The 115343-nt window shown below is 42.1% G+C and carries 110 protein-coding genes, 4 tRNA genes and 3 pseudogenes (1 of these 117 running past the window's edge); 51 read left to right on the top strand and 66 right to left on the bottom strand.

Annotated features, from left to right (window positions below):
- On the top strand, window positions 1–897 hold the 3' portion of the coding sequence (locus MN200_RS14375; RefSeq protein ID WP_242759724.1) for an AarF/ABC1/UbiB kinase family protein. Its footprint begins 402 nt before the window's first position; only the last 897 of its 1299 coding nucleotides appear in the window; the start codon falls outside the window, past its left edge; it ends in the stop codon at window positions 895–897.
- A gap of 129 nt (window positions 898–1026) precedes the next feature.
- A complete protein-coding gene (locus MN200_RS14380) occupies window positions 1027–1281 on the top strand; it encodes a type B 50S ribosomal protein L31 (protein ID WP_058870377.1) in 255 nt (84 codons plus the stop codon).
- Between the two features lie 121 nt (window positions 1282–1402).
- On the opposite strand, the gene crcB is transcribed toward MN200_RS14380, so the two are convergent.
- Window positions 1403–1780, bottom strand: a complete 378-nt coding sequence (gene crcB / locus MN200_RS14385; protein WP_004977981.1) for a fluoride efflux transporter CrcB — start codon at window positions 1778–1780, stop codon at window positions 1403–1405.
- 386 nt (window positions 1781–2166) lie between these two features.
- Between crcB and MN200_RS14390 the strand changes: the two genes are divergently transcribed.
- Window positions 2167–2499: a HopJ type III effector protein gene (locus tag MN200_RS14390; RefSeq protein ID WP_058870378.1), complete on the top strand. Its 333-nt coding sequence runs from the start codon at window positions 2167–2169 to the stop codon at window positions 2497–2499.
- A gap of 218 nt (window positions 2500–2717) precedes the next feature.
- On the opposite strand, the gene MN200_RS14395 is transcribed toward MN200_RS14390, so the two are convergent.
- Window positions 2718–3278, bottom strand: a complete 561-nt coding sequence (locus MN200_RS14395) for a hypothetical protein (RefSeq protein WP_058870379.1) — start codon at window positions 3276–3278, stop codon at window positions 2718–2720.
- Between the two features lie 174 nt (window positions 3279–3452).
- On the opposite strand from MN200_RS14395, the gene MN200_RS14400 reads away from it, so the two are divergent.
- Entirely contained in the window at window positions 3453–4094 is a 642-nt protein-coding gene (locus MN200_RS14400) for a class I SAM-dependent methyltransferase (protein ID WP_058870380.1), read from the top strand.
- Between the two features lie 62 nt (window positions 4095–4156).
- Here the strand turns inward: MN200_RS14400 and MN200_RS14405 are convergent, their stop codons facing one another.
- Window positions 4157–4630, bottom strand: coding sequence for a Holliday junction resolvase-like protein (locus MN200_RS14405; protein ID WP_242759725.1), 474 nt, complete (start codon window positions 4628–4630; stop codon window positions 4157–4159).
- Window positions 4631–4753: 123 nt separating this feature from the next.
- On the opposite strand from MN200_RS14405, the gene MN200_RS14410 reads away from it, so the two are divergent.
- From MN200_RS14410 to MN200_RS14430, 5 genes are all read left to right on the top strand, one after another.
- Window positions 4754–5398 carry a ParA family protein gene (locus tag MN200_RS14410; protein WP_004977991.1) on the top strand — a complete coding sequence of 215 codons (645 nt, stop codon included), beginning with the start codon at window positions 4754–4756 and terminating at the stop codon, window positions 5396–5398.
- A 137-nt stretch (window positions 5399–5535) separates the two neighbouring features.
- A complete protein-coding gene (locus MN200_RS14415) occupies window positions 5536–6657 on the top strand; it encodes an AI-2E family transporter (RefSeq protein WP_242760550.1) in 1122 nt (373 codons plus the stop codon).
- A 145-nt stretch (window positions 6658–6802) separates the two neighbouring features.
- Window positions 6803–7354 (top strand): superoxide dismutase [Cu-Zn] SodC, encoded by a 552-nt coding sequence (gene sodC / locus MN200_RS14420; protein WP_242759726.1) that lies wholly within the window; start codon window positions 6803–6805, stop codon window positions 7352–7354.
- Between the two features lie 216 nt (window positions 7355–7570).
- The gene (gene yccS / locus MN200_RS14425; protein ID WP_081313268.1) at window positions 7571–9721 is read left to right on the top strand and encodes a YccS family putative transporter; all 2151 of its coding nucleotides are present in this window, start codon (window positions 7571–7573) and stop codon (window positions 9719–9721) included.
- A 114-nt stretch (window positions 9722–9835) separates the two neighbouring features.
- On the top strand, window positions 9836–10135 hold the full coding sequence (locus MN200_RS14430) for a DUF3817 domain-containing protein (RefSeq protein ID WP_004977999.1): 300 nt from the start codon (window positions 9836–9838) through the stop codon (window positions 10133–10135).
- A gap of 117 nt (window positions 10136–10252) precedes the next feature.
- On the opposite strand, the gene MN200_RS14435 is transcribed toward MN200_RS14430, so the two are convergent.
- The 4 genes and pseudogenes from MN200_RS14435 to MN200_RS14450 form a co-directional block, all read right to left on the bottom strand.
- A complete protein-coding gene (locus tag MN200_RS14435; protein WP_058870384.1) occupies window positions 10253–11482 on the bottom strand; it encodes an MFS transporter in 1230 nt (409 codons plus the stop codon).
- A gap of 302 nt (window positions 11483–11784) precedes the next feature.
- A pseudogene (locus tag MN200_RS14440) lies at window positions 11785–11955 on the bottom strand (AbiH family protein); the annotation flags it as partial.
- A gap of 94 nt (window positions 11956–12049) precedes the next feature.
- Complete coding sequence (locus tag MN200_RS14445; protein ID WP_058870386.1) at window positions 12050–12421, bottom strand: hypothetical protein; 372 nt, start codon at window positions 12419–12421, stop codon at window positions 12050–12052.
- Between the two features lie 140 nt (window positions 12422–12561).
- Window positions 12562–13971, bottom strand: a complete 1410-nt coding sequence (locus MN200_RS14450) for an FAD-binding oxidoreductase (protein WP_058870387.1) — start codon at window positions 13969–13971, stop codon at window positions 12562–12564.
- 365 nt (window positions 13972–14336) lie between these two features.
- Here MN200_RS14450 and serA point away from each other — a divergent pair, with 365 nt between their 5' ends.
- The 3 genes from serA to MN200_RS14465 all read left to right on the top strand — a co-directional run bounded on the left by serA (window position 14337) and on the right by MN200_RS14465 (window position 17634).
- Window positions 14337–15569, top strand: a complete 1233-nt coding sequence (gene serA, locus MN200_RS14455) for a phosphoglycerate dehydrogenase (RefSeq protein ID WP_004691438.1) — start codon at window positions 14337–14339, stop codon at window positions 15567–15569.
- Between the two features lie 138 nt (window positions 15570–15707).
- Window positions 15708–16583, top strand: coding sequence for an EamA family transporter (locus tag MN200_RS14460; RefSeq protein ID WP_242759727.1), 876 nt, complete (start codon window positions 15708–15710; stop codon window positions 16581–16583).
- Window positions 16584–16761: 178 nt separating this feature from the next.
- A complete protein-coding gene (locus tag MN200_RS14465) occupies window positions 16762–17634 on the top strand; it encodes an EamA family transporter (RefSeq protein ID WP_242760551.1) in 873 nt (290 codons plus the stop codon).
- Window positions 17635–17676: 42 nt separating this feature from the next.
- On the opposite strand, the gene MN200_RS14470 is transcribed toward MN200_RS14465, so the two are convergent.
- The 3 genes from MN200_RS14470 to truB form a co-directional block, all read right to left on the bottom strand.
- Complete coding sequence (locus MN200_RS14470) at window positions 17677–18135, bottom strand: hemerythrin domain-containing protein (RefSeq protein WP_004978028.1); 459 nt, start codon at window positions 18133–18135, stop codon at window positions 17677–17679.
- A 157-nt stretch (window positions 18136–18292) separates the two neighbouring features.
- On the bottom strand, window positions 18293–19060 hold the full coding sequence (locus MN200_RS14475; protein ID WP_058870390.1) for a TSUP family transporter: 768 nt from the start codon (window positions 19058–19060) through the stop codon (window positions 18293–18295).
- 34 nt (window positions 19061–19094) lie between these two features.
- Window positions 19095–20000: a tRNA pseudouridine(55) synthase TruB gene (truB, locus tag MN200_RS14480; protein ID WP_058870391.1), complete on the bottom strand. Its 906-nt coding sequence runs from the start codon at window positions 19998–20000 to the stop codon at window positions 19095–19097.
- Between the two features lie 154 nt (window positions 20001–20154).
- Between truB and MN200_RS14485 the strand changes: the two genes are divergently transcribed.
- The 3 genes from MN200_RS14485 to MN200_RS14495 all read left to right on the top strand — a co-directional run bounded on the left by MN200_RS14485 (window position 20155) and on the right by MN200_RS14495 (window position 23350).
- The gene (locus MN200_RS14485; protein ID WP_058870392.1) at window positions 20155–21186 is read left to right on the top strand and encodes a lipase secretion chaperone; all 1032 of its coding nucleotides are present in this window, start codon (window positions 20155–20157) and stop codon (window positions 21184–21186) included.
- A gap of 66 nt (window positions 21187–21252) precedes the next feature.
- The gene (locus MN200_RS14490) at window positions 21253–22206 is read left to right on the top strand and encodes a triacylglycerol lipase (RefSeq protein WP_227509235.1); all 954 of its coding nucleotides are present in this window, start codon (window positions 21253–21255) and stop codon (window positions 22204–22206) included.
- A gap of 172 nt (window positions 22207–22378) precedes the next feature.
- Window positions 22379–23350 (top strand): triacylglycerol lipase, encoded by a 972-nt coding sequence (locus MN200_RS14495; protein WP_058870393.1) that lies wholly within the window; start codon window positions 22379–22381, stop codon window positions 23348–23350.
- 59 nt (window positions 23351–23409) lie between these two features.
- Here the strand turns inward: MN200_RS14495 and rplS are convergent, their stop codons facing one another.
- The 12 genes from rplS to ispH all read right to left on the bottom strand — a co-directional run bounded on the left by rplS (window position 23410) and on the right by ispH (window position 34241).
- Window positions 23410–23784 carry a 50S ribosomal protein L19 gene (rplS, locus tag MN200_RS14500; protein ID WP_004691454.1) on the bottom strand — a complete coding sequence of 125 codons (375 nt, stop codon included), beginning with the start codon at window positions 23782–23784 and terminating at the stop codon, window positions 23410–23412.
- Window positions 23785–23924: 140 nt separating this feature from the next.
- Window positions 23925–24665 (bottom strand): tRNA (guanosine(37)-N1)-methyltransferase TrmD, encoded by a 741-nt coding sequence (gene trmD / locus MN200_RS14505; protein ID WP_242759728.1) that lies wholly within the window; start codon window positions 24663–24665, stop codon window positions 23925–23927.
- Between the two features lie 27 nt (window positions 24666–24692).
- Complete coding sequence (gene rimM, locus MN200_RS14510; protein WP_004978035.1) at window positions 24693–25241, bottom strand: ribosome maturation factor RimM; 549 nt, start codon at window positions 25239–25241, stop codon at window positions 24693–24695.
- 28 nt (window positions 25242–25269) lie between these two features.
- Window positions 25270–25527: a 30S ribosomal protein S16 gene (gene rpsP, locus MN200_RS14515; protein WP_004718284.1), complete on the bottom strand. Its 258-nt coding sequence runs from the start codon at window positions 25525–25527 to the stop codon at window positions 25270–25272.
- A gap of 145 nt (window positions 25528–25672) precedes the next feature.
- On the bottom strand, window positions 25673–26131 hold the full coding sequence (locus tag MN200_RS14520) for a type IV pilin protein (protein WP_242759729.1): 459 nt from the start codon (window positions 26129–26131) through the stop codon (window positions 25673–25675).
- Window positions 26132–26605: a type IV pilin protein gene (locus MN200_RS14525; protein WP_278189330.1), complete on the bottom strand. Its 474-nt coding sequence runs from the start codon at window positions 26603–26605 to the stop codon at window positions 26132–26134. It abuts the gene before it with no gap.
- A 14-nt stretch (window positions 26606–26619) separates the two neighbouring features.
- Entirely contained in the window at window positions 26620–30528 is a 3909-nt protein-coding gene (locus MN200_RS14530) for a PilC/PilY family type IV pilus protein (RefSeq protein WP_242759730.1), read from the bottom strand.
- An 11-nt stretch (window positions 30529–30539) separates the two neighbouring features.
- The gene (locus MN200_RS14535) at window positions 30540–31262 is read right to left on the bottom strand and encodes a hypothetical protein (RefSeq protein ID WP_058870397.1); all 723 of its coding nucleotides are present in this window, start codon (window positions 31260–31262) and stop codon (window positions 30540–30542) included.
- Window positions 31262–32167: a prepilin-type N-terminal cleavage/methylation domain-containing protein gene (locus MN200_RS14540; RefSeq protein WP_242759733.1), complete on the bottom strand. Its 906-nt coding sequence runs from the start codon at window positions 32165–32167 to the stop codon at window positions 31262–31264. The genes MN200_RS14535 and MN200_RS14540 overlap by 1 nt, the downstream gene beginning before the upstream one ends.
- Window positions 32167–32667 carry a type IV pilus modification protein PilV gene (gene pilV / locus MN200_RS14545; protein ID WP_242759735.1) on the bottom strand — a complete coding sequence of 167 codons (501 nt, stop codon included), beginning with the start codon at window positions 32665–32667 and terminating at the stop codon, window positions 32167–32169. Before pilV ends, MN200_RS14540 begins: the two co-directional genes overlap by 1 nt.
- Window positions 32664–33125, bottom strand: coding sequence for a GspH/FimT family pseudopilin (locus MN200_RS14550; protein ID WP_242759737.1), 462 nt, complete (start codon window positions 33123–33125; stop codon window positions 32664–32666). Before MN200_RS14550 ends, pilV begins: the two co-directional genes overlap by 4 nt.
- A gap of 165 nt (window positions 33126–33290) precedes the next feature.
- Window positions 33291–34241: a 4-hydroxy-3-methylbut-2-enyl diphosphate reductase gene (gene ispH / locus MN200_RS14555; protein WP_242759739.1), complete on the bottom strand. Its 951-nt coding sequence runs from the start codon at window positions 34239–34241 to the stop codon at window positions 33291–33293.
- Window positions 34242–34375: 134 nt separating this feature from the next.
- Here ispH and gmk point away from each other — a divergent pair, with 134 nt between their 5' ends.
- The 6 genes from gmk to bfr all read left to right on the top strand — a co-directional run bounded on the left by gmk (window position 34376) and on the right by bfr (window position 39201).
- On the top strand, window positions 34376–34999 hold the full coding sequence (gene gmk / locus MN200_RS14560; RefSeq protein ID WP_242759741.1) for a guanylate kinase: 624 nt from the start codon (window positions 34376–34378) through the stop codon (window positions 34997–34999).
- A gap of 77 nt (window positions 35000–35076) precedes the next feature.
- Window positions 35077–35358: a DNA-directed RNA polymerase subunit omega gene (rpoZ, locus tag MN200_RS14565; protein WP_058870403.1), complete on the top strand. Its 282-nt coding sequence runs from the start codon at window positions 35077–35079 to the stop codon at window positions 35356–35358.
- A 223-nt stretch (window positions 35359–35581) separates the two neighbouring features.
- Window positions 35582–37681 carry an HD domain-containing protein gene (locus MN200_RS14570; protein WP_242759744.1) on the top strand — a complete coding sequence of 700 codons (2100 nt, stop codon included), beginning with the start codon at window positions 35582–35584 and terminating at the stop codon, window positions 37679–37681.
- A 69-nt stretch (window positions 37682–37750) separates the two neighbouring features.
- Window positions 37751–38134: a RidA family protein gene (locus MN200_RS14575; protein ID WP_004691470.1), complete on the top strand. Its 384-nt coding sequence runs from the start codon at window positions 37751–37753 to the stop codon at window positions 38132–38134.
- Window positions 38135–38288: 154 nt separating this feature from the next.
- On the top strand, window positions 38289–38483 hold the full coding sequence (locus MN200_RS14580) for a bacterioferritin-associated ferredoxin (RefSeq protein ID WP_242759747.1): 195 nt from the start codon (window positions 38289–38291) through the stop codon (window positions 38481–38483).
- Window positions 38484–38736: 253 nt separating this feature from the next.
- Window positions 38737–39201, top strand: a complete 465-nt coding sequence (gene bfr, locus MN200_RS14585) for a bacterioferritin (protein WP_242759750.1) — start codon at window positions 38737–38739, stop codon at window positions 39199–39201.
- Window positions 39202–39260: 59 nt separating this feature from the next.
- On the opposite strand, the gene tfpZ is transcribed toward bfr, so the two are convergent.
- From tfpZ to MN200_RS14665, 16 genes are all read right to left on the bottom strand, one after another.
- The gene (gene tfpZ, locus MN200_RS14590; protein ID WP_242759752.1) at window positions 39261–39992 is read right to left on the bottom strand and encodes a TfpX/TfpZ family type IV pilin accessory protein; all 732 of its coding nucleotides are present in this window, start codon (window positions 39990–39992) and stop codon (window positions 39261–39263) included.
- A 62-nt stretch (window positions 39993–40054) separates the two neighbouring features.
- Window positions 40055–40591 carry a pilin gene (locus MN200_RS14595; protein ID WP_242759754.1) on the bottom strand — a complete coding sequence of 179 codons (537 nt, stop codon included), beginning with the start codon at window positions 40589–40591 and terminating at the stop codon, window positions 40055–40057.
- A 194-nt stretch (window positions 40592–40785) separates the two neighbouring features.
- Window positions 40786–41346 carry a TPM domain-containing protein gene (locus tag MN200_RS14600; protein ID WP_242759755.1) on the bottom strand — a complete coding sequence of 187 codons (561 nt, stop codon included), beginning with the start codon at window positions 41344–41346 and terminating at the stop codon, window positions 40786–40788.
- Window positions 41340–42413, bottom strand: coding sequence for a TPM domain-containing protein (locus MN200_RS14605; protein WP_242759756.1), 1074 nt, complete (start codon window positions 42411–42413; stop codon window positions 41340–41342). The genes MN200_RS14600 and MN200_RS14605 overlap by 7 nt, the downstream gene beginning before the upstream one ends.
- A gap of 36 nt (window positions 42414–42449) precedes the next feature.
- The gene (locus tag MN200_RS14610) at window positions 42450–43040 is read right to left on the bottom strand and encodes a LemA family protein (RefSeq protein WP_005401344.1); all 591 of its coding nucleotides are present in this window, start codon (window positions 43038–43040) and stop codon (window positions 42450–42452) included.
- A gap of 148 nt (window positions 43041–43188) precedes the next feature.
- The gene (locus MN200_RS14615) at window positions 43189–44067 is read right to left on the bottom strand and encodes a metal-dependent hydrolase (RefSeq protein ID WP_242759757.1); all 879 of its coding nucleotides are present in this window, start codon (window positions 44065–44067) and stop codon (window positions 43189–43191) included.
- Between the two features lie 223 nt (window positions 44068–44290).
- Window positions 44291–45712, bottom strand: a complete 1422-nt coding sequence (locus tag MN200_RS14620) for an FAD-dependent oxidoreductase (protein ID WP_205667519.1) — start codon at window positions 45710–45712, stop codon at window positions 44291–44293.
- A 72-nt stretch (window positions 45713–45784) separates the two neighbouring features.
- Complete coding sequence (gene gltB, locus MN200_RS14625) at window positions 45785–50260, bottom strand: glutamate synthase large subunit (RefSeq protein ID WP_242759758.1); 4476 nt, start codon at window positions 50258–50260, stop codon at window positions 45785–45787.
- A gap of 447 nt (window positions 50261–50707) precedes the next feature.
- Window positions 50708–51547, bottom strand: a complete 840-nt coding sequence (locus MN200_RS14630) for a hypothetical protein (protein ID WP_242759759.1) — start codon at window positions 51545–51547, stop codon at window positions 50708–50710.
- Between the two features lie 7 nt (window positions 51548–51554).
- Complete coding sequence (aroB, locus tag MN200_RS14635; protein ID WP_078425514.1) at window positions 51555–52640, bottom strand: 3-dehydroquinate synthase; 1086 nt, start codon at window positions 52638–52640, stop codon at window positions 51555–51557.
- Between the two features lie 30 nt (window positions 52641–52670).
- Entirely contained in the window at window positions 52671–53153 is a 483-nt protein-coding gene (locus MN200_RS14640) for a shikimate kinase (RefSeq protein ID WP_242759760.1), read from the bottom strand.
- 88 nt (window positions 53154–53241) lie between these two features.
- Window positions 53242–55320, bottom strand: a complete 2079-nt coding sequence (locus tag MN200_RS14645; protein WP_078425516.1) for a type IV pilus secretin PilQ family protein — start codon at window positions 55318–55320, stop codon at window positions 53242–53244.
- Window positions 55321–55339: 19 nt separating this feature from the next.
- On the bottom strand, window positions 55340–55867 hold the full coding sequence (locus MN200_RS14650) for a pilus assembly protein PilP (protein WP_004691496.1): 528 nt from the start codon (window positions 55865–55867) through the stop codon (window positions 55340–55342).
- Entirely contained in the window at window positions 55867–56589 is a 723-nt protein-coding gene (locus tag MN200_RS14655) for a type 4a pilus biogenesis protein PilO (RefSeq protein ID WP_004691497.1), read from the bottom strand. Before MN200_RS14655 ends, MN200_RS14650 begins: the two co-directional genes overlap by 1 nt.
- Window positions 56586–57242 (bottom strand): PilN domain-containing protein, encoded by a 657-nt coding sequence (locus tag MN200_RS14660; RefSeq protein WP_005401354.1) that lies wholly within the window; start codon window positions 57240–57242, stop codon window positions 56586–56588. Before MN200_RS14660 ends, MN200_RS14655 begins: the two co-directional genes overlap by 4 nt.
- The gene (locus MN200_RS14665; protein WP_125273594.1) at window positions 57242–58300 is read right to left on the bottom strand and encodes a pilus assembly protein PilM; all 1059 of its coding nucleotides are present in this window, start codon (window positions 58298–58300) and stop codon (window positions 57242–57244) included. Before MN200_RS14665 ends, MN200_RS14660 begins: the two co-directional genes overlap by 1 nt.
- A gap of 165 nt (window positions 58301–58465) precedes the next feature.
- On the opposite strand from MN200_RS14665, the gene ponA reads away from it, so the two are divergent.
- Window positions 58466–60994 (top strand): penicillin-binding protein PBP1a, encoded by a 2529-nt coding sequence (ponA, locus tag MN200_RS14670; RefSeq protein ID WP_242759762.1) that lies wholly within the window; start codon window positions 58466–58468, stop codon window positions 60992–60994.
- 31 nt (window positions 60995–61025) lie between these two features.
- On the opposite strand, the gene MN200_RS14675 is transcribed toward ponA, so the two are convergent.
- The 9 genes from MN200_RS14675 to MN200_RS14715 form a co-directional block, all read right to left on the bottom strand.
- Window positions 61026–61832, bottom strand: coding sequence for a putative RNA methyltransferase (locus MN200_RS14675; protein WP_058870422.1), 807 nt, complete (start codon window positions 61830–61832; stop codon window positions 61026–61028).
- Between the two features lie 70 nt (window positions 61833–61902).
- Window positions 61903–63021: a phospho-N-acetylmuramoyl-pentapeptide-transferase gene (gene mraY, locus MN200_RS14680; RefSeq protein WP_058870423.1), complete on the bottom strand. Its 1119-nt coding sequence runs from the start codon at window positions 63019–63021 to the stop codon at window positions 61903–61905.
- Window positions 63022–64431 (bottom strand): UDP-N-acetylmuramoyl-tripeptide--D-alanyl-D-alanine ligase, encoded by a 1410-nt coding sequence (gene murF / locus MN200_RS14685; protein WP_242759764.1) that lies wholly within the window; start codon window positions 64429–64431, stop codon window positions 63022–63024.
- Window positions 64432–64440: 9 nt separating this feature from the next.
- Window positions 64441–65937 carry a UDP-N-acetylmuramoyl-L-alanyl-D-glutamate--2,6-diaminopimelate ligase gene (locus MN200_RS14690; protein WP_242759766.1) on the bottom strand — a complete coding sequence of 499 codons (1497 nt, stop codon included), beginning with the start codon at window positions 65935–65937 and terminating at the stop codon, window positions 64441–64443.
- A gap of 7 nt (window positions 65938–65944) precedes the next feature.
- Complete coding sequence (gene ftsI / locus MN200_RS14695; RefSeq protein ID WP_004691505.1) at window positions 65945–67768, bottom strand: penicillin-binding protein PBP3; 1824 nt, start codon at window positions 67766–67768, stop codon at window positions 65945–65947.
- Between the two features lie 12 nt (window positions 67769–67780).
- A complete protein-coding gene (gene ftsL / locus MN200_RS14700; protein ID WP_242759768.1) occupies window positions 67781–68113 on the bottom strand; it encodes a cell division protein FtsL in 333 nt (110 codons plus the stop codon).
- Window positions 68113–69036 (bottom strand): 16S rRNA (cytosine(1402)-N(4))-methyltransferase RsmH, encoded by a 924-nt coding sequence (rsmH, locus tag MN200_RS14705; RefSeq protein WP_062032177.1) that lies wholly within the window; start codon window positions 69034–69036, stop codon window positions 68113–68115. The genes ftsL and rsmH overlap by 1 nt, the downstream gene beginning before the upstream one ends.
- A 187-nt stretch (window positions 69037–69223) precedes the next feature.
- On the bottom strand, window positions 69224–70243 hold the full coding sequence (locus MN200_RS14710) for a sulfate ABC transporter substrate-binding protein (protein ID WP_130235297.1): 1020 nt from the start codon (window positions 70241–70243) through the stop codon (window positions 69224–69226).
- Between the two features lie 252 nt (window positions 70244–70495).
- Window positions 70496–71494 carry a sulfate ABC transporter substrate-binding protein gene (locus MN200_RS14715; protein WP_058870447.1) on the bottom strand — a complete coding sequence of 333 codons (999 nt, stop codon included), beginning with the start codon at window positions 71492–71494 and terminating at the stop codon, window positions 70496–70498.
- A 388-nt stretch (window positions 71495–71882) separates the two neighbouring features.
- Here MN200_RS14715 and MN200_RS14720 point away from each other — a divergent pair, with 388 nt between their 5' ends.
- The 5 genes from MN200_RS14720 to MN200_RS14740 all read left to right on the top strand — a co-directional run bounded on the left by MN200_RS14720 (window position 71883) and on the right by MN200_RS14740 (window position 75439).
- Window positions 71883–72167 carry a hypothetical protein gene (locus MN200_RS14720; protein WP_004978106.1) on the top strand — a complete coding sequence of 95 codons (285 nt, stop codon included), beginning with the start codon at window positions 71883–71885 and terminating at the stop codon, window positions 72165–72167.
- Between the two features lie 148 nt (window positions 72168–72315).
- Window positions 72316–73824 (top strand): glutamate--tRNA ligase, encoded by a 1509-nt coding sequence (gene gltX, locus MN200_RS14725; RefSeq protein WP_242759769.1) that lies wholly within the window; start codon window positions 72316–72318, stop codon window positions 73822–73824.
- 92 nt (window positions 73825–73916) lie between these two features.
- A tRNA-Glu gene (locus MN200_RS14730) sits at window positions 73917–73992 on the top strand.
- Window positions 73993–74144: 152 nt separating this feature from the next.
- Window positions 74145–74486: a membrane protein gene (locus MN200_RS14735; protein WP_010327661.1), complete on the top strand. Its 342-nt coding sequence runs from the start codon at window positions 74145–74147 to the stop codon at window positions 74484–74486.
- Between the two features lie 149 nt (window positions 74487–74635).
- Complete coding sequence (locus MN200_RS14740; protein ID WP_242759770.1) at window positions 74636–75439, top strand: DUF4198 domain-containing protein; 804 nt, start codon at window positions 74636–74638, stop codon at window positions 75437–75439.
- Between the two features lie 67 nt (window positions 75440–75506).
- Here MN200_RS14740 and ettA read toward each other — a convergent pair whose 3' ends face one another.
- On the bottom strand, window positions 75507–77168 hold the full coding sequence (gene ettA / locus MN200_RS14745; RefSeq protein WP_004978114.1) for an energy-dependent translational throttle protein EttA: 1662 nt from the start codon (window positions 77166–77168) through the stop codon (window positions 75507–75509).
- A gap of 295 nt (window positions 77169–77463) precedes the next feature.
- Between ettA and MN200_RS14750 the strand changes: the two genes are divergently transcribed.
- From MN200_RS14750 to MN200_RS14765, 4 genes are all read left to right on the top strand, one after another.
- Window positions 77464–78741: an aminotransferase class I/II-fold pyridoxal phosphate-dependent enzyme gene (locus MN200_RS14750; protein ID WP_078425525.1), complete on the top strand. Its 1278-nt coding sequence runs from the start codon at window positions 77464–77466 to the stop codon at window positions 78739–78741.
- Between the two features lie 308 nt (window positions 78742–79049).
- Complete coding sequence (locus MN200_RS14755) at window positions 79050–79937, top strand: SDR family NAD(P)-dependent oxidoreductase (RefSeq protein WP_242759771.1); 888 nt, start codon at window positions 79050–79052, stop codon at window positions 79935–79937.
- Window positions 79938–80068: 131 nt separating this feature from the next.
- Window positions 80069–80389, top strand: coding sequence for a hypothetical protein (locus tag MN200_RS14760; RefSeq protein ID WP_242759772.1), 321 nt, complete (start codon window positions 80069–80071; stop codon window positions 80387–80389).
- A 95-nt stretch (window positions 80390–80484) separates the two neighbouring features.
- A complete protein-coding gene (locus MN200_RS14765) occupies window positions 80485–80802 on the top strand; it encodes a hypothetical protein (RefSeq protein WP_242759774.1) in 318 nt (105 codons plus the stop codon).
- A 55-nt stretch (window positions 80803–80857) separates the two neighbouring features.
- Here the strand turns inward: MN200_RS14765 and MN200_RS14770 are convergent, their stop codons facing one another.
- Complete coding sequence (locus MN200_RS14770) at window positions 80858–83209, bottom strand: Tex family protein (protein WP_242759775.1); 2352 nt, start codon at window positions 83207–83209, stop codon at window positions 80858–80860.
- A gap of 336 nt (window positions 83210–83545) precedes the next feature.
- On the opposite strand from MN200_RS14770, the gene ompR reads away from it, so the two are divergent.
- The 4 genes from ompR (at window position 83546) to MN200_RS14790 (ending at window position 88347) form a co-directional block, all read left to right on the top strand.
- A complete protein-coding gene (ompR, locus tag MN200_RS14775) occupies window positions 83546–84310 on the top strand; it encodes a two-component system response regulator OmpR (protein WP_004691545.1) in 765 nt (254 codons plus the stop codon).
- A gap of 303 nt (window positions 84311–84613) precedes the next feature.
- A complete protein-coding gene (locus tag MN200_RS14780; protein WP_058870437.1) occupies window positions 84614–86074 on the top strand; it encodes an ATP-binding protein in 1461 nt (486 codons plus the stop codon).
- Between the two features lie 206 nt (window positions 86075–86280).
- Entirely contained in the window at window positions 86281–87798 is a 1518-nt protein-coding gene (locus MN200_RS14785; protein WP_004978127.1) for an acetyl-CoA hydrolase/transferase family protein, read from the top strand.
- A gap of 129 nt (window positions 87799–87927) precedes the next feature.
- The gene (locus MN200_RS14790; RefSeq protein WP_004691549.1) at window positions 87928–88347 is read left to right on the top strand and encodes a GNAT family acetyltransferase; all 420 of its coding nucleotides are present in this window, start codon (window positions 87928–87930) and stop codon (window positions 88345–88347) included.
- Window positions 88348–88357: 10 nt separating this feature from the next.
- Here MN200_RS14790 and MN200_RS14795 read toward each other — a convergent pair whose 3' ends face one another.
- The 4 genes from MN200_RS14795 to MN200_RS14810 all read right to left on the bottom strand — a co-directional run bounded on the left by MN200_RS14795 (window position 88358) and on the right by MN200_RS14810 (window position 90104).
- Window positions 88358–89110, bottom strand: a complete 753-nt coding sequence (locus MN200_RS14795; RefSeq protein WP_058870438.1) for a class I SAM-dependent methyltransferase — start codon at window positions 89108–89110, stop codon at window positions 88358–88360.
- 142 nt (window positions 89111–89252) lie between these two features.
- Window positions 89253–89328, bottom strand: a tRNA-Phe gene (locus MN200_RS14800).
- Window positions 89329–89464: 136 nt separating this feature from the next.
- Window positions 89465–89540: transfer RNA gene (locus MN200_RS14805), tRNA-Phe, on the bottom strand.
- 186 nt (window positions 89541–89726) lie between these two features.
- Window positions 89727–90104, bottom strand: coding sequence for a GNAT family N-acetyltransferase (locus MN200_RS14810; protein WP_058870439.1), 378 nt, complete (start codon window positions 90102–90104; stop codon window positions 89727–89729).
- Between the two features lie 92 nt (window positions 90105–90196).
- Here MN200_RS14810 and hisB point away from each other — a divergent pair, with 92 nt between their 5' ends.
- The 6 genes from hisB to hisA all read left to right on the top strand — a co-directional run bounded on the left by hisB (window position 90197) and on the right by hisA (window position 94203).
- Window positions 90197–90790: an imidazoleglycerol-phosphate dehydratase HisB gene (gene hisB / locus MN200_RS14815; RefSeq protein ID WP_004691554.1), complete on the top strand. Its 594-nt coding sequence runs from the start codon at window positions 90197–90199 to the stop codon at window positions 90788–90790.
- The gene (gene hisH, locus MN200_RS14820) at window positions 90790–91407 is read left to right on the top strand and encodes an imidazole glycerol phosphate synthase subunit HisH (protein WP_004691555.1); all 618 of its coding nucleotides are present in this window, start codon (window positions 90790–90792) and stop codon (window positions 91405–91407) included. The genes hisB and hisH overlap by 1 nt, the downstream gene beginning before the upstream one ends.
- Before the next feature lie 92 nt (window positions 91408–91499).
- A complete protein-coding gene (locus MN200_RS14825) occupies window positions 91500–91931 on the top strand; it encodes a hypothetical protein (protein WP_201784309.1) in 432 nt (143 codons plus the stop codon).
- Window positions 91932–92166: 235 nt separating this feature from the next.
- Window positions 92167–92631 carry a DUF805 domain-containing protein gene (locus tag MN200_RS14830; protein ID WP_058870440.1) on the top strand — a complete coding sequence of 155 codons (465 nt, stop codon included), beginning with the start codon at window positions 92167–92169 and terminating at the stop codon, window positions 92629–92631.
- A 95-nt stretch (window positions 92632–92726) separates the two neighbouring features.
- The gene (locus MN200_RS14835; RefSeq protein WP_058870448.1) at window positions 92727–93392 is read left to right on the top strand and encodes a 3'-5' exonuclease; all 666 of its coding nucleotides are present in this window, start codon (window positions 92727–92729) and stop codon (window positions 93390–93392) included.
- Window positions 93393–93471: 79 nt separating this feature from the next.
- Complete coding sequence (hisA, locus tag MN200_RS14840; RefSeq protein WP_058870441.1) at window positions 93472–94203, top strand: 1-(5-phosphoribosyl)-5-[(5-phosphoribosylamino)methylideneamino]imidazole-4-carboxamide isomerase; 732 nt, start codon at window positions 93472–93474, stop codon at window positions 94201–94203.
- A gap of 72 nt (window positions 94204–94275) precedes the next feature.
- Here the strand turns inward: hisA and MN200_RS14845 are convergent, their stop codons facing one another.
- On the bottom strand, window positions 94276–94824 hold the full coding sequence (locus MN200_RS14845; RefSeq protein WP_242759777.1) for an XRE family transcriptional regulator: 549 nt from the start codon (window positions 94822–94824) through the stop codon (window positions 94276–94278).
- 90 nt (window positions 94825–94914) lie between these two features.
- On the opposite strand from MN200_RS14845, the gene MN200_RS14850 reads away from it, so the two are divergent.
- On the top strand, window positions 94915–95814 hold the full coding sequence (locus MN200_RS14850) for a DMT family transporter (protein WP_242759778.1): 900 nt from the start codon (window positions 94915–94917) through the stop codon (window positions 95812–95814).
- A gap of 72 nt (window positions 95815–95886) precedes the next feature.
- On the opposite strand, the gene MN200_RS14855 is transcribed toward MN200_RS14850, so the two are convergent.
- The gene (locus MN200_RS14855; RefSeq protein ID WP_242760554.1) at window positions 95887–97299 is read right to left on the bottom strand and encodes an FAD-dependent oxidoreductase; all 1413 of its coding nucleotides are present in this window, start codon (window positions 97297–97299) and stop codon (window positions 95887–95889) included.
- A gap of 40 nt (window positions 97300–97339) precedes the next feature.
- On the bottom strand, window positions 97340–98671 hold the full coding sequence (locus MN200_RS14860) for an APC family permease (RefSeq protein WP_171253478.1): 1332 nt from the start codon (window positions 98669–98671) through the stop codon (window positions 97340–97342).
- A gap of 99 nt (window positions 98672–98770) precedes the next feature.
- Here MN200_RS14860 and MN200_RS14865 point away from each other — a divergent pair, with 99 nt between their 5' ends.
- On the top strand, window positions 98771–99130 hold the full coding sequence (locus tag MN200_RS14865) for a helix-turn-helix domain-containing protein (RefSeq protein ID WP_242759779.1): 360 nt from the start codon (window positions 98771–98773) through the stop codon (window positions 99128–99130).
- Window positions 99131–99466: 336 nt separating this feature from the next.
- Here MN200_RS14865 and MN200_RS14870 read toward each other — a convergent pair whose 3' ends face one another.
- Genes MN200_RS14870 through MN200_RS14880 form a run of 3 tightly spaced genes read right to left on the bottom strand, consistent with a single transcriptional unit; the run spans window position 99467 to window position 101481 of the window.
- Complete coding sequence (locus tag MN200_RS14870) at window positions 99467–99859, bottom strand: hypothetical protein (RefSeq protein ID WP_004691561.1); 393 nt, start codon at window positions 99857–99859, stop codon at window positions 99467–99469.
- 28 nt (window positions 99860–99887) lie between these two features.
- On the bottom strand, window positions 99888–100517 hold the full coding sequence (locus tag MN200_RS14875; protein WP_005401391.1) for a DUF1294 domain-containing protein: 630 nt from the start codon (window positions 100515–100517) through the stop codon (window positions 99888–99890).
- A gap of 13 nt (window positions 100518–100530) precedes the next feature.
- Complete coding sequence (locus tag MN200_RS14880; protein WP_242759780.1) at window positions 100531–101481, bottom strand: homoserine kinase; 951 nt, start codon at window positions 101479–101481, stop codon at window positions 100531–100533.
- A gap of 110 nt (window positions 101482–101591) precedes the next feature.
- On the opposite strand from MN200_RS14880, the gene hisF reads away from it, so the two are divergent.
- Window positions 101592–102353, top strand: a complete 762-nt coding sequence (gene hisF / locus MN200_RS14885; RefSeq protein WP_319823172.1) for an imidazole glycerol phosphate synthase subunit HisF — start codon at window positions 101592–101594, stop codon at window positions 102351–102353.
- A gap of 323 nt (window positions 102354–102676) precedes the next feature.
- On the opposite strand, the gene MN200_RS14890 is transcribed toward hisF, so the two are convergent.
- Complete coding sequence (locus MN200_RS14890; protein ID WP_004797727.1) at window positions 102677–103321, bottom strand: sterol desaturase family protein; 645 nt, start codon at window positions 103319–103321, stop codon at window positions 102677–102679.
- A gap of 114 nt (window positions 103322–103435) precedes the next feature.
- On the opposite strand from MN200_RS14890, the gene MN200_RS14895 reads away from it, so the two are divergent.
- Complete coding sequence (locus MN200_RS14895; RefSeq protein WP_026443915.1) at window positions 103436–104443, top strand: AraC family transcriptional regulator; 1008 nt, start codon at window positions 103436–103438, stop codon at window positions 104441–104443.
- Between the two features lie 39 nt (window positions 104444–104482).
- Here MN200_RS14895 and MN200_RS14900 read toward each other — a convergent pair whose 3' ends face one another.
- Complete coding sequence (locus MN200_RS14900; protein WP_005156717.1) at window positions 104483–104725, bottom strand: hypothetical protein; 243 nt, start codon at window positions 104723–104725, stop codon at window positions 104483–104485.
- Between the two features lie 88 nt (window positions 104726–104813).
- On the opposite strand from MN200_RS14900, the pseudogene MN200_RS14905 reads away from it, so the two are divergent.
- Window positions 104814–105311, top strand: a pseudogene (locus tag MN200_RS14905) (AraC family transcriptional regulator); the annotation flags it as partial.
- Between the two features lie 131 nt (window positions 105312–105442).
- Window positions 105443–106128: pseudogene (gene aqpZ / locus MN200_RS14910) on the top strand (aquaporin Z).
- Window positions 106129–106209: 81 nt separating this feature from the next.
- Here the strand turns inward: aqpZ and MN200_RS14915 are convergent.
- Both MN200_RS14915 and MN200_RS14920 read right to left on the bottom strand, forming a co-directional pair.
- Window positions 106210–106455, bottom strand: coding sequence for a hypothetical protein (locus tag MN200_RS14915; protein ID WP_010327684.1), 246 nt, complete (start codon window positions 106453–106455; stop codon window positions 106210–106212).
- A gap of 76 nt (window positions 106456–106531) precedes the next feature.
- Window positions 106532–107620, bottom strand: coding sequence for a DNA/RNA non-specific endonuclease (locus tag MN200_RS14920; RefSeq protein ID WP_010327685.1), 1089 nt, complete (start codon window positions 107618–107620; stop codon window positions 106532–106534).
- A 257-nt stretch (window positions 107621–107877) separates the two neighbouring features.
- On the opposite strand from MN200_RS14920, the gene MN200_RS14925 reads away from it, so the two are divergent.
- Complete coding sequence (locus MN200_RS14925; RefSeq protein WP_234304397.1) at window positions 107878–108381, top strand: hypothetical protein; 504 nt, start codon at window positions 107878–107880, stop codon at window positions 108379–108381.
- A gap of 62 nt (window positions 108382–108443) precedes the next feature.
- Here the strand turns inward: MN200_RS14925 and MN200_RS14930 are convergent, their stop codons facing one another.
- A complete protein-coding gene (locus tag MN200_RS14930) occupies window positions 108444–110321 on the bottom strand; it encodes a potassium transporter Kup (RefSeq protein ID WP_242759781.1) in 1878 nt (625 codons plus the stop codon).
- A gap of 121 nt (window positions 110322–110442) precedes the next feature.
- On the opposite strand from MN200_RS14930, the gene MN200_RS14935 reads away from it, so the two are divergent.
- From MN200_RS14935 to MN200_RS14945, 3 genes are all read left to right on the top strand, one after another.
- Window positions 110443–110533 (top strand) — tRNA-Ser (locus MN200_RS14935).
- A 185-nt stretch (window positions 110534–110718) separates the two neighbouring features.
- Window positions 110719–111915, top strand: a complete 1197-nt coding sequence (locus MN200_RS14940; RefSeq protein ID WP_242759782.1) for an integrase arm-type DNA-binding domain-containing protein — start codon at window positions 110719–110721, stop codon at window positions 111913–111915.
- A gap of 90 nt (window positions 111916–112005) precedes the next feature.
- Window positions 112006–112599, top strand: a complete 594-nt coding sequence (locus tag MN200_RS14945) for a hypothetical protein (RefSeq protein WP_242759784.1) — start codon at window positions 112006–112008, stop codon at window positions 112597–112599.
- 64 nt (window positions 112600–112663) lie between these two features.
- Here the strand turns inward: MN200_RS14945 and MN200_RS14950 are convergent, their stop codons facing one another.
- Window positions 112664–113923 carry a hypothetical protein gene (locus MN200_RS14950; protein WP_242759786.1) on the bottom strand — a complete coding sequence of 420 codons (1260 nt, stop codon included), beginning with the start codon at window positions 113921–113923 and terminating at the stop codon, window positions 112664–112666.
- A 187-nt stretch (window positions 113924–114110) separates the two neighbouring features.
- Window positions 114111–115043, bottom strand: coding sequence for an IS5 family transposase (locus MN200_RS14955; protein ID WP_081405714.1), 933 nt, complete (start codon window positions 115041–115043; stop codon window positions 114111–114113).
- Window positions 115044–115343 lie beyond the last annotated feature (300 nt).

Genomic DNA, 115343 nt, shown 5'->3' on the forward strand with positions numbered 1-115343 from the left:
CAAGTGCATAAAGCCACTTTACCGAGTGGTGAGCAAGTTGTGGTTAAAGTTCAATATCCGGGTGTAGAAGAAGCCTGTGAAAGTGACTTAAAACAAGTCCGTTTAGCGCTACGCTTGATGGGTGTGCTCAAAATTGACCGTAAGCTGCAAGATCAACTCTTTAAAGAAATTCAGGACAGTTTAGACAACGAACTGAACTATCAAATAGAAGCGCAAAACTTAGAGGTCGCACGCACCTTTCATCAAGCTTTAGACCATAAAATTATTATTCCTCAAGTCTACAAAGACTATTCAAGCCGCCATATTTTAACCTTAAGCTTGGAGCAAGGCGAAAGCATTGAAACTGCCAGTACATGGTCACAAGACACACGCAATGAACTGGGGCGTCGTTTATTTCGTGCCATTGGGCGCGAGATTTTCTTCTTAAAGCGCTTCCACTGCGACCCACATCCGGGCAACTTTGCTTTCCGAGAAGATGGTAGCGTGATCGTATATGACTACGGCGGTGTCAAAACCCTATCGACTGAAATCGTGATGCATTTTAAGCAGCTGATTCAAGCAGCGCGCGACAGTGATATCTTGGCCATGGAACAGCAACTGACTGCTTTGCACTCGATGTCTGAGCAAGGCAAGTTCCCTGCCGAACTGTATGAAGCATGGTTAGAAGTGCTCATGCGTCCACTGACCACTTTGTATGACTTTGCTGAGAACTCAGCGCATCATGATGGTATTGAACTGGTCAAACCATCGCTAAAATATTGGGATGTGTTTAAACCCTCCCCCGATACACTAATGGTCAATCGCACAGTCTCAGGACATTATTGGAACCTGATTCATCTCAAAGTGCACGACAACCTCAATGATCTATTTGAAGAGTTGGTCCCGCCTCCTGCCTAAATAAAGACTGCGGGCACGATAAAATCGCTACAACTCAATAAACCCAGTTACATAAAGTCACTGGGTTTATTTTGACCTCTTTATTGTTATATTATAATATTTCAATATAATATATTTAAGGAGAAGTCTATGTGTGCCAATATTCATCCAGAGTATCGTGAAGTCCTGTTCCACGACACCAATGCCGACGCGTTTTTCGTGATCGGTAGTACCTTACAGAGTCATCAAACTCGTGAGCATGAAGGCAAGACCTATCCTTACGTCAGTTTAGATATCTCAAGTGCTTCACATCCGTTTTATACCGGTGAACAACGTCAAACCAGTAATGAAGGTCGTGTTGCAAGCTTCAATAAACGTTTCGCGCGTTTCAAACGCTCACAATAATTTCATTTTTCTTTAAGCTATACGCGTTATAGTAAAGATATCAAGAAGCCTAAGACCTCCTCCAGCTTAGGCTTCTTTTTTATGCGTTCTTTTCTGGTTCCTATTTTGACCAGCGTTTTTCTTAATGTTTAAGCACACTATCCAACAGATAGAATCCGATCCCAAGCACGATGACGCCCACCACTAAACTCGACAGTGCATAACTCAAAGCCAGCACTGTTTGTCCCTGTCTAAATAACTGAAAAGTTTCGAGGCCAAAACTCGAAAATGTCGTAAAACCGCCCAGTATGCCCACCATCAAAAATAAACGTGCTTCTTGTTGCAGTACTGGAAACTTCTGGCTAAATGCAAAAAAAACACCCGCAGCAAAACAACCGATGATGTTGATCCACCATGTTGGCCATGGAAAACTCATACTCGGTTTAAACAACCATAATCCTGCACCGTAGCGTAAACAGGCCCCTATTCCGCCCCCCATTGCCACCAAGATCCAATTCATTGACCTATCCTATTCTTTACAAAATGCGTATGGATAAGTCCGAAGTTATCCACAGTTCATCAACTATAACGCTATTAAACCTGAATCAATCCTCGTACTTCAAGGTTTTTCAACATCGGTTGTTGCCCCTACATATCTTCTTGTCTCACTTTCAAAAGTAAACATCAGCATTCGAACTCACACATGCTTGACATGGGATATTAAACCTAGCATCGCCGAATATCTTTACTTCACCCTAGTGCGCTCTATGACCAATACAACATAGATTCCCAAAATCACTAGCACCCGCTCTTCATGCAGAACAAACGGTTTTATCTCAGACAGAAACTCACAAGAGCACACTTTTTGGGTATGATGTGGACATAAATTTAGTCGGAAATAGACGCATGGCACAGGTATTATTGGCTCAGCTTGCAGCGGGCGAAGCAAAATTTTCAGATGTATTGGCTTTTATTGAAGCAGCCTATACACATACACCAACCGCATTTAAAAATGGTTTGCAGCACAATGCGGCAACTGAAAACCAAGGCAGCGCAAAAGTGTTTTCGTTTGCACAACTTCAAGGTCTCAATCAAGCGCAAACTTTAAGCCTATTTGCAGAACACTATGCTTCTGTTTTAGCCACACCTGATGCAACAGATCATCAAAATATTCGTCAGTTCATGTTGAATGGATGGGACGGTATTGAATTTGATGGTACGGCATTAACTGCAAAATAAAGATAAAAAACCACGTTCAAGCAACTTGAACGTGGTTTTCGAATATCACAATATTAATTTTATTATCAAATATTTATAAACACTATTAACATTGATACACCTATAAGCATCCACAGATTTGACAACTAGGTTTCACGTGGAGCAAGACTTCATATGACTATTAATCGCCTAGAAAACATTAAAACAGCACGATGGAGTAACACAGCACTACTTCCAATTTACCCCTTTACCCGTTCGATCCATTGGATTGAGCTGACCCGAAATACTTCACATGCTCCATCGCCCGTATCGGTCGGGGTTAAGGATGAGGTCCAGACCATATCTTTGTCTTTAATTTCAACCAACTCACCTTTTAAACGAACCAAATCACCACGTTTCACGTGTTTAATTTGTTTAGCAATTTCAGGGTTGGCCGGAATAATGTGCATATTCGACACCATTTGCATGGCTTGCTCGGCAGGCACAGGCAAACGATCGATTTTCCAGTTGAGATAACGGTCGTATTGATTCACGGTAATATGGCGTGCAATTTCAGGTTCAGCGAACAAGCCCCAGCTTACGGCGTAGTCAATCGGAGAGAATTTGGCTTGTGCATCATCCGAATACATTTTAGAACCTAAAATTCGAAAATCACCTTTAAACGGTTTCAACACCGAAATCGATTGATCTTTAGAGGTCGGCGCTAAACCTTTAGCAATGTTGTAATCTACAGTGGCACTTGCACTGATGGGTAACAGCAAACTGCTGAGTAAACTGAGCAGGATAAATTTAGATTTCATTGCAAACTTCATTCCCATCGACCTAGGAAAATACGAACCAATTTCATCTTAGTTCAGTTTCCTGAAAAAAAGCTTATGAACTTAGTAACATTGTGAACGAATTATGCAGTCTACTTTTAGCCACAGCACTTTTCAGATAGGCTAGAGCTGAAGAACAGAGCCTCAAAAACAATCATGCTTTATAAATACTATCAACAACACATCTTTCCACATGTCCTGAATCAGGTCATGCAAGTACCAAGCTTAATGGACAAGCGCCGCGAACTGCTTTTACCCATTCAGGAAGAGGTATTGGAAATTGGTTTTGGTACAGGGCTGAATCTGCCATTTTATCAAAATGTCGATACTGTCTTTGCCCTTGAACCCAGTCCTGAAATTTATCATTTGGCTTTAGAGCGGGTACAAGCAGCAGCGTTTGAAGTGCATCATGTACAAGCCCGTGCGGAAAAGCTGCCTTTTGCTGACCAGAGCCTTGAGCATGTGGTCAGTACATGGACATTGTGTAGTATTGCTGAGCTAGAACAGGCTTTGGCGGAAATATTACGGGTGCTCAAACCGGGTGGCACTTTACATGTGGTGGAGCACGTATTAAATACAAATAACCTTTATATTCAGCGTCTACAACACTTACTCACGCCTGTACAAAAACGTTTAGCCGATGGTTGCCATCTCAATCGAAACATTGAACAGGCCTTAAAAGCAGCAGGATTTAATATGATAGAACAGCATTACTTTTATGCCGAAGGTATTCCTAAACTCGGACAACTGATGTTTTTTGCACGTGCTCAAAAGCCACATTCAAGCGATGGGTCATGATAGCTATGTAGAAGGCATCTGCTATATAAAGTAGATGCTTTCATGGGTGCACATCGCCAAGCTTATTCGATCGTATCAAAGTCGATACGGACCGTTTCAAAACGAACCCGCCCTGCTTGAATCGCTTGCGCAATAGCAACTTGTCCTTTGGTTAACCTCGCCCCACCGCTTTTAATATCAATGAGAACAATTTCAATGTCCTCTGGTCGCCCTTCACCATCACGCAGGTCGGTATAGCCATCAAATACCACATAGTCGACAGGATCACCCAAAAACTTGGCATCACTAGGTAAGTATTCAAACTGCGGCATAATCGGTGCCAGTTGCTCCGCCATTTTGCCTTTAAGCACTGCACGGCTGGTATTGACGCTGCGCTTTTGTGCTTGAGCCAAAGCCTGCTGATGCTCTAGTTCTAATTCGGCAATGTAGTGCTCATATTCTGCTTTGATGCGTCCATTTCGGCTGTGACTTAAAATAAGGGTGGTCAAGACCACACCAATTGCTGCACCGATCAACATTGCCATCCATATGGACATGGTTCTTTCCTAATTTTGTGCTACAGGTAGCAAGATTTAAACTTACAACTTTGGTTTGGTGTCATATGCGACACACAAAAGAATGATATGCTAGAGGTGAGCAGAATAAAATCATTTAAGGTCATGAAAACGATATTAATCGCCAACCAAAAAGGTGGCTGTGGAAAAACAATAACCGCAATCAATTTAGCTTCGGCACTCGCACAAAAAGGTTATAAAGTGGCTTTGGCCGATGCCGATAATCAAAAATCTGCTCGTCAGTGGTTAAAACAGCGTCCAGAGCAAGTGGCGCATATTCAAAGTTTAGATTGGCGCCATGAGAAATCGATAGGTGAAGTGCCTAAAAACATTGAATATTTAATTATCGATGCGCCGGGTGCGCTGTCTGGTGAGCATGCCGAACAGCTGGTCAGTGAAGCACACGCGATTGTGACCCCACTGCAACCCTCGTTTTTTGATATTGACAGTACCCGTCGTTTTTTAAAGCATTTACAAGACATTAAACGCATTCGTAAAGGCAAAGTGCAAATTTTGCTTTTGGCCAATCGGGTCAAAGCCAACAGCGCCAGTGCCAAAGACATCCAAGATTTTTTTGCGAAAATTGAACAACAACCTGTAGCATGGATTTCAGAACGTACTGCGTATGGCCAATTGGCAATGCAAGGTTTAAGCGTATTTGATAAAACACAAAAGAATTACCTCTCCATTCAAAGCCAATGGCAACCGCTGCTGAACGCCATTGTCGATGACCCAAGTGCTTGGTTCTAAAATATTTTGCTATAGATAAAACAGGGCTATTCCCTATTTATAGTCGGTTATTCACGAGAACTTACCAAGGGTACGTTCTCGTGCGCATTTTTTTCAGTTAATATGACTTTGACCTTAGAGATATAGCAGTGAATACCGTGCAACGATACGCACCAGCCTTACAAAAAGTATTGTTATTTGGACTGATTTTTATTCTGTTCTATTTGAGCTTTCAAGTCCTGAAATACTTTATTGTACCTGTGCTTTGGGCTGCGATTATTGCCTACATCACTTGGCCTTTATATCACTCAGTACAGAAACTCTGTGGACCACGTCCAACCTTAAGCGCCACCCTCATGATCAGTATGGTGGTGTTAGTTGTCGGTATCCCACTGACCTTTGCTATCTTTATGCTACAGCATGAAGGTCGTAATCTATTTTATGAACTGCAAAAACAAGTGTTCTCAGGTCATTTAGATGTTCCGCAATTTATTCGAGACTTGCCGATTATTGGTAAAGAAGTCACCCGTACCTTAAAAGAAATCAACACCGATCCGAACAGTATTATACAAAATGTCTCGGGCTGGTTTCAAAGCCACTTAAACTATGGTCGTTTGGTGCTGAGTGAAATTAGTAAAAATATTTTTAAACTCTGTTTTGCGGTGATGTCGTTATTCTTCTTCTATCGTGACGGACAAACCATTTTAAATCAGGTCAGTAAAGCGCTGGAGATGGTGATTGGCCCACGTATCCACCACTATTTAGACACCATTTCAGAAACCACGCGTGCTGTGGTATATGGGGTTGGCCTGACTGCAATTGCACAAGCACTCTTGGCTGGTCTGAGCTATTTTGTTGCTGGTGTCCCAAACCCAATGGTACTGACCATTGTGACCTTTATCTTTGCACTCATTCCTTTTGGCCCTCCTGTGGCATATAGCGCCGTGTCTTTATGGTTATTCTCTCAAGGACAGACTATTGAAGCGATTGGAGTGATGGCGTGGGGTGTCTGTGTGGTCAGCACAGCAGACAATGTGATTCGCCCATTGGTGATCTCAGGTGCGACTCAAATTCCATTCTTACTCATCATGTTTGGTGTATTGGGTGGTTTAGCCAGCTTTGGTATGGTCGGCTTATTTGTTGGCCCCGTGATTCTAGCGGTACTGTTAGCCATTTGGCGCGAATGGCTACATGAACAAGTCAATGACCCCCTAATGATGCCAAAAGCGACATTGGCCTATGATCCTCCTGAAGAGCCTTTAGATACGCCCAAAAAATAAGTTCAGCGAGATGACTTGAGCGCATGCTTTCCTCGAAAGTATGCGCTTTTTTATTTCAGATACAAAAACGCTGTACGGACAACATTGAACCGAAGTCCAGCCTTTGTTTGAATGGTTCTGAATTTTAAGGAAAAAAGGACCCAACATGTTGTCTTCTGCTTTCAAATTAAGCGCACTTGTGACTTTAATCGGTTTAGGGACTGTGGCATGTACCACTACACCTACTGAAACCAACACGATGGTCAAAGACGTCGATGTACACGCTGTTTCAACTGCTGGTGTAGGACAAAAAATTGGCACCATTCGTTTTATTGATAGCCCTGTTGGTTTAGCGATTCAAACCAATTTGACTCAACTTCCACCTGGCCCACACGGTTTTCATATCCATGAAAAAGGTTCGTGTGATGTAGCTGAAAAAGAAGGAAAACCTGTGGCTGCTTTAGCCGCTGGGGGACACTTTAACCCAGAAAAAGCGCCAAACCACGGCACACCACTGAATGGCCATCTAGGTGATTTACCCATCTTGAATGTCGACTCAGCAGGTAATGCAAAAGTCAATTTACTCGCTCCTCGCTTAAGTTTAGCCGACGTTGAGGACTTAGCGGTGATGGTGCATGCCGGTGGTGATAACTATTCAGATACCCCTAAACCACTTGGCGGTGGCGGTGACCGTATCGCGTGTGGCGTGATTAAATAAGGCTATCGCCTTTGTACTGTGAATAAAACAGTGTTTTGACCTCACACATGTGGATAAGTGTCGACTTATACACACAATGCAGCGGAGCCATGCTCTGCTGCATTTTTATTGTCATAGGTGAATTTTTCATGCAATGGAGCGCCGCATTAAATTGACAGTGCCCTGAAAAAAGTTCAGGCTAAAACCAAAATAAAACCAAGCCTAGACTATTACATCGTGAACAATTTTCGTCAGTGGTTTCAGTCCTTTCAGTCCAATGCAATTTTTATGTATTGCTTGCAAATTTTGATTGTGCTGAGTGGTACAACCTTAGGTTTATATTTCTTAGGACTGCAACAGCTCATCGTTCCGACCACATTAGGTGCAATTGCAACAGCCCTGACCGACTTCGACGACCGGCTCAGTATTCGTCTCAGAAACCTTGCCTATGTCTGTGTCTTGTTCTTTAGTGTTAGTAGCATTTTAGATTTTTTGCATCCTTATAAATTCTTTTTCATCTTATATTTATCACTGTCTAGTGCTTGTTTTATTTTACTGGGTGCACTGGGGCAACGCTATGCAGCGATGAGCTTTGGCACCATTCTACTTTCCCTATACAGCATGTTTGGCCTAGGTGAATATTCGGTGTGGTACTTTCAACCCAGTTGTTTTGTCTTGGGAGCATTGTGGTATGGCTGTACCGCCATTGTGTTTTATATTCTTAAACCCACCTTGGCCGTTCAGGACAACTTAGCCCGCTGTTTTAACCAAGTTGCCGATTTGCTCAACGCAAAAGCACGTCTATTCGACCCAGACAATCGAGACAATGTAGAAGCGCTGCTCTACGATTTATCCTTACAAAACAGTACTGTGGTGCAAAGTTTTAACCACACCAAAAGCTCACTACTGACGCGACTAAAAGCATCTCGCGCCAACCAAAATACAATTTATTGGCTCAACCTCTATTTTCTCGTTCAAGACATTCATGAACAAGCCAGCTCTAATTATTTGCACTATGAGCAGTTACATCAAAACTTTAGCCGAACTGATCTCATTTTTCGTATTCAAAAAAATATTCGGCTGCAAGCCCTTGCCTGTCAGGCTTTGGCACGGTGTATTTTGAACAATAAAACCTATGTATCAGATCCGAATACGAATCAAGCATTGCTGAATTTACACAGTTCCATGCAGGATTGGGTTCGAGATCATCCACACAATATTGAAGTCAAAAACCTACAACTGATTTTAAACAATTTAGACAGTGTGCATGAACGTTTTCAGCACCTCAACGAACTACAATCGCGCCAAGAACAGCGTTATCAGCAGCATATTGATAACCTCAATTTATATGATGATGATATCCATGATTGGCATGATCTGTGGCTCAAACTCAGTCAACATCTCACCCCCCAATCCGCACTGTTTCGCCATGCGGTGCGTATCGCCTTCGTCTTTACTGTAGGTTATGGCATCTCACTGCTACCCTTTGCGCAACATGGCTATTGGATTTTGCTCACCAGTTTATTTGTTTGCCAAATGCGTTATTTTGCCACCAAAAGCCGCTTAAAAATGCGAACCTTGGGCACTATTTTGGGCGTTGTCTTAGGGGTTCCACTGCTGTATTTCGTCCCAAGTATTGAAGGACAACTGCTACTAACCATTATTTTTGGCGTGTGCTTTTTCTATCTCAGTTCCAAGAAATATGCCATGGCGACCCTGATGGCAACACTCATGGTGCTGCTGATTTTTAATTTAAAAGGTGCAGGTTATGCCATTATTTTACCGCGAATTATAGACACCCTCATTGGTTGTGCCATTGCTTGGTTCGCAGTGAGTTTTATTTGGCCCGATTGGGACTTCCGTAATATTTCCAACACCATTAAAAAAGCATCCGATGCAACCCTCAACTATTTCAATGCCATTTGTGAACAGTACCAACAGGGCAAAAATAATAGTCTGGCTTACCGCAGTGCGCGTCGTACTGCGCATAATGCTCAAACTGAACTTGTAAGCATGATTTCTAGTCTCAGTACCGAGCCCAATCCCAACCCAGAACTGGTACATCATGCTTTTCGCTACTTGGTATATAGCCACAGTCAACTCAGTTATATTTCTGCTTTGGGAAGTCACCGAGAATTGGTGCAGGATACGCAAGTGTTGGAACTGATGCTGTGGTGTCAAAATACGCTGAATCATGTACTGCTCCATCAGCAGGCATTAGATGAACTCGACATCCAGCAAAAACTGGCAGAGATTAAAAGCCTAAATGCGCAAGAAACAATGAGTCCGAATTTACACTTGGTCCTCAAACAAATCAGTCTACTACTGGAAACTCTGCCCGAATTGCTGAAGTTAAAAACTGAACTGCTGGCCCGAGACATTAAATAAAACGGACGATACAACGAAGATCTTTAAAAGCGTCATGATGTACGGGTGTATTGTGGTTCATTTTTATCTGGTTCTTGCGTACACTCGAGCTTCATTCTCATAGATTTTTTGACCATGAACATTCAGACATTACGTGTTGTAGGATTTTTAGAAGGGATTTCTTTTTTACTGTTGTTATTCGTTGCGATGCCAATGAAATACATCTTTGATAACCCGATCCTAGTCAAATACGTGGGTATGGGGCATGGCGTATTATTTATCTTGTTTCTCATCGTGCTGTTTGTGGTCTGTGAAAAGCAAAAATGGTCTTTGAAGATGTTTATTTTAGGTTTGATCGCTTCAATCTTACCTTTTGGGCCTTTTGTGTTTGATGCCAAAATTAAAAAATTGGAACCAGAGCAAGCTGAAGCCTAAGTTTAAAAAAACTGGCTTTAAAAAGGATTTTTTAAAGCAGTAATAAAAAAGCGCCCATTCAAATGAATGCGCGCTTTTTTTATAATGTGAACTTAGCTGAATTCAGCGAATAAAATCTTAGTAAACACCACGCTCCAGACGTTTTTGCATCACTTTTTTCACGGTCGCACGTGGAAAGCTAAACCACAACGCAATTAAACTAAGGCAGACCAAACTGTAGGCCCAAAGACCAAATGCCACATAAGCCATACGCACCAGTTCAATCACGAAGAAAAACGTAAACATCATCAGTACCGAAACGGCTGCGGCAACCGTCCCTTTGGACACCTCCGATGACATCAACGCAAAGCGATATAACACCGAAAAACTGATACCTTCGCCAAAGCTCACCAAAGTCATCCCCACAATCAGTAACGGCAAGAAATAGCTTTGGAAAATCGTGCCGAGCACCACCAACAGTGTACCAACGAACATCAAAGGCAAACCGAGTAACACAGTTTTACCCAGTACCATTTTGTCGATGACTTTAATCAGTACTATGTTGCCCAGAATGAGACCACCCAAGACGGGGAACTGTGCTAAGCCGTATTGCATACTGCTTAAGCCAAGTTCTTCAACCAAAATCACGGGTGACAGCGCAATCCACAGCATCAAAGGCATGGCGACCATAGGTAGGCCAAAGGTGAGGGCCAAAAAGGTCTTATTTTTATAGACCGTTTTATAGTCATCCCAAATATAGCGCAGCGGCTTTTTAGAATGACGCTGCTGTGTCGCAGGCATTTTGGCTTTTAAACCAAACCAACTTAAAAAAGCCAAAAAGCCGATGCCAATAAAACCCCAATGCCATGACACATGGTCAATCATAAACGCCCCGACCACAGGACCAAGTAACGGTGCTAGCAAAGAAATATTCGCCATAAGAGCCATGACTTTAATAGCATCACGCTCTTCAAAACTTTCCTGTACTGCGGCATAACCCACCGCAGAAATCATCGATAGCCCCACGCCTTGTAAAAAGCGGAGCGCCAAAAAAGACTCAATATTTTGAGTGAGTAAAATGGCGAGGCAGGTCAGCACAAAAAATGCCACACCCGAGAGCAGCACTTTTTTGCGGCCTAAACGGTCTGAGAGTGGTCCAAGTAGCCATGCGACACAAGCCCCGCCCAGTAAATAAAAGGACATAGACGATGGTGCCCATGCACTGCTTACCCCAAAGTCTTGGGTAATCGCGAGCATAGCAGGCTGGACTAAATCGTTACCGATATAGACCGAAAATTCGAATAAAACCAATGCCAAAGGAAACATCAATGTGGCACGGCTTAACTTTAAAGTTTTTACGTTTTGCATTGTTATCTACATATAAAATGCGTACAAGCCTGAGCAAAGTCAGTTAGAGGGAGAGACGACTAAGCCCAATGACAAGCACTGTAAAATAGAATAAAAAAATGTAATGGGTGCGAGAAATGCACACTGGTTTTACGCTGTATTCACAAAGCGTTTTTAGAAAAGGTGTTATTATAATAGACCGAGCGGTGACACCGACAAAGCTCAGTTAAGCTATTTTAGCAGTGTTGCATCTGTTTGTATTGTTACTTTTTTAAGTTTCATCTGTCTTATTTGGTTTTGTATTAGGCACTTTTGTTTTATCAAAAAAAATAGTCTTCTTTCTCATATAAAGCACTAAACAGATCATCAAAGTTCATTTCACCTTTTGACACATCCCAATTTTCTATTGCTTCCATTGCGACCATAAAATGATCGTACTTCGTCTGTAAATAATGCGACAGATCAAAACCGTTCCCAACAATCAAAATATTCATTTTTATAAAACCCCAAAAAGCAAAAAAGCGCATCAACCGATACGCTTTTTATGAAGCAAGCTTGCCTATATTTCAACCATAAATCAAAGATTTATTATGCACACTTCGCTGTTTGGAAGTTTTTGGTATTTTTACCACGCGCACATTGGTAAGAGGTTTTCGTCGCAGTTTTTTCCCAGTCGCCATCGACCAACTTAAAGTTATACACGGTACGCACCGACTTCACTGAATCATCTAACAACCCTGTTTCAGTCACTTTAACTTCTGCCGCAGTCGGTGACTCAACCGTATTAAAGTACTGACGGATTTCAACCGTAGCCAACTCATTACGCAAATCTGGACGCTCTTTAAGTACCTGAGCCAACGGCGTATCTGAAGAACCGACTTTATTTACTAATTCTTTGGTCGTCGCACAACCTGATAATAATCCCGCACATACGGCTGAAGCTAAAATAAGACGCAACATAAATCCCACCCAAAATTCATTATTTATCAGTCCATCATGCCTTTTTTAGGGCTATTACACTATTTAGTAAATGTAATTCAGTTCCTTCAGCCATAAAAAAGCGCATCACGATGGATGCGCTTTTAAAACTCAATTCGAACTTAAAGGTCGAATAATTTACCTGGGTTCATAATTCCGTTTGGATCGAAAACTTGCTTCAATGCCTTCATATATTCAATCTCTTCCGCCGAACGCGTGTAGTCAAGGTATGGCTTTTTGGTCATACCTACACCGTGCTCCGCAGAAATTGAACCGTCGTATTTTTTTACAGTTTCGAAGACATATTTATTCACCACCTGACATTTGGCAAAGAATTCGTCTTTGCTTAAATCAGCCGGTTTTAAAATATTTAAGTGTAAATTACCATCACCAATATGACCGAACCAGCAGATTTCAAAGTCTGGGTAGTTGCTTGCCACAATCGCATCAATTTCTTTAATAAATGCAGGTACATGCGTAATCAACACTGAAATGTCGTTTTTGTATGGTGTAAATGGAGCAATCGACTCAGAAATGTCTTCACGTAAACGCCATAAACTTTCCACTTGATCGAGGCTTTGGCTCAACACGCCATCCAGTACCCAACCTTGTTCCATGCAGTGCTCAAAAATTTCCATCGCCTTGTCCATAATTGGCTCAAATGGCGCTTCAAATTCTAACAATACATAGAATGGACATTCGGTTTCAAATGGACGTTGTACATGACCATGTGCCAACACTTTTTGCATTGCCAGTTCACCAAAAAACTCAAATGCAGTCAGGTCAATTTTTGCTTGGAAAGCATGCAGTACAGGCATCACCGCATCAAAGTCAGGCACGCCTAATACCATTACTTGAAGGTCGTGCGGTTGGCGTTCCAGCTTGATTTCAGCTTCAGTCACCAAGCCCAGTGTCCCTTCACCACCAATGAATAAATGTTGCAGTGCATAACCGGTTGCGTTTTTGATCATGCCTTTGTTCAAACGCAGCACATCACCTTTACCCGTGACTACAGTTAAACCGAGTACCCAGTTACGCGTCATGCCGTATTTAATGACTTTAATGCCGCCGGCATTGGTGCCAATGTTTCCACCAATTTGACTCGAACCCGCAGAAGCAAAATCGACTGGGTAATACATGCCTTGCTCTTCAGCATAGTTTTGCAGCTGTTCAGTCACCACGCCTGCTTGGACGCGAACCATACGGTCTGCTGGGAAGAATTCCAAGATTTGGTTCATCTTGTCCATGCTCACCACAATTTCACCGTTGGCAGCGACTGCACCCGCAGATAAGCCAGTACGACCACCTGATGGTGTAATGGCAACATTGAACTCATTTGCAAGTTTCACAACCGCTTGCACTTGTTCCGTGCTCGATGGAAAAACGATGACTGACGGGTTTGGATCAAAATGTTTGGTATGATCGCGTCCCCAATTTTCAAGGCTATCCGCATCGGTTTTAATGCGGTTTTCACCCAAAATTGCTGTCAATTGGGTCAATAACTCTGGGGTTAAAGCGACTGGAGCATTCATCGTTTTCAGACCTTGCAAGAAGTAAACAAGTTGTTTGTGGCACTAGGGTTCTCTGCATGAAAAGTGCTTCATTTCAGTCTTTCCATGCCCTAAGGCTCAGGCAGTTCGTGAGGATTTAAGCAGCAGTGTGCAACTGGCTTATTTTCACGGAGTCATATTATAAGGCATTTTTTCTGTTTCCCGCAGAAAAAGCTGTTTTATTCAGGATACCTTTGAAATGATTAATTTAATTAGACCAAAAAGACTTTTTTTACGCACAATAGAGGCTAAAAATACCCAGCAGAGTCCGCATAAAGGAAATGTATATCTGGCGCGGTACGTGCTATTATATCGCCACTAAATTTGGCCTTTGTAGCGGAGCCGTAATGAGCCAACATCTTTCACTTCCTAAAGATAAAATTCGTTTCTTGTTGTTAGAAGGCGTTCACCAAAACGCAATCGACACACTAAATGCTGCCGGATACACCAACATCGATTATCGTAAAACTGCGCTTGAAGGTGAAGCGTTGAAAGAAGCGATTAAAGATGCACATTTCATTGGTATTCGTTCCCGTACACAACTCACTGAAGAAGTGTTTGAAGCAGCGAATAAATTAATCGCTGTTGGTTGTTTCTGTATTGGTACCAACCAAGTGAACTTAAATGCTGCGATGGTTCGTGGTATTCCAGTATTTAACGCACCATACTCAAATACACGTTCAGTGGCTGAACTTGTACTTGCTGAAGCTATCCTTCTTCTTCGCCGTGTACCTGAAAAATCGACAGATACGCATGCAGGCGGTTGGAACAAATCAGCTGTTGGTTCGTTCGAAACTCGTGGCAAAACTTTAGGGATTGTCGGTTACGGTTCAATCGGTTCACAACTTTCTGTCCTTGCTGAAAGCTTGGGTATGAAAGTGATCTACTTCGACACAGTGACGAAACTACCATTAGGTAATGCACGTCAAGTCGGTAGCTTAAACGAACTTTTAGCCAATGCTGATGTTGTTTCTTTGCATGTACCTGATGTTCCGTCTACACGTAACTTCATGACCAAAGAAAAATTTGCACAAATGAAAGAAGGTGCAATCTTCATCAATGCTGCACGTGGTACATGTGTCGTGATTGAAGACTTAGCAGATGCCTTGAAATCAGGTCATGTTGCTGGTGCTGCGGTTGACGTGTTCCCGAAAGAACCAAAAGCCAATGGTGAAGAATTCATTTCTCCACTACGTAACATTCCAAACGTGATCTTAACTCCTCACGTGGGTGGTTCGACCATGGAAGCACAAGCAAACATTGGTTTAGAAGTGGCTGAGAAATTCGTTTCTTATTCAGATAAAGGCATGACTTTATCTGCGGTGAACTTCCCAGAAATCGCGTTACCGTTGACCGAAGGCAAACACCGTTTACTTCACATCCACAAAAACGTGCCAGGCGTGTTGTCAAAAATCAACAACTTGTTTGCTGAACACGGCATCAACATTTCTGGTCAGTCTTTAATGACCAAAGGTGATGTTGGTTACTTGGTGATGGATGTAGACGCAACAGCATCTCAAGAAGCTTTAGATACCCTACAAGACGTTGAAGGCACAATCCGCGTTCGCGTATTGTTCTAATTCGACTCTATTTAAAAACCACAGCTGCTAAGCTGTGGTTTTTTTATTTTTGAATACTTGTTAAAATTTTATGTGCGACCCAAGCACATTCTCCGCTACTTTTCGCAAGTATTCACTTCCCTATCTAGTATTCTAATAATGCCAAATCTAAAAAGTACTCCCCACCTCCAAGCGACCTTTTTATTGCTGATTGCAATGCTCAGCTTGCAAAGTAGTGGTTCACTGGCCAAAGTGCTGTTCGATCAATTTCCCATTTTAACCGTTTCCGCCATGCGCTTGCTGTTGGGATCAATCATTTTGGCCGTGTTGTTTAAAATTTGGCAGGTTGATTTTAAGCAAGTCAAATATAAAGCCATTCTCAGCTATGGTTTTGCTTTGGCAGGCATGAACCTATTGTTTTATTTATCCATTGCTCGCCTGCCACTCGGCATTGCAGTGTCGTTTGAGTTTATTGGCCCGCTCAGTGTTGCTCTGTTTTATGCCAAACAACGCTTTGACTTTGTTTGGGTCGGGCTGGCTATTTTAGGCTTGGTTTTACTGTTTCCTTTCGACCAAGCAGCTCAACCTTTAGACCCTCTTGGGATCGCATTTGCACTAGGTGCAGGTGCATGTTGGGCCTTGTATATCGTGGCGGGACAGCGCCCATCGGGTGTTTCGGGCAATCATACCGTGTGCTTAGGTATGTTTGTCGGCATGCTTATATTAATGCCACTTGCCCTATTCAGTGGTTTACCCACAAATGTGTTTGAACCCTCAAACCTGATCTATTTCGTAGCTTTGGCAGTTTTGGCCAGCGCTCTGCCTTTTAGCTTGGAAATGATTGCGCTACGCAATTTAACCGCTTTAAGTTTTGGGACGCTCATGAGTCTTGAACCTGCTATCGCAGCACTATCCGGTTTTGTCTTTCTAGGCGAGCAACTATTGTGGTCACAGTGGCTTGCGCTTAGCGTGATTATCATGGCGTCTATTGGTTGTACCTATACAGCCCAGAAAAACCGAAAAACTGTAGTTTAAACCATGTGATTCAATGTTTGAATTTAGCTTTTAAATCCAATGGCTCTATCAATTACTTTTAAATTCATGTCGTTGCATTTCAAAAAATCAGCTTATTCAGCATCCAACTTGGGTGCTGAATCGTTATACTAATCCACCTTCTTAAAATAACAGGTCGCCATGACCTGATGTGTGCATGATGCCTAATTCTCAACTGATGGCAGTGATGTTCATGGTCTTGTCCATGCTGTCCTATCAAATCAGTGCTTCTTTTGCCAAGCAGTTGATTGCCGTGCTGGATCCCCTCACCGTGGTGACCCTTAGACTGTGCTTTGCCGCAATTTTAATTGTGCTAATGTTCCGTTCATGGAGCATCATTAAACGCCTACCGCATTTAAAGTGGAAAGATTTACTCAGTTATACAGCAGCCTTATGCCTCATGAATATTTTATTCTACACTTCGCTGGGTAAACTGCCGCAAGGTATTGCCGTAGGTTTAGAGTTTTTAGGCCCTTTAACTCTAGCGCTACTCTCGATCAAACAACGTCGTGATTATATTTGGGTCGGATTAGCGATTTTAGGCATTGCACTGATGGTGCCGTGGCATCAAGCCAATGCAACCAACTTCTCTTTCTTAGGAGCTGCATTTTCGGTTTCAGCGGGTGCGTGCTGGGCACTGTATATCTATTTTGGGCAAAAAGTCGTCCGTCAAAATATTGGCATGCATGCTCTCAGTATTGCTATTGTGATCTCAGCCTTGGTGCTTCTGCCCATTAGTGCCACACATAATCCAACAGCCCTGATGCAAACGGAATACTGGCCCAAAGCCTTATTGATTGCACTACTCGCCACAACCATTCCTTATGCTCTAGACCTCATGGCTTTGAAACGTTTAAGTAAACTCAGCTATGGGACGCTTTCAAGTTTGTCGCCGGCTTTAGCAGCCTTGGCAGGTTGGTTACTACTAAAAGAGCAAATTAGCATGTGGCAAACGTTGGCGCTGGTTTGCATTATGATTGCCTCTGTTGGTGTTACCTTTAGAGCCAAACCGCAAAGTGATGACCCGCTTTAAATCACAAAAGATGGCACTCGCCATCTTTGGTTGAAAATGGACTTAAACTAAACTGTCTTTTTCAATTTTTTTGTACTTTTTGTATTCCTGCTGATACTGCTTGGCGAGCGCAGTCTTTTGAGCATCGAGTAAAATTTTTCCTGCTTGCTGAAAGAAACCATGCTCTTCTTCTTGTAAGTGATGATGTACGGTTTCCGATAATTTTTTTGCAATTGCCAGCCAACCCGGATTGGAGAATTCCGTCTCCGTCAGTTGCTCCAATAACTCATCCATTTTATGGTGCTCTGCCAAAGCATGGCGGGTAATGTTAAGGCCCGAATCAGTCATCATTAAAGGGATATAAAAATAACGATCTTCTGCCACAGCATGGGCAAATAATTCATTTTTAAGCCGTTCAAATAGCTCACGGCGCTCAGGCGTATCCCCTGAAGTTTGGAGTAGTCGTTCAGCCAAATTTCGTTGTATAACGTGACTTTCTCTTAAGGCTTCAAATATATTCATTCTATGCTCCAGTTCCGTTCAGCTTAAAACATCATTTTTATTGAAAAGCTTCTTGGCACAGCATTAAGTGCGCTGTATTTATATTAAATGCAATAAACGAGAAATGAGGTCACAGACTACGCGTTTTTTGTAATGAAGTTTTAAAGCTATCTCACCATTACATCAAAAACATTTGATAACTCAATCTTACGATCAGAATTGTCACCAAAATAAGAAATAAAATACGAATAAAGCCGCTGCCATATTTCAGCGCCATTTTTACCCCACAAATAGACCCGATCATATTTGCGACGGCCATCATGCCTCCTACAGCAAAGAGCACATGCCCCGAGGGAATGAAAAAGCTTAGCGCTGCAAGATTAGTCATCACATTGCCAATTTTAGCCAATGCCGCCGCATGCAAAAAATCAACGCGTAAATAGCGAATAAAATAGAAAATAAAGAAACTGCCCGTGCCTGGGCCAAACAAACCATCATAAAAGCCAATGGCTAAACTTCCGATTCCCGCCAACAGCAAAATTTTAGGCGTCACAGTTTGCGCCATATGCACTTGCCCAAATTGCTTCTTCATGAGGGTATAGACCGCCATCACAATCAACATGACCAAAACAAAGGGTTGGAGGACTTCTTTTGGAATCATGGCCACACTGGCCGCGCCCCCAAATGAACTGATGGTGGCACACACTGCGACCACAGCCAAAAGTTTCCATTCAAAGCGAACTTTGCGGGCAAAGGAAACGGCTGAAGTGGCTGTACCCACCACTGCCGCTAATTTGTTGGTGCCAAATAAAGTGGCAGGTGCCATCGACGGAAATGCATTCATCAAAGCGGGAATTTGGATCAGCCCACCACCACCGACGGCAGCGTCAATTGCGCCTGCACAAAAGGCAAAAAAGATCAGACTGATAATAATGTTAATGTCCACGCCTTATCCTTTTTTACCGAGTGATATATTTCGATTATAGATTTAAAACCCGCTTTGGAACCAATCTTTTCTTATCGGTAATTTCAGCCAAGCCTAAGCATTTTTCCCCATCGAAAACCAAGACCTGTGCTTCCGCTGTATGCTCAATATTACTTTCCATACCGCGACTAAAGTATTCACTACGCCCTTCTGGAACTTGTACTTTAGGAAAATGATCTACAGGTGCATATACAGGTAACAACAGTGCTTCGCGCTCTTGTTCAGACAAACTTTCCAAATACTCAATGGTATAACTTGGAATCAGATCAAAATGACCCGTTTTAATGCGGTGTAAATAAGTCAAATGACCATAAGTACCCAATGCCTTCGCAATATCTTCGCCTAAAACACGAATATATGTGCCTTTGGAGCAGGTAATATCAAGGGTGATACTGTCTGCTGTGAATGAAAGCAGCTCAATCGCATAGATGGTAACCGGACGTGCTTCACGCTCAATTTCAATCCCTTTACGGGCCAACTCATATAAAGGACGACCATCTTTCTTCAAAGCGGAATACATCGGTGGCACTTGCTGAATATCACCCACAAACTGAGCCAAAACGGCTTCAATCAACTCTTCGGTTAACTCAGGTACAGCCTGCTCTAACAACTGCTCGCCTTCTACATCACCTGTGGTGGTACTGTGCCCCAGCTGAATGGTGGTTTGATAGCGCTTCACCGAGTCCAACAAAAAGTGCGAAAACTTGGTCGCTTCGCCCAAACAAATCGGCAGCAATCCTGATGCCAATGGATCAAGCGCTCCTGTATGCCCCGCCTTTTGCGCACGGTATAACCAACGCACTTTTTGCAATGCCGCATTTGAACTGATCCCCAATGGCTTATTCAATAAAAATACACCATTCACGGCACGGCGCTGGATTTTTGAAGCAGATGATTTCATAACATAGACACGTCTTAAAGCTGCCGCAATACTATCAACCGCTTGTCTAGTTTTACAACTTTTCTGTTGTTTATTTGCCCTTTTGTTTCAGAATAAATCGAGTTCAGTCATATGAACCAAATAAAAAATACAATAGGGATGTTAGGCATAGGATATGCAAAAAAAGAAATTATGGCTCATTTTCGCCGTGATCATCGTTGTCATTCTTGGTTTTCTCATTTGGCTTGCACCCAATGCAACTGTTGGCTCAAACCAAGGGCCGATTAGCTCTAGCGCTCAAAATACGACAGGCTTATTACCCACAGCGTCAGACTTGCTACATGCATCGGGGCTGCCTTTTGTCAGTAACAGCCAACAGGACACCGAAATCAACTGCCAACTGGTGCTCGACCAAAGTAATCGCTTAGTTGTTAATGAACAGACTCGTAATTGTTTTGAATATTTCATTACCCAATATGGTGAAAAAAATATTGACCAGATCAAGCAAGATTTTAAAGCCTATATCCAGCAAGGTTATCAAGAACCTGCGCTTAAGCAAATTTTAGATCTTTGGACTCGTTATTTAGATTATCGTGTGCAATTGGGTAGTCTGAAGGAGCCAAGCCTAAATAAAGAAGACCCTGAGTACTATCGTAAAATTTTTGCTTCGATGAAAAGCCTACGTAGCCAGTTCTTTTCCGACTATGAAGTTGATGGCCTCTTTGGCGCTGAAAATACCTACCATGAATATACCTTAGACCGCATGAGCATCATGGCAGATCAATCCTTAACTGAAGTACAAAAAGCGCAGAAACTGAAAGAACTGTTTGCTCAACTGCCCGAAGATTGGAAAGAAAATCTAGAACAACTCTCCAAACTCGAAGATCTGCGTAAACTGACCTCAGATATTAAGACGCGCGGCGGTTCTGCAGAAGAAATTCGCCAAATGCGCCAGAATCTTGTCGGTGCCGAAGCGACCGTACGCCTAGAAAAACTCGACCAAGATCGAAACAATTGGAAATCTCGGGTCAATACTTACTTAGAACAACGCGACAGCATTCTCAACAGCAACATGAGTCAAGACGCACAGCAGCAAGCCATTCAAAAACTACGTGATCAACAGTTTAATAATTCACAAGAACAACTTCGACTAGGAGCCTTTGAAACCACGCATGACACAGGAGGAAAACCTCCGTTCGCAGATTAAAGCTATACCGTGTTTGACTTTTTCAGGATGAAAAAAATGTTTATAACGAAAAGAATGATACAAACAATGTCACTCGTAGGTCTGGTTACCAGCCTTGGACTCAGCGCAACCACAGCCACAGCTGGATTACAGACGGTGACTGCAAGCGTAAAAAGTAATTATGCTCAAACTAAATATCCATTGCTATTTACCCATGGCATGTTTGGGTTCAGCCGAGTGGGGGTTGCCGAATTTGGACTAGATTACTGGTATCAAATTTTACCCGACTTGGCTCGAAATGGCGCAACCACCTTTGCAGCACAAATTTCCCCTTTAGAATCAACTGAAGTACGGGGTGAGCAGTTACTACAACAAGTTGAAGAGGTCATCGCCCTAACAAATAAGCCCAAAGTTAATTTGATTGGACATAGCCATGGCGGACCAACCATTCGCTATGTAGAAGCAGTTAAACCGCAATATGTGGCCTCACTGACAGGTGTGGGAGCAACATTTAGAGGTTCTAAAGTGGCAGACCAGCTTCTTGCCAATCAAGGTGGAACACAACTGCTCAGTCTAGCGGCGGATCATATTATTGGTCCTATGCTTGCTTATGGGCAAAGTAACCCTGCCTTAAAAAGTAATTTAACAGCATCACTCACCTCAATTAGCGAGCAAGGTTCCCATGTTTTTAATCAGAAATATCCAACAACAGCACTGGCTTCAGACTGTAACAAGAGCGGTGCAACATCCAGCAATGGCGTGTATTACTATTCGTGGACTGGCACGTCTCAAGTCACGAACATTCTCGATGTTGCAGACAGTGCGATCTCACTGTTGGGGCCTTTGGCCTATGGCCATTTAGACAATGATGGTTTAGTGGCACGCTGTAGTACACACTTCGGTAAAGTCATCCGTGATAACTATGACTGGAACCATCTAGATGAGGTCAATCAAGTTATGGGGCTACGTGGACTATTTAGCGCAGACCCTGTTGATGTCTATCGCCAACATGCCAATCGCTTAAAACTTCAAGGACTCTAGTTCTATTTTTCCCTTCGAATCTTTAACGTTTCGGAGGGATGTCTCCTAGAATTATCCAGTTACAAACTGTATTTCATTTAATCGGATTTCTCCACGCTCCTCCTCTCTCACCTTTATACTCATTTTGACAACTTAAATTGTCGTCATAAAAAATAAAAAATGAGGATGATCAATGAAATATGGATTATTGATAGCTGGACTGCTGTCGACCTGCGCACTTGCTGCTACACAAACGCAAGCAGCCGCTTCACAAATTAAATCAAACTACGTTGCCTCTAATTATGCAAAGACCAAATACCCTTTGGTTTTTGCACATGGTATGGGGGGCTGGATTCGAGCAGGAACCGATGAACTCGGAGTGGATTATTGGTATCAAATCTTGCCAGATTTAGCCCGTAACGGTGCAAACGCATGGGCAACACGCGTTTCTCCATTCAACACATCTGAAGTGCGTGGTGAACAACTGCTGCAACAAGTTGATGAAATCTTAGCGATTACAGGAGCACCCAAAGTCAATTTGCTTGGTCATAGTCACGGCGGACATAGTATTGCCTATGTCTCAAATGTGATGCCCAATAAAATCGCGTCTGCAACAGCCATTTCTAGTCCTTTAAAAGGCTCTCCTGTGGCGGATTTGATTATTTCCGCACAAGGTACGCCGCTAGAACAACCGCTGGTAGGCTTAATCAACTTTGGGTCCAAGGCTATTGTTTGGGCACAACAGCAAGATCCGAACTCACTTCCACATGATGCACTCGGTGCTGGTAAAAGTTTAAGTCAAGCTGGTTCTAAAGCTTTTGCACAGAAATATCCACTGGGTATGCCAAAAACAAGCTGTGGTGAAGGCTTAGCGAAAGAGAATGGGGTTTATTTTTACTCTTTCTCTGGCAACTCAACATTAACCAATATTCTTGATCCAGACTCATTATTGGGTGCGACAGGCTTACTCATGCAAGCGCCAAATGATAATGATGGCTTAGTCTCACGTTGTAGTGCCAAATATGGCAAGACCGTGCGCGATAACTATAATTGGAATCATTTAGATGTGATTAACCAGTTCTTTGGACTACGTTCTATTTTTGCTCCAGACCCTGTTGATGTTTACCGACAACACGCCAACCGATTAAAGCTTCAAGGACTCTAAAATTTAGGCATAAAAAATGCGCCATTGGGCGCATTTTTTTACTCGTGTAAAACTTAAAATTAAGCTTTAACTTTACGAGCTGGTAACTTTTCGCGAATACGTGCAGCTTTACCAGACAATTCACGTAGGTAGTAAAGTTTAGCACGACGAACGTCACCACGACGTTTCACTTCGATTTTAGCAACGATTGGAGAGTGAGTTTGGAAAACACGCTCAACACCAACACCGCTAGAAATTTTACGTACTGTGAACGCAGAGTTCAAGCCACGGTTTTTCTTCGCGATTACAACACCTTCAAATGCCTGAAGACGCTCACGGTCACCCTCTTTTACTTTAACCTGAACGATAACTGTATCGCCTGGTGCAAAAGCTGGGATGTCTTGTTTAAGCTGTGCATTTTCAACAGCTTGTACTAAAGGATGCTTACCGCTCATGGGGTATCTCCAATATGTGCGGGTCAGAAGAGGTCTGATATCCGCTGGGTATAGAGGCTAAATCGCATAGACCCGATTATCTTTCTCTTTATGCTTGACCACTTCAATGCACAAAGAGCCTATTAAAAGAATACTCTGAATTAAGTATTCAAATCTGTTAGCCATTTCTTTTGCTGCTTCGTCAACTCCACATTGTCCACCAACTCAGGTCGGCGTTGTTGTGTTCGTTGATAACGCTGCAAAAACCGCCATTTCTCAATATTGGCATGATGTCCCGACTTTAAGACTTCAGGGACATCCAAACCTTCAAAATGGTCTGGCTTGGTATATTGTGGGCAGTCCAAAAGACCATCCACAAATGAGTCTTGCACATGAGACTGTTCATCAGACATTGCACCCGGGAGTCTCCGAATAATACTGTCTAATAAAACCATCGCAGGAAGCTCACCACCCGATAAAACGTAATCCCCTATGGACCATTCCTGATCAACATATTTTTGGATCAAACGTTCATCGACTCCTTCATAACGACCACACAACACAATCAATCCATCATATTCGACAAACTGTTGTACTGCAGGCTCATTTAAGGTTTTTCCTTGCGGTGACATATACACCACAGGAACATGAACTGCACCTGCTTGCATGGCAAGCGCTTTGGCATGTTGAATTGCTTTTGCCAGAGGCTCAGCCATCATCACCATACCAGGACCACCACCAAATGGACGTTCATCCACTCGCTTGTAGTTGCCCTCAGCATAATCACGAGGATTAATACAAGTCACTTGTACTAAATCACTTTTTGCTGCACGCCCGCTAATACCGTAGGCTGTAATCGCTTCAAACATTTCAGGAAAAAGCGTAATGACTGCAAAAAACATCGCAGACTCCCGTATTTCCAAAAATAATTAGTAATCTACGCCCCAATTAACGTAGATACGACCAGCTTCGAGATCAACGCGTTGCACCACATCTTTATGCCATGGAATCATACGCTCTTCAGCATCAACGCTGTCTGGTGTTGCGTGAACCACCATCACATCATTGGCGCCTGTCTCAAACATTTCATGGATTTTTCCGAGATTTACTTCTTGTTCTTCATCATCCAAACCTAACACTGTTAAGCCTTTCAAATCTGACCAGTAAAACTCATCCATTCCTGCTTTAGGAAGTTGCGCTTTTGAAATCCAGACATTTGCGCCAACTAAGTTATCTGCTGCAGTGCGATCAATGACGCCTTTGAGCGAAACAACTAAGCCTTTACCATGCGGTTTCCAACGTTTTACATCTATGGTTTGCCAACCTGCTTTGGTTTCAATGTACCAAGGCAGATAGTCAAAGATGTTGCTCATCGGTTCTGTATTGGAATAGATCCAGAGCCACCCATTTAATCCATATGCTGAACGTAACTGTCCAATCTGAATACGATCTTCGGGAACATTCTGTGTTGGTGTCATGGGCTACCTACTACTTAATTAGCAAAAATTATGCAGTAGCTGCAGCTTTCTTAGCTTGAGCAGCTAAAGAAGCAACACGTTCAGATGGTTGAGCACCTTGAGCAACCCAGTGTGCAAAACGGTCAGCATCTAAACGAAGTTTTTCTGCTTTACCTTGAGCTGTTGGGTTGAAGAAACCAATACGTTCGATGAAACGACCGTCACGTGCATTACGGCTATCAGTTACAATAACTTGATAGAACGGACGTTTTTTAGCACCACCGCGTGCAAGACGAATAACTACCATGATACAACCTTATAGTTTTTACGGATTATCCCTGCCCCGACCACCGGAACATTTCAAACCCCTTTCATAGAGGGCAATATTTTACGTTATCTTTGCTGTGAAAGAAAGATTAAAATTTGTTTATCCACAGTTTTGAATTTGGATTTTATCTGCCGTCCCAGTTGGATGTGTCACTTAGGGCACAAGTCGATGCACCTTTAGTCCAGCATTTTTCCCCGCGGTGATTCACAATACTAACCCCATCATTTTCCTGAATGGTTCCATCAATGGGAGTGGCTGTTAATGTCCATGTATTTGCTGCAACATCTGTTAAAGATACTTCATACAATGGATCACTATCTTGAGGAATTTCAAGATTATCGTTTGCATTAAGTGTATAACCTAATGTTTCCAATGTGATCGGGTTACCATTCGCCAATAAAAACCTAAAGTTGGATACTTTATAACGCTGAATTTGGTTAGCTAGGGCAACCAGTTCAGCCTGAGCTTCTACACGCTTTGTTTTTCGTACATGCTCTTGATAGGAAGGATATGCGATAGCAGCCAAGATACCAATAATTGCAACCACAATCATGAGTTCAATAAGCGTAAATCCTTTATTCATTTACCACTCCTCACTACCATTCGCGGTACTGCCACAACTCTCAAAATCAACATTTGCTGTAGTTTTATTCTTACAACGCATCCCTGTACTTGTAAGTAGCATCGTATAATTTTTATCGTCCGAACTCACAGCTTGAATTGCCCAATTCCGACCTGCAGCATCATCATCTGTTAACTCTAAATCTGGATCATTTCCATCTCTGATCGTCAATGTATATTTAATCGCAGAGCCAGTTGCTCCCACAGGTAATACTGCACTTGTAGTCGTAAATCCTCGATAACTAAAATTACGCGCTTTATGCCGATCTAACAAAGTAGCTAATCGCTGTATCTCTTGTTGTGCCTGACTGGCTGCCGCGCGTCGTACATACTCTTGGTATGACGGTATAGCAATTGCTGCGAAAATCGCAACAATTACTACAACAACCATTAGTTCAATCAATGTAAATCCAGAGGACTTTATTATTTTTTTCATAGTTCCTCCTTAAATTAACGTCGATCGTACCAACGCTGAGGAATCAGTTTATTCCCAGTATTGTAACGTTTATCTAAAATAGCATTGCCCGTAACCCCTGATGTATCTACGTTTGCAACAATAAGTCGTTGCATCCCACTACCATCACCTGCACCAACAGCACCACCGACGATACCTGCTCCCATACTTAGCCTATAAGAAGTAGATGTTCCACCATTACATTGCCCATACGGCATACAGAATAAAGTCATGAAGCTTTCACCCTTTACACCAGCTCCACAATCTCCAGACATTCCATTTCGACTTCCATCAAAAGTGGTTACAAACATGTCATTATTGATAACCAATGGTGTAGACATCACCTTCTCACTCTGTACTAAAGTGGACTTAAATAAGTAGTACCAACCCTGAGTTAAGTCATAAGGCGCTCTATAAGAGGTAATAGCAAATCTATTGGTATTATCAAGTGCAACGAGTTGATTAATAAGAGTGTTTCCAACATTACTACTCTCATTCAACAACGTTACACCTAATGTATTTAATTTATTAGGAGCTGTCCCTGTTGCTGTAACAACATATGCATTCGAACTCGTCAAATTAAATAAATCACTTCTGGCTACGTCTTTATCATATAAGTTAAAAACACCATCGTGTTTATAATTGGTACTTGTACTATATTCCGCGAGAGGTTGACTTCGGTTTCCACTACCAATTGATACAACACCAAAAATTGTTCCACCTTCTGAATATGTGGAGAAACTAGGCATTTCGTAGAAACGTGGACTATATATGCCATTGTTTAAATTAAGAACTCTTGTAGGCTGTTTGGCAAATAATGCTGTGTTGGTACCAGCTTTATTATTTAAATCGATACGCCAAACTTGACCACCTAAGTCACCAAAGTATAAGTGATCAGTTAATCCATCAGAGTCTCGATCTACAGCTTTAATCTGACTCACCACACTATATTTCATGTCCACATCATAAGAACTGGCTATACCAGTCGTTGGAGCATAAGTCGGGCCAGGGTTTGCTGTTGTTGGTGATGTATGCACTGTTGCATTCGCACTCGCCCACCACAATAAACTACCATCAAGCGCATCAAACATATACACACCAGAACCAATCTTATTGGTTTGAGCATAGTCATTATATTCATAACCACGGTAATATTTGATTTTTGCTTGTTTCGCTGCACGCTCTGCCGCTGTCGTCTCTGGCATACTAGTAATGGATGTTGGTAACCCTTCAGCATCATAACCTCCACCTACTAGCATGACGAGTTTTTTGGTTCCTTTCCAATTAATCCAAGTCAATGTAGGCTTAGACCAACTTTGCCCCATACACGCAAGTGGATTAGCACTCGAACACTGACTTAATGCAGGCGGGGTTATAGTAAATTTAAGTTTTGGATTATTGATATCAGCTAAGTCCAACGCATAATAATTACGTCCCCCCATACGTAAACCACCATAAACAATCTGTTTACCTGATCGACTATTTAAACCCGCCCCAACAGTTAACATATCATCTGCCGCATTGACATATTCAGTGTAAGAAGTCCAAGGCCCATCAACCCCATAATACAACTTATCCATTCCACCAATCGTGGTATCAAAGTTTAACAATGCATCCTTTTGGTTTTCCACCATACTATTCGGTAAAAATGCGAATTTTTCTTCTCCAGTATCTGCATCAACTATATGCAAAACACCTTGCGTGGTTCCAAATAAAATATAGTCATCTCGCTCTTCAGAACCTATGACACCATTTTCATATGTCACTTTCCCTTGATTTGTAAGAAGCAATGGTGAAGAATGCATTACAGCACCTACCTGACGCAACTCCTCCGCTTGAGCAATCGACGTATTTGTAATGGTTTGAGGTTCTTTGGCATTTACACGATAACCAAGCAATGATAATAGATATCCTCTAGCTGGATCAGTACTATTAACCAAAGTTAAATCCAACGCTCTTAATGTAGTTGCGTCCAAATATTCATTATTTGTTGCTGTTGCAGGTCTATCGGTTAATATTTTGCGCTGTATTGCACCATTCGTATTTGAACGTAGTTTTAACCGTGATTTGACACCACCAACCAATCTATTTTTATTGCTACCAAGAATGGATTCATCATCCTGATTTACACCCGTAACTGGATCGGCAGACCATAAATCGTAGTTATCACCAATTTTACCTTGGCTATTGACGAAAATATCATCGTTTTTATCAACCAACGTACCTGTACTAGTAACTTTATACTTCTTCAGGTTACCCGCCCATAATTGATAGCTCTTATCAGGGGTTGGTTGGAACTGTGGATAATACGCATAATTTTGCAATGCAGCAGGATTTAATTGATCATTTGGGATCGTTGATGTTCCTGTTGTTACAGCTGGAATTTCTGTTGACAAATTATTAATAAAATCGTTTACGCTATCAATAACGTCTTGAGAACTTGTCCCCGCATACCAACCACCTTGACCGCGAATACCCCAACGTGCTGCACGTTTTTCGTTATTATCATCATTCACCGTGCCTAGTAATGCGATATTTTCTTCTTCAGATAAATTTTTATTATAAGAAGGGATTGAGTTATAAGCTGAGCCAAATCCAACAACAGCTGTTTTGAGTTTTAAATCGCGTGGGTTAGCATTGGTTGTTTGATTCAAGATACGCGTACTAAATTTTTCTACACAGTCCCATCCACCGCTTGAATCAGAACAGGTAAACGCACTACTTCCAGCTAACGCAGTTTGCATTAAACTCTGTGCCGAATTATTCCCATTTGGCACACCATCGGTTAGTACATAAATACCTTGACCACTACACTGCTTAGTCTCTGCATCTGGCTCTAACTGTGCAGATAAAGAGGTTGGCATTTTATATTTTGAGTAATCAGTTGCTAATACGCCACTACCCGCAGCATATTGTCCAGATGCCGAATTAGTCGCAGAATAATAACATGTTGCAGAAAAAGAACCATTACTTGCGACTAAATTACACGATTGTGCTCCATAAGTTCGAGCAACCGATGAATAACGATTACCATTATAATTACAAGTAGAACCAGTAAGCCCACTACACTCATACCAATAACTATTATAATATGCATATCTATTACGATTTGAAGTAGATGTACCCAACATATACGCAGCAGCTTCTGCATACGCATTCGCTGTTGGTGTACCGCCATTAGCCTCAAGATTCGCTACTTCTGTCATTAGGCTTTTACGATGTGTTTCAGAAGCTAAGGTTGTTTCAGTATCTAAACCTAACCTTTGAACAGGAATACGAACTTGTCCACGAGTACCATCGCCATTAATTGAATAGGTTGTCAATCCAAGAAATTTATCTTTACCAATGGCATTAGCACCATATAAAAGTTGATACATTGCATCTTTAACCAAAGTTAAACGATCCCAAAAAACTGCATTACCTGAACTAGAGTAATAAAATATATTTCCAGAAATATCTTGCGTAGAGTATCCAGACGGTGCCGATGTTCTCGTTGTTTGTAATGTACAGTCTGAAATGTTTACAGAACCATCTATCCCACAAGACAAATATCTCCAATTTCCAGACACTAGAACTCTTTTAAAATAGTAGGTTCTACTTTCTCGTCTACATCCTACTTTTGTATACGATATCCCATTTTCACTAAAGCTTTCGGTTCTACGGTTACTGCTACTACAACTTGTATATTCAATGTTATTTGCATCATGATAATCCATACTTCCCGAAATATCTAAAACAAACATCAAAGAGATATTTCCCGAGCGTGCTTGTTGATAAATCTCAATATCACTCGCATATGAAGCAGTTGCACTAAACACAAATCCTGTCATAAGAGCTGATAAGCTCATAGCCAATGCTTTCTTTAAAGGATGAGCTATAAGTTGTTCTTTCTTTCTAATTTTCATTTCATTCACCCTTAAAGAAATGCCTGACCTAACGTATATTCAGTGACATGTGTTGTAAAAGGCACATTTAAATCCGATAGACAATTTGCTACACCATTCGTCGAACTATTACTAATATGGCTATCTAAACAGTCATCAATATCATCTGTATCTGCTGAAGCGAGTGTGGGCATCAGTGAAGTCGTATTCACAATTACTCGATCTGTTTTTTGAATTTTAGATAGTTCTTCATCCGTGCCACGAACTGAGTCTTGGAATGGCGTAGATGATACCGAATTTGTAAAACTTACAGATACTTGAGTCATGACAGCTCTACGTTCGCTGGTAAAAAAGTTTGCAGTATTCGCTCCTGTTCGACAGAAGCCACTCACTCCTTGATCCGTATTCACGATATTTCCACTGTCATTCACATAGACCATACTCGCTTGCGACAAAGTAAAGAATTGAGCTCGGCTGCCTCTATAACAAAACACTAACTCTTTACCTTTGTTTTCAGGACCTCTAATAAAGCCAAACATGCCATCAGCTGCTAAACTGCGTAATAAATTATTTGTGTCTTCAACGTTAAACGTTGCAGCATCAGAGTTTTGAATCATGAGTTGTTGAGCTTGGCTATTGGTTGCAATATTTAATGACACCATACTTTGACGAATAGCCAATGTACCAATAATAGTGATCGCCAATAAAAGAATTAATACGACGATGAGTGTCGAGCCATGTTGTTGTCTAATCATCACTCTCTCTCCCCTAACGCATTACGTATTGCAACCTCTTGAGTCACGACCTGACGAATAAAACCTTGCGGGTTCCCATTCGCTCCAATTGCTACGTTTTGATCTAACACGACAAAAGCATTGTTTTGTGCTGTCGACACATCTTGACCCGTAGACTGGCCTGAGCGTGCGAGCACACCTAAACTCACCCCTAAAATACGCGGTTTAGTCCCTGTCAATGCCATATATTCGTGAATACCGATATATCGACGGTTACCATTAGCATTACTCACATTCAGCAATACACGAAAATGATCAACGCGCTTCATAATGATTTCACCAGCATCACCATAGCGAGCAAGATTGGTGTCACTATAGTTACCAGCATCACATGCTAAAGCTAAAGGGTTCCCCTCCCCAGCTCCCGCATTTGCATCTACCCGCAAAAAATAACGCTGAATAACAATACGATCTACTGTCGTGATTTCACGCCCTTCACAATCAAAACCACCTATTTGTGCAGGCTTATACTGAATTACAAGTTGATCACTGTTTTGAGTTACATTCGATGCACCAGTCCACGCATTATTGCTACCCACTGCATCACCATTACTTCGGCTTAGTAAAGTAGCATTCACATTTGTTCGAATTCCTGTAGGCAGATTGGATTGACTCAAAACAACACCTCCATGAAGTAAGGCATCATTCATCGCAGCTTCAACAGTATTCAGATTGGCTAATCTAAGATCCTGAGTTATATAGTTAAGCCCAAAATTTGCATTGTCTTGTAAATCCGCCATTCCTTGTTGTACTTGACTACTTTTCACCCCTGTCAAAAACAACATTGCTGCTGCTGCAACCACAATCAGCCCAAGAGCTAGAGCAATCATGAGTTCAATAAGTGTAAAGCCTTTTTGTATTTTCATTAGTAGGCCTCCATGACTACACAAGTTGATTCATTACGGTAAGCACCCGCTGTGGTACAGTTATTTAAACCATCCGCATTGGTTGCCGCAGTGTCCCCCCATGCAACATAAATGCATCTCCGCCCATTACTCACCTCTGGGCAAGCAAACATATTGACTGTCATCCCCACTCGTTGAGCAGATAAATTTGTAAGTGCAGCATCAAAACGTGCCATTTGTGTTGGCGTACAAAATGCTGTGTAACAATTCGGATTGGTGATATTGGTCGCATTTCCCGCAATAGCCGCAGTATACACATCCAACTGGTCACGATTAACACGAATTTTCTCAGCTAAATCACGTGCCAAATTAATTGCTTGTACACGGTTAGCCCCCTCACTAGATGCCTCAATTGCTCGATATTGCAACGCTACAAAACCAAGCACACCAACTGCAAGAATAAGTAAGGCAACCAATACTTCTATTAACCCAACACCTGCTTGCTTTTTTATAGTTATCATGAACAATCCCCTTCAACGATCTGCTGGATCGCCCCCATTTTAGATATCGTGACCATTCTGGAATATTTAGGATCAGAAGATGCATCACAAATTTCAAAACTCGTATCTGTGGCAATAATTTGATTTGCTGCTGGATCTTTCACTAGCCCTGTCGGCATAAAAACTATTTCTGTCGCCCGACCAGTCTTTAAACTCGACTTACCGACTGGCATCCAATTCAACGTATCGTCAGTATTTTCATCCGTAGACAATAATTCAACTGTAATTTCTCTGCGCTCTAAAGCAGCTTTTGCTCTTGCCTGATTTAAAGTAGCAACCAATTCTTTTGTACTTTTGTTTAAATTTTGGCGCTGTAACATATCCCCGAAAGAAGGAGCGGCCATCATCGCGATAATTGCCATAATCGCAATCGTCACCATCAGCTCAATTAAGGTGAACCCTTTATGTTTATTTTGCATACTCCCTCCCCAAGGCAACAAAACTTTACCCTATTTAAAATCATATTCTAATTCTTTACACAATCAGCACAATACAGGATAAAAGGCATAAAAAAACAGATGATTGCCAATTTACAATCATCTGTCAATTTTTCAATAAAATTAGAATGTTAACCAATCCACCTTTTAGGCTTGAGTTACCGCAATACGTAACTCTTTTGGCAAACTAAAGGTAATATTTTCTTCCGTTCCAGCAAGTTCTTGTGGTGGCGTTGCACCCCAATCTTGTAATCGTTGAATCACTTGCTTAATTAAAATTTCAGGTGCAGATGCACCCGCTGTGACGCCAACCTTGGCGATATTTTCAAACCATGCCTGCTGAAGTTCATCTGCATTATCGACCAAATAAGCGGCTTTACCCATTCGCTCGGCCAATTCTCGTAAACGATTCGAATTCGATGAGTTTGGCGAACCGACCACCAACACCACATCACATTGGATTGCTAAATCACGCACCGCATCTTGACGGTTTTGGGTGGCATAGCAAATGTCATCTTTACGCGGCCCTTGAATCTCAGGAAATTTCGCCCGTAAAGCATCAATCACTTTTGCAGTATCATCGATCGATAAGGTGGTTTGAGTAACAAAAGCCACGCGCTCAGGATGATGCACTTGAAGCTCGGCCACGTCTTGTTCATCTTCAACCAAATAAATCGCACCACCATTTTTCAGGTCATATTGCCCCATGGTACCTTCAACTTCAGGGTGGCCTTCATGACCAATTAAGATAGCCTCAACCCCCTCACGGGCATATTTAGTAACTTCAATATGAACCTTGGTCACCAATGGACAGGTTGCATCAAAAACTTTTAAACCACGACGCTCGGCTTCGATCTGTACTGCTTTAGAAACGCCATGCGCACTAAAAATTACAATATTGTCATCGGGGACTTCATCCAATTCATCGACAAAAATTGCACCTCGTTGACGTAAATCGTCCACAACAAATTTATTGTGTACCACTTCATGTCGTACATAAATGGGTGGATTAAAGCACTCAAGCGCACGATTTACGATGGCAATCGCACGGTCAACACCTGCACAAAAACCACGTGGATTGGCCAATACAATTTCCATATGTTCCTCGATACCACTTTTCAATCAGCGGAAACTAATAAAATAAATGCAAACAAAGTGACGCCTTGCTATTTCGTTTAAACCTTGTCTGCTCTAAAATAGAGAAGATATTTTATCATATCAGGAAAAATATCATGTCGGGTCTCTTGTTTGTCGTTTCTGCAGCTTCAGGAACAGGCAAAACATCCCTCGTAAAAGCCCTCCTTGACCGTGTAACGAATCTTCACGTTTCTGTTTCTCATACTACACGTGGGCAACGTCCCGGCGAACTTGATGGTGTACATTACCATTTTACCGAAAAAGACTCATTTTTGGCCTTGGTTGAACAAGGTGGTTTTATTGAATACGCCGAAGTCTTTGGTAATTACTACGGTACAGCTCAAGCTACAGTAAAAGAACAACTGGCGAAAGGTCATGATGTCCTACTTGAAATTGACTGGCAAGGCGCACAGCAAGTGCGTAAGCTTTTTCCTGACTCTAAACAAATTTTCATTTTACCACCAAGCCAGTTTGATCTGCGTCAACGTCTGTCTAACCGTGGTACAGACTCGGTTGAAGTGATTGAGCGTCGTTTAGGCTGTGCAGTTGAAGACATGCAACAATATGTCAACTTTGACTATGTGATTATTAATGATGATTTTAATAAGGCTTTGCACGATCTTGAGTCTGTGATTATTGCCAATCGTTTAGTCATTACACAGCAAGCGAGCCGTCATCAGAAAATGATTTCTGAGCTGATCAGCCCTGTTGAAAAGTGATTAAAACTTGAGTCTACAGACAAAGCGCCTTATACTGCATAGTCTGTTTAATTTTAGCCTTTGTAACGAGAACTCTTATGGCACGCGTAACCGTTGAAGATTGTTTAGACCATGTAGACAACCGCTTTGAGCTTGTACTAGTGGCAAGCAAACGCGCGCGTCAATTGGCACGTCAAGGCATTGAACCTACTGTTGAGTGGGACAATGACAAACCGACTGTTGTTGCATTACGTGAAATCGCAATCGGTCATGTTTCTAAAGATATTTTGAAACAACGCGACCAAGACTACCAAACTTCGAGTCTTGATCTTGCACTGTCTGCAAACAATTTGAATTTAGATGGTTTTTCTTTCCAATAAGAAAAATTTATCGTTTAAAAGCCTAGTTTTTAACTAGGCTTTTTTATTGGATAACTTTTATATTTATCCAATACACGTTATAACTAGAAGATAGGATTCATCGTGGTTTAGGTGTATCTTTTTTGCTTTTCTCTCAATGAAAAATTTGACAACTCATGCAATATGTTTTTCATTAGAGGATCAGTAAAATTTTCTTGTCATTGCTACGTCTTAAAGGTGTTTTATGCCAGGCCCAATGGTCAGTCAAGCTAAACAACAGCTCAAAACTATTATCGATGCTTACTTAACTGAAAGCGACGTCGAGCGAGTGCTTGCGGCCTGTGATTATGCGGATATTGCCCATGATGGTATTACCCGTAAAAGTGGCGAACCCTATATTTTACACCCGATTGCGGTCAGCTGTATTTTAGCGCATATGCGTCTAGATGCCGAAACCCTGATGGCGGCACTTTTACATGATGTGATTGAAGACACAGACTTTAGCAAAGAAGATATTGCAGAAAAATTTGGCAAAACCGTCGCCGAACTGGTCGATGGCGTCACCAAACTCAGCCAATCCAGCGATAAAGAATATAATAAAGCCGCTTCTTTCCGAAAAATTCTGCAAGCCACACTACAAGACCCACGTGTCATTATTATTAAACTGGCTGATCGCTATCACAACATGACCACCTTGGATGCATTGCGTCCTGATAAGCGTGCGCGTATTGCCCAAGAAACCTTTGATATTTTTGTCCCAATGGCACGTATTGTTGGCATGAATGAGATGGGCGATAACCTCGAACATTTGTGTTATCAAAATCTTGATCTCGACATGTATAACAATGTCCAAGAAGCCCTTCTCCAAACCAAACCCAAACGCTGTGAATATCAAAGCAAATGGGAAAATAATCTGACCGAGCTATTAAAAACCCATCAAATTCCAGGGCGAATTAAAAAGAAAAATAATAATATCGAACTGTTACGACACTTTGTAAAAAATGACATTGATCTACATGAACTTACGCATAGTCACGCCTTTGAAATTATTCTAAATAGTATTGCTGACTGTGACCGCTTAGCCGATGTGTTGCGAGAGAGTTTTCAAGTTTTACACTTTGCAGACCATATTCGTAAACCACTCCCAGGTGGTAACCAATCGCTACTACTACGTTTAAAAGGTGAAAACACAACCTTATCAGTCACCATTCAAACCGAGCTGATGCGCAAAGCGGCGCGTTTTGGTGTAGTCCTAGGCGACAGTGCTCCGCAAGCTTGCCGCTCTGCGATTCAAGCCTCGATGCAGAACTTAAATGTCTTGATTGATGGTGCCTGTGCCAAAACCACTTTTAGTGAATTACTCGATTATTTACACCAAGAGAAAATTTGGGTGTATACACCACAAGGTCATTTACACGAATTACCGCAAGGTGCAACAGTCGTCGATTTTGCCTACTCTGCCAGCTTATTTTTAGGGAACCATGCGGTAGGTGCGAAAATCAATGGGGAGACCAAGCCACTTTCTACGCCATTGCACAGTGGGCAGGTGATTGAAGTGATCACCGATGTCTTAGCCACCCCCAATCCGGATTGGCTCAGCTTCGTCAACACACAAAAAGCCCGTCGTGCTTTGCAAAATATTTTGCGCGATCAAGACATAGAAGAACAACGCCTTGTTGGACAACAAGCTTTAAATCGCGCTTTAAAACTATTCAATGTATCCATTAAAGATTTAACCGAATCAGACTGGTTAGAGCTTTTACAATGGCGACATATCGAAAGTAAAGACCAATTATTTGAGCAAATTGCCGTGGGTGATTTACTGCCGCAATTGGTTGCGAATCATTTGTTTGCGCATGACCAAAGTGCACAAGAGTCTGATCGACTGATTCAAGGTACTGAAGGAGTCGATGTTAAATATGCACATTGCTGCAATCCTGTACTCGGCGACCCAATTCAAGGGCACTTATCCCGTCGTGGTCTGATTGTCCATCGTGCGCGTTGTCATAACCTCTTACATGAACAACATCTACATCCTGAAAACATCATGCCGTTGCAGTGGACCAATGAGAACGAAGAAGAAATTAGTTTCACTGCATATTTATTGATTAACATGGCCATGGATGACGAACAAATTTCAGACCTAATTTATCAATGTCGTAAAGAAAAAATTGGGGTCGAAATGGTGCGTAATCAAGACGACAAGACTTATGTCAATGTTGTGGTACACAATCGCAAGCAAATTGCAAAAATCATTCGCGATCTACGCATGCATTTTGGCTTCCCACGTATCAGTCGATTAGCTCAACCAGTGAGCATTGCGGAAACATCGATTGCGAGTTAATTGTTTAAATCCACACATTTTAATGCCAATCTAGGCTATGATTGATGGTGAATATAATAGGAGAACACGATGTCCCGCCAAGTAATTCATACTGAAAATGCCCCTGCTGCGATCGGTACTTATTCGCAAGCAATCTTAGTTGGCAATACACTTTACCTTTCTGGTCAGATCGGTTTAGACCCATACAGTATGGAGTTGGTTGAAGGCATTGAAGCACAAATTCGCCGTGTATTTGATAACTTAAAAGCTGTCTGTGAAGCCGCTGGTGGAACACTGGCTGATATCGCGAAGTTGAATATTTTCTTAACCGATCTTTCAAACTTCCAGTTGGTAAACCAAATTATGGGTGAATATTTTGCACAACCTTACCCAGCACGCGCAGCGCTCGGTGTGGCAAGCCTACCTAAAAATGCATTGGTTGAGATGGATGGTATTGTGATTATTAATCAATAAGTTATATTGTTTAAGAAAAAGCCACCGATTGAGTGGCTTTTTTTTATCCAAAACTCCAATAAAGACAAATGAAATTTCAAATGATTTCTATTGACAAACGATAACAATTATCAATAATATCACTTATCTTATTTCTTTCATGTGGCTTGCTGAAATGTACGTGTGCTTATGCCGTGGTATTACAGATCAAGATATTAAAGACGCTGTTGAAAATGGTGCGGGTAGTTATCGTGAAATTCGCGAGATGCTCGACCTCGGCACATGCTGTGGTCGCTGTGCACCAGAAGCACGCTCAATCATCAGTGCTGAAGTCTCTGCTATTGCATCACGCTTAGCCATTGCTGCCTAGATACTTGATTCATTTCTTGAATAACCATAATTATAAACTTACTCTTTATGAGTAACTCCTCCCCCGCTTATGACTCTAGGCGGGTTTTCTTTTTTAAATGTCTCAAAATAAAATTTGCATCCCGCATGCTTTTGATTGCGATTTTCATTTGCTGTTCTATAAATTACTCGCCAAAAACCACTTTGTTGTTTAAGATATTTCTCATAAGTTATTGATATTATTTTTTAAGCCGCAGTTTGAATGGAGCTTTATCATGAAAGGCAATCGTGATGTAATTAATCAGTTAAATCAGGTGCTTTATCATCATTTAACTGCCATTAACCAAAATTTCCTACATTCTCGTATGTTTAATGACTGGGGGATTGAGCAACTCGGTTCAGCTGAATATAAAGAATCGATTCGCCAAATGAAGCATGCTGACAAAATCATTGAGCGCATTCTTTTTTTAGAAGGTCTACCAAACTTACAACACTTGGGTAAACTCTACATCGGCCAACATACTGTTGAAGTATTAAGTTGCGATGTCCGTAAAACCAAAGAGAACATTGAATCCATTCAAGCCGCTGTTAAGCTTTCCGAAGAACAACTGGACTATGTTACTCGAGATCTTGTGCAAGAAATCTTAGAAAAAGAAGAAGAGTGGTTAGACTGGACGACCACACAGCTCGATTTAGTTGAAACCGTCGGTATAGAAAATTATATTCAGAGTCAAATTTAAGACTTTTCTATCATTTAAAAAAACCTGTATATGCAGGTTTTTTTATTATAGTTTTAGGTTTATTTCCAAGGGCGAAGATCAACAATTTTAATCACTTCGCCTTTTTCTTTATTGATTAAAACTGTCATATCAACAGCATTCGCTTTTAAAGGAACAAAACCAGTCGCTTGTGGATATTTTGATAAAATACTATCTACTTGTTGCACATCATTATACTGATTGAGTTCCTTCAAATCTTGAGCATTTTTTTGAATATTCCGTTTTACAGCGTTAAATTTTACATATCGATCCGGTTGTTTAGCTAAAGTTAGACCAAAAGCAGCATTAAACATATCATTTTGTTTTTGTTCATCATTATTTGAAATTAGCACACCAACATATTTAGGACCTGTCCACGCAGAATATTGATATTCAGCTTTAACTTTTACATTGGGCTGTTTTTGTATATCATTGTTACGAATAACTTCTATACGATCAACAGAGTGAACCAACCACACAGGGCGACCTTGAGCAATAGTATAAATACCATAATAAAGTGCAGCGACCTGAATCAAAATAATTACACTTAAGTCAAATTTAAGTGTCTTTTTATCTTCTTTATATACTAACAATCCTAGCATTGGTCCAATGATGCTATCAATTGCTAGCATCATTAAAAAGATATGAGTCACACCTACAGCTTTTGCCAATGGCGCTGGATACCAAACAAAAAAAACTAAACTAAACGCGATTAAGGTAATGAATAAAGAAACTGTTAAATGGAAAATAAAAAATTTAATTCGTTTAGACATTTATTCAACCAAAAATAGAAATAAAAACGCATCTAAAAGACGCGTTTTTATTTTATGCTAAATTACTTACATTCAGAAGGAACATATTTAGCTGGCATAGAGCCTAATGCAGCTGCACCCAAACCTCTAGCTGTTGCAGATGATTTAGTAAGGGAAGTACACGCCCAATCAATTGTTCCACCAACAGTTGATGTAGCTAATGCAACCTTATTAATAAACGGCGTAAACAAAATTGTTTTATTTTGTGCATCAGTAGGCAAGCCCGAAGCAGCCGCATTTGCTGTACTTGCTGAAGTTACAGTTATTACACCAGAAGCAGGAGTAATTACAACAGAGTTTACGTATTTAGATGCAATTGTACCTGCAGTTTGCTCAGCAGCAAGAGTTGTTGCCGCAGTTGTCACACCAGTCATTCCGTTACTTGAATAACCTTCTGTTACTGCTGCTTTCGCACTAGCAGCAGCACTTAACATTTCTGTAACTTTTGAACGAACCGTATAGTTCTGATAGGCAGGTACAGCAATCGCAGCAAGAATACCGATAATTGCAACAACGATCATTAATTCGATAAGGGTGAAACCCTTCTGAACTGATTTCATAACATTCTCCACAAATGTTTTGTTAATTTTTTATAAGCTTTCTAAGCTACATTGTAATTAGCATGTATTATGCCAACTTTCATTATATTTATTTTCAAATAAAAAACAGTACTTTATTTTACTATTTAAAAATTTATTTCCAGAAATTGTATTTTTATGTAAAAAACTGACAAATATTGTCAATTTATCTCTTTTTAGTTCAACATAATTGGAGAATTACTCAATTCATCAGCTTTGTCTTCTATTTTATTTGCATAGAATTGATTCAAAATAGTCCCAATTTGGGTTACGCCATCGACTAAAGCCTGCCGATACTGTTGCTGTGCCATTTTTTCAATAATACTTTGGCAGACCTCACCCCACACCCGCTGTGTAGTGGCTTCCTGTATCCCACGGTCAATCACAATCTCGACTTTACGCTCACACAAGTTTAAGTAAAGCAAAATACCACTATTCAACTCGGTATCCCACACACCAAGCTCAGCAAAAAGCTGTTTCGCACGTCCACGAGTATCTAAATAATAGGCTTCTCGTGCAGGCATATGCCCTTCAATCACCACTTGGATTTCACCAATGTGCCCATGTTCAGCAGCAGCTACCGCTTGTGCAATCGCATGTTGATCTTGCTGATTAAAAAAGCCCTTACTCGCTGGCATATGCAATAAATGCTTTAGCCAACGTTTAAAACTGGGTTGTACCATTTCATCTAGCTTTGGTTTAGTGACGATTTCCGTCGTTTCAGTTGTTGTTACCATGACCCTGATGCTCCTCCACCGCCGAAGCCGCCGCCCCCGCCACTATATCCCCCACCACCAAAACCGCCGCCGCCACGTCCCCCGCGTCCGCCTCCCCCGCCAGAAGAGAGAAAGAGCTGAAAAATCGTTTGGGCTAAGGTCGTAATGAGTAAAAAGAAAATCCCGCCACCAATGAGTAAGCTGGTGATTAAGCCTGCTCCATTGACCAAGCCTGCCACGATGCCTGCAACTGCAGCCGTCGAGGCACTTAAACGCTTCCCCACCACAAATGAGCCAATTGCGCCAGCAATTAAGATAAATATAGCCGTACTAAAGGTTTTACTTTTGGCTTCCTGCTCTCGAATAGCTTGGTCTTGGCGTTCTTGTAGTTCTTGCGCCGCTTGGGCTGCAACTTCAGGATCAAGATATAAAATCCGTTCAATTTCAGAAAGCCCCGCATTGATCCCTTGAGCATACTGAGCTTGTTTAAAATATGGTGTGATTTGTTGGTTAATAATGCGATTCGCAATAATGTCAGGGATGACTCCTTCCAAACCATAACCCGTAAGAATCTGCATACGCCGGTCATTAACGGCAATTGCGATCAGCAAACCGTTGTCCTGCTTTGCTGAACCGAGCTGCCATTGGTCTGCAATACGCATGGCAAAACCAAAAATATCCTCTTGACCTGTGGTCGGGACAATCACTACGCCTATTTGTGCCTTTCGTGTGTCATGCAAGGCACGAATTTTTTGGCCAATGGCTTGCTTATCTTCAGCACTTAAAATATGTGCTTGATCGATCACGGGTTCATTTAAGGTTGGTAACGCCCGTATCGATTCACCTTCTGCCATATCATTGGCAACGGACGGCTGTGACACGGCATCAGTATTTGTCGAGCTTACATTATTGGAACTCTCCGCTTGCTGACCTTGAATCATCTTTCCAGCAACAACTGTTTCCTCAGCACCATCTGTTGCTGTAGCAACCTCTGCCCATGTTAACGAACTTAGACAGAGCAGTCCTGATAAAATGAATGCAAGGATCCATTTATACGAAAACGGTAAGAACTGCTGCTGTCCTATCATTCATTCACCTATGGTTACAATTACTTTAAATCACCGCTAGTTAAATGACACTGTTGGTGCCTTTTGCGCACTTTGCTCCGCACTAAAGTTTGGTTTGGTGTCCATCCCAATCACCTTCGCAGTCATGACTTGTGGGAACTGACGTGCATAGGAGTTAAAGTCTTGCACCGTGCTAATGTAGCGATTACGCGCCACAGCAATACGGTTTTCGGTACCTTCGAGCTGAACCTGTAAATCACGAAATTGTTCATTGGCTTTTAAGTCTGGATAGTTTTCTGAGACTGCAATTAAACGCGACAATGCACCTGTCATTTGCGCTTGAGCTTCTTGATATTTTTGGAATAATGCAGGGTCTTCTAATACTTCTTTATCGACTTTTAAACCTGCCACATTGGCACGAGCCTGTGTGACCTCAGTTAGGACTTGCTCTTCATGTTTGGCATACCCCTTCACTACATTCACCAAGTTCGGCACCAAATCTGCACGGCGCTGATATTGGTTTTGTACTTCCGACCAAGCAGCTGTAACTGCCTCATCTTTGACCTGTAAGGTATTATAACCACAGCCCGATAGCGTTAACGTGCTCACAAGGGCAACAACGACAGCAGTTTTTTTCATAAAATTCATTCAGCTATCCTCTTTCTTTTGTATTTATTGCAATAACCTGATTGTAAACACATTTGATTATCCTTTTGTTGCTTTTAGTTAAAGTAGCTAAAAATGAAAGAACCGAGCGATATTCACTCGGTTTTGATTATTTATTTTTATACTTAAACTAAATAGCCGCGTGCAATTCCTGCTGAAAACCTTCGAGTTGATAGTTGTCTGCCAAACGGGTTTTCCAGTATTTCAACAGTTGGGTGTAATCAATATCTGAGGGATGAAAGTTGCTTTTGTAATAAGACAGATATTCAGGCAGCAATTGCACAAACATCTTCGCCAGCAAATACAATCCAAAGAGATTCCCACCCAATTTCGGTATACTCTTTTTACGGTCTTGTAAAAATAAACGGCTGGCCGAGTAAAAAGTTAAACTGGCAAAGCCTGTTGTTACACTACGCATGATTAAACGACGGATCTTGTCATCGCCATAAACATTTTGATAAACATCGAACGCAACCGCACGATGCTCAATTTCTTCAATGGCATGCCACACCCAGAGCTTAACCGCATCATCATCCAAGGTACTCAATACCTCAGGATGCCTTAAGATATAGCCGCCTAGCAGTGCCGTAAAATGCTCAAAAGCACAGGTGATTGCGAACTGAATTTTAGGATGCAGGTTTTTCACATCATCATCTTTACGCGCCAACCACGCCTGAAAACGGTCGAGATTATAATCATCACGGCGCCATGCAGCATTAAATGCAGTGTGTGCTTGAGAATGCATCGTCTCTTGACCAATAAATGCCGCAATCTGCGCTTGAAGATTTTCATCCTTCACTTGGTCACGTACATTGCGCACGCTATGCACAAAGAACTGCTCACCGATGGGAAAAGTTGAAGACAATGCCATCAGTAAATGCGACATGACTGGTGAATTGGCAAAATAATGCCGGCGAATGGCTTTGGGGTTGAATTGCAAACGTCGAATTGTAATACCCTGAGCTTTTGGACGATGTTGATATAATTTTTCTGTCGTCACTTGAGTCATGTCCATTTCCTAACATTTAACCGAGCGATCTTCAGTATCTGAAGTTAGAGGCCCTTCACATATGGCAAAAATGCTTAGTGCGTTTGCAAATTCATCCATTTTTATCTGACTCACCACCAGATCTTTTTCGATTTATCCCGACTCACCTCTTTCATATCATCTCAAGCAAACAGTGATCAATAAAAAACCCGCCGAAGCGGGTTTTTGTGTTGAACGATTTAGATTAAATGTCTAAATAATCCAAAATACCTTCAGCTGCTTGACGGCCTTCCCAAATCGCTGTGACAACAAGGTCTGAACCACGAACCATATCACCACCCGCAAAGATTTTCGGGTTTGAGGTTTGGAATTTATAGGTTTGCTGTTCAGCCGCAACTACACGACCTGAACCATCAAGATTAATATTCACATTTGTAAACCACTCCGCAGGGCTGGTACGGAAACCAAATGCCAATAAAACTGCATCTGCTGGTAAAATTTCTTCTGAACCCGGAATTGGTTCTGGACTGCGACGACCACGGCTATCAGGCTCGCCAAGTTGAGTCGTAACCACTTTCACGCCCGTGACTTTGCCATTTTCACCGACAATTTCAATCGGTTGACGGTTAAACAAAAAGTTTACACCTTCTTCTTTTGCATTTTGCACTTCACGACGTGAACCTGGCATATTTTCTTCGTCACGACGGTATGCACAGCTCACCACTTCCGCTCCCTGACGAATCGAAGTACGGTTACAGTCCATTGCAGTGTCACCACCGCCAAGAACAATCACCTTTTTGCCTTCAACACTGATGTACTCACTTGGGTCTTTTTCCCAACCTTGAGTACGGTTAACATTGGCAATCAAGAAATCCAAGGCATCATAGACACCATTTAAATCTTCACCTGCGAAGCCGCCTTTCATATAGGTATAAGTACCCATACCCATAAACACCGCATCATATTCTGTCAGAAGCTGGTCGATGGTGACATCTGTACCAATTTCAGTATTTAAACGGAATTCCACGCCCATGCCAGTGAAGATTTCACGGCGACGCTTCATCACATCTTTTTCCATTTTAAATTCTGGAATACCAAAAGTCAGTAGACCACCAATTTCAGGGCGTTTGTCGAATACAACTGGCTTAACCCCGCTACGCACCAAAATATCAGCACAGCCTAGACCCGCAGGGCCTGCACCAATGATCGCGACTTTTTTATCTGTCCACTTTACTGAAGACATATCTGGACGCCAGCCCAGTGCAAACGCAGTGTCATTGATATATTTTTCAGCGTTACCAATCGTCACTGCACCAAAACCATCGTTTAAGGTACAAGCCCCTTCACATAAACGGTCTTGCGGACAAACACGACCACACACTTCTGGCAACGTGTTGGTTTGGTGACACAGCTCTGCTGCTTGGAAAATACGGCCTTCAGCGATCAATTTTAACCAGTTTGGAATGTAGTTATGTACTGGACATTTCCATTCACAATATGGGTTACCACACCCTAAACAACGGTGGGTCTGATTTGCTGCCACTTCCGCTGTAAAAGGTTTATAAATTTCCACAAACTCTGCTTTGCGGACCTGAATCTCTTTTTTCTCTGGATCTTGGCGTGCTACATCCAGAAATTGAAAGTCATTGTTTAGGCGCTCTGCCATGTCTCTCTCCGTGGGTAGGTGCAGCCCGTTTATCTATCGTCTGCACCTGCCTATGTATCAGCAGTAGTGGAATTATTGTGGATCAGCTTGAGTGGTTTTCAACAAAGTCTGTAAGTTGGCAGCTTTCGGTTTCACCAACCAGAATTTACGACTGTAGAAATCAAACTCGTTACGGATCTTGTACGCCCAAGCACTACCAGTCTCAGCAATGTGTTCATCTAAGATACGGCTTAAGAACTCTTTATGTTCTTCCATCGATTCAGTCGAAATACGATTCAGCTCAATCAGCTCGTGGTTGTAATGATCAACGAAGTCATTATCAAGGTCAAGAACGTAAGCAAAACCGCCTGTCATACCTGCACCGAAGTTATGACCCACTTTACCAAGTACGGTCACGATACCGCCCGTCATATATTCACAACAGTGATCGCCTGCACCTTCAATTACAGCGAAAGCACCCGAGTTACGTACTGCAAAACGCTCACCTGCTGTACCTGCTGCGAACAATTTACCACCCGTTGCACCGTATAAACAGGTGTTACCAATGATTGCCGTTTCTTGGGTTTGGAAAGGCGAACCTTTTGGCGGGAAGATTGACACACGACCACCTGCCATGCCTTTACCCACGTAGTCGTTCGCATCGCCTTCTAATCGAATGTGCAAACCACCTGCGTTCCAAACACCGAGAGATTGACCCGCAGTACCCACCAAGTTCATCTTCACTGGGTGCGCTTCCATGCTGAGGTTGCCATAACGACGCGCAATCTCACCAGAAATACGAGCACCAATTGAACGGTCACAGTTACCAATGGTGAAGTGATATTCACCCGTTGTTCCTGCTTCAATCGCTGGCAACATTTCAGCCACCATTTTCTCAGCAAGCAAGCCTTTATCGAATGGAGCATTGCCTTGTACTTCACAGTACTGTGCCTTGCCTTGTGCAGAAGGATGTGACTCCAGTAATGCACTCAAATCAAGGTGCGCATGTTTCTCCGTTTCACCTGGAAGCATTTCAAGCAAATCTGTACGACCAATCAAGTCTTTTAAGCTCGAAACACCCAACGCTGCCAACCACTCACGTGTTTCTTCAGCAATGAAGGTGAAGAAGTTGATGAGCATTTGTGGCTCGCCAATATAATGTTCTTGGCGTAAATGATCTTGTTGAGTTGCAACACCCGTTGCACAGTTATTCAAGTGACAAATACGCAGGTATTTACAACCTAAAGCAATCATTGGCGTAGAACCAAAGCCAAAGCTTTCTGCACCTAAAATGGCTGCTTTCACCACATCTAGACCGGTTTTCAAACCGCCGTCGGTTTGAACACGAACTTTACCGCGCAGGTCATTGACACGAAGTGCTTGATGCGCTTCAGACAGACCTAACTCCCAAGGCGAACCTGCATGGTGAATTGAAGACAATGGAGAGGCTGCTGTACCACCGTCATAACCTGAAATGGTAATGAAGTCAGCATAGGCTTTTGCCACGCCTGCAGCAATGGTGCCTACACCCGGCTCAGACACCAGTTTCACTGAAACCATCGCTTGAGGATTGACTTGTTTTAAGTCAAAGATCAATTGTGATAAATCTTCAATTGAATAAATATCATGGTGCGGTGGCGGAGAAATTAAGGTCACGCCCGGTACTGAGTAACGTAAACGTGCAATTAAGCCATTCACTTTACCACCTGGTAATTGACCACCTTCACCCGGTTTAGCCCCTTGCGCTACTTTAATCTGCAAGACTTCAGCAGAAGTTAAATACGCAGGTGTTACACCGAAACGACCTGATGCAATCTGTTTGATTTTCGAGTTACGAATGGTACCGTAACGCGCTGGATCTTCACCACCCTCACCCGAGTTTGAACGGCCACCAATGGTGTTCATTGCAATCGCAATCGCTTCGTGTGCTTCTGGAGACAATGCACCCAATGACATGCCAGCAGAGTCGAAGCGCGGTAAAATCGCTTCTACAGACTCCACTTGATCTAGAGCAATCGAGTTGTCTGTTTTTAACTTTAATAGGTCGCGAATTGTTGCCACTGGACGGTTATTCACCAGTTCAGCATATTCTTTGAAGTCGGCATATTGACCAGAACGCACTGATTTATGCAAAGCATTGATCACGTCTGGGTTGAATGCATGGTATTCCTTGTCGAAGACAAATTTCAGCAAACCACCTTGATCGATTGGTTTACGTGCTTTCCACGCATTTTCAGCCAATTTTTTCTGATCATTTTCTAGATCAACAAAGGTTGCACCTTTAATCCGACTTGGCACACCAGTGAAGCATTTTGAAACCACTTCTTCAGACAGACCCACCGCTTCAAACAATTGACCACCGCGGTAAGATGCAACTGTTGAGATCCCCATTTTAGAGAGAACTTTCAACAAGCCTTTCTCAATCCCTTTACGAAAATTCACTTGCGCTTGGATTGGGTCACCCAATAGCTCACCTTTTGCAACCAAGTCATTGATCACGTCATAAGCAAGGTAAGGATAAATCGCAGTTGCACCAAAACCGAGAATAACCGCAAATTGGTGCGGATCACGTGCCAGCGCCGTTTCAACAATAATATTGGCATCCGTACGTAAACCGACATTAATCAGGTAGTGATGCACTGCACCAGTTGCCATCAATGCATTGGCAGGTAAGAAACCTTGGCGGATTTTCTTGTCAGACAACACCAATAAGGTTTTGCCGTCACGAATCGCTTGTGCTGCTTCTTCACAGATACGCGCAATCGCTGCTTCTAGACCTTCATCTTCCGCATAATTTAAATCGATATCTGCAATTTCATAACCTTTACGACCCAGCGTACGGATTTGATGCATTTTCGAATTTGACAGTACAGGGCTTGAAATGATCAAGCGATCCGCATGCTCAGGGCTTTGTTCAAAAACGTTTTGCTCACGCCCTAAACACGTTTCCAATGACATCACAATCGATTCACGTAATGGGTCGATTGGTGGGTTGGTGACCTGAGCAAACTGTTGACGGAAGTAATCCGATACATGACGCACTTGGCGAGACAAAACCGCCATTGGCGTATCATCACCCATTGAACCCACTGCTTCCTGACCGCTTTCAGCGATTGGGCGAAGCAATTGGTCACGCTCTTCAAAGGTCACCATAAACATTTTTTGTGATGCTTTAAGGTCGTCGCCTTTTAAGCCTTGATCACATAAATATTCTTCAAGCTCTGGACTACCTTGTACACGAACCGAGTTTTCACGTAACCATTCACGGTAAGGGCGCATTTTTTTCAAGTGCGTGCTGACATCTTTAGTGTCGAGCATTTTACCTGTGAAGGTATCAATCACTAGAATTTGACCTGGACCGACACGACCTTTAGAAATCACGTCTTCAGGCTCGTAGCCCCATACACCAATTTCAGATGCCAGTGTGATGTAACCATTTTTGGTAATCACCCAACGAGCTGGACGTAAACCATTACGGTCCAACATACAAATTGCATGACGACCATCTTGAATCACGAGACCAGCAGGACCATCCCACGCTTCCATATGCTTCGAGTTAAACTCATAGAATGCACGTAAATCGGCATCTAACGTCTCCACGTTCTGCCATGCTGGCGGAACCAACATACGCAATGCACGGAACAAGTCCATACCGCCGCCCACAAGAATTTCAAGCATGTTATCTAAACTTGAAGAATCCGAGCCAGTACGGTTCACGATTGGATTGAGCTCAGTTAAACCAGGCAATAATGGGTTTTCAAACTTTGGCGTACGCGCCATCGCCCAGTTACGGTTCGCAGTAATGGTATTAATTTCACCATTGTGTGCAAGATAGCGGAATGGCTGAGCCAAAGGCCAACGCGGCAAAGTATTGGTCGAGAAACGTTGGTGGAACACCACAATATGTGACTCAAGACGTGGATCTGCCAAGTCTGTGTAAAAATCAGCAATCGCTTCAGGCATCATCAAGCCTTTATAGCTAATCACTGTTGAACATAATGTGGTTACATAAAATGATGAGTCATTGCTAAGCTGCTGTTCTGCACGACGACGTGCCAAGAAGAGTTTACGGTTAAACTCAACTTCAGACACACCCATTGGGCAGTTCACAATAATTTGCTCAAATGCAGGAAGTGACTGCATCGCAATCGAACCTAAAGCATCGTTATTGGTCGGGACCACACGCCACGCCAATACTCGGCAACCTTCAGATTCAATTTCTTTAGTTAGAATTTGTTTTGCATGTACTGCAATTGCTGGATCGAGGCTTAAGAACACCGTACCGACAGCAAAAACTTCACTGAGTGTAATATCACTGAGTTTTTTCGCTTCTTCACGGAAAAACTGTTTTGGCATTGCTAAGAGTAAACCGCAACCATCCCCTGTCTTACCATCTGCAGCAATACCACCGCGGTGGGTCATACAGCTCAGACTGTGCATAGCAGTCTTGACAAGATCATGGCTTGCATCACCCTGCATATGGGCGATTAAACCAAAACCACAGTTATCTTTAAACTCATCCGGTTGGTATAAACCTTGAGCGGGAGCTACAGTATTAGGCGATGGCATGTGCATAGCGTACCCTTCTTTCTACAGGCCCTGTCGGGCGTCTAACAATCTAATTACTTCTTGCCGATTCGTTCAATTGACTCATATTCAGATTCTGATTGAAGTACAGCATTTTTTCTTCACACCCAAGATAGACTGATTTTCGTCTTTATGCATGTCTTAATTGAAAAAATGTATGCAGCAGTCACGCACTTTTTTAAGGCACTTGGCCGCTACTATTTCGCTCATAAATCGAATCTTTTTTGCGCCAAAACAGTGACATCAACTCAATTCATGCACCATTAAAGCAAGTTTTATGCCAATTATTTATTTTGTGTGTTAAGCGCTTTAGTTTTATTAGGTTTGTGTTTTTTACGTAAAAAATTAGTTCGAAGACAATCAATTTATTGCACTATATTTGTGCGTATATGAAATTTACATTTTTTGATGCGCCATAATGAACCAATTTTAATTAAATGGGTCGGTCACTTCAGGTTCATTTGTTTTATTTTGTGGCGCATTCTCTACGGTCGTTTGTGACTTTTGCACATCAACCACATTTCCATCTGCATCACGACGAGTAACCGTTGTCGATGTGGTCGATTGTTTATTTTGTGCGACTGCCGCACGTGCCGCTTGTTGACGCGCAGCTAGTGTAGCTTCATCAATCACGGGCACAGCGGCTGGTTTCAACTGCACGGCATAGAGCTTATTGCTAAGTCCAAGCTCATCAGAACCGAGGTCATTGACATAGTCTGCATAGCTTTCAATTTTTTCAACTTTGGGTTTCACCGACTTCGGCAACGTCAGCTTTAAGTCCGCCAATACCTTTTGCGCCTCATTGGCATTTTTATATACACCATAGATCAGCACATATTGCTCAATTTGGTTTTCACCCGTCAGCCTTAGGTAACTAAACGCTTGACGATCAGATTGCCTTTGCAAAAAGCGCTTAATAATCGCTTCTTCTGAGACTCTAAACAGTTCAACCGTACTGTTCTTTTTATTTTCCTGAATAAATTTGGTCCCACGGAATTCAGCTTCATGCTGCGCGATTGCTACAACACGTGTCGTCATATCCAAAGGTTTTACTTCATCGAGGAATGAGCCTAAATGTGCGGTTGTTGCGACTTTTTCTGGCTGAATTTGTAACTCAACTTCAGATTCAGCTTTTTTTTCAACTTCAACCACAGTCTCTTGGTCTGTAATGGCCCAAAAGACTAAGGCGCCAAACAAGCATACCCCTCCGAATGCAAGCCAAATATAATTTTGCTTTGTCTGCCACTGGGTTCGAAGGGTTGTTGCCATAATAAAGTTATGCCTGCTCTTGGTTAGCTAAAATCGCCTGTTTCATCAATTCTACATCAAATGTTTTGGTAATGATGGCCTGTCCTACCGCTTGCATCAAAACCAAACGCAATTGCCCGTTCAAGACTTTTTTATCATGAGCCATATATGCCAAAAAGTCATCGAGAGGAATCTGCGGACATACTATCGGTAAATTCGCGCGTTGAATGATATTTTTTGTACGTACCAAATCTTCTGCACTAATCCATCCCATACGCTGCGATAGATCTGCTGCCATCACCATACCTGTTGCCACAGCTTCACCATGGAGCCATTCACCATAGCCTAAATAAGATTCAATCGCATGTCCAAAAGTATGCCCAAGATTCAATAGGGCACGCTCGCCTTGTTCTTTTTCATCATTGGCAACAATACGCGCTTTATGGGCACAAGAACGATACACAGCTTCAGCCAGTGCAGCTTCATCACCCTGGACCAAATCATCTATATATTGTTCCAACCAAGTGAGAAAGTCAGCATCTCCCAAGAGTGCGTACTTAATCACTTCTGCCAAACCTGCTGATAACTCACGTGGTGGCAGCGTTTTAAGTTGAGACATATCCGCCAAGACCACTTGCGGTTGTTGAAATGCCCCGATCATGTTTTTACCCAGCGGATGATTAATCCCTGTTTTACCACCGACACTCGAATCAACCTGTGAAAGAAGTGTCGTTGGCACCTGAATAAAATAGACTCCGCGCTGGAAGCATGCCGAAGCAAAGCCCGCCATATCACCAATCACACCGCCACCTAGAGCTAAAACTGTACAATCACGGTTGAAGCCTGACGCTAACAATGCATCAAAAATCAGGTTGAGGTGCTCAATATTCTTATATTTTTCACCATCGGGCAAAATACACGTTGCAACTGTTTTTCCCAAAGCTTCAATTGCTGCCACGTAACGCGCTAAATACAAAGACGCAACCGTTTCATTACTCACAATCATCACTTGGCGCCCTTGAATATACGGCTCAAGTAAAGCTTTCGGATCTAAATCACTGCCAATAAAGATCGGGTAACGGCGTTCGCCAAGTTCAACATATAAGGTTTGCATGGATCAAATCACTTCAAAACTGAATCAAAACTACTTTACAAGAATCAAGTTTAAGATACGCTGCGCAAGATCTCGTGCAGCCCCTTGATTGGTCTCGATAATATAATGGGCAACTTCACGATATAAAGGATCTCGAACGCAGAGTAAGTCAGTTAACTTTTGTTCAGGATTCTCCACTTGAAGCAGTGGGCGATTTTTATCACGATAGGTTCGCTGTAGTTGAATCTCTACAGGAGTATAAAGATAAACAACGATACCTCGCTGTTTTAGGAATGCGCGATTTGGAGCCTGAGTCACCGCCCCACCACCTGTGGCCAAGACCAAGTTGGGTCGAGAGGTTAACTCATCGATTACAACCGTTTCACGACTACGAAACCCAAGTTCACCCTCTTTTTCAAAGATCCATGGAATCGTTGCCCCTGTTTTACGCTCAATCTCATGATCGCTATCAAGAAATTCACGTCCTAACAATTCAGCTAAATGTCGTCCTACCGTTGTTTTTCCGGCCCCCATAGGGCCTACCAAATAAATATTTGGTAGGGTTTCAAACTCTTTGCTTGGCAAGGAGTCACCTTTTAGATTTGTTCAAATTGAAAATATATTAATGATTTCTTGAAACACTGTCATTAACAATTCGTGGTGTCACAAAAATCAATAACTCCGTTTGTATCGTCGTTTTGACATTATTCTTAAATAAGTTACCCACCACAGGCAAATCTCCTAAGAATGGTACTTTTTGATAGTCATTACGTTTCGTATCATCAAAAATACCACCAAGCACGACGGTTTCACCATCGTCTACCAACACATTGGTTTGTAATTCACTGGTATCTATCGCAAGACCATCATTGGTGATATCACCAATCGAGTCTTTCTCAACCATGAGCGCCATTTGAACTTTACCATCAGGGGTAATGCTTGGAGTCACCTCTAACTTTAAGTTAGCCGCACGGAATTCGGTTTTTAAGCCTTCCGTCGCACTCCATGTTTGATAAGGAATCTCTGTACCACGCAAGATATAGGCTTTCTGTTTATCACCAGTCAGTACTTTAGGTGCCGACAAGACTTCACCATGACCATCCGCTTGAAGCGCGCTTAACTCAAGGTTCAACATATAGTCTGAAATTTTCAATAACCCAAAGTTAAACGTACCAGCAGTGTTTGTTGCTAAATCCACACCCAAATCAAAACTTGGCTGGAAGTCTCCGCCCCATACCGGGCTACCGCTAAGCTTCTTCGCACTCCACTTAATCCCCAATTCGCGAGAAAAGTCTGTTGATGCTGTGACAATACGCGCTTCGACCATCACCTGTTTCACTGCGACATCCAGCAAGTCAATCATGCGACGAATCTTGTCAATATTTTGCTGCGTATCATTAATAATTAAAGTATTGGTACGCGAATCAGAAACTGCACTACCACGAGCACTCAATAAACTTTCCAAAGCCAATGACTCTGAACCCGCTGTACGGTTCGACTCACTTCCTTTACTATCACGAGAGTCCTCTAACAACTTCAATACATCCGCCGATTTTGCATAACTCAATTGAATGTAATCGGTTTGTATTGGTGAAAGCTTAATACTTTGCGCGATAGCTTTGGCTTCATCTTCCTCAGATTTGATCAGCTCAGCTACAGGTGCAATCCAAATCACATTACCATTTCGTCGCTTATCCAAGTTCTTGGTTTTCATAATAATATCAAGTGCTTGATCCCACGGAACATCTTTAAGGCGCAAGGTAATATTGCCTTGTACTGTGTCCGAAGCCACCATGTTAATGCCTGTAAAATCAGCTAAGAGCTGTAATACACGTCGCACTTCAATATCTTGAAAATCTAAAGAAATCTTTTTGCCCGTATAAGCACTTGGTGCTTTAGGTTTCATTGGATTTTTATCTTCAGGACGCTTTAAACTAATGGTGAGCTTATCTTCTGCCTGATAAGCCATATATTCAAAACTGCCATTCGATTGAATTGTGATCAGGCCATTACTACCATCGTTTTGTGCATCAATGGTCGATACAGGCGTGGCGAAATCATTCACATTGAGACGGCGTGATAAGTGGGCAGGAATTTTATTCCCCAAAACGCGCACCACAATTTTACTACCTTGTTGTTTCACATCGACAGGGGTATTGCTACCTTTTAAATCAATGACAACTTGGCCTTCGCCGTCTGAACCACGTTGGAATCCAATATTTGAAATACCTTGCTCTGAACGCGCTGCAGCAACAGGTGTTGCTAGCGCTGGGTTCACTGAGTTAATTTTCAGAATAAAGGTATTACCTTCAACACGTGTAGTAAATGCACCGGCATCAGCCAAATTTACAGTTAAACGTGAACGCTGCGCATCTGAAGTTACATCTACTGTACTTGCTTCAGCCGTTGCCACCGCAATGCTGCCTTGTTTTAAGCTCTGCTGTGCTTTATCAAAATCCAAAACCAAACGTGATGGCTGTTCCAACTGATAGGCTTGCGGCTGTGGTGGCAAACCGTTGAACATGACACGAATTTCTGTTCCCTGTCCCGGAATTTGCATCGGCACAATATTCGTAATACTGACTTGCGCACTTGCAGCCTGCATCACCGCCATTGCAATTGCACCCATTGAAAACTGACGGAACATATGGTTCATCGTATTGCCATCCCCAAATATAAAATCTTTAGCACTATTATTCATTTTTATTCCTTTTCCTTTTTTAAGGCGCCGGCCCAATTAATACTAGGCTTCTCGGGCGCTCGACATAGCCCTCACGCCCATCCGGAATAATTTCAATCAAATCAATTTGTGTGGCGGTGATATTAATCACACGACCATGATTCATCCCCAAATAACTACCACGCTGCACGCGTTCAATTTCACCATCAGGTGTTTGAATCAACGCCAAAATTTGTCCATTTTGCCCGCGCATACTACCTTTCATGTTAAGCGATTCAATCGCATAACTTTCCAAAGGTTGTAATTGGCGAGATAAGTTTGGATAAACACGCTTTCCAGCCATAATTTTCAATTCAGCTGCCAATGAGCTTGGCATAAACGGACTCTTTAATTGATGTGCGGCATAATTAAAAGTCGGTACAGGTGGAAAATCTGGCGCAGGTTCAATCGGCAATGGTGGCTGATTGCGAATTTCAGCCATTTGCATATTGACCGCATCAATACGTGAATCACAACCGATAAGAAATAGTCCAACGCAGAGACTAAGCATGAGATTTTGATATTTCATTACTGAGCACCTCCTGCATCTGCTTTAGCTGTATTTTCCACACTTGCAGCAGCTGTCGCCCCGACATAGCGGTAAGTTTTAGCCTTTACACTGTATGAAATTTGCGGAATATCCGTCTTTTTCTCATTATTACTTGATGCTGAGATATCGAAGTCATGCAAGGTCACAATACGCGGTAAAGCTGCAATTCCACTGACAAATGAACCAAAAGAATGATAATCACCCGTCGCTTCAATAGAAATCGGCTGTTCGATAAAGAACTCTTGGCGAATTTCTGGCTCTAAACGAATATTTTTAAATTTTAATCCAGAATTTACGCCGCTCACGTTAATGTCTTCAACCAAACCAGGAATTTCAGTTTCTTTCGGCAGCTGTTCTAACTGCTGATTAAAATTGGCTTCCATTTCTTGCAATTGCGCTTGATATTGCTGCAAATTACGTAATTTTGAATCTTTTTCACGAAACTCATTCAGTAAATTTTGTTCTTGTGCATGTGCATTTGAAATCGCATCAAGTTTCGGCTTAATCACGACAAAATAACCCAAAGCCCCAATCACTAAAATGATAAAGATCCAACAAGTCAATTTGACTGAAAAGGGCCAACTACCGTAATTGTTTGGATCTAAGGTATTAAACTGTTGAAAAAACTTATCAACCGTCATTTTCTTCTTGGTTACAGCATGGTTTTCTGATGTTAATTCTTCAAATTCATCGCGACTCATTGTGCTGCCCCCGCTGTTGAATTATTAACTGTACTTGCTGCTTCAGGTGTCGTCGCATCAGGCGCTACTGGCTGTGCAATCTCATCTAAATCTGCCGTGACCACAAATGTGCCATAGGTTTCTTCAACACGTGGCACGATGGAGCTTGGTGCTTTATCTTTTTTCTCTTCAGCAACCAAGAATGAATTCATAAAGGCATTGCGATACCACGCAGATGCTTCGAGATTTCGTAAGAATTCCGCAACTGTATTCGGGCTTTCCGCTTTCCCTTCAATGGTAAATTTATCACCTGTGCGCACAAACTTAGTAATGTACATATTACTTGGTGTAACACGTACCATTTCATCGACCAAACGTACAGCCACAGGGCGTTGACCTTGCAAACCTTGGATCAACTTCATCCGTTCAACAATCGCATTGCGCTGCTCTTGCAGACCTTCCAATGACTTTAATTGGACATCTAAGTTTTGATTGGTACTCACCACCAACTGATTGGCTTGTTCTTGATCTTCCAGTTTTTGACTGTAAAAGAACCAAGCTAAAGCAACAGCTAAAACCCCAACTAATGCAGCCCCAACACAATAGGCAATAAATTCTTTTTTTCGTTTCTCTCTTAACGCATCACGCCAAGGGAGTAGGTTTATTTTTGCCATTAATCAAAACTCCTCAATGCCAATCCACATGCCACCATGAGTGATGAAGCATCATTTTCAATTTTTTTAATGTCGATTTGTGGAGAAAAGCCCATTTGTAAAAATGGGTTGGCAATGGTGACCCGATAACCTAATTTTTGTTGCAATAACTTCGCCAGTCCTGGAATATTGGCATTCCCCCCTGCCAATAAAATATGGTCGATCTCATTAAATTGAGAGGACGAAAAAAAGAACTGCAAAGAACGTGCTGCTTGTTGCACCACAGCTTCAAGAAAAGGTTCAAGGACTTCAATATCATAGTCGTCAGGCAAGGTACGGCTTTTTTTGGCACGTCCAGCTTCTTCAAAAGACAAACCATAACGGTTTTGAATTTCTTGAGTCAGTTGTTTACCACCGAACACCTGTTCACGGGTATAAATGACTTTATTATTCTGCATGACAGATAAGGTCGTCATGGTGTGACCAATGTCCAGAATCCCAACAGTATTCACGCCCATTGGAAGCGTATCTGAAAAGACTTTGAATGCATTTTCAATGGCGAAACTTTCAACATCGGCAATCTTAGGCATTAAACCACCCAACTCCAATGCTTCGGCACGCGCCTCTACATTTTCAATGCGGGTTGCAACGAGGAGTACATTGACACGATTAGGATTGGCTAAACGGTCTGGAAGGACTTCAAAGTCCAAACTCGCTTCATCTAATGGGAATGGAATATATTGCTCAGCATCATCACGAATCTGAATTTCACGTTCGTCATCGTTCATATCGGCATCCATTTCAATGATTTTAGTAATCACCATGGACGTCGGAACTGCCAGTGCTACGTCTGTCGATTGAACATTGGCCAAATTTACCGCACGCTCAAGGGCATCACCAACTGCTTCTGGATTCAATATATTTTTTTCGACCACACTTCCTTCTGGTAATGGGACTAGTGCATAGCTCTCCACCCAATACCGATTGTTTTTAACAGAAAGTTCCAATACCTTAACAGAAGTCGAACTAATATCTACTCCTATTAACCCCTTACTTGGCTTACGATATAACCTGAGCACAGTATTATTCCTATTATTTTTTTATCCCCAAAAAAAGTAACCCACTAATTAGTCAGCGTCTATAATTTTATACGGATACAATAACTCATCTAACATTCCGTATGTGTACAGGATATACTGACCGCTAATTAGTTTGCCATTAGCTCTTATTAAAACTTACTTGTTATGAAAAAGCTATCTTGTTCGGGCCGTGTTCATCCATTTTTTTTGATCATTATTATAATGTTGGTCTCAATTCCAATGGGTTTTTATGGCATGTATCTCTATATTGCCCCATCTTTGCCGCAAATGACAACTCTAAAAAAGGCGCCATTACTAAAACCTTTACAAGTTTATAGCGCGGATAACCAACTCATTTCGGAATACGGTGGCAAGCTATCTGTACCCGTAGATTACGATCAGATCCCACGAAGTTTTATTCATGCCTTCTTAGCGGCGGAAGATTCTTCTTTTTTTGAGCATAGTGGTATCAGTTTTAAAGGTTTAGGACGTGCAGTTAGTGAAAGTATTACTGGGTCAAACGTCCAAACGGGTGGCTCGACCATCACCATGCAAGTGGCAAAAAACTATTATCTCAGTCCCGAGCGTACGTTAAAACGTAAATTGACTGAGGTTTTTCTGGCACGAAAAATTGAACAGAATTTGACGAAAGAGGAAATCTTAACCCTCTACGTCAATAAGATTTTCTTGGGTAAAAATGCCTACGGTATCGCAGCGGCAGCTAAAATTTACTACAACAAAAGCTTAGACGAACTCAGCATTGCACAAATGGCGATGATTGCAGGTCTGCCTAAAGCACCGTCTAAATACAATCCAGTGGTCAACCCAGAACGTGCTTTAGAACGTCGTAACTGGATTTTGGGTCGTATGCTCCAGCTAGGCTACATTAACCAAAGCCAATATGAAAAAGGCATTGCTGAACCAATTAACCTTGATATGCCTGACCGCGGGGTAAGCAACCGATTTCCCTATATCGGTGAAATGGTCCGCAGCGAACTGATTGAAAAGTTCGGCGAGCATGCGATTGACTCTGGTTATAAAGTCTACACCACCATCAACAGCGAACGCCAAGCCTATGCCGAACAAGCGGTACAAGATGGTTTAGAAGCCTATGACCGTCGTCATGGTTGGCGTGGTGCGGAAGCTCATGACAAACCCTTAAGTAGCTTTAGTGCATTTGCCAACACCTTCCCTGCCGAAGTCACCCGTGTCAATCAAAATAGTTTTGATGCCTTAATGCAAGATGGCTCAACAGTAACCGTGCCATGGTCTGGCATGTCTTGGATACGTCCTTATCGCAATGCGAATGCGGTAGGCGGTGCACCATCAAGAGCATCTCAAATTGTTAAAGTGAAAGACATTGTACGGCTGCGCCCCAATGACAACAAAACCTCATGGGCTTTGGTGCAACTGCCTAAAGTTCAGGGTCAACTGATTGCACTTAACCCAAACAATGGCGCTGTAGAAGCACTGGTTGGTGGTTATAATTTTTATCAGTCTAAATTCAACCGAACCACACAAGGCTGGCGCCAACCAGGTTCGATTATCAAACCCTTTGTTTATGCACTTGCTTTAGAACGCGGTATGACACCGTATAGCATGGTCAATGATAGCCCGATCACCATTGGGAAATGGTCACCGCGTAATGCTGATGGTCGCTATTTAGGCATGATTCCATTGCGTCGTGCACTCTATTTATCGCGTAATACCGTGTCAGTTCGACTCTTACAAACTGTGGGCATTGAACGGACACGCCAATTGTTCTTGGACTTCGGCTTAACCGATGAACAGATTCCGCGTAACTACACCATTGCACTCGGGACACCTCAGGTTTTACCGATTCAAATGGCTACTGGATACTCAGCCTTTGCCAATGGCGGTTATCGTATTCAACCGCACTTCATCAATCGGATTGAAGATGCCTATGGTAAGGTCATTTATCAGAACAACCCTGAATATGCATGTATCAGTTGTATCTCTCAACAAGAATCAAATCCTCAGTCTGCTGACACCATCACGCCTGATGATGAAGTAATTGAAGTCACCAACCAAGAGCTGAACCCTGCTGAAAAATCGGCAAATCCTGTTGAAATCAACAGTGACTATCGTCAAGCGCAACGTATTTTAAAATCTAGCTCTGCTTATGATATGGCGAATATTTTAAAAGACGTGATTCAACATGGTACAGGCCGTGCTGCGCTGCGTATTGGACGAGATGACTTGGGCGGTAAAACAGGAACCACCAATGATGCAAAAGATGCTTGGTTTGCAGGCTTTAATGGCAAATTGGTGACTGTAGCGTGGGTTGGTTTCGACCAACCAACAACTTTAGGACGCCGCGAATACGGCGGTGTGGCTGCGCTTCCAATTTGGACGGACTTCATGGCCAAAGCCTTACAAGGCACGCCTTCGGCGTGGGTTCAACTCGATGCCAAAGCCAAAGCGCCGATTCAGCGTCATCAGAAAGAAACACCTCAGAGCAACTTAGGGCTAACCCCACCTTTGGCGCAGCCGTTGTATCGCCCTGCACCGGTGGTGGTTCCACGTGCTCCTGAGCGTGACTTTGATGATTTGCCGGGTGAAGAGGAAACGCTGGTTCCAAAGAACAGCACCCCACCCACAATGCAAGCACCCAAAGAACAACCAAAACCTAAATCGGATGCGCTCGATCATTTGATTGATCAAGTCCAATAATAAAAGCCCGCATCTGCGGGCTTTTTTATACTTATACTTTTTTCTGAAACAGCAAAATTTGATACTGTGCATGTAAGTCAAAAGCTGCTTGTGACTCTAAGGTTTCACGGCGCTCTTGTTTTGCTTTATAGGCATAAGGGGTCATCGCAATCAAGTTTTTTAAGTCCTGCTGATTAAGCTTAAATTCAGCATCGACAACATCATCACCGACCAAATCAAACGCATCACTCAACTGTTCTACAAATTTGCTCGGTTCATGCGGCTTAACTTCTTCAAACAAGGCCTCACGCATTGCATATAAATGCTGAGGCGCAGGCGTCACCACCAACAAATATCCTTGCGGTTTGAGTACCCGTAAAATCTCCTGTTTTGGAATCGGGCTAAACAAACTACTACATAGATCAATCGATTGATCCAACACGGGTAAAGTTGCTCCTGTACCCACCACCCACGTGATATTTTTATTGATTTTCGCAGCCACTTGAACCGCATTTTTTGCAATATCCACACCGACGCACTGCAGTACTTCAGCCTGCATCGCATCGGTGTAATAGCCTTCACCACAGCCGATATCGAGTAAATTTTCAATACGTAACTCACGTACCTTATTTACCACTGCTTGCTGTAAGGGCGCGTAATGACCTGCACTTAAGAAGGCACGGCGAGCTTGTACCGACTCAGGCGTATCCCCCGGATTTTTGCTGTGCTTATGTTGGACAACATGCAGATTGACGTAGCCTTGTTTCGCCACATCATAACTATGTGAATTCGCACAGCGCCATGTTCTTTCGTTTAAAGTTAAAGCCTCACGACACACAGGACACATGAGCAGATTCATTATTTTCTCCATGACATTAACCTCAGGCATAAAAAAAGCCGGCAAATGCCGACTCTTTTCATACTTTTGCTTAGCGCAATTTTAAGGTCATTAGCCCTAAAACTACCAGCATAATTGTGATAATCCAGAAACGAATCACCACTTGGGTTTCACGCCAGCCTTTTTTCTCATAATGGTGATGTAATGGTGCCATCAGGAATACCCGTTTATTGCGCATTCTGAGGGAACCAATTTGCAAGAAGACTGAAATCGCTTCGACCAAAAACACACCAGCCATAATGGCAAAGACAATTTCCTGACGAACCATGACCGCAATTGTACCGAGCATTGCACCCAATGATAATGCACCCACATCGCCCATGAAAACCTGCGCAGGGTGCGCATTAAACCAGAGGAAGGCTAGACCCGCGCCAATCATGGCTGCACAAATCACCACCAATTCAGAGGCAAAGCGCACATAAGGAATATGTAAATAATTGGCAAAACGGACATCACCAGCCAAATATGCAAATACGCCTAAACCCGCTGCAACCAGCACCACAGGCATAATTGCCAAACCGTCCAAACCATCAGTCAGGTTCACGGCATTAGAAGCACCATTAATCACCAAATAGGTGAAAATGATAAAACCAATCCCCAGTGGAATCACCGACAAAGGAATACTTAAATCTTTAAAAAACGGGATCAGCAAATCCAGCATATTTGCAGTATGCACAGGATTGGTCTGTTGCTGTGCAATCACATACAGTGCAATACCTGCCCCTAATGACGCAACTGATGTCCAAAAGAATTTTTTACGTGCAGGTAAACCCGCATTGTCTTTATAGCGAATCTTGATCCAGTCATCAGCCCAACCCACGGCACCAAAAATCACCATCACCGCCAAGACGATCCACACATACGGATTGGATAAATCTGCCCATAACAGTGTTGAAATACCAATCGACATTAAAATCAACACACCACCCATAGTTGGTGTGCCCATTTTTTTGGCATGATTTTCAGGAGCATATGAACTCACGGCTTGACCATATTTGAGTGCTTGCAACTTGCGAATCATCACAGGACCGAGCACTAGACCAATGGTCAGTGCGGTTAAAACACTGAGCAAAGAACGCAATGTCAAATAACGAACCACCTGAAACGAGCTATGGTAGCCCGCCAGTTGTTCAAATAACCATAACAACATTTAGAGTTTCTCCATCAAATCAGCCATCAACGTTTCCATATGGGTATAACGAGAACCTTTAAAGAGGAAACTCATTGACTGGGGTTGATGTGTTTCAATTAAACTATGTAAAAAAGGCAATGCCTGCTCTTGAGTTAAAAAAGCCTGCATTTTTTTGCCATATTGAGTGCTGCGTGCACCTTCTTGTGCAGCAGGTGCAAACTCACCTACAGCAACGACGAAATTCAGCCCTTTCACCGAAACCAAATCACGTCCCAACATATAGTGCTGCTGTGCAGCAGAGCTACCTAGCTCACCGATATCACCCATCACCATCACTCGAACCCCCTCTTGCTGTGCAAGCACTTCAGCAGCGGCACGCATAGAGGTTGGGTTGGCATTATAGGTATCATCAATCAACAAATGACGGCCTTGTTGAATAAAATTCAAACGCCCTTTTGCACCGACCGCTTGCTCAAGGCCAAGCACAATATCATCCAAGCTAATACCAATCGCTAAAGCAAAAGCTGCCGCAGCGGTTGCATTTTGAACATTATGCTCCCCAGCAAATGGTAAATTCACCTGACTCACGCCTTGCGGGGTATTCAACTTAAACGTTGCCGATTGTGCCTGTAACTCAATCTCAGTGGCAAAGATTTCACCACCCGCACCAAAGCTGAGCACCTGTTCAGTTTGCACTGCTTGGCGAATGCTATCGGCAAAATCATCGGCTGCAGGAACAATAGATGTTCCATTTGGGGCAATATGCGCATAAATCTCAGACTTGGCACGGCAGATACCATCGCGTCCACCAAACTCACCCAAGTGTGCTGTACCAATATTGATAATGCCTGCAACCAAGGGCTGAACCAAATTCGAAGTATAGTCAATTTCACCTTGATGGCTTGCACCCAATTCCATCACTGCATATTGATGCTCAGGACGTAATTCCAATAACATGACTGGCACACCCAGGTCGTTATTCAGGTTGCCACGGGTCACCAACGTTGGTGCTATACGTGACAAAATACTGCCTAACATTTCTTTGGTGGTGGTTTTACCACTACTACCCGTCAGCGCAATCACTTTTAACTGTGGATTTTGTGCACGACGATAAGCCCCCAGTTGTCCCAATGCCAAACGTGTATCGGGCACCACCAACTGACAAATCTCCGCATCTATAGGCTGACTCACAATGGCCACTTGGCAGCCTTGTTCAGCAACTTGCGTAATAAAAGTATGCGCATCAAAACGTTCGCCTTTGAGTGCTAAGAAAGCATCTCCTGCTTCTGCATCACGTGAATCCGTCAAAATACGTTTAATTTCAGTATTTGGCGCTTGATCATTTAGCCAATAACCTTGGGTTGCTTCGAGCAACTGTGCGGTGGTCCATGACACTAAAGGCACTGTGCTGGTTGTTGAGGTATGCATATGACTTCCTTAGTGTGCAGGATAAGCAGAATCAGTAGTGTGGTGCTGTGCATCAATCGCGGATTGCACTTCGACGACATCGTCAAACCAATGCCGAACACCCTCTATTTCTTGATAGTTTTCATGACCTTTACCGGCAATCACGACAATATCACCCGCTCGGGCCTGTTGAACGGCAAATTTAATCGCTTCACGACGATCATGGATTTCATGAACCACACGGTTTGAGAAATCAATCCCTGCTTTCATATCGGCAAAAATTTGCTCAGGATTTTCAGTCCGTGGGTTATCTGAAGTCAACAACACTACATCCGCTCCATTTAAAGCAGCTTGGGTCATGAGTGGGCGTTTTCCACGGTCGCGGTCTCCGCCACAGCCAAATACCGCCCAGAGTTGCTGCTCTACATGGCGCTTCAACGTGCTTAAGACTTGTACCAAAGCATCAGGCGTATGCGCATAATCGACCACAAATAAACGCGCATCATCACGAATCACTTGCATACGGCCTGGTGCACCTTTGAGCTGTGCTGTCATAGCAACCAAATCGGCTAAATCAAAACCCGCTTGTTCAACCATAATTAAACTTGCGACCAAATTTTCAATATTAAAATGACCCAATAATGGGTTCTGTACCTGATATTCGGCCTTTGCTGTACACAGGCTAAAGTTCGCACCCGTCAGGCTATATTGAATATTCTTCACCTGATAGTCTGCAGGCTGCGTGGTTGAATAGGTTAAAATTTTCGGTTGGGCTGGATTATTTTGTGCCGCTTGAATCATGACTCCAGCATGCTCATCATCCAGATTAATCACTGCAACTTTCAATGATAGAAATTGAAACAAGCGAGATTTAGCTTCGGCATAGGCCTCAAGCGTGCCATGGTAGTCCAAATGGTCACGACTTAAGTTGCTATATGCAGCAATTTCAATTTCACTACCCGCTAAACGGCCTTGTTCCAAACCATGTGAAGAGGCTTCAATCGAAGCAAATTCAGCCCCTTGCTTGGCATAGCTATGTAGTGCATTTTGTAAGTGTAGCGCATCTAAAGTGGTATGCGACGATGCTTCTAAATTGGGTAAAATGCCATTACCTGTCGTGCCCATCACAGCACAAAACTGACCTTGCAACATCAACAGTTCAGCAACCAAACGAGAAATGGTGGTTTTACCATTGGTTCCCGTCACCGCTAAAATACGAGCAGGCTGTACTTGGCTAGTGGCCAACAAAAATTGCTTTTGCCAGCCTCCCATCAAGTGACGCACATTCGGCACCACAATACTGTTTTCAAGTGCAAGCTCAGTTTCACTCACCACCGCTAAAGCCCCTTTGTCCAAGGCTATTTGCGCAAACTGCTCTGTTTTCTCAGGTTGTGAAAGTGATGTCAGCGCAATAAAAATTTGCCCTGCCTGTACTTTACGGCTATCAAGAACAAAACCTTGAAATGGCTGTGCCATCCATCCAGCGTTTTGGTTAGCGGTGTAGAGTTGTTGAAATGTAATGGACATTCATCACCTATTTCTTGATTACAGGAGCATCTAAAGGTTTATCTAAAGGCACGTTCATTAAACGTAAGGATTCTTGCATAACACGGGCAAATACAGGCGCAGACACCGTACCACCATAGTAGGTCCCTTGCGGGTTTTCGACCACAACCACCATCGCTAAACGCGGGTCACTAACGGGTGCAACACCGGCAAAAAGTGCACGATATTCATTGGTTGAGTAGCCTTTACGGTCCGCACGCAACTTATGTGCGGTTCCTGTTTTACCCCCCACACGATAACCCGGAATAGTCGCACGCGTCGCGGTACCACCTGGTAAGGTTGCCGTTTCCATCATCAACAAAACTTGATCCGCAATTTTTGGATCAATCATTTGTTCACCACGTGGCGGCGCATCTAACTTATACAAACTCAAAGGCATTTTCACGCCTTTATTGGCCAACATGGCATAAGCATCCACCAGTTGCAGCACAGTCGCATTTAAGCCGTAGCCATACGCCATGGTCGCCACTTCCGATACATTCCATTTACTTGGCGGCAGAATTAAACCACCACTTTCACCCGGGAATTTAACCGCAGAACGCTGACCAAAACCGAGACGTTTGTAAAAAGTCGGTAAAGTTGCATAAGGGAGAGACAAGGCAATTTTAGCCACACCCACGTTAGACGATTTTTGAATAATTCCACCCAAAGTCAGTGGACCATAGTTATGTGTATCTCGAATGGTATGGTTACCGACTCGCATCGAACCTGGAGTGGTATTGACCACAGTATTCGGCATATATTTGCCGCTTTCCAAAGCCATTGAAATGGTCAAAGGCTTCATGGTTGAACCCGGTTCGAAAGAGTCAACCGCACCACGGTTACGCATGGCATCTTTATTGGACAAACTGTTTTTATCGTTCGGGTTATACGACGGCCACGACGCCATCGCTAAAATTTCACCTGTTTTCACATCGACCGCAATCGCTGTTGCAGAACGAGCATTATTGGCTACACCCGCAGCGGTCAGTTCACGGTACATAATGTACTGAAGGCGCGAATCAATACTGAGCGTAATATTTTCGCCAGGCTCAACTTCTTTAACCACCTCGGCATCTTTAAAACGATTGCCCTTTTTATCTCGAACAATTTGCTGCTCACCATCAATACCCGACAGGCGTTGATTCAGCTGCATTTCTAAACCTTCAATGCCCGAACCTTCACTGTTGGTCAAACCAATAATTTGCGCATTCGGTTGTGGTTGCGGATAGTAACGTTTGTAGTTCTTTTCGGTATAAACACCTTGGAACTCACGTTTTGCAATCAGTTCGGCTTGCTGAGGTGGCACTTCTTTTTTCAAGACCAAGTAACGCGAACGCGGACGTTCATTCAGTTTGCGCTTCAGTTCCGCACGATCCATGCCCACGGCATCAGCCAGTTCATCCAGATTTAGGTTTTTGTCTGGTAATTGACGCTTCAATTTACGATTGTGTGGATCTTTGGCTAATTCAGCGGTAATTTCATCAAACAGTTTTTTATTATCAAAATAATCACGCGGGTCAATCACCACTTTCATAATCGGCGTACTGATCGCCAAAGGCACACCATGACGGTCATAAATCACACCGCGCATGGCTTTAATTTTTTCAGTTCTTAAAATATTGGCATTGGCTTTGTTTTGTAAAAACTCAGTATTAATAACCTGTACGTAAAAAGCACGTCCAACCAAAGCAATAAAGCAAGCTAAAACCACTGCCCACATGAGATAAAAGCGCCACATTTCAACCTGTAGAGCCGATTTTTCAGTCACCGCTTGCTGTTTTTTACGAGTGGGTTTACGCTTTTCTACCATGTTACAGCGGCCTTATTTTTTGTCTTCTGAAGTCGTGGGTAAAGAAATCACTACGGTTTGCGCCGCAGGTGGTGAATACATCCGCAGTTGCGTCACTGCGCGCGTTCCAATTTGTGCAGTTGCGCCAAAAGTTTGCTGTTCAATCAGCAAACGGCCCCACTCTGCATTTAAATCATCACGCTCGCGCATAAAAGAGCTCATTTCGCGATAGTCATGACGGTATTCAAACACTTGAAACACCACCATCATGGCACTGATAAACACCAGCACCAATAAAATGGCATAGGCAATCAGCTTCTTAAAATTTAACTTTGTTGGAATTTTTTCAACGACTTCAGTTTTCATTATTCGCCTTTAAGTGCTAAGCGCTCTGCAACTCTAAGCCATGCACTACGTGAACGTGGATTGGCTTTAACCTCGGTATCACTTGCTTTCACACGTGATACTTTCTTTAAACGACGTGTATCTGGTCGTTGTTGTGGCATACCCCAACCCATGTCTTCCTCAAGTGTCGACTCTTTTTGAATAAATTGTTTAATTAATCGATCTTCTAGCGAATGGAAGCTAATCACAGCCAAGCGACCATTCGGTTTTAATACGTCTACCGCTTGCGGTAGGAAAACTTCAATATCTTCTAATTCTTTATTAATGGCAATACGAATTGCTTGGAAAGTTCGTGTTGCGGCATGTTTATTTTTTTCCCATTTCGGGTGCGCCACTTTCACAATTTCAGCCAACTGCGCTGTGGTTTCAATCAACCCAGCTGCTTTAATCGCTTTGGCAATACGACGGCTATAACGCTCTTCACCGTATTGGAAAATAATATTGGCTAACGCCTCTTCCTCAATATTGACCAACCACTGCGCTGCAGTTGGACCTTTTGAATTGTCCATACGCATATCCAGTGGTCCATCTTTCATAAAACTAAAGCCACGCTCCGCCTGATCAAGTTGCGGTGAAGACACGCCCAAATCGGCCATAACACCATCGACCAAGCCAATGCCGCGTACTTCTAACTCATGCTTAAGGTCAGCAAAGCTGGCATGGATAATTTTAAACCGTGGATCTTCTTGTTCTAAAATCGCGGCTGTTTCCAGTGCTTGCGGGTCTTTATCAAAACCATAGACACGTGCATTTTCATCCAGCTTAGACAACAGCAAGCGTGTATGTCCGCCACGACCAAACGTCCCGTCAATGAAAATCCCTGTATTGCGATCTGCTACCAAAGCATCAACAGTTTCGTGAAGTAATACAGAAATATGCGACATAAAGACTCAATATGATCGGAAGGAAAAATGTAACTGCACATTATTACCTTGTTTTAACAAAGCTCCAAACGACTTTTTGTAGGGAAATATTACTTTTCATAGACAAAACCGTTTTTAAACGGCATTCATTATCAAAAAAGCCTCCCGAGGGAGGCTTTTTAAGTAGTAGCTGAAATAATGAACTGAATTATTTACGGCTATTATAAATTTGGTCAAAGGTCGCCCCATTCACAAAGTGGGTCTTTTGAGCATTAGCCCAACCACCAAACACTTCATCAATGGTGAAGGTTTTTAAAGGTGGAAATTGCGCTTTATATTTTTCTAGAATTGCAGCATTACGCGGACGATAGAAGTGTTTCGCCGCCATTTCCTGACCCAGTGGTGAATATAAATAGTTGATATAACCCTGTGCTAACCACTTGTTGCCATTTTTCGCCACGGTCTTATCCACGATTGCCACCGAAGGCTCGGTTAAAATCGAGATCGATGGATAAACAATATCGAACTGATTTTTACCTAAAGTTTTTTGTGTGACTAAGGCTTCATTTTCCCAAGTCAATAACACATCACCAATGCGACGTTCTGCAAAGGTAGTCATAGACGCCCGTGCCGCAGAGTCCATCACTTTCACGTTATGGTACATTTTACCCACGAATTCTTTGGCTTTGGCATCATTACCACCGGGTTGTTTCAGTGCATAACCCCAAGCAGACAGATACACCCAACGCGGTAGACCGCCTGTTTTAGGATTAGGTGTAATAATTTGTACACCCGGTTTGGTTAAATCAGACCAATCCTTAATTTTTTTCGGGTTGCCTTTGCGTACCATGAACACAATGGTCGACGTATAAGGTGCAGAGTTATTTGGGAACTCTTTTTGCCAACCCGGCTGGATTTGACCTGATTTGACAATTTCTTCAATGTCATTGGCTAAGGCCAAGGTCACCACATCCCCTTTTAGACCATCCACGACCGAACGGGCTTGTTTACCTGAACCACCGTGTGACTGTTTAAAGTCGACCGTTTGTCCTGTACGACTTTGCCAATAGGCACCAAAGGATTTATTGAACTCATCGTAAAATTCACGTGTTGCATCATAGGATACATTGAGCATAGTACGGTCAGCCGCTTGAGCTGATGTCATACTGAATGTCAGACCTGTTGCCACTACGGCAGCAGCCCAGAGAGATTTCAAATGCGTTTTCATGGCGTATTAAATTAAATATCAAGAATTATGCTAAATATATGAAACAAAATCATAAATCGCAATTCGCTTTTGTTTTTTAAATACACATTATTTTTAGATCACTAAGACTTAATGAATTGTTTTTATTTAAAATAATAGCAAACACTTTACTTATTCTTATTATATACATTTTTATGCTTAAAATATAATAAAAGTGGATATGCGTATATCCACTTTGATGTCCGAACGTGATCTCATCAAACCACAGCATGTTTATTTTTCAGTATAAATTTGATCAAAGATCGCACCATTTACAAAGTGAGTTTTCTGCGCTTTGGCCCACCCTCCGAAGACATCATTAATATTAAAGGTTTTTTGCTTTGGAAATTGCGCAAGGTATTTGTTCGCCACTTGTTTATTTCGTGGACGGAAGAAATGCTTCGCCGCCAACTCCTGCCCTTTTGGCGAATACAGATAGTTTAAATAGCCCTTGGCCAAATTTCGATTGCCATTTTTATCCACGGTTTTGTCTACAATCGCAACCGATGGCTCCGCTAAAATCGAAATAGACGGATAAACAATATCGTATTTGTCTTTACCTAGGCCTTGGGTTGCCAGTAAGGCTTCATTTTCCCAGGACAACAACACATCACCGATGCCTCGTTCAGCAAACGTGGTCAATGAACCTCGCGCGCCTGAATCAAGGACTTTGACATTTTGATAAAGTTTTTTCACCAATTCTTTGGCTTTAGCATCATTACCTCCCGGTTGTTTTAACGCATAACCCCAAGCCGATAAATAGATCCAACGCGGCGCACCGCCTGTTTTTGGATTTGGGGTAATGATCTCAACCCCCGGTTTGGTTAAATCATTCCAGTCTTTAATTTGTTTCGGATTACCCTTACGAACTAAAAAAACAATAGTTGAAGTATAAGGTGCAGAATTATTTGGAAATTCTTTTTGCCAGTTTTTATCAATTTGCCCAGTATTAACAATTTCATCAATATCATTAGCCAAGGCCAAGGTCACCACATCTGCTTGTAGACCCGTTGCAACGGCACGTGCTTGCTTACCCGATCCACCATGTGACTGTTTAAAGTTGACCTCCTGCCCAGTTTTACTTTTCCAATACTGTCCAAAGGCTTGGTTATATTCTTGATAAAACTCACGGGTTGGGTCATAAGACACATTTAAAAAATCTTTTGCCGCATAAGCACTGGCTGCAAAGCCCCCAAGTAATACTAAAATAGATGTCGCTAATATTTTTTTCATTGCTTTATACTCGAACTGAATTTGCTCACTATATAAACAACAAAAAATCAACACAATCATCTAGTTATAATTAATTATGGCTTTTATATCTGATAAAAAGATATCTCTAAAAGGACTATTTTGTGCACTTTTAAGGATAAGCCCATATCCATCCTCCACAGATCAAGCTCAAAATCTCCATGCTATCTCCACAGTTATTTGGTACAAAAAGCCAAATGATTTATATTTGATGTTTAAATGTCAATTTAGCCCAAATTTGTTTATAATTTTGTAAATTGTGTGACGCAGTTCTACTTTTTTATTTGTAAAATCGGTTAAATTGAAACTAGATTACCAATGACTTTAATAAAAATCTGTTCCAATACCATGTTGAGAGGGGGAAAAGGACATGAAAGCAACATTTTTACATACCGTTACGTTGAGTATCGGCTTGGCTTGTTTTAGCCAACTGGGACATAGTGCAGCCATTCAAAGCAATGACAAAGCGACGATGCCCACTGAGAAAACATCGTTGATTGAAAAAGCGCTCAGCCAACAAAAAGGCAGTGACCGAACCACGATGACGGATAATGATTTAAAAATCATGACTTCAATCAAAGTTGCACCGACACAAAATTTCTTTGCTACACAAAACCAGCGCTTTAGCCGTTTTGTGCAATCATTGTTCCTCTAAACTAAAAATAAGCCACAGTGTCGTAACCTCTCTCAAGTTATGACATTTGCGCACAAAAGCCTGATCACTGAATGTTGAATTAAGCATTAAGTGGTCGGGCTTTTTCGTTATAATAGACCTCAATTTACATTCTGAATCATAATTGGCTATGACTGTTCGTACTCGTATTGCACCCTCTCCAACTGGCTTCCCGCATGTGGGCACAGCGTATATTGCGTTATTTAACTTATGCTATGCCAAGCAACATGGTGGTGAATTTATTCTGCGTATCGAAGATACCGACCAACTTCGTTCGACTCCTGAATCTGAAAAAATGATTTTAGATTCATTGCGTTGGTTAGGACTGAATTGGTCTGAAGGCCCAGACATTGGCGGGCCACATGCGCCATATCGCCAGTCTGAACGCATGCATATTTATAAGCAATATGCACTGGATTTGGTTGAAAAAGGTCATGCGTTCTACTGCTTTGCAACGAGCGAAGAATTGGATCAAATGCGTGCAGAACAACAAGCCCGTGGTGAAACACCAAAGTACGATGGTCGTGGTTTAAAATTATCTGCTGAAGAAGTTCAAAGTCGCCTTGCTGCAGGTGAACCACACGTGATTCGTATGAAAGTGCCCGAAGAAGGTATTTGTACAGTCAATGACTTACTGCGCGGGGAAGTGGAAATTCCTTGGGTGCAAGTGGACATGCAAGTCTTGCTTAAAACCGATGGTTTACCAACCTATCACCTTGCCAATGTGGTGGATGACCATTTGATGCAAATCACCCACGTTTTCCGTGGCGAAGAATGGTTGCCTTCTGCACCTAAACATCAGTTGCTGTATCAATACTTTGGTTGGGAAATGCCTGTCCTGGGTCATATGCCATTACTACGTAACCCAGACAAATCAAAACTGTCGAAACGCAAGAACCCAACTTCTATTAACTACTACAAAAATATTGGTGTTTTGCCTGAAGCCTTGTTGAACTACTTAGGCCGCATGGGCTGGTCGATGCCAGATGAACGCGAAAAATTCACATTGGCGGAGATGATTGAACACTTTGATATTCAACGTGTATCTCTCGGTGGTCCAATTTTTGATGTGGAAAAATTGAATTGGCTCAATGGTCAATGGATCAAAGGCTTAAGCCCTGCTGAACTGTTAGATACTTTATTGGCATGGAAAGCAGATCGTAAGATGCTCGAAGACATCGCCGCAGCGATTCAACCTCGTATCAACTTACTTTCAGAAGCGGTGAATTGGTCTGCACATTACTTTAACCAGTTCCCAAGCTTGACCAAAGAACAGTTTGAAAGCAAGAAACTGAGCGAAGAACAAGTTCGCCAAAGCCTTCAATTTGCAATTTGGCGTTTGGAAAGCATGTTCACATGGAACAATGACACTGTAAGTCAAACCTTGATGGACTTAGCCAGCCAAATGGAAATTAAGCTCCGTGACTTTATGCCAGCGTTCTTTATTGCGATTGCCGGTTCGACCGCTTCGACCCCTGTGATGCAAACTATGGTCACCATTGGCCCTGACTTAACCTTCGCACGCTTACGCCATGCCCTTGAAATTGTGGGTGGTCCAAGCAAAAAAGAAGCAAAAGTTTGGGAAAAACTCAATGAAAGTCTAAAATTGCCGAAAAATGACGCAGTTGATGAAACTTAATTGATTTTTTAGTTGACGCATGAGCGTTATATCCCTAATATAGCGCTCACACAGAGAGACGGTGTTAACCACTCAACGTGATGCCTCAATAAGTCCCTATCGTCTAGAGGCCTAGGACATCGCCCTTTCACGGCGGTAACCGGGGTTCGAATCCCCGTAGGGACGCCATATTTAAGATGGCAACATCTGGTAAAAAACCCAAGCATTATGACTTGGGTTTTTTATTGCCTCAAAATTATCAGCACTTCATTACCACGCTTTTTTGGCTTTCTGCTCCAATCCGATTAGAATACAGCATAGATTCGAATTTTGGAGTTGTAATGCAATATCGTTGTCCTCAATGTCAAAGCCCAAAAATTATGCCTGTTGCTCAAGCAGGGGCTCCAGCAACACGCCCTGTCGTGCCTAAAAGTCTGGTTTTTTTAGTTCCAGCCATTTTTGTATTATTACTTTTGGTGCTCATTAGCATCGCAATGTGGCTATTTGGGGATGGCGCTGGCTCAACATTACAAATTGCAACGGTTGTGGTTTTCATCGTGTGTGTAATTGCAGGCTTCTTATTTTACCGCGACCTTCCTGATTTTAAGATTTCAATGCAAGGCTTCATGCAGTCTCAGAAAAAATGGAAATGCCGCGAATGCGACCATGAGTGGGAAATCTAAGCCTTAACTTAGAACCTGCATCCAAAAAGGGAGTCTATGTACTCCCTTTTTATCTGCTCAAAGAATAAATAATAATTATTATCACCTGTTAGTTTTTCTCGATATAATCAAAAACCTCATCTTACGAAATATTTTTAGGCCTAGTCTCTATGAAAAACGCTCTACTCTGCACACTCTTGTTCTTTTCAGTGGCTCAAGCACATGAACCCTACGTCGCTCCACTGGCGTATCACACTGAAAATACCCAAGTCCCTGTATTGAGCGCCTATGCGGAACAAGCCTTTCATCCTGAATATGCCCTAAAAGATATTTCATTCAGCGTTTTCCAACCAAACCAAACACAGACTACGATTCAAGCACAGAAGCACTTAGAATCTGCAACTGCATTTGATCTTAAGCTACCAGAAAAAGGCACCTATACCATTTTTGCCAAAACCTCATATCCAATTGAATATGTACAACATAATCGGCAATGGAAAATCTTTACTGATGTCGCAGCAGACAAAGTCCCTGCCTTAAGCGAGCGTGACTATGTCATTCCAAGTGACTTTAAAGGCAAAGTACCAAGCAAGGTCTCTACGGTTCGCGAATGGAGCATTCAAAGCTATGTGAGCAAAGACAGCACCTCACCTGTTGCTGTAACGCCAGCCCCAATTCAAGTCAACTTCAAAACCCATCCAAATGAAATCACGGTGCAACAACCTGTACAACTGCAAATCACTCAAGCAGGCAAAGCCCTTGCACATACAGAACTCATAGTTCGTGCTCAAGGTGAGCTTGAGCAACAAGCGAAAAGCACACCTGCCGACGCACAAGGCCATGCCACACTCACGTTTGCACAAGCTGGGCAATACCTGATTGAAGTGAGCGAAAAAGTCGATGCCAAAGCAAAACCTAAAAATCAGTATTACACCATTATCAGCTTACAAGTGAATGCCCCTAAAACGCCTTAAGCGGCAATTGCTAAGCATAAAAAAACCAGCCCGAAGGCTGGTTTTTTTAATTAAATTAACGGAAGCATTAACCGCCAATTTTCTTGTATTTGGTGCGTTTTTGAACTGCAGCATCACCCAAACGCGCTAAACGATAGGCTTCATATTCAGCATAGTTGCCTTCATAGAATTCAGGCTGTTCGTTCTCAAACGACAAGATGTGCGTTGCAATACGGTCAAGGAACCAACGGTCATGCGACACCACCATTACCGTACCTGGGAATACAAGAATTGCATCCTCAAGTGCACGTAAGGTTTCGATATCCAAGTCGTTCGATGGCTCATCCAGTAAGATGACGTTTGCGCCCATTTGTAGGATTTTCGCCAGTTGTAAACGGTTACGCTCACCGCCTGACAACTCACCTACACGCTTCTGCTGGTCTTGACCTTTAAAGTTAAAACGACCGATATAAGCACGCGATGCAATTTCATAATCGCCAATTCTTAAGATATCTAAACCGCCAGAAACTTCTTCCCAAACGGTTTTGTTGTTATCCAAAGTGTCACGAATCTGACCCACATACGCCACTTTAACCGACTCACCCAAAGTCACCGTACCTGTGTCTGGCTGTTGTTCACCCGTCATCATACGGAACAGTGTGGTTTTACCCGCACCGTTTGGACCCACGATACCCACAATTGCTGTAGGCGGTACGGTAAAGCTTAGGTTTTCGTACAGTACGCGACCATCAAATGATTTGCTGATGCCTTCCACTTCTACGACTTTATTGCCTAGACGTGGGCCAGGTGGAATATAGATTTCAGAAGTTTCGTTACGCTGTTGGAATTCGCGTGAGTTAAGCTCTTCAAAACGCTCCATACGCGCTTTGTTTTTCTTTTGCTGACCTTTCGCATTTGAACGAACCCATTCAAGTTCTTTCTTCAATGCTTTAGCAAAAGATTCTTCTTGCTTGTTCTCTTGCTCTAGACGCGCATTCTTTTGCTCTAACCAAGAAGAATAGTTGCCTTGATATGGAATACCCATACCGCGGTCAAGCTCAAGAATCCATTCCGCCACGTTATCCAAGAAATAACGGTCGTGCGTAATCGCCACAATCGTGCCGGCAAAGTCTTTCAAGAAACGCTCTAACCAAGACACAGATTCCGCATCCAAGTGGTTCGTCGGTTCGTCTAGAAGTAACATGTCTGGCTTAGATAAAAGCAAACGACACAATGCAACACGACGACGCTCACCACCTGAAAGCAAGCTTACATCTGCATCCCAAGCAGGTAGGTTCAAGGCAGCTGCAGCTTGATCCATTTGGTTGCTAAGGTTATGCGCATCCCATGAATGGATAATCGCTTCAAGTTTTTCTTGCTCTTTTGCCAATGCATCAAAGTCTGCATCTTCTGCTGCATATTCAGCAAACACTTCGTCCAAACGTGCCAAAGCATCCAATGGTTCACGTAAACCATCTTCTACGTTTCCACGGACATCTTTATTTGGATCAAGTGGCGGTTCTTGTTCTAGGTAACCAATTTTGATACCCGGTTGCGCACGCGCTTCACCAGAGAAATCTTTGTCTACGCCCGCCATAATACGAAGCAAGGTCGATTTACCTGCACCGTTTAAACCAAGTACACCAATTTTTGCACCCGGGAAAAATGACAAAGAGATGTCTTTTAAGATTTCGCGCTTAGGCGGAACCATTTTAGACACTCGGTTCATCGTATAAATATATTGGGCCACGTAGGACTCCTCAATAGAAAAACCAAAAAATCGCAAGAAGCGAAAAAATATTTGCGGGCATTATACGATGAATACGTTGAAAAAATAAGGCATGAAACCGATCTTCAATGCAATGTTACAACTTTCAGTGCGGTTATTTTTTAAACATACTCTTTATCTCACTTTTCCACAGCCAAGTAGCTGATCGCAGCTCATCTTTATGAATTTTTTAGATAAATATTCATTATTTTCACACTTTCACTCATATTCATTGATGGTAGACTGTGCAATATTTAACTCACGCAGATGAAGTCCCATGACCTATAAAGATGAAACTTTGGCTATCCATGCTGGTTATAGCCCTGAAGCCACCACCAAAGCAGTGGCCGTACCGATTTATCAAACCACCTCTTATGCCTTTGATAATACGCAACATGGTGCGGATTTATTTGACCTTAAAGTACAAGGTAATATTTATACCCGAATTATGAACCCGACCACTGCGGTGCTAGAACAACGATTAGCCGCACTCGAAGGGGGCATTGGTGCGTTGGCCTTAGCCTCTGGCATGGCAGCCATTACTTATGCGATTCAGACGATTACCGAAGCAGGAGACAACATTGCTTCTGTTTCGACCTTGTACGGTGGCACCTATAACCTGTTTGCCCACACTCTACCGAAACAAGGCATTGAAGTCCGTTTCTTTGATTATCAAGACCCTGAAGCCCTACGCGGTTTAATTGATGAAAAAACCAAGTTGGTCTTTGTTGAATCGATTGGCAACCCACTTGGCAATATTATCGATCTAGAAGCGATTGCCAAAATCGCGCATGAATATGGCGTGCCTGTGGTGGTCGATAATACCGTCGCAACCCCTGCGCTGCTGAAACCCTTTGAGTATGGCGCAGATATTGTGGTGCATTCATTAACAAAATATATTGGCGGGCATGGTAACTCAATTGGCGGTGCGATTGTCGATAGCGGTAAATTCCCTTGGGGCAAATATCCTGAACGTTTTAAAGTGCTGAATACGCCAGACCCAAGCTATCACGGCGTGAACTATGTCGAAGCTCTAGGCGAAGCAGCTTATATCGCGCGTGCCCGCGTGGTGCCTTTACGTAATACTGGTGCTGCGATTAGCCCTTTAAGCGTGTTCTTGATTCTACAAGGCTTAGAAACGTTAAACCTGCGTATGGAACGTCATACTGAAAATGCGCAGAAAGTCGCAGAATATTTACAAGCCCATCCCAAAGTGAAATGGGTCAATTATGCCGGCCTGAAAGATCACCCTCAGCATGGCTTGGCGCAAAAATATGTCAAAGGAAAACCTTCGGCAATTTTATCCTTTGGGGTACAAGATGGCCGTGAAGGGGGCACTCGCTTTATTGATGCACTACAACTCTTCACTCGCTTGGTCAATATTGGCGATGCCAAAAGTCTGGCCTGCCACCCCGCTACCACCACACATCGCCAACTGAATGAAGCAGAATTAAAGTCTGCTGGAGTAAGTATTGATATGGTACGTTTATCTGTAGGTATTGAACATATTGATGATTTAATTGCAGATTTAGAACAGGCCTTGGCTCAAGTCTAAAATACAGAGTGCTAAACTTAAAACCTCAATCACATGATTGAGGTTTTTTATACGCTTGTCTTTTATATTTATAGCCCTTTCACTTTGATTGAATTCATGTTAAAAACAAGTAATTAGAAGAAATAAAATAGAGCTTTTACTCTAATTTTATTTATTATTTCAATAACTTATGCAGTGATATTTTTAAGCAGTTTAGGTATTATACCTTGAAGGAAAGCCGCTACATTTCTCAGAAAATGCAGCCTTAATAATCGAATATAAAAACAGCCATAACCCTCAAATATTTGACTTAGATCAGGAATGATAACGTGAATTCAAGAATGGATAGACTTTTTAAAGAACGTGTAAATGGAAAAACCGTCTTAATTACAGGCGCTTCAAGTGGTATTGGTTTAACCGTTGCACACAAACTGGCTGACGCAGGAGCACACGTCCTTTTAGTTTCGCGCACCAAAGAAACATTAGAAGAAGTTAAAGCAGAAATCGAAGCCAAAGGGGGTTCAGCCTCTGTTTTTCCATGCGACTTAAATGATTTAAACTCGATTGATGAAGTTTCTAAGCAAATTTTAGCTTCAGTCGATCATATTGATATTTTAATTAATAACGCAGGTCGTTCAATCCGCCGTGCTGTACATGAGTCAGCTGAACGCTTCCACGACTTTGAACGTACCATGCAGCTCAATTACTTTGGTGCTGTACGTTTAGTCATGAACATCCTGCCACAAATGATGATTCGTCGTGATGGGCATATTATTAACATTAGCTCGATTGGCGTATTGGCAAATGCCACTCGTTTCTCGGCTTATGTGGCGTCTAAAGCCGCATTAGATGCATTCAGTCGCTGTCTTTCTGCCGAAGTGCATTCACATAAAATTGCGATTACTTCGGTGTATATGCCTTTGGTACGCACCCCGATGATTGCGCCGACGAAAATTTATAAATACGTCCCAACTCTTTCGCCTGAACAAGCAGCAGATCTGGTTGCTTATGCGATTGTGAAACGTCCGAAGAAAGTGGCAACTAACTTAGGTCGCTTGGCATCGATTACTTATTCAATTGCACCAGACATCAACAATAAGCTCATGTCGATTGGTTATAACTTATTCCCAAGTTCTACCGCGTCTGTGGGTGAACAGCAAAAACTCAACTGGGTACAAAAAGCGTATGCACGCTTATTCCCAGGTGAACACTGGTAAGTTTTCTTACAATTTACCCAACCTTTGATCAAAGGTTGGGTAGCTAAATTTTTCTCAACTCTTTTATAGTGCTTAATATTCGCTTAAGAAAAAAAGCTCATCATAAAAGCAATTATAAAAGGGGAAAAGAAATGCAGACACTTTATTTATTCAAGCTTTTTTGCTTCATCTTTGCTGCAATCACTGCTTTTAATCTGTATACAGAACTTACTCTTTCTCATATTTCAATATGGCAAGTGCTGATTCATGGCGGTTTGCTGATGATCTTGCTCGAATTTGGCTTTAAGAGCCAACACGCACCGCAACAGCCTACCCTACCAACGAGTGAAATACACTCGCTAAAAAAAAACAAGCCAACCTCACAACCCTCAAGCATGTATAGCAATATTTTTTCAAAAATAGGTTTAGTCTCCATTTTTTCCAGCCTGATTGCACAAAGCCTAATCAGTTAAGACTCATACCTTTTTTTGCGGACAAAAGATAAAGACGACATGACACTTCTACTTTTTGTGTTATAAACAGCCGTCTTTTTTTATTTTGTGAATTTATGCGCGCTTTTACTTTCGTACTGCAATATGTGTGTATCGCTTTCGCGATTTATCTCTGCTACCGAGTAGGCAGTAGCCTGTATTTACAAGATTATGTGATGATGGATATCGTGGCCAATGTCGGGACGATTCTAATCTGTATCGATCTTGCTGTTTTCCTGTGGCATAGCCGCAGCACTCAAGCCATAAGCCTCACAGATTATGCGACGAGATTGGAACAACCCGCTCCAACTTTTGTCAAAGTTTGCCGAAAGCTTGGGCATTTTGGCATTATGTTGATTATCACCAGTTGGATCGTACCCATCATCAACGGATAAAATTAACCATAAAAAAACCTCCCACTTGGGAGGTTTTTTACTCAAATTTTAAAAGTTATTTCGAACCTTTAATCCCTGCTTGAAGTAACAATGCACCTAAACCACCAATTTTATTTTCTTGAGGTTTAGCCGTTTGCAGCTTCTTGTTTGTTTGAGCACGCTCGCCTTGCGGACGTGCTTGTTGTGGACGTTTACCTTGTGGTTTACGTTCACTACGCTCTGTATTTTCACGACGTGGTTGACGCGGAGCTTTAGCCGCTTCAGCACCTTCAGGGCGCATCGACAAATTCACACGATTACGCTCAGCATCTACTGTGAGTACACGTACTTGCACAATTTGCCCCGGCTTCACCACTTTATGCGGATCTGCAACAAATTCATTGGCCAACTCTGAAATATGAACTAAACCGTCTTGGTGTACACCAACATCCACAAAAGCACCGAAGTTCGTCACATTGGTCACGACACCTTCAAGCTGCATGCCTTCAGTCAGTTGAGCAACTTCCGTAATGTCTTCACGGAATTTTGCTGTACGGAACTCTGGACGCGGATCACGACCTGGTTTTTCCAGTTCAGACAGTACATCTTGAATAGTTGGTAAACCAAATTTCTCATCTGCAAATTCTTCAGCATTCACTTGGCGAATGATTTCAGAGTTACCAATGATATCTTTCACTGTCGTCGCTTTCGCTTCAACAATTTTACCGACCAACGCATAAGACTCTGGGTGAACAGCAGAAGCATCCAGTGGCTCTGAACCATCTTGAATACGTAAGAAACCTGCCGCTTGTTCAAAAGTACGCTCGCCTAAACGTGGCACTTTCTTCAAATCTTGGCGGTTGTCAAAACGACCATTTTCTTTGCGGAAATCGACAATTTGCTGTGCAATCGACTTATTCAAACCTGCGATATAACCCAAAATAGCAGATGATGCAGTATTAACATCCACCCCCACCGAGTTCACACAGTCTTCAACCACCGCTTCAAGCGTTTTTGCCAAACCAGTTTGGTTCACATCATGTTGGTACTGACCTACACCAATCGATTTTGGATCGATTTTCACCAGTTCAGCCAATGGGTCTTGTAAACGACGTGCAATCGACACTGCACCACGAATCGACACATCTAACTCTGGTAACTCCGCAGAAGCCAATTCAGATGCTGAATAAACCGATGCACCCGCTTCTGATACAGAAACACGGGTCAATTTAAGATCGCTATTCGCAGCCATCATTTCAGCCACAACGCTTTCTGTTTCACGGCTGGCTGTACCATTGCCAATGGCAATCAGGTCAACATTGAACTCGCGACATAAACGCGCCAGTTCTGCAATTGAACCCGCTTTATCATCTTTAGGTGCAAATGGATAAACCGTGCTATGTGCAAGTACATCACCTGATGCATTCACCACAGCCAATTTCACCCCTGTACGGATGCCAGGGTCTACACCCAATGTTGTACGTGCGCCCGCAGGTGCAGATAACAACAAATGACGTAAGTTTTCAGCAAAAACATCCATGGCTTCAGACTCAGCTGCAAGACGTTTTTCAGTGAGCAACGAATGTTCGATGCTTGGACGAACCTTACCTAACCAGAACAATTTAGCCGTTTGTTTTAAATAGTCTTGACGTGCTTGCGGCTGTGCAGTTTCAAGGCTGTATTCTGTTTCAATACGCGCCAATGGTGCATCATCTTCACCATCAACCTTTAAACCCAAAACGTTTTCTTGACGACCACGTAACATAGCCAATAAACGGTGTGACGGGACTTTATTTAAATTTTCAGAAAAGTCGAAGTAATCGCGGAATTTTTTGCCAACTTCTTTTTTCTCATCACTTGCCACTAAACTTTTTAAAGTGGCCGTTTTTGCAAACGTAGCCTTAAGTTCAGTGGTCAGTGCAATGTTCTGCGCCCAGTCATCAATTAAAATATGTTGAATCGCATCCAGCTGACTTTCTAGATCTGGATAATCTTCATGGCTAAAGCTCGCCAATGCTTCAGCTGGATCAACCGCTTCTGCAAAGATTTTTTCTGCAATCGGGCCTAAGCCTGCTTCTTTGGCTTTAAATGATTTACTGGTCCGTTTTGGACGGTACGGTGCGTAAATTTCTTCTAAGGCATTTTTAGTTTCAGCAGCATTTACACGTGCCAATAAATCATCAGACAATTTGTCTTGTTCTTTTAATGATTCGATTACCTTGTCGCGACGTTCAAATAAGTCACGTAAATAAGCCAAACGTGTATCGAGCTGACGTAACTGTGCATCATCTAAGCCTTGCGTGACTTCTTTACGGTAACGCGCAATAAATGGAACGCTAGCACCTTCATCAATCAACTTGATGGCAGCCTCGATTTGATTTGGACGTACGGCAATTTCTTTTGCCAACTGCTGAACTAAGTCAGTCATCGTATGTGATCCCACAAGGATATGTACTAAAAGCCATGATTATAAAGACCAAGACTATAAAATCCACAACTGTTTTTATTAATTTAATGGCTTAAATGTGACATATTTCAGGCAAATTTCATAAATCCATCTCATTTTCAGTGTTAAATCTTATTTTTAGGCATTCTTTGCCATTTTTTTCTATGGGCTAAGATGTATACATTTGGTATCTATGTCTTGATTTTACCTGCAATATTTGTTGCTTTAGAGCATAGTAAAGACATACAAATGAGTCGTATACTCAAGACTATCCCGACTTTTGTTTACGATGACAATAAAGAATAAAGGAGCACTTCAATGAGTTTAGTTGTACCTGCTGAAAAAACAGATGCTGTACATAGCGATGCAGATCGCGTTGAACGCATTTTAGTGGTAGATGACGATGTGCGTTTACGTACGCTACTTCAACGCTTTTTAGAAGATAAAGGCTTTGTGGTAAAAACAGCGCATGACGCAACCCAAATGGATCGTCTCTTACAACGTGAACTTTTTTCACTGATTGTGCTCGACTTCATGCTTCCTGTTGAAGATGGCTTAAGCATCTGTCGTCGTCTACGCCAATCCAATATCGATACGCCTATTATTATGCTCACCGCACGTGGCAGTGACTCAGACCGTATTGCAGGTCTAGAAGCGGGTGCAGATGACTATTTACCGAAACCATTTAATCCAAATGAGTTGTTAGCACGTATTCGCGCCGTACTGCGTCGCCAAGTGCGTGAAGTTCCAGGTGCACCAAGCCAACAAATGGAAGTGGTCAGCTTTGGGCCATGGTCACTTGATTTATCAACGCGCACTCTAACGCGTGAAGGTCAAGTCGTAACCCTAACTACAGGTGAGTTTGCGGTCCTCAAAGCCTTGGTACAACATCCGCGTGAACCTTTGACTCGCGACAAATTGATGAACCTTGCGCGTGGCCGTGAATGGGGCGCAATGGAACGTTCGATTGATGTTCAAGTATCGCGCCTACGTCGTCTTGTAGAAGAAAATCCTGCTCGCGCACGTTATATCCAAACGGTTTGGGGTGTGGGTTATGTGTTCGTTCCAGATGGCGCGGAATAATTCAAAACTAAAAAATACGGCTTCGGTCTTTTTAAGCTGAGTAGCAATAATCAGCACGACGGAGTCCTAAAATTAAGCTCAACTTTATCGATTAACCTGCGGTTCGCCTTACTTTTGTTTCGACAAAAGTAAGCAAAACCATTGTCATCTGCAAAACTCGGCATATTTCTGCATTTCAACATCATGCTCGCAGAAACTTTATAACACCCAGACCTCATGCCTCGAACAATTGCAGATGACTTTTCGCGTATCGCATACCTGTCACCATTGAACTATGTCTCTTACATAGAAACAGGAAATCACGTGAAACTCGAACCCATCGACCCTCAAAAATTTACAGATTACGAAGCGTATTCAGAACGGAAACGCACGCGTTGGGAACGCTTTTTAGATAAAATCAAGCCGCGTTCTGCTGCCATGCGCACCACCGTACTGGTACTCTTCATTGTATTTTTCAGTTTATTTATGTCTTTGTGGTTCTTTTGGCGCACCTTATATCTTCCAGAAATTCAACAACATGCTCGTTACCTTGCTGTTGAAATAGAAATTCTCAACAACCCCGATTTACGGATTTATCATCAAAATACTGAAGTCGATGTCGATGACTGGCTAAGAAGCCGCGTCGGGATTGAATACGTCACCGATCCCAAAGAATATCCCAATGTTAAAGATAAGGTGATTGCCGAGTTCTTTACCAACCAAATTGAAGCTAAGCTGGCCAAAGAATTAAAAGTCGAACATGCCACAGTATATTTCCAATTTAAACCTAGCCCGCGCATCTGGATTCAAACGCCTGAAATGAACGGCAACTGGGTACGGGAACCACTAAAAACCTATGCCAACTACAGCCCTGAGTTAATTTTCGGTTGGCTGCTTGGCGTACCCCTTATTGCAGCAGCCATTATTTTAACCTTGGTTCGTCAGCTCAATCGCCCGCTGCGTCGTCTGCAAAATGCTGCCAACAGTTATAGTAAAACAGGCACAGCGCCGTATTTAGAGACCAATCACGGCCCCCAAGAAATTCGTGAGGTCAACCAAGCGTTTAATCACATGATCTACACCCTAGATCAGACTGAACGTGACCGCCGGATTATGTTGGCGGGGATTTCACATGACTTACGCACCCCACTGACCCGTATTCGACTCAGTGCAGAAATGATGCCCGATGATGATTTTTTAAAAGAAGGACTGATTTATGACGTTGAAGATATGGATGCGATCTTAAATCAGTTCATTTCCTATATGCGTGACGGCTCGGATGAGGAAATCCAAGACACCGATTTAAATATGTTGTTACAAGAATTGGTGGTGCAATTCAAACCGCTAGATATTCGTTTTGAACCCGCTGAATTACCGATTATTCAGGCACGTAGTCTGTCTCTTAAACGCCTGATTGGTAACTTGATTAATAATTCAAAACGCTACGGTGCTGAGCCGATTGAACTTTCCGCAACAGTGGAAAATGAACATATTTTAATTAGCGTAGCAGACCATGGTGAAGGTATTCCTGATGATCAAATTGAAGAACTCATGCAACCTTTTGTGCGTGGCAATGAAGCCAGAACAGTTCAAGGCAGTGGTTTAGGTCTCGCCATTGTAAAGCGCATTGTTGACATTCACCAAGGTCAACTCAGCATTCATAATCGGGAACAAGGCGGACTTGAAGCAATTATTTCGCTGCCTCTTCATCACAATCAAGATGTTGAAATTTCCAGCAGCAACCCACTCGAAAAATTAAAGCAAACCTTGGTTGAGCATTTCTAAACTTTGTACAATAGTTGATCAAACGATTTTGTTCAACTATTCAACAATTTAATTTTACCAAATATATTTCAAACACTTACAAATCATCAGAATCCCTTATACCCACATTTTTTCAAAAAATTAGACCTTAGCCTAACAGGTATGCACAATGTCGTTCTTGATCGGTACAATCGGTGCCAGATCCAGAATATTAACGAGAGTAAACCATGTCTTTAGATCGTATCCGTTTAGCTTCACTTCACGATAAAGTCATCAGTGCAGAAGAAGCGTCTGCTTTTATTGAAGATGGCATGACTGTAGGTATGAGTGGCTTCACTCGTGCTGGCGAAGCGAAAGCTGTACCCTTGGCATTGGTTAAACGTGCACACACAAATCCTTTAAAAATCACATTAATTACTGGTGCTTCTTTAGGTAATGACCTAGACAAGCAATTGACTGAAGCGGGTGTATTGGCACGTCGTTTACCGTTCCAAGTGGACAACACTTTACGTAAAGCCATCAACAATGGCGAAGTGATGTTCATTGACCAACACTTGTCTGAAACTGTTGAGCAAATGCGTAATCTTCAGTTGAAAAAGCCAGATGTAGCGATCATTGAAGCGGTTGCAATTACTGAAGATGGCGGCATCATTCCAACAACGTCGGTAGGTAACTCTGCAAGCTTCGCAATTTTCGCAGAAAAAGTGATTGTTGAAATCAACACCAACTTAAGCCCTGCATTTGAAGGCTTACACGATATTTACATCCCAACTTACCGTCCAACACGTCAACCGATTCCATTGACTCAAGTGGATGAGCGTATTGGTACGCACGCGATCAATATCGATCCTGCAAAAATCGTCGGTATCGTCATCAACAACGACTTGCACGACTCTCCATCAACGGTAACTGCGCCAGATGATGAAACTCAAGGCATTGCAGACCACTTAATCGCATTCTTTGAAAAAGAAGTAGCTGAAGAGCGTCTACCGAAAAACTTAGGTCCACTACAAGCAGGGATTGGCTCAATTGCCAATGCTGTACTCACAGGCCTTAAAGATTCGAACTTCGAAGACCTCGTGATGTACTCAGAAGTGTTGCAAGACTGTACTTTCGAATTGATTGATGCAGGTAAAATGAAGTTTGCTTCAGGTTCATCAATTACCCTTTCTGCAAAATACGGCGAGAAAGTATTTAATAACCTTGAAGCGTACAAAGATAAATTGGTTTTACGTCCGCAAGAAATTTCGAACCACCCTGAATTGGTTCGTCGTTTAGGTATTATCGGCATCAACACAGCGCTTGAGTTTGATATTTACGGTAACGTGAACTCAACTCACGTTTGCGGTACGAAAATGATGAACGGTATTGGTGGTTCAGGTGACTTCGCACGTAATGCACACTTGGCAATCTTCGTAACCAAATCAATTGCAAAAGGTGGCGACATTTCTTCAATCGTACCGTTTGCGTCGCACATCGACCATGCTGAACATGATGTTGACATCCTGGTAACAGAACAAGGTTTGGCTGACCTGCGTGGTTTAGCACCGCGTGAACGTGCTCGTGCGATTATCGACAACTGTGCACACCCACTGTATCGTGATGCATTAAATGACTACTTCGATCGCTCATGTGCAAAAGGTGGTCATACGCCTCACCTTCTTCGTGAAGCGTTGTCTTGGCATTCTAACTTTGAAGAAACAGGTCACATGCTTCCTGTTCAAGCAGAAGCGAAATCTGCTTAATTTAAAGTTTAAAAAAAAGCGCCCTCTTGGGCGTTTTTTTATGTCTGATGAAAAGTGTAATAAAACACTTATCAAAATAAAAAAACTCAATTAATCTAAAGGCATCCAAAAAATAAAAATGCCAAGCTCATGTTCATTATTCGCCCCTATCTCGAAACAGATTTAGAAGATGTCATTGCACTTTGGGAGGTATGCGACCTCACTCGCCCTTGGAACAACCCTGAAATTGATATTTTTAGAAAAACCGCACAAAAAGATGGTTTATTTTTATTGGCGGTTAAAGATGAACAACTCATCGCCACGTTGATGGGTGGTTATGATGGTCATCGCGGCTGGATTAATTATTTGGCGGTACATCCACACTTTCAACGCAATGGGGTCGCAACCGCACTCATACAGCAGCTCGAGAAGCGCCTGATTGCGTTAGGTTGCCCCAAACTACAACTGCTTGTACGTAAAGAAAATATCGACGTGCAAAGCTTCTATGAGCAACTGGGTTATGAGGAAATCGAAGTCGTATGCTTTGGTAAACGTCTGATTGCCGATTAAGCTCAGACACTCAATGCGCCGATCCCGGTAGACGACCCAATCTTAAAAAAATTGGAAATTTAAGCTCAAAAACTTGGTTCGCGTGATCATCCAACGCAAAGAATGCTTTGAACTCATATAAGGGGTCATTTGAATTTTTCGCTCGATAATGTTTCAGTGCAGACCATGTATTTAAATAATCCAACAATTGAGCAGCAGACCATTGAAACGACATCGACAATTCAGGCGTCGCTATTTCCTCAAAGGGAAAAGGAATGGTTTGGTAGGCCTCGTCGATATAACGTCTTTCGGCATCCCAATAGCCTGTCAAAGTCTTAAAATAAAGTCGCTCAATACAGCCCTGTAACTCAGGTTGCTGCAGCTGAATTAAACCATAGCCAATGACCGCAAAAATGCCTTCAGGTCGTAAAGTCCGCCGCACTTCTGCATAAAAACCATCAAAATCAAACCAATGAATGGCTTGAGCCACCGTGATTAAATCAAAACTCTGCTCGGCAAAACTGGTGTGCTCTGCGGATTGGACCTGATAACTGACATTTTCAAAATAAGGTGCATGTTGTAACTGATGAGCACTGATATCTGTCGCCACCACGGCATCAAAATGCGGCGCCAACAATTGAGTCAATTGCCCCGACCCTGCGCCACAGTCCCATGCAAATTGAGGAGTCGCCACATGCTTGAGTATTTCTTGAATCAAACTTGCTGGATAACTTGGACGTGCGAGTTGATAAAGCTGACTTCCCGATGAAAAGCGGTCTTTCATAAGCCATTCTCAGTCTTATTTTTGACTCAAAATTAGCACATTTTCCATTAACTAAAGCATGATGTTGTTCAACATCTTATACAATCCTACTTTTCATGAGACAAAAAAAAGCCCCAAACATTGTTTGAGACTTTTTTGAATATGGTGGCGAGACCCAGGATCGAACTGGGGACACACGGATTTTCAATCCGTTGCTCTACCTACTGAGCTATCACGCCGATGCCGTGTATTAAGCCGTATCTCGGATGAATAGTCAATAAAAATCATCACTTTTTTATTTGATCGGATAAATTTCAGGCAAAAAAAATCCCTGATGGGATCAGGGATTGAAATCTTTAAATAAGATTTTGAATATGGTGGCGAGACCCAGGATCGAACTGGGGACACACGGATTTTCAATCCGTTGCTCTACCTACTGAGCTATCACGCCGATGTCGCGTATTAAACAGTTTAAGCGAAGCAGCGTCAAGTCTGTTTTCAAAAAAATCATTTGAGTGTTTACTTTTACAGCAAACCCAATACCCTTCGTACATTTTTTGAGTCATTCTTTGTACTTAGAGCGCGTCACCATGGCGATTCATGAAAAAAAATAGCCCAAAGACTGTTTTAAAAAAGCTTAAATTTTGCCAATGTGCTCTAAGCAACGGTGAATAGCACCACAGCCTGGCTCGAACACTTTGACACCGTTGGCTTCTTCCATACGACAGACTTCTTCAACCAGCCGCTCCGCAACCCCTCTTCCACGGTTTGCAGGATGTACCACGATGTATTCTAAGGTTTTATTTTCACCCTGCCCACTACACCAAATGGCGCCAATGACTTTAGTATTAAATTCTGCGGTGTAAAGTAAGGTATACTGAGCTAGATTTTGCTCAAGTTGTTCTACGGCATCATGCCCATCGCCAAATTCAGGACTGGTGTCGTACAGTCGCTCTAGCTGGCTGCGCAACTCTTCTTTTTCCAGTGAAGTATAAGCGTGTACGGTAATAGGCATTGATAAACCCTCCTGAGCAATCTAATATGCGGTGACTTCGTTACGGCGAAACATTTTACATCAATTATTTGACGTCTTTGAGGAACGTGTCTATGACAGAACGTATCAGTGAAGTGGTAAGAAATACCAACGAAACCAAAATTCGAGTTCGTGTAAACCTCGATGGTACGGGTCAAGGCACGCTCAACACAGGTATTCCCTTTTTAGATCATATGATTGATCAAATCAAGCGACATGGCTTATTTGATATTGATATTGAATGTGATGGCGACTTAGAAATTGATGATCACCACACGGTTGAAGACTGTGGTATCACGCTTGGGCAGGCTTTTGCCAAAGCTTTAGGTGACAAGAAAGGTTTACGTCGTTATGGTCATTTTTATGCACCGTTAGATGAATCTTTAAGCCGTGCTGTGGTGGACTTATCCGGCCGTCCGGGTTTGTTTATGGATATTCCATTTACCCGCGCCATGATTGGTCGTTTTGATGTGGATCTATTCTCTGAGTTTTTCCAAGGCTTTGTGAACCATGCGCTCATGACGGTACACATTGATAACCTGAAAGGGAAAAATAGCCACCACCAAATTGAAAGTGTGTTCAAAGCGTTTGCGCGTGCACTTCGTATGGCCTGTGAAATTGACCCACGTGCAACCAACACCATTGCTTCAACCAAAGGTAGTTTGTAATGACCCGTATTGCCCTTCTTGACTATGGTATGGGTAACCTACACTCAGCAGCAAAAGCGCTTGAGCATGTTGGTGCAACGGTCGATGTGACTAATGATCCCAAGTTAGTGGCCCAAGCTGATAAAATTGTGTTCCCTGGCGTAGGTGCTATGCGTGACTGTATGCAAGGCATGCATGAAGCAGGGATTGATGAAGTCGTTCGTCATGCAGCATTTAATAAGCCTGTATTAGCGATTTGTGTGGGTATGCAAGCGCTGATGCAACGCTCTGAAGAAAATGGCGGAGTCGATGCTCTCGGTATTTTTGAAGGCAGTGTGAAACGCTTTCCTGATGTAGACGGCTTGAAAGTACCCCATATGGGTTGGAACCAAGTTCATCAGGCTGATCCGAGTCATCCAATGTGGAAAGACATTGAGCAAGATGCACGTTTTTACTTCGTGCACAGCTTTTATGTTGAACCGAAGAACTCTGGTATTGTGGCGGCGACCTGTGACTACGGTTTAGAGTTCTGCACGGCAATTCATCAAGAAAACTTGTTTGCGACACAGTTTCACCCTGAAAAAAGTCATACCGCAGGTTTACAACTGCTGAAAAACTTTGTGGAATGGAAAATTTAATTTATTCCAGCTTCTTTTTGATTGAAAAAGCTCAACTTCGGTTGGGCTTTTCTCTTATTATCAACCAATAACAGTTTAGAAATGTACGACAAATGCTCCAATTCCAATTCTTTCCTCGCTCTTACCCAACAGCACCAAAACTTTTAGAGATTACTGAAGTCTTTAAACAGCACATTACTGGTATAAGTTCACAAACACATCAACTTTCCAGCAATGAAGTTCTTCTTACTATTGCAAATGGACTTGGAAAAATTGGATTCAAAGTTGAAAAAAGTAAATCTGCCGAAGATAAAATCCCCGTTCCAGTCCTATTCGGTTATAACAACCAAGCTTCTAAAAGTTTCTTAGCCGATGCCATTCACTTCGAGCAAAAAATCGTTATTGAAGTTGAAGCTGGACGTGCAGTCGTCAATAACCAGTTTTTAAAAGATATATTCCAAGCCAGTATGATGGTTAATATCGACTATCTAGTTTTAGCTGTACGAAATACTTACATGATTTTCAAAAGGTCTATCAATTTTTAGATACACTTTACACCTCACAGCGTATTATTCTTCCATTAAAAGGAATTCTAGTGATCGGGTACTAATTCAATGTTCTAATCTAATATTAATAGAAAGTTTTTGTTTTACAGCACACTACTACACACCAAATAATTACAATGCCTTTTCATTGTCACCAAATTTGATTATGATTTGCCTGCTTTTTAGACATTTTTATTTATAAAAAACTTAATTTACAACGATAAGGTAAGTCACTATGACTCAATATGCACAAGAATCTGCGCTGAATGCCGCAGGTCGTTTCGGACGTTTTTCATACCTAGCATGGAACTGTCTACTTGCCATTGTAGCTTCAATTATTCTTGGTATTTTCACCGCCATCTTTCCTAATACCTTCGTGAACTTGGAAACAGGCAACTTCGGTGGCGGCATGATTTTTATCGTCCTGATCTATGTTGCGCTGATGTACTTCACTTTTGTATTTACTATTCGTCGCCTACATGACCGCAACCATACGGGCTGGTTATCACTGTTAATGCTGGTGCCTCTTGCCAATGTGATCTTAATGCTATACCTGATTTTCGCACCAGGCGATGATCGTAACAACAGTTATGGTTCACCACGCCCCACTGCAGGCTGGGAAGCTGTTTTGGCATGGATTTACATCGTGATTTTCGTTTTAGCAATTATCGGCGGTATTGCGGCTGGTTTTATGTCCTAAAATCACCTGTGCAAAACAGCCTGCCTAGGTCGGCTGTTTTGCTAAATCAACCTAAAAGCTTTAGGCTTAAGCAACAATGGCATAGTCAAAGCATGATGGATTCTTCTTTTCAACACATCCTTCCCAGCAAAGTCGAAATTCAACAATTTCCTCGTTTTCAAAATTTGCCAAAACAAGCAATTCATGTCATTCAAAACTTAGAACAGTGTGAAGCAATCCGCACTGAACTGGAACAGGTTTCCATCTTCGGTTTTGACAGCGAGTCCAAACCGACCTTTCACGTGGGAGAAGTCTCCACGGGCCCGCATTTAATTCAACTGGCCAGCGTCGAGCGTGCTTATTTGTTTCAAATGAGTCCACCCATTTGGAGCTTCCTTGCACCATTTTTGGCGAATCCAGACCAGCTCAAAGTGGGCTTTGGTTTAAAAAATGATGCCCATCTGTTCCGTAAAAAAGGTTTTGAGCTCAAGGGGATTGTTGAGCTGTCAAAATGCTTTACCAGCTTTGGTTTGACCAACCCTGTTGGTATTAAAAATGCCATCGCCCTGCTGTTTCAACTCAACTTCCCCAAAAGCAAAAAAGTCAGCACTTCAAATTGGGCAAGGAAGATACTCACGCCTGAACAAGTTGACTATGCTGCTGCGGATGCCTATGCGGCGCTGTTGGTTTTTGAAGAATTGCGGCGTTTAGAGCGACCCCCAAAAGATATTTCCAAAGAATTAGAGAAAACAACAAAACCTTGTCGTCATGAAAAGCTGTAACAGATGCTTAGAAAATTGCCAATACTTTGCTAAGATGACGGACATTGATTTTATTTAAGATTTGGCTAGGAGCGAAAGCATGCTGATCATCCCTGCAATTGACCTGAAAGATGGCAAATGTGTTCGTTTAAAACAAGGTCGTATGGAAGACGATACGGTTTTTTCTGATGATCCTGTTGCAACTGCACAGCACTGGGTAAATGAAGGCGCGCGTCGCTTACATTTAGTCGATTTAAATGGTGCTTTCGCTGGTACGCCAATTCATAAACCTGTGGTTGAAGCCATTGCTCGTGCACAACCTGAACTGCCAATTCAAATTGGCGGTGGTATTCGCTCACTAGAAACCATCGAACACTACTTAGAAGCAGGTGTGTCTTTTGTCATTATTGGCACCAAGGCAGTTCAAAACCCTGAGTTTGTTGAAGAAGCTTGTAAGAAATTTGCAGGTCATATCATTGTCGGCATTGATGCCATGAATGGCATGGTGGCCACCGATGGGTGGGCCAATGTGACCGACGTGAAAGCAACCGATTTGGCCAAACGTTTTGCCGATGCGGGCGTATCGAGCATTGTCTATACCGACATTGCGCGTGACGGGATGATGCAAGGTGTGAACGTTGAGCAAACTGTTCAACTGGCACAATACTCTGGTCTACCTGTGATTGCATCAGGTGGTGTGACCAACCTTGATGACGTACGTAACCTCAAAGGTCAACCGGGTATTTTGGGTGCAATTACCGGTCGCGCGATTTACGAAGGCAGTTTAAACCTACGTGAAGCACAATTGCTGTTAGATGAACAATCACTCTAATTGTTGAATTTAAAAAAGAGGTCTTTTGACCTCTTTTTTATGCGCTAAATATCAGTTTTTAAGATCTGCTTCTTAATAAATTGCATTACGAATAAACTTTAACGGTACAGTTCCACGGTTGATATATTGGTATTCGATGGCACTGGAAAAAACAATCGACTCTCCTACACCCAAGACTTTCATCTCACCTGCCAAATCCAAAGTTAACTCCCCCTCCATCACATAGAGCATCTCACGCCAACCTTCTGGGTCAGGTTCTGCACTATAGTGTTCATTTGGGGCAAGTACCCATGTCCACAATTCAACTTTTTGTGTTGCTGCCGCCGAGGCCATTAATTTTGCTTCACTGTGTGCTTGTGTGCCTTGCCAAGCTAAAACATTGACCACCGCTTGCCCTTGCTGTTCAGGCGCGGCAATGATCTGTACAAAATCGACCTCAAGCACATCGGCAATCAAGCTCAGTTTTGCCAAACTAATATTGTCCTGTCCTGATTCAACCCCAGCCACCATGCGACGGCTTAAACCAGCCAAATCCGCCAGTTGTTGCTGGCTCAGGCCTTTTAAGCTTCGATAATGACGTACATTTTGACTAACGTGTTGTAGTACCGCATGAGACTTCATAGAGATAAATCAAAAAACATTGAGCAATATATTGCACATAAAAACAAAGCATGACAAGCTATGTGCAATATATTGCACATTAGTTCTTTTATGTTGAATACTCAGCTCGGTTCTAAAGCGCCTGTCATTGCGCTGATTCTAATTACCTTTATTTGGGGCGGTACCTTCTTGGCCGTGAAATATGCCTTAAATTTCAGCTCCCCCATGTTCTTTGTGGGCTGTCGTTTCGCCTGCGCTGCGACAATTATTGGCTTATTTTCCTATCAGCATTTAAAACACATCACCCGACAGGACTTATGGGCAGGTGCATTGATTGGCTGTATGGTCACTATTGGCTATGGCACACAAACAGTCGGACTACAAACAGTCAGTAGCAGTGAATCTGCCTTTTTAACTGCACTATATGTGCCTTTGGTACCTGTATTGATGTGGCTGATCTTTCGTAAAGTGCCCCATTTTATGATTTGGATTGGTGCGCTCTGTGCATTTATGGGCTTAGTCTTACTTACAGGCAATAGCCTGAATTCAATTTCACTGAATTTTGGCCAGACCTTAACTCTACTCGGTGCAATCGCTATAGCGATGGAAATTATCCTGATTGGTTATTTTGCCCCAAAAGTTGATATTGGTCGGGTGACGGTGATTCAACTGGCAGTTGCCTCTGTGCTCGCTTTTGCAGCCATGCCACTAGCAGGTGAACACCGTATTCCAGACTTTTCATGGCCTTTACTCAGTATTGCACTCAGCTTGGGGCTTGCTAGTGCCGTGATTCAATATGTAATGAATTGGGCACAGCGCTCAGTCAATCCATCTCAAGCAGCGATTATTTACGCAGGAGAGCCAGTATGGGCAGCACTATTTGGGCGCCTTGCAGGAGAACGCTTAGCACCACTGGCTTTGTTGGGCGGACTTTTGGTGGTGTTTGGCATTATGATCAGTGAATGGAAACCTCAACTGCTGAAGTCGAAAAAGAACGTCGAACAACTTTAGCCCATCTCCGAAACGCAAAAACTGCTGAATCGAGTGATCAATGGCCACCAATTCAGCAGTATGGTCAGGTGGTTAGAATGACACCATCTTGCCCGGATTAATCATTGCTCCGATTCCATACATGCTTTTGGCTATTGGAATGACCAACGGCGCCAGTGCACGACCAAAAGGAATGTTCTGATGTTGAATACGGGTCAACATATTAAAGTCATCACTTTCACCGCAGAAATCATCGGCAATGGCTTTACCAATACGCACCGTTTGCGCAACACCATGGCCACTCCACCCCTGAACAGCATAGATTGGGTATTGGCTACCAAATTTGCGACTATCCGCGGCGCCATTAACGGTTAAATCTGTCGTGCCACTCCACACAAAATCAAGCTGGACTTGCTCTAACTGAGGAAATACGTGTTGAATACGCCCTAGCAAATAGTCATGCGTTTGTTCAGGACTCCAACACGAACCCGTGCCTTCACCGCCAAATAACAATCGATTTTTAGAAACCCCGCGGTAGTAGTCAATTTGAAACTGGGTATCGTATACAGGCAGATCCGTCGGCAGCAGTTCTTTCAAATCCAATGCTAAAGGCGCAGTCGTACACACATAAGTATAAAAAGGAATGGTGGTTTGATTGCGTTCTTCTAAGAGTTTAAATGAGGCATGATGTACGCCCATCACCACACTTTTACGTGCTTTAATCACGCCTTGGGCTGTGGTCACATAAATACCATCTGTACGCTCCTGAATTGACTGTACTTCCGTCTGTTCATAAATCGTGCCACCGTTTTGGCAAAAGCCATAAGCCAAACCACGTGTCAAGGCTAAAGGATGAATATGTCCCCCGAGCTGATCCAACTGACCTCCAAAATAGTTGTCGGATTGCACATGCTCACGTAATTCGTCTTGGGTCAACATTGAGGTATTTTTTTCATCTAAATACTGACGTGCTTTCATCCCTTCATGCAGTGCATCTAAATGTCCTGGGTGTACTGCGGCCGTCAAGTGTCTACGTTTACGTTGCACATCTAAGCCATATTTTTCAGTGATGCTATCAATCAAAGCCATCGCTTCCGTTGAGGTAAAGTGCCATAACTTTTTAGCCTCTTCAAAGCTGAAGTGCTCAATCATGGTTTCGGCTTCCCAACGTGCCAACCCCGGTGTGAGTTGCCCACCATTGCGCCCTGAGGCAGCACTGCCCACTCGGTTTTTTTCAACCAAGACCGTATCCACACCCTGCTCCGACAAATGCAGTGCAGCCGATACTCCGAGTAAGCCACCGCCTATCACGACCACGTCACATTCGATATCCGCATTTAAAGGCTCAAACTCATGCCATGCTTGTAACGAGCTTTCGTAGTAATTGGCTGGATGACTAAATGCAGCACGCTGCGGGTTCAACCAATTCCACTCTTTACCACTTTGTGCCGCAGAACAGGCTTTGTATTCAACGTCATCTAAAAATGTCGGTTTATTCATATTCATTTCATTCACACTCAATATCTATCTCATTTTCATGCAGGTTTTAATATGCATTTCCAATCGCAATGTTTTGTCTTTTCAATTTCTTATAAATAAATAGACCAATGCCTATCGCCAACCAAGAGCAACCAAAAATTAGCGCATTTCGTTCTAAATTGACCCAAAGGCAAAGCATCACCAATACAGATAACAAGGGAAGAATCAAATTGAGGCATTTGTTTTTAATGCCTTGGGTTTGTTTTTCCAATAGATAGAACTTCACAAAAACCGAGAAATTCACCGCCGTAAAGGCAATCAAAGCACCGAAGCTAATCATGCTGACCACAGTCGCAAGATCTAGAAAAATGGCCGATAGCGAAATCAGGCCAATACTTAAGACGGCATAAAGTGGCGTACCTAATTTTGCATGGAGCTGCCCAAAGGTTGCTTTGGGGAAAATGCCATCCTTCGCCATAATATGAATTAGGCGTGAAGCGCTGGCATGAGTGGCTAAACCTGAAGCGAAGGTATTCATGATTTGGGCACATAAAAATACGGCTTGGAAAAGTGCTCCCCCCACATAGAGGACAATTTCAGGTAAGGCTTCGTCAGGGTTGTTAAAACGCACATTGCTTGGAAAATACAGCTGGATAAACCATGAGGCACTAATAAAAATTCCGCCCCCGAGCAACGTGGTAAGCAGCACGGCACGTGGAATATTCTTTTGGGGATCTTTGGTTTCATGGGACATGGTCGTGACCGCATCAAAACCCAAAAATGAAAAACATAAAATCGATGCACCCGCAATCAAAGGCAAAACAGAACTGTCTCCATTAAATAGCGGGGCTAAAGTCAGTACATGATTATAACCTTGTTCAGAACCCACGCCTTGAATGACTAGATAGATAAATAAAACCATCAGCAGTAAGGGTAAAAGTACAAACAACAGACTTAAATTCGCCAAAATATTGATTCGGAAACAGTTAATCAGCGTAACCAAACCCGTGAATAGAACTACCCATAGCCAATACGGCACACTCGGGATCACAGCTTCTAAGTAAATACTTGCCAGTAAGGCATTCACCAAAGGCAACAAAATATAATCTAGCAGTGAACACCAGCCGACAAAAAAGCCGGCTTTGGCTCCACACGACTGTGCCGTGTAGTTATAGGCAGAACCTGAGTCACCACTGATTCGGCTAAAACGTGCATAACTAAATGCGGTCAGTAACATTGCAACCAACGCCAAAATATAAGCCAATGGCACACGCCCATCAGTGATCCCAGACACAATCCCAAAGGTATCAAACACGACCATCGGGGTCATATAGGCCACACCAATAATGACCACTTGCCATAGTGACATTTTCTTTAAAGAAAAATCTGCATTTTTCACCGAAATCACCATCTTTCATTTTTTAATCTAGTGATTTTGGTTTTTGCAACAACTATGCCATATAATAACAGCTTCGCTATTTTAAAAATATTGAATTAAATGCCAAAGTACGATTTAGAAACTCGAAAAGCAGCGATTCAACGCTATAAACTCACGGATTATAAGGTTGCCGTTTGCAAGGAATTTAACATCTCTCGTGTGACCTTAGACGCATGGATTAAGCTCGAAGAGGAAACAGGTAGCTTGTCTCCAAAAGCAGCGAAAAATCGTGGAGCACCTAGCCATATTAAAGACTGGAATGAATTTCAAGTATTTGTTAAAAATACAAAATTTCAGAATATTAGCTATTTAGTTCCACTTTTTGAACAACACTTTGGCTATTCGGTTTCTTATGCAGTTTTGGTTCGCGCCATCCATGTTTTGGGGCTAAAACGTCGTCGCGGAAGATTCTACGCTTAGTCAAAAAAGGCTATTTTTTAATAATATTCTCTACGCATTTATTCATATAAATAAATGTACATTAATGTAAGGTTAATTTATTAAAAATGTAAATTATAATTATTAAAAAAGTAATTAACTATCAATAAAAATGTAAGTTATAAATATTAAAAAAGTAAATTTATTAATATAAAAAAGTAAAGATTGAAATTCAATTTAGTAAGGTACTTTTTAAAAGCCTGCGCAAAAATAGACATACTGCTGCATCAGCTTGGTTCATCTCGGTGCATAAATATCATCCCAAAAGATACAGACCTAAAAAAAGGGCATACAGCCCTTTTTAAATCCCATCACTTGTTATTGATACATCGGTTGATTGTCATTTAAACGAATAATGCCTTTAATGGCACGATACACAATCCACACCCATGACAACCCAATCACAGACACGCAGAATGTTGAAGCACCGAGTGCGACACCTGCGAAAGCGGTGGCATTTTCACCCGTAAAGAATAAGAAAATAAATGGCACAAAGGCGATCACGTTCCAAATCAAATACCACCAAAAGGTGCGAATCTGCCAAGTAAAATGGCTCTCAAAAATGGAACCTCGCACAGAGCCACGCTTCACATAATTAATCACTAAAGCAATGATGGCTAAAATCCCTGCGGAAAAAATCGCAACGATATACAAAATATAAAGAATAAAAGTCAGACTACGATTCGGATCTTGATCGACTGAATAATTCATATTGTCCCTCATGAAGTGGGCTTGAACTTTAAATAGGCAAACTATTGAAAGGAGAAATAAGCCATAAAATTAAAAGAATATTGAATAGAATTGTACAAAAGTAAATCTTTCTAAACGGTTGTTTTTGTGTTTTATGTCGTAGCTTTTGCTGCGCTAACCATGCTGCAGGCCATCCCCCTAAAAATGAAAGGAGATGTAATGTATTTTCAGGTACACGGCGCTGCCCATTTTGTGCAGCCTCTTTGTCTTGTGCATAGAACCAATAACTGGCCGCATTCATCACACTAATCAACAGCAGCACCAATCCACTCAAACGCCCCAGCAATACCAATAGCGCCAAAAACACGATGTATGCCACCGACGCAATTTGCATTGGACTCCAACGTTGACCCTGTTCGGTCTTTTTCGGGGAGACTTTTTGGGTACGGCTCTTTTGGGTTTGTGATGCTTTTAAATAACTGACTTGCTGTGCGCGATAACGCCCTTGCGCATCCACAAGCACGTTGTATTCCAACGCACAGCCTAAAATAGGACGAGGACCTTGCCGTGCAAAGTCCTTGATATGTAAAAACACGCGATCTTTGCTGTCATCGTTGGGCTGAATAAAGCCATAGCCTTTTTCATCAAACCATTCAACGAGTCGTCCTTGGTCACGCATTTTTCTTTCCTATTTAAGCAGTTACAAACTTTAAGCGGTCAATCACCATATTACGCATTTCGGCAGGATTTTTCTGCAAAATGTCATCCCCAGTACGGCCTTGTTCTGCATTTTTTTGTGCCACTTGTAAACGCATCATCCAAAAACGCGCAGCGGCCATTGCAAGATACAACTCTAGGCAAGATTTTTCATCAGTCGTCAAAGGACGAATGCTTTCATAGGCGTTTAAAAATGCGATGGCCTTGTCTTCATTTAAATGCACACTTGGATATTCGGTACAGAAATCATTCAGGGTAATCGCAATATCAAACAAGAACTCATCTTTATTCAGTTCATAAAAGTCTAAAATGCCTTTGAGCTGATTGCCCTCAAACAAAGTGTTGTCACGAAATAAATCCGAGTGGATAAAGCCCTTTGGACGATTCGGATAAACCGCCGATAATGCGTCATATAACCCCAATAACTTATTGAGTAGTGCTTGATCCGCTTTACTTAAAGTTGGTTTCATCTGTAAGGCTACAGCAAGCCAGTAGTCATGGTCACGGTATTCTGCACGCTCCAATGGAAAATCTTGCAGTGCGACATGCATTTGCGCTTGCGCAATTGCAATCGCCTCGGCTTGTTCAAGGGTCGCAGGCATGGGATGCTTGCCCATCATCCGTGGGGCAATTTGCGCAGGCTTCTCTTTTAAACTATGAATGGCTTTGCCTGAGTGACTTAAAGGTACAGGAACCGCTAAACCAGCCTGACCTAAATGCTCAAGTACAGGAACTAACTCGCCTGCGCCCTGTTCATCCATTTCTTCAAATACAGTCAATACATACTGCACAGCATTTTCACACACAATAAAATAGTTCGTATTTTGAATACCGCCTTGAATTGGGATCAGATCGATTACCTCAAGTCCATAAGGTGCTGCAAACGCCTGAACTTCCTGTAAAGTCAAAGTGGTATAAACCGACATATAAAACCTGCAAAAAAACTTACATAAGTTTGATAGAATACCCGCTCCGACTATTAAGGTGTAGCATCTAAGTCGCGAAGTTTCATAATCGGCTGTTATTTTTGGAAAAAATTATGCTAGCTAAACGTATTATTCCTTGCCTCGACGTGGACAACGGTCGTGTAGTGAAAGGTGTTCAATTCCTTGATATTCGTGATGCAGGTGACCCAGTAGAAGTAGCACGTCGATATAACGAACAAGGTGCTGATGAAATTACCTTCTTAGACATTACCGCAACTTCGAATGGTCGCGACACGACTTATCGTACGGTTGAACGTATGGCTGAAACGGTTTTTGTTCCCTTAACGGTCGGTGGTGGCGTTCGCAAGGTTGAAGACATTCGCCTCTTACTCAATGCTGGCGCGGACAAAGTGAGCATTAACTCAGCAGCGGTGTTTAACCCAGAATTTGTACAAGAAGCATCGCAACGCTTTGGCGCACAGTGTATTGTGGTTGCCATTGACGCGAAAAAAACGGGCGAAAATAAATGGGAAATTTTTACCCATGGCGGCCGTAAACCAACGGGTATTGATGCAATTGAATGGTCCGTGAAAATGGCCGACTTTGGTGCAGGTGAACTGCTGATTACTTCGATGGATGCCGATGGCACCAAAGCAGGTTATGACCTTGAGCTGATGCGTCAAATCAATGACCGCGTCAATATTCCGACCATCGCATCAGGTGGCGTAGGCAATTTACAACATTTGGCTGACGGAATTTTGAAAGGCGGTGCAGATGCGGTACTGGCTGCTTCAATTTTCCATTTTGGTCAACACACCATTCCAGAAGCTAAGCAATATTTGGCTGAGCAAGGGATTGAAATGCGTCTTTAAACGCGAGTATTACTCAAAAAACCAACCTCTCAAAATCATCGTTTGAGAGGTTTTTTATTCACTCAACATTTCCTCAGGCAAAAAAATACCTTGCCTAAGCAAGGTATGGAAACTGCGTTTATACAACGCTAGAGGGTAAACGTGAATTTTGTCATTTTGAAAATTCTGTGCATTTCAAATGCTTGAATCAAAATAGCTATAAAATGAACAAAAATATTGACATTAAAAACAGATTTTATTGACAATTCACGACATGGACGACTGAAGTATTGTCGTGATTCGTCAAAATTTTGGTGCTTTATTGTCACACTTCGCATTTTTCACTAAGCAACTGATTCTTGTTGCTCCGCATCGGCTACAGGTGGTGTCACTAACTTTGGTTTTTGCTCAACCCACTTCGCAGGGAAAACCGATTCAATCGCTTGAGTCAGCGCTTTGGAAAGTGGCGCAGGTAGAGGTAAACCGAGTGGATTGGCTTCTTTTAAATCAGCAGATGAAACCACGCGTGTGCCCATGACATAATCAAACCATGGACGGGTCACACACCAATTCGCATCTTGATTTGAGTTCATGTGATGATCATAATGCCAGGGAATACGTTTTTTTGCCCATTCTGGCTCTAAATGAGAACGGCGATGCACATAATAATAATTACCTGCACAATACCAGAATGACAGCGCCATCCCTTTGGAGAATGGATAGGCTGCCGCACTCAACACGGTTGCAACCACAGCCAATGACATAATTTCATTACGTGTACGCCAACTGTCTAGACCTTCCACATAACAATCATCAGAAAAGTCTTGTTTACGGACTTCACGATGATGTGCCCAATGCGATTCCATCTGTTTTGGCGTTGGACTGAAACGTGGCTTGCCTTTACGGTGTACCCCATGCAATAGATATTTATGAGCAAACCATTCATATGCATTTACAACTGCCAAACCTGCAACAAAACCCTTCAACATGGTTTTCTCCAAATGTTTCCTTATTTTTTTAAAGATATAAATTTTTGTAGGCGAAGTATTGACGATACGATATATTTATATTGACAAAACACGACAGAATAAGGAGTAGACAGGATGTCCCAACTCAAGAACTATACAGGCTCTGTTTATGGCGGATTAGGGCATTTATTAAAGGCTTATTGCGAAACAAAAAATATTGAAATTCCTGAGCAATTACAACAAGTCCAAAATCTTGAACGTTTTGATTACGTCATTTGGCGTGACTTACTTGAAGATCTTAATCGTTTAAATCCCAAGACAGGTTTAGGCTTAGAAATTGCAGAGCACGTACAACCTAAACATTTAGGAATTATTGCTTATCTCGCACTGTCATGTGAAAACTTGGGCGAAGCATTGGCGCGTTATCATGATTTTCATCGCTTAATTTATGATGGTAGCCCTCTCGTCGTTGAATTTAACCCACCCTACGCATCAATCCGCTGGGAAGCTCCAGAACCCAACCCAACCCAATTAACAGATGAAATTGCAATTGCGCTGATGGTGCAATTCCATAAGTTATTTCTGTCAGGTGAAGATCTCAATCTACACGAAGTGCATTTTGTGAATACCGCACCGAAAAACATTATGGTTTATGAGCAGTATTTCCGTTGTAAAGTCCGTTTTGATCAGCCTAAAACTCAGCTACTTCTACCTGTTACCGAAGCCTTTAAGCCACTTCGAACAGGCGATCACACTTTACAGCAATTGTTGCTACAACAAGCTCAAGCTTTATTGGATAAGCTTCCCAATTCCACTCAACTCGATCAACGTCTACAACATGCAATTTTGACTGGATTACAAAAAAATCAATATCAAATCGATTTTATTGCAGAAAAATTAGGATTATCGGTAAGACAATTACAACGCCACTTACAACAGCAAAACACCACCTTTCAAGAACGTGTGCAACAAGTACGTTTTATGCTCGCAACGGAATATTTAAAAGATCCGCATTTGAGCCTACAAGAAATTGCCTTGCTACTTTGCTATTCGGAACAAAGTGCTTTTCAACGTGCATTTAAAATTTGGACTGGTTTAACTCCACAACAGTGGCGAAAGAACAATACCATTTATAGTTCTTAATCAAATTGATAAGGAAACGATGGTTTCTTAAAGCATTTTTTATAGAAATGGATTTTCGATTTCCTGTTCAGGTGGGCGCTGAATTTTCTCAGGGAGATTTTCCTGCTCCAGGGCTGTCACCACCTCATTCATAAAGGCCTGCAACTTTCTGGCAGCCTGTAAACCAACCTGATCTTTAGTGATCTGTAGGTTTCCATATAGACTGACACAATCGACCTGATTTTCCAGCGTCAGGTCATAGATTGCCGAAGACTCATTTCCATCCACAAAAGGCTTAAACATCTCGTTCCCTCATTGTTATTCTCTTTTCATCACAGTGAGCCAAACCCTGATAATTTTCAATAGGCCCTACATTATCTCAACAATTGTAAAAAATACTGCACTGTATGAGCATTACTTTAATTGTAAAGTTCGCTTCTCTCAAAGCCGGCCGATGATGATGATTCCCCTCAGCGAATTATCCATGCCCTTTCAGCAAGGTGATCAAACCCTGCAAAAACTGCTCTTACAGCAAGCCGAAGCCTTACTGGAAAAACTTCCCAACTCTACTCACATTGACCAGCGCTTACAGCATGCGATTTTAACCGGGCTACAAAAAAACCAATATCAAATTGAACATATTGCTCGGCAACTGAATTTTTCAGTCCGACAGCTGCAACGTTACTTACAACAACAAGGCACGACCTACCAACAGCGGATGCAAGAAGTCCGACGTATTTTGGCGGAGCAATACTTAAGAGATCCACATCTCAGCTTACAGGAAATTGCACTGTTGCTGAGTTACTCTGAACAAAGTGCTTTTCAACGTGCCTTTAAACACTGGACCCAAGTCACACCTCAGCAGTGGCGTATTCAGCATTTTCACTAAAATCTGACCTGTTTAATCCACGTCATCAGGATGTCATGCTTTTTTTGTTAAATTGATTGAAAAACGAGTATTTTCTCGTTAGATATAAAGTTCTATGCGAATAAAACATCAATAACTACAAAAAGCGCATTATGAATAAATATCTTGCTGAATTCATCGGAACGTTTTGGTTGGTCTTCGGAGGCTGTGGCAGTGCCATTTTTGCAGCAACTTTTCCCGAGTTGCGCATCGGCTTTCTTGGCGTTGCACTTGCCTTTGGTTTAACCGTTTTAACGGGTGCCTTTGCACTTGGACATATCTCTGGCGGTCACTTTAACCCTGCAGTCAGTGTCGGCTTATGGGTCGGTGGACGTTTTGATACCAAAGATCTGATCCCTATGTGGTCTCCCAAGTGGTCGGAGCAGTTTTAGCCGCTTGGGTGTTATACCTGATTGTCCAAGGACAAGCTGGTTTCGCCGGTACAGGAGGCTTTGCGACCAATGGTTATGCCGAACTGTCACCAGGAAAATACTCCTTAATCTCCGCTTTAATGATTGAAATTGTACTGACCGCAATGTTCTTAATCGTGATTATGGGCGCCACAGATAAGCGTGCGCCTGCTGGTTTCGCGCCGATTGCCATTGGTTTAGCTTTGACCTTGATTCACCTGATCAGTATTCCTGTGACCAACACCTCGGTTAAACCTGCACGAAGTACAGGTGTTGCAATATTTGCTGAAACAGCCGCTTTAAGCCAACTCTGGTTGTTCTGGGTTGCTCCGATTGTCGGTGCCATTATCGGCGCTATTATTTATAAAATTTTAGAAAAAGAGGATTAATTTTTTCTCTCCCCATTAATAACAAAGCCTACAATCTGTAGGGTTTGTTATTGTTCCACATGGAACATAGATAGACTTATGTTATAAAAACGGATTGTCAATTTCACCCGACTGCGGACGTTCAATTTTCTCAGGAAGCTGAGCTTCACTTTCAAGCTGTTGCACAATGGCATTCAGATACGCCTGCAATGCTTTGGCCGCAGCTAGGCCAGCTTGGTCTTTGGTGAGTTGTAAATTGCCATAAATACTGACGCAGTCTGTGTCATTTTCAAGGGTCAAATCATGAATGGCATGAGACTCGTTGCCTTGTACAAAAGGTTTAAACATTTTATTTTTACTCGTATTTATTTTTCAGGCATTGGGCACTGCAGTCGAATGTCTATACATACAACTGCCTAGAACTTTAACGTAACAGCTGCAAAATATATTGCAATAAGACGTCGACTAATTGTTTCACAATTGCATCTTGATCCGCCGCATCAATACCCGTGCCCTTTGTTGCGGTGCTACCAGTATTCGACTGAGTAGAGCCCGATTTAAAGTTTTTTTGTAAGGCTTTGAGCTGCTCGGATGAAACCTCTTCTGCACACTGACTTTCCGCATCCCAATGTGAATACTGAATTGTACTATTGGCTTTTACCGCCGTTGCTGTCAACGGTAGTTTATAGGTATTACGTTTTTGCTCTTCTGTCAGTTGCGGAAATAAATTCACACCCAACTGCTCTTCCAAATAGCAGACACTGACAATTCTTACCTGCTGTGAATTATCATTCGGTGCGTAATAAGCGCCAATTGCACCCGTTTTTGGCATATAGACCGCTTTGTAAATCGCACTCGGAACAATCACTCCCTGACCAATGGTCTTGAGCTTTTTGCCCTGAAACACTGGCCCAGTCACCACAAAAACATCTAGCTTTTGCTTGGTCACAAGCGCCCGTGTGGCTTCTTCCAATTCACGCCACACTTGCTGATTATTTTTAGGGGCTTGTGGCACCATGTTGGCCAAAGAAAAACTGTCGAATTGTGCGGCTTTGTTGGGCATATCAGCATTCGGTGCCATATGTCCACGGTCATAGCCTGAACCACGGTAGTCCGACAATGTCGCTCGATGTTCGGTTGCAACATTATTTTCTTCGTGAAAACTATCTTCACGTGGAATTTTTTGGCTCAGGCGCTGCGGCGTCAGGGCCTCTGCAACCCAGAGGGGGGTTTTCGAAACGCCCGAATACATCACATTAAAACCGTTAAAGCACAGTGCATAGCTGTGTTTACTTAAACTTTCTTTGAGTAAATAAGGCGGAATTTCCCGATAAAATTGTTCTAAACAGGCTGAATTTGAGCTTGGGCTTAAAGACACGTATTGCTGAATTTTTTCTTGACCAAAGGCAATCGCAAAACTTCCCGTTGCCACCAATCCTAAAATCACTTTCAGGCCATTTTGATTAAACATGTTAAAGACTGACTTACCTGAACTACTTTTCTTCTTCGCCATCACAACTACAATAAACATCGGTTTTTCACGAGCTTAACAATCAGCGTATACGAAGTATATCGCTCGAGTTCTATTCGCATAACAATTAAACAAAACGCCATATTTAGATGATTTTGCATGTAACAAAATGTCTTTTTTGTAGAGTTTTTCTACGGCAACGTGATGCGATTGCGTATCTTTGATTGCTGTCGCTTCAAAAAATATGCCAAGGTAAAAAAGAATCGAACGAAATAATACATGCAATTTACGGAGTTCTTATGCATTCTAAGATTTTAGCTTCTCTTGGTTTAATCGGCACAGTGATAAGTGCTTCAGCCTTCGCCGAGCCACCTATCCAACCGGGTGACACCTTAGAAAGTCTCTCTCAAGCCAAAGTCACGACTACGGTTAATGGTCAACCGGGTTCTATTCAAGAACTCGTAAGCTCAGGGCAAATTAAATTGCTTGATCCAAATGCAGCACCTATCAGCCCAGCGAACCGAGGTGTACCCAATGACCAAGCAGTGATGCCAACATCACCACAGAGTGAAGTCCCTGTTCAACAGGCCGCACCTGATACCACAGCGCAACAACAAGTCGCTGCGACTCCAACAGAGCAACATCCGCTGGCACCGAATGCAGAACTCTCAGCACAACAAGCTGAAGCGGCGTTAAATGATGCTGTCGCACCCACGGCAAATGCAGACATGAATGCTGCCCCAGCTGCTGCACCGCAATTAGATTCATCAGCAGAGGCACCTGTAAATGATCCAATGAACTAAGACTTCAGCTGATTTATCCTCCAAAAAAAACCAGCATATGCGCTGGTTTTTTTATTGAGGTTTTAAATCTCGATCTGACTACCGAGTTCAACCACACGGTTTGGTGGAATCTGATAGAAGTCACTCACAGGACTGGTATTCCGTTGCATCGAGATAAAGAGCTTTTCACGCCACGGCGCCATACCATCACCCACGGTACTGATAATCCGTTCACGCGATACAAAGAAGCTGATCTGCATTAAGTTATATTCCAGATCAATCGCTTGATACACCGCTTCAAGCGCTTGTGGAATGTTCATTTCATCTTTAAAGCCATAGTACAATTCAAGACGATAGAAATGCTGATTCATGGTTTCGACATGGAAGCGATTGGTCTCTTCCACATAAGGAACATCTTGAATTTTAACAGTGAGAATGATGTTCTTTTGATGCAGTACTTTATTGTGCTTCATATTGTGCAACATCGCATGCGGTACAACGGTTGGTGTCCCTGTTAAAAAGACCGCCTCACCTTCAACCCAATTGGCTTGATCACCAATACTTTGTACAAATAAATCCAGTGGCAAGGTATCTTGCTGAAGCTTGGCAAAGGTTAACTCGCGACCTTGTTTCCATGTCATTAATAACATGAATGCAATACCGCCAATCAGCAATGGAACCCAACCGCCCGATAATACTTTAAGTGAGGTCGCACTCACCAAGACCAAATCTAAAACAAGGAATGGAATAATCAGCAGCACCAATTTTGGCATGCTCCATTTCCATGTATAACGAATAAATACCGCAATCAATAAGGTATCACACAGCATGGTCATGGTGACCGCTAAACCATAGGCATGCGAAAGCTGTGAGCTGGTTTGGAAGATTAAAATTAAGACAATAATCGATGCCAACAATATCCAGTTCAGTAAAGGTACATAAATCTGCCCCTGTTCTGAGTCTGAAGTATGTTTCACATTTAAACGTGGTAAATAACCCAATTGAATGGCCTGACGCGCTAAAGAGAAGACGCCTGAAATTACAGCCTGTGAAGCAATAACGGCGGCCATAGTGGCCAAGAAGATCATTGGGTACAAGCCCCACTCTGGCACCAACAGGTAAAATGGATTTTCAATCGCAGTCGGATCACGCAAGAGCAATGCACCTTGTCCTGCATAATTAAGCAGTAAACACGGCAAAACCACAATAAACCAAGCCAAACGAATCGGCACAGGACCAAAATGTCCCATATCTGCGTACAGGGCTTCGCCACCTGTGACGGTCAACACTACCGCACCCATAATGAAAAAGGCCATTAAAGGGTTGGTCACGATAAACTGAAATGCCCAATGTGGGCTCAGCATGCCCAAAACCAAAGGCGTTTGAATAATGCTCGAAATCCCAAGAAGACCGAGAGAGAAGAACCACAATAAGGTCAGTGGGCCAAAGAACTTACCAACAAAGGCTGTCCCATACTTTTGCATGACAAATACAGCAGTGACGATGCTAATTGCAATCGGCACAATATAAGGGTCAAGTGCATCGGTTGCGATGGATAAGCCTTCTACGGCAGATAAGACTGAAATGGCTGGGGTGATGATCCCATCCCCAAAAAATAGTGAAGCCCCAATAAAGCCGATCGAAATTAACAGTAATTTTTTCCGATGGCTAAAATTGGTATTACGCAAATTGAGTGCAAGCAAAGCCATAATCCCACCTTCACCATTGTTATCTGCACGCATGACAATTGCAGAATATTTAATGGTAATAACCGTGGTCATGGTCCAAAAGATAATGGACAAAATACCCAATACGTTTGCAGGGGTGATGCCCAAGCCATGTGCAGCGTGGAAGGATTCTTTCAATGCATAGAGTGGACTGGTTCCAATATCCCCAAACACGACCCCTAATGCTGCCAAGGTCATCGCAGGCAAGGCGGCTTTTTTTGCAGTACTTTGCATAAGCTTGTCTTCAATTATCGACACTATTTTTGCGAATCATATCATTGAGCTAAAACTTTTGCTCGAATTCAATTGTTTCACCTTGTCGATGGCTATGTTTTTCGATATTATCCTCCGCCATGGTGAAGTGTCCGAGTGGCTGAAGGAGCACGCCTGGAAAGTGTGTAAACGTTTATAGCGTTTCGAGGGTTCGAATCCCTCTTTCACCGCCAAATTCAATTCTTATGCAGTCCTATAGTTTCTAAAAAGGATTAAACCTCAATGGTTTAATCCTTTTTTATGTCTAATCACATCTAACAATATCTATTGAAATCCTGTGCCTTTCGGGGGTATAAATGGGGGTAAGTATTTATACCCCTATTTTTATACCCCCAAATACGCTATAGGACATCCTGTCATGCTTACAGATGTAAAAATAAGAAACATCAAACCATCGGAAAAAAAAGCACGATATTCTGATGAAAAAGGCATGTATTTAGAAGTCACACCTTCAGGTGGCATGTATTGGCGTATGAAATTCCGATTTAATGGGAAAGAGAATATCTTCAGTATTGGCACATATCCTGAAACTAAACTTGCACAGGCGCGCCGTGCTAGAGATGAAGCTCGATTAAAGCTCAAAGATGGGATTAACCCTAATGAAGAGAAAAAACTAAAAAAACAGCAAGCAGATGAAAGCATTCTTTTCAAAGCACTCGCTATGGAATGGATGGAAGATCGTAAGGCAGTCATTAAAAAAGGAACATATTTACGTGACTTATCTGTATTTGAAAAAGACCTCTTCCCTGCGCTAGGCAATATGCCTATTGACCAGATTAAAGGGAAAGATGTCCTTTCTTGTGCTAAACAAATTGAAGCACGCGGTGCTCAAGAAATGGCTAAACGCTCTATTCCTTTAGCTGGGCGTATTTTCCGTTTTGCGATTCGTAAAGGTCTGATCGAGAATGACCCTACTCCATACTTAGGAGAAGCACTCAAACCTCGTAAAGTGAAGAATATGGCTCGCTTAGATATTTCTGAGTTCCCACCATTCTTAGAACGTATGGATCGTTATCACGGTAATATTCTCGTCAAGACAGCTTTACAGTTTATGACCTTAACTTTTGTGAGAACTGCTGAACTCATTAACATGGAATGGAATGAGATTGATTTTGAGAATCACTTATGGAGAATTCCTGATTATAAGATGAAAATGGATTTGCCACATATAGTCCCTTTATCTAGGCAAGCTGTTGAACTCATTCACACTCTACAGCCACTCACAGGTAATAAGCAATTTGTTTTCTATAATCACAGCACTGCAAAGCCGTTGAGTAACAATGCTCTGTTAAGTGCCATTCGCACGATGGGCTATGCAGGCAAAATGACAGGGCATGGTTTTCGTGGGCTTGCATCAACAACATTACATGAGCAAGGTTATATGCATGACGCAATCGAAATACAGTTAGCTCACACTGTGGGTAATGCAGTCTCTCAGGCATATAACCATGCACAGCATTTAGAATATCGAACAAAGATGATGCAGGATTGGTCTGATTTTATTGATAGTTTAAGAAATAAGATTGTACCTTTCCTTAAATCTAAGCAAGCTTAGGTTATAAATCTGAAAATACCCTCTTAATCCACTTGCTTAAATTTGTAGGATACCCTATATTTTTTAATAAAAAATGTATGGACATTATTCATGGTCAAGACCAGAGCTGAAATTAATCAAGAAAGTAATGAACGTCGTGGAATAGTTAACAAAGCATTTAAATTACATCAAAGCACAGTTGATGCTATTCGAAGTTTTGCAGATAACTCAGAAAAGTCTCAAGCTCAACTCGTAACCAATGCTTTTGATGGTTTTTATAGACCTCTGCCTGCTGGTTATGAAAATGAAGATGGTGAATACATTTCAGCAGAAATCTATATATATCATCCATACAGTTTAGAAACGTGGCTTATTATCACTAACGTGAGTCATGAATATGATGAAGAAAGAGAAATTTATTTTTATGAGATTAACTTTGAAGATATGGTTAACCACTTTATTAGCAAGCATTTGCCAGGTCTTCACATCAATCATATCAAGATTTTCTATACCCCCATACTTGGTACAGGTGAATTCTACAGACCAAATTTCTCCAAATTAAAGCAGGAAATGTACAAAGAATCAGTATCTTTCTTCTATGACATGTTTCACGAAATGCCAACCCTATTCAGATACAAAAATCTTGAAATGGTTCCATTAACAGAAGATTCAAAAGAATATGAATTACTAGCAAAGCTTTATTAATTTAATCGTCATAATTTAGACAATTAAGCCCTATTTACATAAGGCTTAATTGTAAATTTAATAACTAGGCAATTAATAAGTCATCATCATCAACTTCCAGATCATCAAAATTATCCCGTCCTAAATCAACTGACTTAATTTCTTGCTGATCATCCTGAATGTAGACTCTTTCAACAAACCGTTGCTTTAATGCCTGTCTTCTAGCTTTATAAAAGTCTTCAAAACGTGTAAAACTCAGTGAAATAGAATCATCAATAAGTAAGTCTTTATTTGTAAAACCGCTATTATTATTTTTAATCCAATCTTCTAAAGACTGATCACTTTTTGAAAGATTCAATGAATCATTTAATAAGTGTAAATTAGAAATAGAATTCCAATGATTAGCATTCATGTAAAATACTTTTTGTTCATCAGTAAAGTCTTCCACCTTTGTTATATTTTTCTTAGTGAAAAGCTTTTGAGGATGTAAATGATCTATATGGAAAATTTCTGTTGCTTTCAACTCGGGAAATAACAGATGTAAAACTGCCCTGCAACGGGTTTCTCCGTATTGAATATTCAGCATATTCTCAATATATGCATCATCGAAACGTAAATCTTTATTTGTAGCTTCGTAAGCCTTAATAATTTTTTCCAAAGGAAAGTATGGCTCTAACAAGTTGGTTCTAATCACTCGTCTCATACTTGAAATAATAGAATCAGCTTGACCACCAAACACTCCTTTTAAAAGCACCATATAGAACCATTGGCTAATTTTGTCTCTTTGCTCAGTTTGTTTAGATAAATCATTAATTGTTAAATATAATGGTTTACCAAATTCATCACGTTTTTGATATAAATAATAGCAAATTGGTATGACAGCATTTTTAGATGTTAAAGATTGAGCATTCACCCCAAACTTTCTAATCAGTTTAAAAGTTTCTTTTATGCAATCTTTTATTGGCTCCCATTGGGTTTGAATTTGTTGTACTCTTTCAGTTGTAAAATTTTTTACTTTAAAACGGACATCTTCATCTATCAGCATTAGTGCAGTTTTTAATATCCAATCCCGCTCAATATAAAACCCCAAATCTTGTGACTGATAAATCCAATTTGTTAAATTCTCAATTTCTTTTCTGAAGTCACCATTCCAATTTGCTACTGCAATAGACATTAGCAAATCCGAGAAAGCTAATTTTGTCCCACCACTATTTGTCCGAATAAACACGTCTAATACATGATCAACTTCTTGGCTTTTTTCATTAAAATAATGAATCAATTGTTCTTTATGCACAGCCATATACAACTTCAAAAGAGTTTCAGAAGCAAAGCGGCTTTGTTGCACAAAGATTTCATAACTATATGATTTTAAAAGTTTTGATTATTTTTTGATCCAAAATTAAATTTATTTAAATCAGATGCTTACATATTTATGCAACAAAGCCCTTCGCTCACACAGACTCCATTTGAACTACAATACGGCTTTGTTGCACAAAGATTTGAAATGCAAAGCGCCCCTAATTGAGCTAAATTTAAGGCGTAACTTGGGTAAGTGGGCGACCTAATTCCGTAAATCTGTTAAGGACTGCTACACGTGCATGGATCTCATTCACTTGGCTATCAAAACTCCTTGCACTGAGTTTATCTCCTAATAATTTGATGCAATGCATCTTAGTTTCAACCAAACTTCGACGATGATAGCCTGACCATTTTTTCCATAGTGTCCTGCCTAAACGTTTAATTGTTCGAAGTAATTCATTTCGCTCTAGCGAGCTACTCTTTGTATCTTTCCATGGTTTCGCATTTTTTCTAGGTGGAATCACCGCATGCCCTTGCCGATCTGCAATGACCTGACGGCATTGCTTGGTGTCATAAGCTCCATCGGTATAAACAGAGTCAATCCGCTCATCTTGTGGAATCTGATTAAGTAAATCACCAAGCACCTGTGAATCACTGACATTATTGGTTGTAAGCTGAACTGCTCGTATTTGTAGGGTTTTAGCATCTATACCAATATGAAGTTTACGCCATTGGCGACGATATTCAGGTCCATGTTTCTTGCGTTTCCATTCGCCCTCACCTAGAAACTTCATGCCTGTAGAGTCCATGAGTAGATGCAGCCCATCGCTACTTTTTTGGTAGCTGATTACAATATCAATATGCTTTTGTCTTCTACAAAGCGTGGTGTAATCTGGAGCTATCCAATTTAATCCACAAAGTTTAATCAGACTTTGCACAAAGCCAGTGACCATACGTAAAGACAGACGAAATAAGGATTTAATCATTAAGCAGCATTGGATGGCTGCGTCGGAGTAGGTTTGATTTCGCCCTTGTTTGCCTTTTGATGGCGCATACCATTGCGTAGCAGGATCAAACCAAATGGCAATATTTCCGCGACTCATGAGTGCTCGGTTATATGCGGGCCAATTGGTTGTGCGGTAGATTTTGTGTGTAGGCTTCTTCATTTGAAAATTATATCGCTAAAAAAGCCTTTACAGATAGGTTTGTGCAACAAAGCCCGCTATATCCATATTTAATTATTTCAATAACTTAAATTAAGAATGTGATTCCCTCTTTCGCCAAAATTTTAAAGACCTTAATCGAAAGATTAAGGTCTTTTTTTATGCTGAACATTCTTATTTAGACTTGGCACAAAGTCTGCTTCATAAAAAAGACTCTTCACAAAACAGGATAATTTGCACCACAAAGTGAAATATTTATTCAAAAATAAACGCTTGAACCTGATTCAAACTTGAGCTAAAACA

It is taken from the genome of Acinetobacter sp. LUNF3, from assembly GCF_022699605.1.
In the GTDB taxonomy this organism is placed as follows: Bacteria; Pseudomonadota; Gammaproteobacteria; order Pseudomonadales; family Moraxellaceae; genus Acinetobacter; species Acinetobacter johnsonii.

What these genes read in the sequence shown, in the direction of transcription:
- mraY (WP_058870423.1), bottom strand. Translation starts at nt 63,021, where the DNA reads ATGTTGTTATGGTTATTTGAACAACTGGCGGGCTACCATAGCTCGTTT.
- MN200_RS14830 (WP_058870440.1), top strand. Translation starts at nt 92,167, where the DNA reads ATGACTCAATATGCACAAGAATCTGCGCTGAATGCCGCAGGTCGTTTC.
- MN200_RS14470 (WP_004978028.1), bottom strand. Translation starts at nt 18,135, where the DNA reads ATGAATATATTTGAAGCCTTAAGAGAAAGTCACGTTATACAACGAAAT.
- MN200_RS14615 (WP_242759757.1), bottom strand. Translation starts at nt 44,067, where the DNA reads ATGACTCAAGTGACGACAGAAAAATTATATCAACATCGTCCAAAAGCT.
- MN200_RS14710 (WP_130235297.1), bottom strand. Translation starts at nt 70,243, where the DNA reads ATGAAAACGCATTTGAAATCTCTCTGGGCTGCTGCCGTAGTGGCAACA.
- MN200_RS14870 (WP_004691561.1), bottom strand. Translation starts at nt 99,859, where the DNA reads ATGAATTATTCAGTCGATCAAGATCCGAATCGTAGTCTGACTTTTATT.
- MN200_RS14920 (WP_010327685.1), bottom strand. Translation starts at nt 107,620, where the DNA reads ATGGCGAAGAAGAAAAGTAGTTCAGGTAAGTCAGTCTTTAACATGTTT.
- MN200_RS14810 (WP_058870439.1), bottom strand. Translation starts at nt 90,104, where the DNA reads ATGCCTATTACCGTACACGCTTATACTTCACTGGAAAAAGAAGAGTTG.
- MN200_RS14735 (WP_010327661.1), top strand. Translation starts at nt 74,145, where the DNA reads ATGCAATATCGTTGTCCTCAATGTCAAAGCCCAAAAATTATGCCTGTT.
- ftsL (WP_242759768.1), bottom strand. Translation starts at nt 68,113, where the DNA reads ATGAAAACTGAAGTCGTTGAAAAAATTCCAACAAAGTTAAATTTTAAG.
- MN200_RS14600 (WP_242759755.1), bottom strand. Translation starts at nt 41,346, where the DNA reads ATGGTAACAACAACTGAAACGACGGAAATCGTCACTAAACCAAAGCTA.
- MN200_RS14675 (WP_058870422.1), bottom strand. Translation starts at nt 61,832, where the DNA reads ATGAATCTGCTCATGTGTCCTGTGTGTCGTGAGGCTTTAACTTTAAAC.
- MN200_RS14620 (WP_205667519.1), bottom strand. Translation starts at nt 45,712, where the DNA reads ATGGCAGAGCGCCTAAACAATGACTTTCAATTTCTGGATGTAGCACGC.
- MN200_RS14535 (WP_058870397.1), bottom strand. Translation starts at nt 31,262, where the DNA reads ATGATTAGACAACAACATGGCTCGACACTCATCGTCGTATTAATTCTT.
- MN200_RS14655 (WP_004691497.1), bottom strand. Translation starts at nt 56,589, where the DNA reads ATGAGTCGCGATGAATTTGAAGAATTAACATCAGAAAACCATGCTGTA.
- MN200_RS14925 (WP_234304397.1), top strand. Translation starts at nt 107,878, where the DNA reads ATGCATTCTAAGATTTTAGCTTCTCTTGGTTTAATCGGCACAGTGATA.
- hisA (WP_058870441.1), top strand. Translation starts at nt 93,472, where the DNA reads ATGCTGATCATCCCTGCAATTGACCTGAAAGATGGCAAATGTGTTCGT.
- tfpZ (WP_242759752.1), bottom strand. Translation starts at nt 39,992, where the DNA reads ATGTCTAAACGAATTAAATTTTTTATTTTCCATTTAACAGTTTCTTTA.
- pilV (WP_242759735.1), bottom strand. Translation starts at nt 32,667, where the DNA reads ATGATAACTATAAAAAAGCAAGCAGGTGTTGGGTTAATAGAAGTATTG.
- hisB (WP_004691554.1), top strand. Translation starts at nt 90,197, where the DNA reads ATGACAGAACGTATCAGTGAAGTGGTAAGAAATACCAACGAAACCAAA.
- MN200_RS14720 (WP_004978106.1), top strand. Translation starts at nt 71,883, where the DNA reads ATGAAAGCAACATTTTTACATACCGTTACGTTGAGTATCGGCTTGGCT.
- murF (WP_242759764.1), bottom strand. Translation starts at nt 64,431, where the DNA reads ATGCATACCTCAACAACCAGCACAGTGCCTTTAGTGTCATGGACCACC.
- MN200_RS14490 (WP_227509235.1), top strand. Translation starts at nt 21,253, where the DNA reads ATGTCACTCGTAGGTCTGGTTACCAGCCTTGGACTCAGCGCAACCACA.
- trmD (WP_242759728.1), bottom strand. Translation starts at nt 24,665, where the DNA reads ATGTTTTTTGCAGTCATTACGCTTTTTCCTGAAATGTTTGAAGCGATT.
- rimM (WP_004978035.1), bottom strand. Translation starts at nt 25,241, where the DNA reads ATGACACCAACACAGAATGTTCCCGAAGATCGTATTCAGATTGGACAG.
- MN200_RS14770 (WP_242759775.1), bottom strand. Translation starts at nt 83,209, where the DNA reads ATGACTGACTTAGTTCAGCAGTTGGCAAAAGAAATTGCCGTACGTCCA.
- MN200_RS14630 (WP_242759759.1), bottom strand. Translation starts at nt 51,547, where the DNA reads ATGGCAACAACCCTTCGAACCCAGTGGCAGACAAAGCAAAATTATATT.
- MN200_RS14795 (WP_058870438.1), bottom strand. Translation starts at nt 89,110, where the DNA reads ATGAAAGACCGCTTTTCATCGGGAAGTCAGCTTTATCAACTCGCACGT.
- MN200_RS14865 (WP_242759779.1), top strand. Translation starts at nt 98,771, where the DNA reads ATGCCAAAGTACGATTTAGAAACTCGAAAAGCAGCGATTCAACGCTAT.
- MN200_RS14450 (WP_058870387.1), bottom strand. Translation starts at nt 13,971, where the DNA reads ATGAATGCTCCAGTCGCTTTAACCCCAGAGTTATTGACCCAATTGACA.
- MN200_RS14485 (WP_058870392.1), top strand. Translation starts at nt 20,155, where the DNA reads ATGCAAAAAAAGAAATTATGGCTCATTTTCGCCGTGATCATCGTTGTC.
- MN200_RS14900 (WP_005156717.1), bottom strand. Translation starts at nt 104,725, where the DNA reads ATGTTTAAGCCTTTTGTGGATGGAAATGAGTCTTCGGCAATCTATGAC.
- MN200_RS14430 (WP_004977999.1), top strand. Translation starts at nt 9,836, where the DNA reads ATGAACATTCAGACATTACGTGTTGTAGGATTTTTAGAAGGGATTTCT.
- rpoZ (WP_058870403.1), top strand. Translation starts at nt 35,077, where the DNA reads ATGGCACGCGTAACCGTTGAAGATTGTTTAGACCATGTAGACAACCGC.
- MN200_RS14595 (WP_242759754.1), bottom strand. Translation starts at nt 40,591, where the DNA reads ATGAAATCAGTTCAGAAGGGTTTCACCCTTATCGAATTAATGATCGTT.
- MN200_RS14645 (WP_078425516.1), bottom strand. Translation starts at nt 55,320, where the DNA reads ATGAATAATAGTGCTAAAGATTTTATATTTGGGGATGGCAATACGATG.
- MN200_RS14715 (WP_058870447.1), bottom strand. Translation starts at nt 71,494, where the DNA reads ATGAAAAAAATATTAGCGACATCTATTTTAGTATTACTTGGGGGCTTT.
- MN200_RS14750 (WP_078425525.1), top strand. Translation starts at nt 77,464, where the DNA reads ATGACCTATAAAGATGAAACTTTGGCTATCCATGCTGGTTATAGCCCT.
- rpsP (WP_004718284.1), bottom strand. Translation starts at nt 25,527, where the DNA reads ATGGTAGTTATTCGTCTTGCACGCGGTGGTGCTAAAAAACGTCCGTTC.
- MN200_RS14835 (WP_058870448.1), top strand. Translation starts at nt 92,727, where the DNA reads ATGGATTCTTCTTTTCAACACATCCTTCCCAGCAAAGTCGAAATTCAA.
- MN200_RS14640 (WP_242759760.1), bottom strand. Translation starts at nt 53,153, where the DNA reads ATGGGGGCCGGAAAAACAACGGTAGGACGACATTTAGCTGAATTGTTA.
- MN200_RS14390 (WP_058870378.1), top strand. Translation starts at nt 2,167, where the DNA reads ATGGCACAGGTATTATTGGCTCAGCTTGCAGCGGGCGAAGCAAAATTT.
- MN200_RS14405 (WP_242759725.1), bottom strand. Translation starts at nt 4,630, where the DNA reads ATGTCCATATGGATGGCAATGTTGATCGGTGCAGCAATTGGTGTGGTC.
- MN200_RS14740 (WP_242759770.1), top strand. Translation starts at nt 74,636, where the DNA reads ATGAAAAACGCTCTACTCTGCACACTCTTGTTCTTTTCAGTGGCTCAA.
- MN200_RS14525 (WP_278189330.1), bottom strand. Translation starts at nt 26,605, where the DNA reads ATGAAAAAAATAATAAAGTCCTCTGGATTTACATTGATTGAACTAATG.
- MN200_RS14765 (WP_242759774.1), top strand. Translation starts at nt 80,485, where the DNA reads ATGCGCGCTTTTACTTTCGTACTGCAATATGTGTGTATCGCTTTCGCG.
- MN200_RS14650 (WP_004691496.1), bottom strand. Translation starts at nt 55,867, where the DNA reads ATGAAATATCAAAATCTCATGCTTAGTCTCTGCGTTGGACTATTTCTT.
- ftsI (WP_004691505.1), bottom strand. Translation starts at nt 67,768, where the DNA reads ATGGTAGAAAAGCGTAAACCCACTCGTAAAAAACAGCAAGCGGTGACT.
- aroB (WP_078425514.1), bottom strand. Translation starts at nt 52,640, where the DNA reads ATGCAAACCTTATATGTTGAACTTGGCGAACGCCGTTACCCGATCTTT.
- serA (WP_004691438.1), top strand. Translation starts at nt 14,337, where the DNA reads ATGAGCCAACATCTTTCACTTCCTAAAGATAAAATTCGTTTCTTGTTG.
- MN200_RS14580 (WP_242759747.1), top strand. Translation starts at nt 38,289, where the DNA reads ATGTACGTGTGCTTATGCCGTGGTATTACAGATCAAGATATTAAAGAC.
- MN200_RS14575 (WP_004691470.1), top strand. Translation starts at nt 37,751, where the DNA reads ATGTCCCGCCAAGTAATTCATACTGAAAATGCCCCTGCTGCGATCGGT.
- MN200_RS14465 (WP_242760551.1), top strand. Translation starts at nt 16,762, where the DNA reads ATGCCTAATTCTCAACTGATGGCAGTGATGTTCATGGTCTTGTCCATG.
- MN200_RS14540 (WP_242759733.1), bottom strand. Translation starts at nt 32,167, where the DNA reads ATGAAAATACAAAAAGGCTTTACACTTATTGAACTCATGATTGCTCTA.
- rsmH (WP_062032177.1), bottom strand. Translation starts at nt 69,036, where the DNA reads ATGTCGCATATTTCTGTATTACTTCACGAAACTGTTGATGCTTTGGTA.
- MN200_RS14875 (WP_005401391.1), bottom strand. Translation starts at nt 100,517, where the DNA reads ATGCGTGACCAAGGACGACTCGTTGAATGGTTTGATGAAAAAGGCTAT.
- MN200_RS14605 (WP_242759756.1), bottom strand. Translation starts at nt 42,413, where the DNA reads ATGATAGGACAGCAGCAGTTCTTACCGTTTTCGTATAAATGGATCCTT.
- ompR (WP_004691545.1), top strand. Translation starts at nt 83,546, where the DNA reads ATGAGTTTAGTTGTACCTGCTGAAAAAACAGATGCTGTACATAGCGAT.
- MN200_RS14895 (WP_026443915.1), top strand. Translation starts at nt 103,436, where the DNA reads ATGTCCCAACTCAAGAACTATACAGGCTCTGTTTATGGCGGATTAGGG.
- ispH (WP_242759739.1), bottom strand. Translation starts at nt 34,241, where the DNA reads ATGGAAATTGTATTGGCCAATCCACGTGGTTTTTGTGCAGGTGTTGAC.
- MN200_RS14550 (WP_242759737.1), bottom strand. Translation starts at nt 33,125, where the DNA reads ATGCAAAATAAACATAAAGGGTTCACCTTAATTGAGCTGATGGTGACG.
- MN200_RS14380 (WP_058870377.1), top strand. Translation starts at nt 1,027, where the DNA reads ATGTGTGCCAATATTCATCCAGAGTATCGTGAAGTCCTGTTCCACGAC.
- rplS (WP_004691454.1), bottom strand. Translation starts at nt 23,784, where the DNA reads ATGAGCGGTAAGCATCCTTTAGTACAAGCTGTTGAAAATGCACAGCTT.
- MN200_RS14760 (WP_242759772.1), top strand. Translation starts at nt 80,069, where the DNA reads ATGCAGACACTTTATTTATTCAAGCTTTTTTGCTTCATCTTTGCTGCA.
- MN200_RS14850 (WP_242759778.1), top strand. Translation starts at nt 94,915, where the DNA reads ATGTTGAATACTCAGCTCGGTTCTAAAGCGCCTGTCATTGCGCTGATT.
- MN200_RS14610 (WP_005401344.1), bottom strand. Translation starts at nt 43,040, where the DNA reads ATGAATTTTATGAAAAAAACTGCTGTCGTTGTTGCCCTTGTGAGCACG.
- gltB (WP_242759758.1), bottom strand. Translation starts at nt 50,260, where the DNA reads ATGCCATCGCCTAATACTGTAGCTCCCGCTCAAGGTTTATACCAACCG.
- MN200_RS14855 (WP_242760554.1), bottom strand. Translation starts at nt 97,299, where the DNA reads ATGAATATGAATAAACCGACATTTTTAGATGACGTTGAATACAAAGCC.
- MN200_RS14790 (WP_004691549.1), top strand. Translation starts at nt 87,928, where the DNA reads ATGTTCATTATTCGCCCCTATCTCGAAACAGATTTAGAAGATGTCATT.
- MN200_RS14785 (WP_004978127.1), top strand. Translation starts at nt 86,281, where the DNA reads ATGTCTTTAGATCGTATCCGTTTAGCTTCACTTCACGATAAAGTCATC.
- MN200_RS14845 (WP_242759777.1), bottom strand. Translation starts at nt 94,824, where the DNA reads ATGAAGTCTCATGCGGTACTACAACACGTTAGTCAAAATGTACGTCAT.
- hisH (WP_004691555.1), top strand. Translation starts at nt 90,790, where the DNA reads ATGACCCGTATTGCCCTTCTTGACTATGGTATGGGTAACCTACACTCA.
- MN200_RS14530 (WP_242759730.1), bottom strand. Translation starts at nt 30,528, where the DNA reads ATGAAAATTAGAAAGAAAGAACAACTTATAGCTCATCCTTTAAAGAAA.
- MN200_RS14460 (WP_242759727.1), top strand. Translation starts at nt 15,708, where the DNA reads ATGCCAAATCTAAAAAGTACTCCCCACCTCCAAGCGACCTTTTTATTG.
- bfr (WP_242759750.1), top strand. Translation starts at nt 38,737, where the DNA reads ATGAAAGGCAATCGTGATGTAATTAATCAGTTAAATCAGGTGCTTTAT.
- MN200_RS14880 (WP_242759780.1), bottom strand. Translation starts at nt 101,481, where the DNA reads ATGTCGGTTTATACCACTTTGACTTTACAGGAAGTTCAGGCGTTTGCA.
- MN200_RS14400 (WP_058870380.1), top strand. Translation starts at nt 3,453, where the DNA reads ATGCTTTATAAATACTATCAACAACACATCTTTCCACATGTCCTGAAT.
- gmk (WP_242759741.1), top strand. Translation starts at nt 34,376, where the DNA reads ATGTCGGGTCTCTTGTTTGTCGTTTCTGCAGCTTCAGGAACAGGCAAA.
- MN200_RS14435 (WP_058870384.1), bottom strand. Translation starts at nt 11,482, where the DNA reads ATGCAAAACGTAAAAACTTTAAAGTTAAGCCGTGCCACATTGATGTTT.
- MN200_RS14825 (WP_201784309.1), top strand. Translation starts at nt 91,500, where the DNA reads ATGCTCCAATTCCAATTCTTTCCTCGCTCTTACCCAACAGCACCAAAA.
- MN200_RS14940 (WP_242759782.1), top strand. Translation starts at nt 110,719, where the DNA reads ATGCTTACAGATGTAAAAATAAGAAACATCAAACCATCGGAAAAAAAA.
- MN200_RS14395 (WP_058870379.1), bottom strand. Translation starts at nt 3,278, where the DNA reads ATGAAATCTAAATTTATCCTGCTCAGTTTACTCAGCAGTTTGCTGTTA.
- MN200_RS14915 (WP_010327684.1), bottom strand. Translation starts at nt 106,455, where the DNA reads ATGTTTAAACCTTTTGTACAAGGCAACGAGTCTCATGCCATTCATGAT.
- MN200_RS14570 (WP_242759744.1), top strand. Translation starts at nt 35,582, where the DNA reads ATGCCAGGCCCAATGGTCAGTCAAGCTAAACAACAGCTCAAAACTATT.
- truB (WP_058870391.1), bottom strand. Translation starts at nt 20,000, where the DNA reads ATGAAATCATCTGCTTCAAAAATCCAGCGCCGTGCCGTGAATGGTGTA.
- sodC (WP_242759726.1), top strand. Translation starts at nt 6,803, where the DNA reads ATGTTGTCTTCTGCTTTCAAATTAAGCGCACTTGTGACTTTAATCGGT.
- MN200_RS14955 (WP_081405714.1), bottom strand. Translation starts at nt 115,043, where the DNA reads ATGAAGAAGCCTACACACAAAATCTACCGCACAACCAATTGGCCCGCA.
- crcB (WP_004977981.1), bottom strand. Translation starts at nt 1,780, where the DNA reads ATGAATTGGATCTTGGTGGCAATGGGGGGCGGAATAGGGGCCTGTTTA.
- MN200_RS14445 (WP_058870386.1), bottom strand. Translation starts at nt 12,421, where the DNA reads ATGTTGCGTCTTATTTTAGCTTCAGCCGTATGTGCGGGATTATTATCA.
- MN200_RS14660 (WP_005401354.1), bottom strand. Translation starts at nt 57,242, where the DNA reads ATGGCAAAAATAAACCTACTCCCTTGGCGTGATGCGTTAAGAGAGAAA.
- MN200_RS14495 (WP_058870393.1), top strand. Translation starts at nt 22,379, where the DNA reads ATGAAATATGGATTATTGATAGCTGGACTGCTGTCGACCTGCGCACTT.
- MN200_RS14410 (WP_004977991.1), top strand. Translation starts at nt 4,754, where the DNA reads ATGAAAACGATATTAATCGCCAACCAAAAAGGTGGCTGTGGAAAAACA.
- MN200_RS14890 (WP_004797727.1), bottom strand. Translation starts at nt 103,321, where the DNA reads ATGTTGAAGGGTTTTGTTGCAGGTTTGGCAGTTGTAAATGCATATGAA.
- MN200_RS14930 (WP_242759781.1), bottom strand. Translation starts at nt 110,321, where the DNA reads ATGCAAAGTACTGCAAAAAAAGCCGCCTTGCCTGCGATGACCTTGGCA.
- MN200_RS14690 (WP_242759766.1), bottom strand. Translation starts at nt 65,937, where the DNA reads ATGTCCATTACATTTCAACAACTCTACACCGCTAACCAAAACGCTGGA.
- gltX (WP_242759769.1), top strand. Translation starts at nt 72,316, where the DNA reads ATGACTGTTCGTACTCGTATTGCACCCTCTCCAACTGGCTTCCCGCAT.
- ponA (WP_242759762.1), top strand. Translation starts at nt 58,466, where the DNA reads ATGAAAAAGCTATCTTGTTCGGGCCGTGTTCATCCATTTTTTTTGATC.
- MN200_RS14520 (WP_242759729.1), bottom strand. Translation starts at nt 26,131, where the DNA reads ATGAATAAAGGATTTACGCTTATTGAACTCATGATTGTGGTTGCAATT.
- MN200_RS14945 (WP_242759784.1), top strand. Translation starts at nt 112,006, where the DNA reads ATGGTCAAGACCAGAGCTGAAATTAATCAAGAAAGTAATGAACGTCGT.